The 115343-nt window shown below is 71.0% G+C and carries 107 protein-coding genes, 3 tRNA genes and 2 pseudogenes (1 of these 112 running past the window's edge); 77 read left to right on the top strand and 35 right to left on the bottom strand.

The genetic code is table 11. From position 1 onward, the window contains the following. The 5 genes from VF139_12905 to VF139_12925 all read left to right on the top strand — a co-directional run. On the top strand, positions 1–101 hold a 101-nt coding region (locus tag VF139_12905; protein ID HEX6852294.1), incomplete at its 5' end, for an SDR family oxidoreductase. A gap of 23 nt (positions 102–124) precedes the next feature. Further along, entirely contained in the window at positions 125–361 is a 237-nt protein-coding gene (gene acpP, locus VF139_12910) for an acyl carrier protein (GenBank protein HEX6852295.1), read from the top strand. A gap of 19 nt (positions 362–380) precedes the next feature. Next, positions 381–1622, top strand: a complete 1242-nt coding sequence (gene fabF, locus VF139_12915; GenBank protein HEX6852296.1) for a beta-ketoacyl-ACP synthase II — start codon at positions 381–383, stop codon at positions 1620–1622. Between the two features lie 3 nt (positions 1623–1625). Beyond that, complete coding sequence (locus VF139_12920; GenBank protein HEX6852297.1) at positions 1626–2399, top strand: electron transfer flavoprotein subunit beta/FixA family protein; 774 nt, start codon at positions 1626–1628, stop codon at positions 2397–2399. Position 2400: 1 nt separating this feature from the next. Continuing rightward, complete coding sequence (locus VF139_12925) at positions 2401–3369, top strand: electron transfer flavoprotein subunit alpha/FixB family protein (protein ID HEX6852298.1); 969 nt, start codon at positions 2401–2403, stop codon at positions 3367–3369. An 82-nt stretch (positions 3370–3451) separates the two neighbouring features. On the opposite strand, the gene VF139_12930 is transcribed toward VF139_12925, so the two are convergent. Beyond that, on the bottom strand, positions 3452–4525 hold the full coding sequence (locus VF139_12930) for a hypothetical protein (protein HEX6852299.1): 1074 nt from the start codon (positions 4523–4525) through the stop codon (positions 3452–3454). A 166-nt stretch (positions 4526–4691) separates the two neighbouring features. On the opposite strand from VF139_12930, the gene hprK reads away from it, so the two are divergent. From hprK to VF139_12975, 9 genes are all read left to right on the top strand, one after another. Next, positions 4692–5693: an HPr(Ser) kinase/phosphatase gene (gene hprK, locus VF139_12935; protein HEX6852300.1), complete on the top strand. Its 1002-nt coding sequence runs from the start codon at positions 4692–4694 to the stop codon at positions 5691–5693. Position 5694: 1 nt separating this feature from the next. Continuing rightward, positions 5695–6555, top strand: a complete 861-nt coding sequence (rapZ, locus tag VF139_12940; protein HEX6852301.1) for an RNase adapter RapZ — start codon at positions 5695–5697, stop codon at positions 6553–6555. Positions 6556–6559: 4 nt separating this feature from the next. Next, positions 6560–6979 (top strand): PTS sugar transporter subunit IIA, encoded by a 420-nt coding sequence (locus VF139_12945; GenBank protein ID HEX6852302.1) that lies wholly within the window; start codon positions 6560–6562, stop codon positions 6977–6979. Further along, positions 6976–7245, top strand: coding sequence for an HPr family phosphocarrier protein (locus tag VF139_12950; GenBank protein ID HEX6852303.1), 270 nt, complete (start codon positions 6976–6978; stop codon positions 7243–7245). The genes VF139_12945 and VF139_12950 overlap by 4 nt, the downstream gene beginning before the upstream one ends. Next, positions 7242–8936, top strand: coding sequence for a phosphoenolpyruvate--protein phosphotransferase (gene ptsP, locus VF139_12955; protein ID HEX6852304.1), 1695 nt, complete (start codon positions 7242–7244; stop codon positions 8934–8936). Before VF139_12950 ends, ptsP begins: the two co-directional genes overlap by 4 nt. After that, positions 8933–9319, top strand: coding sequence for a cupin domain-containing protein (locus tag VF139_12960; protein HEX6852305.1), 387 nt, complete (start codon positions 8933–8935; stop codon positions 9317–9319). The genes ptsP and VF139_12960 overlap by 4 nt, the downstream gene beginning before the upstream one ends. After that, positions 9316–10062, top strand: a complete 747-nt coding sequence (locus tag VF139_12965; protein ID HEX6852306.1) for a MerR family transcriptional regulator — start codon at positions 9316–9318, stop codon at positions 10060–10062. The genes VF139_12960 and VF139_12965 overlap by 4 nt, the downstream gene beginning before the upstream one ends. 108 nt (positions 10063–10170) lie before the next feature. Beyond that, positions 10171–10247, top strand: a tRNA-Pro gene (locus VF139_12970). 210 nt (positions 10248–10457) lie between these two features. Next, positions 10458–10952, top strand: a complete 495-nt coding sequence (locus tag VF139_12975) for a hypothetical protein (protein HEX6852307.1) — start codon at positions 10458–10460, stop codon at positions 10950–10952. Between the two features lie 122 nt (positions 10953–11074). Here the strand turns inward: VF139_12975 and VF139_12980 are convergent, their stop codons facing one another. Next, entirely contained in the window at positions 11075–11368 is a 294-nt protein-coding gene (locus VF139_12980) for a YtxH domain-containing protein (GenBank protein HEX6852308.1), read from the bottom strand. Positions 11369–11700: 332 nt separating this feature from the next. Between VF139_12980 and VF139_12985 the strand changes: the two genes are divergently transcribed. Beyond that, a complete protein-coding gene (locus VF139_12985) occupies positions 11701–13377 on the top strand; it encodes a glycosyltransferase family 39 protein (GenBank protein ID HEX6852309.1) in 1677 nt (558 codons plus the stop codon). Here VF139_12985 and VF139_12990 read toward each other — a convergent pair. Both VF139_12990 and VF139_12995 read right to left on the bottom strand, forming a co-directional pair. Continuing rightward, positions 13362–14210 carry a methyltransferase domain-containing protein gene (locus VF139_12990; protein ID HEX6852310.1) on the bottom strand — a complete coding sequence of 283 codons (849 nt, stop codon included), beginning with the start codon at positions 14208–14210 and terminating at the stop codon, positions 13362–13364. The genes VF139_12985 and VF139_12990 overlap by 16 nt on opposite strands. A gap of 39 nt (positions 14211–14249) precedes the next feature. Then, complete coding sequence (locus VF139_12995) at positions 14250–14843, bottom strand: hypothetical protein (GenBank protein HEX6852311.1); 594 nt, start codon at positions 14841–14843, stop codon at positions 14250–14252. Positions 14844–14948: 105 nt separating this feature from the next. Between VF139_12995 and VF139_13000 the strand changes: the two genes are divergently transcribed. After that, entirely contained in the window at positions 14949–15416 is a 468-nt protein-coding gene (locus VF139_13000; protein ID HEX6852312.1) for a YbaK/EbsC family protein, read from the top strand. 51 nt (positions 15417–15467) lie between these two features. On the opposite strand, the gene asnA is transcribed toward VF139_13000, so the two are convergent. Then, positions 15468–16595, bottom strand: coding sequence for an aspartate--ammonia ligase (gene asnA / locus VF139_13005; GenBank protein HEX6852313.1), 1128 nt, complete (start codon positions 16593–16595; stop codon positions 15468–15470). Between the two features lie 158 nt (positions 16596–16753). After that, positions 16754–17488, bottom strand: coding sequence for a TerC family protein (locus tag VF139_13010; GenBank protein HEX6852314.1), 735 nt, complete (start codon positions 17486–17488; stop codon positions 16754–16756). A gap of 54 nt (positions 17489–17542) precedes the next feature. On the opposite strand from VF139_13010, the gene surE reads away from it, so the two are divergent. The 6 genes from surE (at position 17543) to VF139_13040 (ending at position 20460) form a co-directional block, all read left to right on the top strand. Beyond that, positions 17543–18304 (top strand): 5'/3'-nucleotidase SurE, encoded by a 762-nt coding sequence (gene surE / locus VF139_13015; GenBank protein ID HEX6852315.1) that lies wholly within the window; start codon positions 17543–17545, stop codon positions 18302–18304. Further along, on the top strand, positions 18301–18966 hold the full coding sequence (locus VF139_13020; protein HEX6852316.1) for a protein-L-isoaspartate(D-aspartate) O-methyltransferase: 666 nt from the start codon (positions 18301–18303) through the stop codon (positions 18964–18966). Before surE ends, VF139_13020 begins: the two co-directional genes overlap by 4 nt. Before the next feature lie 35 nt (positions 18967–19001). Continuing rightward, positions 19002–19078: transfer RNA gene (locus VF139_13025), tRNA-Pro, on the top strand. Between the two features lie 50 nt (positions 19079–19128). Continuing rightward, a complete protein-coding gene (locus tag VF139_13030) occupies positions 19129–19656 on the top strand; it encodes an adenine phosphoribosyltransferase (GenBank protein HEX6852317.1) in 528 nt (175 codons plus the stop codon). Between the two features lie 10 nt (positions 19657–19666). Beyond that, a tRNA-Arg gene (locus VF139_13035) sits at positions 19667–19744 on the top strand. 23 nt (positions 19745–19767) lie between these two features. Further along, on the top strand, positions 19768–20460 hold the full coding sequence (locus VF139_13040) for a tetratricopeptide repeat protein (GenBank protein HEX6852318.1): 693 nt from the start codon (positions 19768–19770) through the stop codon (positions 20458–20460). Here the strand turns inward: VF139_13040 and VF139_13045 are convergent. Together VF139_13045 and VF139_13050 are read right to left on the bottom strand one after the other, a co-directional pair. After that, entirely contained in the window at positions 20454–21140 is a 687-nt protein-coding gene (locus tag VF139_13045; protein HEX6852319.1) for a hypothetical protein, read from the bottom strand. The two genes, VF139_13040 and VF139_13045, sit on opposite strands and share 7 nt — an antisense overlap. A gap of 53 nt (positions 21141–21193) precedes the next feature. Continuing rightward, positions 21194–21616, bottom strand: a complete 423-nt coding sequence (locus VF139_13050) for a single-stranded DNA-binding protein (protein HEX6852320.1) — start codon at positions 21614–21616, stop codon at positions 21194–21196. Positions 21617–21756: 140 nt separating this feature from the next. Here VF139_13050 and murJ point away from each other — a divergent pair, with 140 nt between their 5' ends. The 8 genes and pseudogenes from murJ (at position 21757) to VF139_13090 (ending at position 30025) form a co-directional block, all read left to right on the top strand. Continuing rightward, the gene (murJ, locus tag VF139_13055; protein ID HEX6852321.1) at positions 21757–23343 is read left to right on the top strand and encodes a murein biosynthesis integral membrane protein MurJ; all 1587 of its coding nucleotides are present in this window, start codon (positions 21757–21759) and stop codon (positions 23341–23343) included. Beyond that, positions 23340–24056, top strand: a complete 717-nt coding sequence (locus VF139_13060; protein ID HEX6852322.1) for an ATP-binding cassette domain-containing protein — start codon at positions 23340–23342, stop codon at positions 24054–24056. The genes murJ and VF139_13060 overlap by 4 nt, the downstream gene beginning before the upstream one ends. Next, a complete protein-coding gene (locus tag VF139_13065) occupies positions 24053–24838 on the top strand; it encodes an ABC transporter permease (protein ID HEX6852323.1) in 786 nt (261 codons plus the stop codon). Before VF139_13060 ends, VF139_13065 begins: the two co-directional genes overlap by 4 nt. Positions 24839–24840: 2 nt before the next feature. Then, positions 24841–26382, top strand: coding sequence for a GldG family protein (locus tag VF139_13070; GenBank protein HEX6852324.1), 1542 nt, complete (start codon positions 24841–24843; stop codon positions 26380–26382). Continuing rightward, positions 26379–27689 carry a DUF4340 domain-containing protein gene (locus VF139_13075; GenBank protein ID HEX6852325.1) on the top strand — a complete coding sequence of 437 codons (1311 nt, stop codon included), beginning with the start codon at positions 26379–26381 and terminating at the stop codon, positions 27687–27689. The genes VF139_13070 and VF139_13075 overlap by 4 nt, the downstream gene beginning before the upstream one ends. Next, entirely contained in the window at positions 27686–28144 is a 459-nt protein-coding gene (gene dtd, locus VF139_13080; protein HEX6852326.1) for a D-aminoacyl-tRNA deacylase, read from the top strand. Before VF139_13075 ends, dtd begins: the two co-directional genes overlap by 4 nt. A gap of 35 nt (positions 28145–28179) precedes the next feature. Beyond that, positions 28180–29028: pseudogene (xerD, locus tag VF139_13085) on the top strand (site-specific tyrosine recombinase XerD). A gap of 34 nt (positions 29029–29062) precedes the next feature. Beyond that, positions 29063–30025, top strand: coding sequence for an acetyl-CoA carboxylase carboxyltransferase subunit alpha (locus tag VF139_13090; GenBank protein HEX6852327.1), 963 nt, complete (start codon positions 29063–29065; stop codon positions 30023–30025). Here VF139_13090 and mazG read toward each other — a convergent pair. Beyond that, on the bottom strand, positions 30022–30816 hold the full coding sequence (mazG, locus tag VF139_13095; GenBank protein ID HEX6852328.1) for a nucleoside triphosphate pyrophosphohydrolase: 795 nt from the start codon (positions 30814–30816) through the stop codon (positions 30022–30024). The two genes, VF139_13090 and mazG, sit on opposite strands and share 4 nt — an antisense overlap. Positions 30817–30960: 144 nt before the next feature. Here mazG and VF139_13100 point away from each other — a divergent pair, with 144 nt between their 5' ends. The 23 genes from VF139_13100 to VF139_13210 all read left to right on the top strand — a co-directional run bounded on the left by VF139_13100 (position 30961) and on the right by VF139_13210 (position 57708). Continuing rightward, entirely contained in the window at positions 30961–31431 is a 471-nt protein-coding gene (locus tag VF139_13100; GenBank protein HEX6852329.1) for a DUF1844 domain-containing protein, read from the top strand. Between the two features lie 67 nt (positions 31432–31498). After that, on the top strand, positions 31499–33526 hold the full coding sequence (locus tag VF139_13105) for a tetratricopeptide repeat protein (protein ID HEX6852330.1): 2028 nt from the start codon (positions 31499–31501) through the stop codon (positions 33524–33526). Position 33527: 1 nt separating this feature from the next. Continuing rightward, positions 33528–34775: a DUF4388 domain-containing protein gene (locus VF139_13110; GenBank protein HEX6852331.1), complete on the top strand. Its 1248-nt coding sequence runs from the start codon at positions 33528–33530 to the stop codon at positions 34773–34775. 90 nt (positions 34776–34865) lie between these two features. Continuing rightward, complete coding sequence (gene dnaK / locus VF139_13115) at positions 34866–36773, top strand: molecular chaperone DnaK (protein HEX6852332.1); 1908 nt, start codon at positions 34866–34868, stop codon at positions 36771–36773. Positions 36774–36782: 9 nt separating this feature from the next. Beyond that, on the top strand, positions 36783–37229 hold the full coding sequence (locus VF139_13120; protein HEX6852333.1) for an Hsp20/alpha crystallin family protein: 447 nt from the start codon (positions 36783–36785) through the stop codon (positions 37227–37229). A 73-nt stretch (positions 37230–37302) separates the two neighbouring features. Continuing rightward, a complete protein-coding gene (locus VF139_13125; protein HEX6852334.1) occupies positions 37303–38160 on the top strand; it encodes an RNA polymerase sigma factor RpoD/SigA in 858 nt (285 codons plus the stop codon). Positions 38161–38171: 11 nt separating this feature from the next. Beyond that, the gene (locus VF139_13130; protein ID HEX6852335.1) at positions 38172–38942 is read left to right on the top strand and encodes an ATP-binding protein; all 771 of its coding nucleotides are present in this window, start codon (positions 38172–38174) and stop codon (positions 38940–38942) included. Then, positions 38939–39727 carry an enoyl-CoA hydratase-related protein gene (locus VF139_13135; protein HEX6852336.1) on the top strand — a complete coding sequence of 263 codons (789 nt, stop codon included), beginning with the start codon at positions 38939–38941 and terminating at the stop codon, positions 39725–39727. The genes VF139_13130 and VF139_13135 overlap by 4 nt, the downstream gene beginning before the upstream one ends. Positions 39728–39737: 10 nt before the next feature. Beyond that, complete coding sequence (locus VF139_13140; GenBank protein HEX6852337.1) at positions 39738–41657, top strand: LptA/OstA family protein; 1920 nt, start codon at positions 39738–39740, stop codon at positions 41655–41657. Between the two features lie 17 nt (positions 41658–41674). Beyond that, positions 41675–42421: an LPS export ABC transporter ATP-binding protein gene (gene lptB / locus VF139_13145; protein HEX6852338.1), complete on the top strand. Its 747-nt coding sequence runs from the start codon at positions 41675–41677 to the stop codon at positions 42419–42421. 22 nt (positions 42422–42443) lie between these two features. Next, positions 42444–43898, top strand: coding sequence for an RNA polymerase factor sigma-54 (gene rpoN, locus VF139_13150; protein HEX6852339.1), 1455 nt, complete (start codon positions 42444–42446; stop codon positions 43896–43898). Between the two features lie 30 nt (positions 43899–43928). Next, positions 43929–44483 carry a ribosome-associated translation inhibitor RaiA gene (gene raiA / locus VF139_13155; protein ID HEX6852340.1) on the top strand — a complete coding sequence of 185 codons (555 nt, stop codon included), beginning with the start codon at positions 43929–43931 and terminating at the stop codon, positions 44481–44483. Positions 44484–44587: 104 nt separating this feature from the next. Then, the gene (locus VF139_13160; protein ID HEX6852341.1) at positions 44588–46198 is read left to right on the top strand and encodes a methylmalonyl-CoA mutase family protein; all 1611 of its coding nucleotides are present in this window, start codon (positions 44588–44590) and stop codon (positions 46196–46198) included. 8 nt (positions 46199–46206) lie between these two features. Further along, the gene (locus VF139_13165) at positions 46207–46617 is read left to right on the top strand and encodes a cobalamin B12-binding domain-containing protein (protein HEX6852342.1); all 411 of its coding nucleotides are present in this window, start codon (positions 46207–46209) and stop codon (positions 46615–46617) included. After that, a complete protein-coding gene (locus VF139_13170) occupies positions 46617–47336 on the top strand; it encodes a response regulator (protein ID HEX6852343.1) in 720 nt (239 codons plus the stop codon). The genes VF139_13165 and VF139_13170 overlap by 1 nt, the downstream gene beginning before the upstream one ends. Positions 47337–47340: 4 nt before the next feature. Then, on the top strand, positions 47341–49983 hold the full coding sequence (locus VF139_13175; GenBank protein HEX6852344.1) for a valine--tRNA ligase: 2643 nt from the start codon (positions 47341–47343) through the stop codon (positions 49981–49983). Then, a complete protein-coding gene (gene nadC, locus VF139_13180) occupies positions 49980–50840 on the top strand; it encodes a carboxylating nicotinate-nucleotide diphosphorylase (protein HEX6852345.1) in 861 nt (286 codons plus the stop codon). Before VF139_13175 ends, nadC begins: the two co-directional genes overlap by 4 nt. Beyond that, positions 50837–51634, top strand: a complete 798-nt coding sequence (locus VF139_13185; GenBank protein ID HEX6852346.1) for a biotin--[acetyl-CoA-carboxylase] ligase — start codon at positions 50837–50839, stop codon at positions 51632–51634. Before nadC ends, VF139_13185 begins: the two co-directional genes overlap by 4 nt. After that, entirely contained in the window at positions 51609–52376 is a 768-nt protein-coding gene (locus VF139_13190) for a type III pantothenate kinase (GenBank protein ID HEX6852347.1), read from the top strand. The genes VF139_13185 and VF139_13190 overlap by 26 nt, the downstream gene beginning before the upstream one ends. A 2-nt stretch (positions 52377–52378) precedes the next feature. After that, entirely contained in the window at positions 52379–52843 is a 465-nt protein-coding gene (locus VF139_13195) for a hypothetical protein (GenBank protein HEX6852348.1), read from the top strand. Further along, on the top strand, positions 52840–53319 hold the full coding sequence (locus VF139_13200) for a hypothetical protein (GenBank protein ID HEX6852349.1): 480 nt from the start codon (positions 52840–52842) through the stop codon (positions 53317–53319). The genes VF139_13195 and VF139_13200 overlap by 4 nt, the downstream gene beginning before the upstream one ends. Before the next feature lie 75 nt (positions 53320–53394). Continuing rightward, entirely contained in the window at positions 53395–56532 is a 3138-nt protein-coding gene (locus VF139_13205; protein ID HEX6852350.1) for a ComEC/Rec2 family competence protein, read from the top strand. Positions 56533–56679: 147 nt separating this feature from the next. Next, complete coding sequence (locus tag VF139_13210) at positions 56680–57708, top strand: PEGA domain-containing protein (protein ID HEX6852351.1); 1029 nt, start codon at positions 56680–56682, stop codon at positions 57706–57708. 3 nt (positions 57709–57711) lie between these two features. Here the strand turns inward: VF139_13210 and VF139_13215 are convergent, their stop codons facing one another. Next, complete coding sequence (locus VF139_13215; GenBank protein HEX6852352.1) at positions 57712–57981, bottom strand: HU family DNA-binding protein; 270 nt, start codon at positions 57979–57981, stop codon at positions 57712–57714. 141 nt (positions 57982–58122) lie between these two features. Between VF139_13215 and der the strand changes: the two are divergent. From der to VF139_13300, 17 genes and pseudogenes are all read left to right on the top strand, one after another. Next, a pseudogene (der, locus tag VF139_13220) lies at positions 58123–59436 on the top strand (ribosome biogenesis GTPase Der). Then, positions 59433–60281, top strand: coding sequence for a YihY/virulence factor BrkB family protein (locus VF139_13225; GenBank protein ID HEX6852353.1), 849 nt, complete (start codon positions 59433–59435; stop codon positions 60279–60281). Before der ends, VF139_13225 begins: the two are co-directional and overlap by 4 nt. Before the next feature lie 102 nt (positions 60282–60383). Then, the gene (locus tag VF139_13230) at positions 60384–61904 is read left to right on the top strand and encodes a GTPase domain-containing protein (protein ID HEX6852354.1); all 1521 of its coding nucleotides are present in this window, start codon (positions 60384–60386) and stop codon (positions 61902–61904) included. Between the two features lie 27 nt (positions 61905–61931). Beyond that, positions 61932–62798 (top strand): HEAT repeat domain-containing protein, encoded by an 867-nt coding sequence (locus VF139_13235; protein HEX6852355.1) that lies wholly within the window; start codon positions 61932–61934, stop codon positions 62796–62798. A gap of 33 nt (positions 62799–62831) precedes the next feature. Further along, a complete protein-coding gene (locus VF139_13240) occupies positions 62832–63590 on the top strand; it encodes a cyclic nucleotide-binding domain-containing protein (GenBank protein HEX6852356.1) in 759 nt (252 codons plus the stop codon). Between the two features lie 7 nt (positions 63591–63597). Then, on the top strand, positions 63598–64113 hold the full coding sequence (locus VF139_13245; protein ID HEX6852357.1) for a hypothetical protein: 516 nt from the start codon (positions 63598–63600) through the stop codon (positions 64111–64113). 86 nt (positions 64114–64199) lie between these two features. Continuing rightward, positions 64200–65195: a tryptophan--tRNA ligase gene (gene trpS / locus VF139_13250; GenBank protein HEX6852358.1), complete on the top strand. Its 996-nt coding sequence runs from the start codon at positions 64200–64202 to the stop codon at positions 65193–65195. Then, a complete protein-coding gene (locus VF139_13255) occupies positions 65192–65944 on the top strand; it encodes a segregation/condensation protein A (GenBank protein HEX6852359.1) in 753 nt (250 codons plus the stop codon). The genes trpS and VF139_13255 overlap by 4 nt, the downstream gene beginning before the upstream one ends. Then, complete coding sequence (gene scpB / locus VF139_13260) at positions 65937–66584, top strand: SMC-Scp complex subunit ScpB (GenBank protein ID HEX6852360.1); 648 nt, start codon at positions 65937–65939, stop codon at positions 66582–66584. The genes VF139_13255 and scpB overlap by 8 nt, the downstream gene beginning before the upstream one ends. Then, entirely contained in the window at positions 66581–67327 is a 747-nt protein-coding gene (locus VF139_13265) for a pseudouridine synthase (protein ID HEX6852361.1), read from the top strand. The genes scpB and VF139_13265 overlap by 4 nt, the downstream gene beginning before the upstream one ends. 158 nt (positions 67328–67485) lie before the next feature. After that, the gene (locus VF139_13270; GenBank protein ID HEX6852362.1) at positions 67486–69243 is read left to right on the top strand and encodes a 30S ribosomal protein S1; all 1758 of its coding nucleotides are present in this window, start codon (positions 67486–67488) and stop codon (positions 69241–69243) included. 24 nt (positions 69244–69267) lie between these two features. Then, complete coding sequence (locus tag VF139_13275) at positions 69268–69585, top strand: HU family DNA-binding protein (protein HEX6852363.1); 318 nt, start codon at positions 69268–69270, stop codon at positions 69583–69585. An 11-nt stretch (positions 69586–69596) separates the two neighbouring features. Further along, a complete protein-coding gene (gene miaB, locus VF139_13280; protein HEX6852364.1) occupies positions 69597–70961 on the top strand; it encodes a tRNA (N6-isopentenyl adenosine(37)-C2)-methylthiotransferase MiaB in 1365 nt (454 codons plus the stop codon). A 68-nt stretch (positions 70962–71029) separates the two neighbouring features. Continuing rightward, complete coding sequence (locus VF139_13285) at positions 71030–71509, top strand: bifunctional nuclease family protein (GenBank protein HEX6852365.1); 480 nt, start codon at positions 71030–71032, stop codon at positions 71507–71509. A 207-nt stretch (positions 71510–71716) separates the two neighbouring features. Continuing rightward, a complete protein-coding gene (locus tag VF139_13290) occupies positions 71717–72472 on the top strand; it encodes a ParA family protein (GenBank protein ID HEX6852366.1) in 756 nt (251 codons plus the stop codon). Continuing rightward, positions 72465–73316 carry a ParB/RepB/Spo0J family partition protein gene (locus tag VF139_13295; GenBank protein ID HEX6852367.1) on the top strand — a complete coding sequence of 284 codons (852 nt, stop codon included), beginning with the start codon at positions 72465–72467 and terminating at the stop codon, positions 73314–73316. Before VF139_13290 ends, VF139_13295 begins: the two co-directional genes overlap by 8 nt. 75 nt (positions 73317–73391) lie before the next feature. Continuing rightward, a complete protein-coding gene (locus VF139_13300) occupies positions 73392–75764 on the top strand; it encodes an LptF/LptG family permease (protein ID HEX6852368.1) in 2373 nt (790 codons plus the stop codon). 2 nt (positions 75765–75766) lie between these two features. On the opposite strand, the gene VF139_13305 is transcribed toward VF139_13300, so the two are convergent. Genes VF139_13305 through VF139_13360 form a run of 12 tightly spaced genes read right to left on the bottom strand, consistent with a single transcriptional unit; the run spans position 75767 to position 92478 of the window. Beyond that, positions 75767–78739, bottom strand: a complete 2973-nt coding sequence (locus VF139_13305; protein HEX6852369.1) for a tetratricopeptide repeat protein — start codon at positions 78737–78739, stop codon at positions 75767–75769. 10 nt (positions 78740–78749) lie between these two features. After that, positions 78750–80042 (bottom strand): adenosylhomocysteinase, encoded by a 1293-nt coding sequence (gene ahcY, locus VF139_13310; GenBank protein ID HEX6852370.1) that lies wholly within the window; start codon positions 80040–80042, stop codon positions 78750–78752. Continuing rightward, positions 80039–81190, bottom strand: a complete 1152-nt coding sequence (metK, locus tag VF139_13315; GenBank protein ID HEX6852371.1) for a methionine adenosyltransferase — start codon at positions 81188–81190, stop codon at positions 80039–80041. Before metK ends, ahcY begins: the two co-directional genes overlap by 4 nt. Before the next feature lie 57 nt (positions 81191–81247). After that, positions 81248–84745, bottom strand: coding sequence for a DNA polymerase III subunit alpha (gene dnaE / locus VF139_13320; GenBank protein HEX6852372.1), 3498 nt, complete (start codon positions 84743–84745; stop codon positions 81248–81250). Positions 84746–84760: 15 nt separating this feature from the next. After that, positions 84761–86308: a glutamine-hydrolyzing GMP synthase gene (gene guaA / locus VF139_13325; GenBank protein ID HEX6852373.1), complete on the bottom strand. Its 1548-nt coding sequence runs from the start codon at positions 86306–86308 to the stop codon at positions 84761–84763. After that, entirely contained in the window at positions 86305–87360 is a 1056-nt protein-coding gene (holA, locus tag VF139_13330) for a DNA polymerase III subunit delta (GenBank protein HEX6852374.1), read from the bottom strand. Before holA ends, guaA begins: the two co-directional genes overlap by 4 nt. Continuing rightward, positions 87360–87887, bottom strand: a complete 528-nt coding sequence (gene lptE, locus VF139_13335) for an LPS assembly lipoprotein LptE (protein ID HEX6852375.1) — start codon at positions 87885–87887, stop codon at positions 87360–87362. Before lptE ends, holA begins: the two co-directional genes overlap by 1 nt. Continuing rightward, the gene (nusB, locus tag VF139_13340) at positions 87884–88303 is read right to left on the bottom strand and encodes a transcription antitermination factor NusB (GenBank protein HEX6852376.1); all 420 of its coding nucleotides are present in this window, start codon (positions 88301–88303) and stop codon (positions 87884–87886) included. The genes lptE and nusB overlap by 4 nt, the downstream gene beginning before the upstream one ends. A gap of 14 nt (positions 88304–88317) precedes the next feature. Beyond that, positions 88318–88794: a 6,7-dimethyl-8-ribityllumazine synthase gene (ribH, locus tag VF139_13345; protein ID HEX6852377.1), complete on the bottom strand. Its 477-nt coding sequence runs from the start codon at positions 88792–88794 to the stop codon at positions 88318–88320. Between the two features lie 48 nt (positions 88795–88842). Beyond that, complete coding sequence (locus VF139_13350; protein ID HEX6852378.1) at positions 88843–89757, bottom strand: PfkB family carbohydrate kinase; 915 nt, start codon at positions 89755–89757, stop codon at positions 88843–88845. A gap of 4 nt (positions 89758–89761) precedes the next feature. Continuing rightward, positions 89762–90640 carry an S-methyl-5'-thioadenosine phosphorylase gene (mtnP, locus tag VF139_13355; protein HEX6852379.1) on the bottom strand — a complete coding sequence of 293 codons (879 nt, stop codon included), beginning with the start codon at positions 90638–90640 and terminating at the stop codon, positions 89762–89764. Then, positions 90637–92478 (bottom strand): DUF255 domain-containing protein, encoded by a 1842-nt coding sequence (locus tag VF139_13360; protein ID HEX6852380.1) that lies wholly within the window; start codon positions 92476–92478, stop codon positions 90637–90639. The genes mtnP and VF139_13360 overlap by 4 nt, the downstream gene beginning before the upstream one ends. A gap of 182 nt (positions 92479–92660) precedes the next feature. On the opposite strand from VF139_13360, the gene VF139_13365 reads away from it, so the two are divergent. After that, complete coding sequence (locus VF139_13365; GenBank protein ID HEX6852381.1) at positions 92661–94337, top strand: sensor domain-containing diguanylate cyclase; 1677 nt, start codon at positions 92661–92663, stop codon at positions 94335–94337. Positions 94338–94354: 17 nt separating this feature from the next. On the opposite strand, the gene mce is transcribed toward VF139_13365, so the two are convergent. From mce to VF139_13430, 13 genes are read right to left on the bottom strand one after another with little or no spacing between them, the layout of a single operon-like run. Continuing rightward, positions 94355–95074, bottom strand: coding sequence for a methylmalonyl-CoA epimerase (gene mce / locus VF139_13370; protein HEX6852382.1), 720 nt, complete (start codon positions 95072–95074; stop codon positions 94355–94357). After that, positions 95071–96009, bottom strand: a complete 939-nt coding sequence (gene meaB / locus VF139_13375; GenBank protein HEX6852383.1) for a methylmalonyl Co-A mutase-associated GTPase MeaB — start codon at positions 96007–96009, stop codon at positions 95071–95073. Before meaB ends, mce begins: the two co-directional genes overlap by 4 nt. Positions 96010–96013: 4 nt before the next feature. After that, entirely contained in the window at positions 96014–97159 is a 1146-nt protein-coding gene (locus VF139_13380; GenBank protein HEX6852384.1) for an acyl-CoA dehydrogenase family protein, read from the bottom strand. 27 nt (positions 97160–97186) lie between these two features. Beyond that, entirely contained in the window at positions 97187–98215 is a 1029-nt protein-coding gene (locus tag VF139_13385) for a GntG family PLP-dependent aldolase (GenBank protein ID HEX6852385.1), read from the bottom strand. Next, the gene (gene hemW, locus VF139_13390) at positions 98212–99372 is read right to left on the bottom strand and encodes a radical SAM family heme chaperone HemW (protein ID HEX6852386.1); all 1161 of its coding nucleotides are present in this window, start codon (positions 99370–99372) and stop codon (positions 98212–98214) included. The genes VF139_13385 and hemW overlap by 4 nt, the downstream gene beginning before the upstream one ends. Next, the gene (locus VF139_13395) at positions 99353–100090 is read right to left on the bottom strand and encodes an SH3 domain-containing protein (protein ID HEX6852387.1); all 738 of its coding nucleotides are present in this window, start codon (positions 100088–100090) and stop codon (positions 99353–99355) included. Before VF139_13395 ends, hemW begins: the two co-directional genes overlap by 20 nt. Continuing rightward, positions 100087–101871 (bottom strand): BatD family protein, encoded by a 1785-nt coding sequence (locus tag VF139_13400; protein HEX6852388.1) that lies wholly within the window; start codon positions 101869–101871, stop codon positions 100087–100089. The genes VF139_13395 and VF139_13400 overlap by 4 nt, the downstream gene beginning before the upstream one ends. Beyond that, positions 101868–102614 (bottom strand): tetratricopeptide repeat protein, encoded by a 747-nt coding sequence (locus VF139_13405; GenBank protein ID HEX6852389.1) that lies wholly within the window; start codon positions 102612–102614, stop codon positions 101868–101870. The genes VF139_13400 and VF139_13405 overlap by 4 nt, the downstream gene beginning before the upstream one ends. Next, positions 102611–103621, bottom strand: coding sequence for a VWA domain-containing protein (locus VF139_13410; protein ID HEX6852390.1), 1011 nt, complete (start codon positions 103619–103621; stop codon positions 102611–102613). Before VF139_13410 ends, VF139_13405 begins: the two co-directional genes overlap by 4 nt. Beyond that, on the bottom strand, positions 103621–104610 hold the full coding sequence (locus VF139_13415; protein ID HEX6852391.1) for a VWA domain-containing protein: 990 nt from the start codon (positions 104608–104610) through the stop codon (positions 103621–103623). Before VF139_13415 ends, VF139_13410 begins: the two co-directional genes overlap by 1 nt. Then, positions 104610–105509 (bottom strand): hypothetical protein, encoded by a 900-nt coding sequence (locus VF139_13420; GenBank protein HEX6852392.1) that lies wholly within the window; start codon positions 105507–105509, stop codon positions 104610–104612. Before VF139_13420 ends, VF139_13415 begins: the two co-directional genes overlap by 1 nt. Next, the gene (locus VF139_13425) at positions 105510–106394 is read right to left on the bottom strand and encodes a DUF58 domain-containing protein (protein HEX6852393.1); all 885 of its coding nucleotides are present in this window, start codon (positions 106392–106394) and stop codon (positions 105510–105512) included. Between the two features lie 5 nt (positions 106395–106399). Then, complete coding sequence (locus VF139_13430) at positions 106400–107386, bottom strand: AAA family ATPase (GenBank protein ID HEX6852394.1); 987 nt, start codon at positions 107384–107386, stop codon at positions 106400–106402. A 212-nt stretch (positions 107387–107598) separates the two neighbouring features. Here VF139_13430 and VF139_13435 point away from each other — a divergent pair, with 212 nt between their 5' ends. The 6 genes in view from VF139_13435 to VF139_13460 are tightly spaced (at most 13 nt apart) and all read left to right on the top strand, a layout consistent with a single transcriptional unit that may run on beyond the window. Next, positions 107599–108531 (top strand): methyl-accepting chemotaxis protein, encoded by a 933-nt coding sequence (locus tag VF139_13435; protein ID HEX6852395.1) that lies wholly within the window; start codon positions 107599–107601, stop codon positions 108529–108531. After that, a complete protein-coding gene (locus VF139_13440; protein ID HEX6852396.1) occupies positions 108528–108851 on the top strand; it encodes a hypothetical protein in 324 nt (107 codons plus the stop codon). The genes VF139_13435 and VF139_13440 overlap by 4 nt, the downstream gene beginning before the upstream one ends. A 5-nt stretch (positions 108852–108856) precedes the next feature. Beyond that, positions 108857–110617, top strand: coding sequence for an Hpt domain-containing protein (locus VF139_13445; GenBank protein ID HEX6852397.1), 1761 nt, complete (start codon positions 108857–108859; stop codon positions 110615–110617). Between the two features lie 13 nt (positions 110618–110630). Next, a complete protein-coding gene (gene rsmA, locus VF139_13450; GenBank protein HEX6852398.1) occupies positions 110631–111416 on the top strand; it encodes a 16S rRNA (adenine(1518)-N(6)/adenine(1519)-N(6))-dimethyltransferase RsmA in 786 nt (261 codons plus the stop codon). Positions 111417–111429: 13 nt separating this feature from the next. Then, positions 111430–113085: a ribonuclease J gene (locus VF139_13455; GenBank protein ID HEX6852399.1), complete on the top strand. Its 1656-nt coding sequence runs from the start codon at positions 111430–111432 to the stop codon at positions 113083–113085. A 2-nt stretch (positions 113086–113087) separates the two neighbouring features. Then, positions 113088–115343 carry the 5' portion of a DNA translocase FtsK gene (locus tag VF139_13460; protein HEX6852400.1) on the top strand. Its footprint extends 27 nt past the window's final position, so only the first 2256 of its 2283 coding nucleotides appear in the window; its start codon is at positions 113088–113090; its stop codon lies beyond the right edge, outside the window.

Below are 115343 nucleotides of genomic sequence, written 5' to 3' on the forward strand. Positions count from 1 at the left end.
CCGCGGCCGATGTCGCCTCGGCGGTGGTGTTCCTCGTGGGAGAGGGGGCGTCCTACATCACGGGCGCCACCCTGGACGTCAACGGCGGCATGTACATGTAGCGGTTTCGGAGGAGGTAGTTCCGATGGCTTCCGTCGAAGAAAAGGTCAAGAACATCATCGTGGAGCAGCTCGGCGTCGATGCCGAAGAGGTGAAGCCCGAGGCTCACTTCGTCGACGATCTGGGCGCCGATTCGCTCGACGTCGTCGAGCTCGTCATGGCACTCGAGGAGGAGTTCGGCCTCGAGATCCCCGACGAGGACGCCGAGAAGATCACCACGGTGAAGCAGGCGATCGAATACATCGAAGCCAAGGGCAAGTAGCCCCCCCCGGGCTTCTCGCATGCGACGCCGGGTCGTTCTGACCGGGATCGGGCTCGTCACGCCGCTCGGCCTCGACCGCGCCTCCACGTGGGAGGGGCTCGTGGCCGGGCGCAGCGGCATCGGTCCCCTCACGAGGTTCGACGCCTCCGCCTTCTCCTGCCGTTTCGCGGGGGAGGTTCGGGGCTTCGACGTGGAGAAGTACGTCGAGCGCAAGGAAGCGCGGAAGATGGACGTCTTCATCCACTACGCGATCGCCGCCGCGAAGGAGGCGGTCGACGACGCGCAGCTGCCGATCGAGGGCGCGGGCGCGGAACGCGTCGGCGTGTACATCGGCTCGGGGATCGGCGGCCTGCGCCTGCTCGAGGCGACCCATCAGGAGCTCATCGAGCGCGGCCCGCGCCGCATCTCGCCCTTCTTCATTCCCGGCATGATCCTCAACCTCGCCTCCGGCCAGGTTTCGATCCTGCTCGGGGCGAAGGGGCCCAACCTCGCGATCGCCACCGCGTGCGCGACGGGGACCCATGCGATCGGCGAGTCGTTCCGCCTCATTCGCGAGGGGTACGCCGACGCGATGATCACCGGCGGCACCGAAGACCCCTTGAGTCCGCTGGCGGTCGGAGGGTTCTGCTCCATGCGCGCGCTGTCGACCCGCAACGACGAGCCGCAGCGCGCGAGCCGCCCCTTCGACGCCGAGCGCGACGGCTTCGTGATGGGGGAGGGCGCCGGCGTGGTCGTCCTCGAGGAACGCGAGGCGGCGGTCGCGCGCGGCGCGCGAATCTACGCGGAGATCATCGGCTACGGCCTGACCGGCGACGCCTACCACATCTCCGCGCCGAGCGAGGACGGGGACGGCGCGATCCGCGCGATGCGCATGGCGCTGCAGGACGCCGGAATGCCGCCTTCCGAGGTCGACTACATCAACGCGCACGGCACCTCGACCCCGACGGGGGATCGCATCGAGACGCTCGCGGTGAAGGCCGTGTTCGGCGACCACGCCCGAAAGGTCGCCTTCGGCTCCACGAAGTCGATGACCGGGCACCTGCTCGGCGCCGCCGGGGGCCTCGAGACGGCCGTCGTCGCCCTCGCCATTCACGAGGACGTGATCCCGCCGACGATCAACTACGAGAACCCCGACCCCGAGTGCGATCTCGACTGCGTGCCGAACACGGCGCGTCGCACGACGGTCCGTCTCGCGCTGAACAACAGCTTCGGGTTCGGGGGCACGAACGCGACCCTGCTCCTGCGCAAGCACGAGGCCTGACCCATGAAGATCCTGGTCTGCGTGAAGCACGTCCCCGACACCGAGACGAAGGTGAAGGTCGGGAGCGACGGGAAGTCCGTCGACGAAGCGGGCGTCAAGTTCGTCATCTCCCCCTACGACGAATACGCGCTCGAGGAAGCGCTTCGTCTCAAGGAGGCGGCGGGCGCCGGGGAGGTCGTCGCGGCCTGCTTGGGGAGGGAGGCCGCGCAGAATACCCTCCGCCAGGCCCTCGCGATCGGCGCGGACCGCGCGATCCTCGTCCAGGACGCCGCGCTCGAGAACGCCGACGGCCTGAGCCGCGCCCGCGCCCTCGCCGCGATCGTCGCCGCGGAGAAGCCCGATCTGGTCTTCACGGGGAAAACCGGCGTGGGGGGCGACGAGGGGCTCGTGGGGCCGATGCTCGCGGAGCTCGCCGACCTTCCCCATGCCGCCGCCGTGTTCCGCCTCCGGGCCGGGGACGGGACCTTCACCGCACGCCGCACCGTCGAGGGCGCCGTGGAGGTTCTCGAGGGACCGCTCCCCGCGGTGATCGCGTGGGACAAAGGGGAGCACGAGCCGCGGTACGCCTCGCTCAAGGGGATCATGGCCGCCAAGAAGAAGCCTCTCGAGGTCAAGAGCCCGGGCGATCTCGGCCTGCCGGCGGCCGGCCGCGCGGTCGTCTGGGAGTCCCTCGAGCTGCCACCCCCTCGCCAGGCGGGCCGGATCCTGGGGGGCGACGCTGCGGAGAGCTCGCGCGAGCTCGTCCGCCTGCTGCGCGAAGAAGCGAAGGTGATCTGAGATGGCGACCGTGCTCGTGCTGGCGGAGCGACGGGGCGGCGAGATCAAGCGCCCGACGCTCGAGACCCTCACCCAGGCCCGCCGCCTCGCCGGGAACGGCGGCCAGGTGGCCGTTCTCGCCTTCGGATCCGGCGCCGCGGAGTCCGCGCCGCTCCTGGGCGGGCACGGTGCGGACCGGGTGATCGCCTGCGAGGACCCGCGGGCCGACGTCTATCTTCCCGAGGCGTACGCAGCGACCCTGGCCGCGGCCGCGCGGTCGAGCGGCGCCGACATCGTGCTCGCCCCCGCGACCGCGCTCGGCAAGGACGTCGTCGCCCGGGCCGGCGCGATCCTCGCGACCGGCGTCCTCAGCGACGTCGTCGAGATCGAGTGGACGGGGAACGCCCTTCGCGGCAAGCGCCCGGTCTACTCCGGCAAGGCGTTCGCGTGGGCGTCGATCCCGGAAGCCCGTCCCGCGATGGCGACGCTCCGTCCGAACGTCTTTCCGTCGGCCGCGCAGGCGCGCCCGGCGGAGGTCGAGTCGATCGCGCTGCAAGGCCCGACGCGCGTTCGCGCCGTCGCCCTCGAGAAGCCGGCGGAAGCCGAGCTCGACGTCGCCGAGGCGACGATCGTCGTCTCCGGCGGCCGCGGACTCAAGGCCCCCGAGAACTTCGCCCTCGTGCGCGACCTGGCGAAGGCGCTCGGCGCGGCCGTCGGCGCATCGCGAGCGGTCGTGGATGCCGGCTGGATCGACCACGCGCATCAGGTGGGGCAGACCGGCAAGGTGGTCTCCCCGTCGCTCTACGTCGCCTGCGGCATCTCCGGAGCGATCCAGCACCTCGCGGGCATGTCTTCCGCCAAGGTGATCGTGGCCGTGAACAAGGACGCCGAGGCGCCGATCTTCAAGATTGCGACGTACGGCATCGTGGGCGATCTATTCGAGGTCGTTCCGAAGATCACCGAGGAAGTCCGCAAGCTCAAGCAGCAGTAGCAAAAGGGGTCAGGCCCCTTTTTCTCCCAGAACCGGACATCCCCGATTCTGAAAGAGAAAGGGGCCTGACCCCTTTTCGTGTCTAGACCTCGTCGTGGAAGTAGGGACGCAGGCACTGGATCCGGTCTTCGTAGTTGTCGGGATACAAGAACCACGTCGTCGCGGCCACCGAGGAGAGCAGCGAGTTGCCGTCCTGGGGCGTGAAGCAGTACCCGACGATCTCCGTGTCGTTGCGGACCGCCACCGTCGGCCACGCCACCACGGTGACGTTGAGGATGCGGCCGTAGTGGCCGTGATCGCGACCGAACGAGAAAACGCTGTTCGCCGAATCCTTGTAGGTGATCGCCATCCGGTCGTTGGCGTTGGCGTGCTCGAGGAGCCGTTCCTTCGTCGTCTTGTTCTTCACCCGGACGTCGAAGAAGATCGTGTGCATGTACTGGGTCGGCATCACGCACGCCGACGAGAACAGGTTCAGGTCGTACCCCATCGTGTTGAACAGGTGCCACGCGTCGCGCGCGTGGTGCGTCCCGAAGCGGGCGTCCTTGTGCTTGCCGACCTCCGGAGCGGGGACGAAGCTGTCGTCCTGCGAGATGTCGCTCGCGCGGCGCATGCAGACGAAGCGACCCTCGACGAGGTTGTCGGGCCCGCCGTCCTGCAGGCCGAAGGTGTCGATCAGGATCGAGAGGTTGTGCGTGTTGCACGACACGACCTGGAGGAACTGGTCCTTGCCGCGCACGAGCGCGCGGTCGTTGACGCCGCGGGCGTAGGGCTTGCCGAACCCGAACTCGCTCCCCTGGGCGATGAAGCCGAGGGTGTTGTTGGTGTATTTCTCGTAGAACTCGACCTTGTTCTGCGTCCCGACGCCCGACGGCGTGCAGTCGATGACGACCGCCGCGCGTTCGAACGACTCGAGCGTCTCGTAGGTGGGCTCCATGCCGAGGTCCTGGAACCCCTTGACCGCGGATCGGTCGACACAGAGCTTCGCGCCGCGCCGCATGAGCGAGCGCACCTTCGACCGGTCGGTCAGCAGGGGAGTCCGCTTGTGGAAGGTGACTTCCTCGATCCCGAGCGCCTCGCGATACTGGCAGAGCAGGCCGATCAGAGGCTCTCCGATCGTCCCGGTGCCCACGACGTGAACCACGGCTTTCCCGGCCATCGGTATCTCCTAGGAAATGAAGGTCGAACGACTCCGGAAGCGACCGCGAACTATGCCATCCGCGCCGAGAAGGTGTCAATGGACGAAGGTCGCCGCCTTGACACCCCACGACGCGGTTCCTAGAATCCCGCATCGTTCGACGTTTCAATCACTTGGAGCGATTCGTTTGTCCGAACCCCAGGCCGCGCCGCGCCCCTCGACGACCGTCCGTGAGCTGCTCGCCGACCCCGCGGCGGAGCCGCTCGGGCTCGCGCTGGTCGCCGGCGCGGAGGGGTTGGACAACGTCGTCGACCGACCGCGGATCCAGAAGCCGGGCCTCGCCCTCGCGGGGTTCCTGGAGTACATCCACCCGGGCCGGATCCAGATCCTCGGCCGCTCCGAGATCACCTTCCTGAGCGAGCGCCCGTCGGTGGAGCGCGCGCGCCTCGTTTCGCAGGTCTGCCGCCAGGGGGTCGCCTGCTTCGTCGTCACGACCGGGCTCGAGCCTCCCCCCGAGCTCGTCCTCGAAGCGGAGTCCAACGGGGTCCCGCTCCTGCGGACCGAGCTCGCGTCGTCGGCGACGATCGAGCGGCTTACGCAGTACCTCGGCGAGAAGCTCGCCCCGCGGGTCGTGTTGCACGGCGTCCTCCTCGACGTCTACGGGCTGGGTGTGCTGCTGCTCGGGGACAGCGGGGTCGGCAAGAGCGAATGCGCGCTCGACCTGATCGTGCGAGGCCACCGGCTCGTGTCCGACGACGTCGTCGAAATCCGGCGCAAGGGGGAGCAGCTCGTCGGCACCGGCCCGGAGCTCACCCGATACCACATGGAGCTGCGCGGACTGGGTATCGTCAACGTGAAGGACCTCTTCGGCGTCGCGTCGGTGCGCCTCACGAAGTTCGTCGAATACGCCATCCGTCTCGACCCGTGGAAGCCCGGAAAGCGTTACGACCGTCTCGGCCTCGACGAGCAGGGATACGAGATCCTCGGCCTCACGCTTCCGTACATCGAGATGCCGGTGGGTCCCGGCCGGAACCTCTCCGTGCTGATCGAGGTCGCCGCGCGCAACCACCTGCTCAAGCTCAAGGGGTTCCACCCCGCGCGCGAGCTCGCGCGGCGGCTGGGCGAGCGGATCGCGGCGCCCGACGACGAGGAACCCGCCCGCGAGCCGGGCGGCGACGAGGAGGCCTGAGTTGGAGCGACTGGTCGTCATCTCCGGCCTGTCCGGCTCCGGGAAGTCCCTCGCGGCGAAATGCCTCGAGGACCTCGGCTACTTCTGCGTCGACAACATCCCGGTCGCCCTGATCCCGCCGTTCGTCGAGCTCCTGCAGCGCGGCGGCGGGAGCGTTTCGAGGGCGGCGATGGTCATCGACGTGCGCGAGGGGGAGTTCCTCCAGCCCTTCCCGGGGATCCTCGAGGAGCTTCGCGCCAAGGGCTCGCCGGTCACCGTGCTGTTCTTCGAGGCCGCCGACGAGGCGCTCAAGCGACGCTTCAGCGAGACGCGCCGCCCACACCCGATGCTCGAGGCCGAAGGGACGCTCGAGCAGGCGATCCAGGCGGAGCGCGCCGCTCTGGCGCCGCTGCGCGAACACGCCGACCGCATCCTCGACACGACCCGTTTCAACGCCCACGAGCTGCGCAAGTTCCTCAAGGCGGCCTTCGGCGCTCCCGGGGGATCGGGGCTCAACGTCCACCTCGTGTCGTTCGGGTTCAAATACGGCGTTCCCGCCGAGGCGGACCTCGTCTTCGACGTGCGCTTCCTGCCGAATCCCTACTTCGTCGAGGGACTGCGCCCCCTCGACGGGCGCTCGATGGAGGTGCAGGCGTACCTGCACGGAAAGCAGGAGACCGCGGAGTTCCTCCGACGCCTGCAGGACTTCGTCGACTTCCTGATCCCGAAATACGCCGCCGAGGGGAAGAGCTACGTGACGATCACCCTCGGCTGCACGGGCGGCAAGCACCGGTCGGTGGCGCTCGCGGAGGCGCTCCGCGAGCATCTGGAGGCCGCGGGTCACCCGGTCGCGGTCTCGCACCGGGACCTCGGCAAGGAGTGACCCCATGACCGGCGTGATCGTGTTGTCGCACGGGCGCCTCGCCGAGGAGCTCGTGCTCGCGGCGCAGCGGATCCTCGGGCCGATCGAGCGGCTCGAGGCGGTGTCGATCGACTGGGACCTCGACGTCCAGGACGCCCGCCGGCGGATCGAGGAGGCGATCGCGCGGGTCGGAGGCCCCGGCGGAAGCGTGCTCGTGCTCACCGACATGTTCGGCGGAACGCCCACCAACCTCGCGATGTCGCTTCTGGATCCCGGCCGCATCGAGGTGGTGACCGGCGTCAACCTGCCGATGCTGATCAAGTTCGCGAACCTCCGCGGCGACGGCTCGCTTCACGACGTGGCCAAACGGCTCGCCGCGCAGGGGCGCGACTCGATCCAGTCGGCCTCCGACCTCCTCGAGGGCGACGCGGGGGAGTCGCGTTGATCGAGCGGGAGATCGTGATCGCCAACCGACTGGGCCTCCACGCGCGCGCGGCGGCGAAGTTCGTGCACACCGCGCAGTCGTTCCGGGCGAAGGTGACCGTCTCGAAGGACGCCACGCGAGTCGACGGCAAGTCGATCCTGGGGCTGCTCACCCTCGCCGCCTCCCGGGGCACCCGGCTGCGCCTGGCGGCCGAGGGGGACGACGGCGAGGCGGCCCTCGACGCGCTCGAGGGGCTCGTGCGGGACCGGTTCGGCGAGGACGCGTGAGCGTCCCCTCGATCCTTCGCGGCCTCGGCGTCTCCCCGGGCGTCGCGGTCGGACGGATCCTGCGCGTGGAGCGCAGCGGGCTCCCCGAGACCCCGCAGCCGATCCCGGCGAACGCGGTCGCGCTCGAGATCGAGCGCTTCGACGCCGCGCGTGCCGCGGCGCGCGCCGAGATCGCCCGCCTGCGCGAGCGGGTGGTGCAGACGCTCGGCGAGAGCTGCGCTTCGATGCTCGACGCGCAGCGCCTCATGCTCGACGACCCCGGCCTCGTCCGCACGACCGTCCGGGGGATCGAGCGGGGCCCGTTCACCGCCGCCTGGGCGCTGCGCGAGGCCGTTGCCGGCATCGCGCGGAAGTTCGAAGCGATCGAGGACCTCCATTTCCGCGAGCGCGGCGGCGACCTCGAGGAGGTTCACCGCCGCCTCCAGCGCCTGCTCGCGGACCGGCCGGAGGAGCCCGACGCGGAAGGCGAGGGACCCACGATCGTGGTGGCGCGGGAGCTGGGCCCGTCCGACGCCGCGATGTTGTCGCGAAGCCACGTGACCGGAATCGTCGCCGACCTCGGCGGGGTCACCTCGCACACCGCGATCCTCGCGCGGGCGCTCGGCATCCCCGCCGTCACGGGGGCTTCCGGCGCCTCGGCCCGCGCCCGCTCGGGGTCGCTCGCGGTCGTCGACGGGGACTCCGGCACCGTGACCTTCGACCCCGATCGCGAGGCGCTGCGGCGCGCGGAGCTCGGCCGCGAGGCGTGGATCTCGCGCGAGGCGCGGATCGCGGAAGGGCGCGACCTACCCGCCACGACGAAGGACGGGGTCGAGGTCATCCTGCGCGCGAACATCGAGTTCGCCGAGGAGCTCCCCGCGGTCCTGCGTTTCGGGGCGCGGGGGATCGGGCTCTACCGGTCGGAGTTCCTCTTTCTCGAGCGCGCGCCGGCGCTCCCGAGCGAGGACGAGCACTACCGGACCTATCGCGAGATCTGCGAGAAGGTCGCCCCGCACCCGGCGGTGATCCGGACGCTCGACCTCGGCGGCGAGAAGTACTTCCACGAGGTCCTGCACGGCGTCGAGTCGAACCCCTCGCTGGGGCTCCGGGCCATCCGGCTGTGCCTCCAGCGCCCCGAGATCCTCCGGCCGCAGCTGCGCGGCCTGGCGCGCGCCGCGGCGCACGGCGACGTGCGCCTGCTCATCCCCTTCGTGACGAGCGACGGGGAGGTGCGGGAGCTCCGCCGGATCCTCGCCGAGGAGGCGGCGGGCCTTCGCGGGGAGGGGAAACCGTTCCGTGCCGACCTCCCGGTGGGGGTGATGATCGAAACCCCCGCGGCGGCGCTCACCGCCGACCGCCTCGCCGGCGTCTCGGACTTCCTCAGCCTCGGGACGAACGATCTGATCCAGTACGCCCTGGCGGTGGACCGCGGGAACTCCGCGGTCTCCTACCTGTACGATCCCCTGAACCTCGGGGTGTTGCGTATGATCCGCTCGGTCGTGGAGGCCGCCCGGCGGACGGGGCTGGGCGTCGCCGTCTGCGGCGAGATGGCGGCGGACCCCGCGACGGCGACGCTTCTCCTGGGGATGGGGCTCCGCGAACTGTCGATGCCCCCACGGGCGATCGGCGCCGTTCGCGACGCAATCCGCGCCGTGGACTCCCGGGCGGCCGAGACCATCGCCGCGCAGGCGCTGGGGGAGCAGGGAGGATGAGCGTGCAACGCGTGGACAAGCCTTGGGGTCACGAGATCCGCTTCGTGCGGACCGACCGGTACGCCGGGAAACTCCTGTTCATCAAGGCGGGGAGCCAGTTGAGCCTGCAGTACCACGAGCGGAAGGACGAGGCGTTCTACGTCCAGGAAGGGACCCTCGACCTCGTGCTCGGCAGGGGCGCCGACCAGCGCGTGGAGCGGCTCGGCCCGGGAGGGACCTGGCACATCACCCCGCACACCGTCCACCGCTTCCGGGCGGTGACCGACTGCACCCTGTTCGAGGTCTCGACCCCGGAGCTCGAGGACGTGGTGCGGGTCGAGGACGACTACGGCCGGGAAGGGACGACGGACGGCCCCAATCCTCCTATACTCGGCAGGCCATGAGCGAAGCGATCCCGGACAAGCTCTTCTACAAGCTCAACGAGGTGTGCCAGTACACGGACACCCAGCCGTACGTCCTGCGGTTCTGGGAGAGCGAGTTCCCGCAGCTCGCCCCCGAGAAACACAAGAACGGCCAGCGGGTGTACCGCCGTCAGGACATCGACCTCATCCTCAAGATCAAGAAGCTGCTGTACGAGGACGAATACACGATCGCCGACGTCCGCAAACGCATCGAGGCCGAGCTCGCCGGCCTCCCCGTGCAGCCTCCCGAAAAACACGTCCACGCGCCCGAGCCCCCGCCGCGCCCCGTCACCGCCGGCGATCGGATGCTCCCGCTCGAGTCGCTCCTCCCCGACGACGGGACTCCCGAGCCCGAACCTTCCTGGCCCGTCCCCGAGACACCGGAGCCGGCACGGGAATCTCCCGCGGAGCTGGCGACGCTGAAGGCCGCCCTCGATCGCGAGCACAAGGCCCGCCAGGAGGCGGAGCGCGCCCGCGACGCGGCGCTCGAGCGGGAGCGCGATGCGGTCCGGGAGGCGGGGCGGGAGCGTGAGGGGCGCCTGGCGGTCGAACGCGAGCGCGACCTCGCGATTGCCAACGCGGCGTCCAACGCCCAGGAGGCCGAACGCGAGCGATCGCTCCGGGAAGCCGCCGAGCGCGCGCGCGACGCGGCGCTCTCCCGCATCGACCTCGCGGCCTCCAGGATCCGCGGCGCGATGGAGCGGCTCGACACCCCGTCTTCTTGACGCCCCGCGAGGGGGTCGCCTACCATGCCGCCGCTTCCGACGGCATCTCCCGATGCGACCCTACGTGGGAAGTGCCCGTGCCCTCACGGGCGTCGATCGTCCCGGGGTCGGGGCGTGGCGCAGCCTGGTAGCGCACTTGCTTGGGGTGCAAGTGGTCGCCCGTTCAAATCGGGTCGCCCCGACCAACTAAGCCCCCCAGGAACCCGTACGAGGCGGCGGCGGATCGAAGCACCTCGGCTTCGAATTGTGTCGGGTCCCGGCCGCGGCGCGTCGGTACCTCTCTTATTGACCGGCAAGGTCGACGTTCGACGGGCGGGATGAAAGGGTGTCCGCACCTCGGGACTGCGTACGGCGCCTTGTTCCGCGCCGCGCCCTCCGGTCAGGAGGTTCGAGCCATGAGGGTCGCACGGCTGTTCGGGCCGATCTTCGCCTTGGCCGTGGTCCTGGGCGCACGCGACGCAGCGGCGGAGCCGCCTCTCCAAGAGGCGTACCTGTGGGAAGGGCAGGACGATGTCCTCTGGGATTGTGGCGACTTCGACATCCTCGACACGTGGAGCATGGAAGGAATCACGACGTACTACTGGAACAAGGACGGAACCCTCGATCGCTACCGGTCCCACGGCGACGCGATCGACCTGATGAAGAACTCCGTGACGGGAAAGACGGTGCTCGGCCGAACCGAGGGGTACAACTTCTTCGAAGACGTCGAGGGTGAGCCGGGCGTATGGAAACACGCCGGGCTCATGTATCACGTCGTCGTTCCGGGCGTCGGCACCGTGCTCATCGACACCGGGATCTTCTACATGGTCGATGGAGAGGTCACCTACATCAAGGGCAACCACGAGGGGATCGCGGGCGACTACGACCAACTCTGCGCCGCGCTGCGGTAGCGCCGACGTGCCTTGCGGGCCGGGATGCCCGTGGACTGCCGGTCGCCGCCGCGGAGGAGTCGCTCCGCGCGGGACTCCGGCCCAGCGACCGGAGTCCCGCCGCGACTGCCCCTTGCGTCACTTCATCGATTCAGGATCGTGGAGGCCGGACCGTTGGGCAGGGGGCGGTTGACGACCTTTGCGGTGTCTTCGGCGGCTCCACCGATCTCCCGCGCGGCACGTCGGGCCGCGTCCTTGCCCTGCTCGAGCGTGCTGAGGGTGGTGTCCTTCATCCGCCGGCCCCTCTCCGCCAGCCACTCCCGCGTCTCCTTGCCCGCGCGAGGCGCGTACAGGAGGGCGACCCCCGCACCGACTCCCGCGCCGATGAGTGCGGCCCAGAACATCCCCTTCCCGCTGCCATGCTGGATCTCTCGCATTGCGTCCTCGCCTTCTATGGGTGAATTGAACCGAGGCCATGATCGAGGCCAATGCGCGAGACGACCATCCGGTGTTCGCCCCACGGGAACGCGCCGCCGCGACTACTTCACCTCGACGATCGCGTGCGCGTGCGCTTTCGTTCCGACGCGCACGAGGAAGCCGCCGGAATCGTCGAAGACGAGACTTCCCTTCGGCGCACGGCACCTTGGTGGTGTTCTCGTTCGCGCGGCGGCAGGCGGGCGGAACGGCCACACGGCGTGCGTCGTGCGGTCGAGCGCCCTCTACGGAGCGCTGGGCCGCCGAAACCACGCTTGGGCGTATGGTGTCGCCCGTGAATCCGTCTTCCCGAGCCGGCGCCGTGCCCCTCGCGCTCCCGCGTTCCCGCCCGGCGCTCGCGTCCGGGCTCCTCCTCACCGCCTTGACGCTCGGGGTCTTCCTTCCGTTCCTCGGCAAGGCGGTGCACATCGACGATCCGCTCTTCGTCTGGACCGCCCGGCAGATCCTGTCGGACCCGACCGACTTCTACGGGTTCACCCTCAACTGGCAAGGGGTGGAAGAGCCGATGTCCGAGGTGACCCAGAATCCTCCGCTCGCGGCGTATTACCTCGCCCTCGTCGGGTGGCTTTTCGGATGGAGCGAGCGCGCGATGCACGCGGGGTTCCTGCTCCCGGCGCTGCTCGCGGTGCTCGGCACGTACCGATTGGCGCACGTCCTCGGCACGGACTCGATGCGGTCGGCGATCGCGACGTTGGCGGCACCGGTGTTCGTGGTCTCCGGCACGAGCCTCATGGGCGACATGATGCTGCTCGCCTCGTGGGTGTGGGCGATCGCCCTCTGGATCGAGGGGCTTCGGCTCGGAAACGCGACGCGACTCGGGTTCGCCGCGCTCCTCGTCGCGGCGGCCGCGCTGACCAAGTATTTCGGGATCTCGCTCGTGCCGCTGCTGTTCGTGGTCTCGTGGATGGAAACCGGACGCCTCGGCCGGTGGACGGCGATCCTCCTCCTTCCGGTCGCCGCCCTCGTGGGGTATCAGGCCCTGACCGAATCGCTGTACGGCACCGGACTGCTCGGGAACGCCGCCGCGTATGCGTCCGATTTCCGGGTCGGCGGCGGACTGCTCTCCAAGGCGATCACGGGGCTCGCGTTCAGTGGGGGCTGCATCGTCCTCCTCCTGACCGCGGCGCCGCTGCTCTGGGGAAAACGAGCGCTCCTCTTCGGCATTCCCGCGGCCGGGGTCGTCGGGGCGATCGTCGTGGCGATGCGGCAGGTGGGGGAGTTCCACGTCACCCGACCCCAGGGGATCGCCTGGTCGTTCGTCGCGCAGGTGTCGCTGCTCGTCGTCGCGGGAACGGGGCTGCTCGTCCTGGCGGTCGCGGACTGGAGGCGGCGACGCTCCGCCGACTCGGTGCTGCTCCTCCTCTGGGTCGGCGGGACGCTCGCCTTCACGTGCCTCGTCAACTGGACGGTCAGTGCGCGCAACCTGCTGCCGCTGGTTCCCGCGGCCTCCCTGCTCGTGGTGCGGCGGCTCGAGTCGAGCGGGCACGTTCGCGATCGAGCCGGACGCGCACGCGTGACGCTCGCGGTGGGGGCGTCGCTCGCGGTGGCGCTGCTCGTCGCGTGGGCGGATTACGCCTTGGCGGGTTCCGCGCGGACCGCCGCACGATCGCTGGTCCGGGAGCCGAACGGGACCTCGAACGCCTTTGCATTCCAGGGGCACTGGGGCTTCCAGTACTACATGCAGGAGCTCGGTGCCCGTCCGCTCGACCGGGACGAGCCGCGTTACCACGCGGACGAGGCGGTCGTCGTTCCGGTGGGGAACAGCTACCTCTTCCCCGTTCCGGCGGAGCGTCGCGTCTCGCGGGTCGTGCACGCGTTCCGGACCCTTCCGGGGTTGACCACGATGAGCGCGCGCCTGGGGGCGGGTTTCTATTCGGACGGTTGGGGGCCCCTGCCGTTCGCCTTCGGCCGCATTCCCGCCGAGGAGTACGTGGTCTACCGGATGCGGTGACGGGACCCGGCCCCCGCGGGAACCCTTCCTGCCACGATCGGCACGAACCACACACCGTAACCGTCCGCGTCGCGAATCGTCGCGAGCATGTCCTCGAAGTGCGCGAGGAACTCCTCCCGCGTGACCGTCGTGTGCGTGGAGACCGAGTCGGCATAACCGTCGCGCCACGATTCCCAGATCCTCGCGAAGGTCTCGCGGGGCACGCGCACCGTATCGACGATCGCGTAGTCGACGCGGATCTCCTCGAGTCCCAGCGCGCGCAGCATCCGGTACGCCTTGCGGCCGACGTGCAGGTCGGTGCCGAGCGCGCGGCCGAACTCGACGGGACCCGTTCCCCAGAAGGCGTCGGCGTCCCGGTTCCGCGGCTCGAAGTGGATCATCCCGTAGTCCTCGGCGATCACGTGAAGCCACCCGCCGGAACGGGTGACGCGCTCGAGCTCGGCGAGGACCTCCTCCGGGTGCGGGATCGCCTGGAGAACGTGGCGGCAGACGACGAGGTCGAACGACGCGTCGGGAAGGCCGAGGTCGTAGACGCTGCGGTTCTCGTAGGTCGCGCGCGCGCCGAGAGGCGCACTCTCGCGGCGCGCGAGGTCGAGGTGCTCCTCGATGATGTCGACCCCGAGGACGGTCGCCGCAGGGTACGCCGAGGCCAGGCGCCGCGTGATCTCGCCGGTTCCGCACCCCGCATCGAGAATGCGGGCGTGGTCGGGGAGTCCGTAGCGGCGCAGCAGCACGGACTCCTGCGGCCAGATCGCCTCGGCCTGGGCGGCCAGGGTCCGTACCATCGACTCGTCGGCCATCTCCCGGGCCTGCGGGTTCAGCGGGTCGTCCATCCCCGGATTGTCCCACCGAACTCCCGGGGCGAAGCCGCCCTACCGCACGAGGCTGAACGTCGCGAACATCGCGAGCCAGATCCCCGCGAGGAAGTGCCAATAGAGCGAGACGTTCGCCAAGCGCTCCATTCCCGGCCCGTCTTCGCGCAGGAACGACGCGTGCCTCGCCAGCGAGGTCATGGGGAGAAGTCCGCCGGCCGCGTGCAGCAGGTGGAGTCCGACCAGGAACAGGACGAGGAAGTAGACGACCGACCGCTCGCCGCCCGCGGGGCGATAACGCTCCACGAGCAGGACGAGGCCGGGAACCTGCAGCGCCACGAAGGCCCAGCCGAGGCCGGCTGCGAGGCGGAACGCCCGGCGCGCCTGGAAGGGGAGGAGCATCCGCGCCCACTGCATCGCCTGGAACGCGACGGCGCTGCTGACGAACAGGACGAAGGTGCTGACCCACAACCACGCCGGGAGCGAGGGGAGCGCGCCGTGCATCGCGTCCTTCACCAGGTGGCTTCCCGCCCCCGTGCGCGCGATCACGTAGAGGACCAGACCCGCACCGAACGTGACGGTGAGGGCCCCGAGGAGTACCGCGACGCCCAACCGGGCGACCGATGCGGGGCGGGGGAGGGTCGACGTCGACATGGCCGCCTCCTTTCTCGTCTCCCGCACGTTACGCCTTTCGCGGCGCGGCGAGGCTTGTGGCGGGTCAAGCGGCGGCGGCGCTAGGCTTCGCGCAAGGAGGAAACCATGGTCGCTCCACGCCTGAAGGACTTCCTGGACTCCCACCACGTCAAATACGTGGTGTGCCAACACTCCCCGGCGTTCACCGCGCAGGAGGTCGCCGCCTCCGCGCACGTGAAGGGGAAGGATTTCGCGAAAACGGTCGTTCTCAAGATCGAGGGAAAACTGGCCCTCGCCGTCCTTCCGGCGAGCCAGCGCGTGGCCTTCGATGCGCTTCGGGAAACGGTCGGGACCGACAAGGTCGAGCTCGCGACCGAGGCCGAGTTCAAGGCGGCGTTCCCCGGGTGCGAGCTGGGCGCGATGCCCCCGTTCGGAAACCTCTTCGGGATGGAGACCTACGTGTCCGCGCGCCTGGCCAAGGACGAGGAGATCGCCTTCAACGCCGGCACGCACACCGAGGTGCTCCGGATGAAGTACGCCGACTTCGAGAGGCTCGTGACGCCGAAGGTGACGTCGATCACCTGGCCGCAGTAGGCGGCGACGACGGCGGCCCGAACCCTCGGCCCGGGCCGCCGTGCCTTGCCCCTAGTCGATGACGCGGATGTTCCGCGCCTCGCAGATCTCCTTGAGCCGCTTGGGCCACACCGTCGCGCTCACCTCGCCCAGGTGCGCCTTGCGCAGCAGGAGCATCGCCGTGCGCGACTGGCCGATCCCGCCCCCGATCGACAGCGGGATCTCGTCGTTCAGGATCGCGCGGTGGTAGGGAAGGTCCAGGAAATGCAGCTGCCCCGTGAGCTCGAGCTGCTGGCGGAGCGTCTCCTTGGTGACGCGGATCCCCATCGACGACAGCTCGTGGCGGCGCTTGGTCACGGGATTCCACACGAGGATGTCCCCGTTCAGGCCGTGCATCGGTCGGCCGTCCGCCGCGACGGTGGGCGTGCACCAGTCGTCGTAGTCGGCGGCGCGCATCTCGTGCGGGTAGCCGTCCTCGAGGACCCAGCCGATCCCGATGATGAACAGCGCGGGGTGCTGCTGGAGGATGCGCGTCTCGCGCTGCTTGCGGGGGAGGTCAGGGTACATGTCGAGCAGTTCCTCGGCGTGCAGGAAGGTCAGCTCGTCGGGGAGCTCGGGATAACGCGGGTCGCGCAGCTTGGGGAAGATCTCGAGGACGTACTTCTCGGCGCCGCGGAGGACCTTCCAGATCTTCCGTACCGTGTCCTTGAGGTAGTCGAGATTGCGCTCCCGGGCGGTGATGACCTTCTCCCAGTCCCACTGGTCGACGTAGGCGCTGTGGTCGTGGTCGAGGAAGTAGTCCTTGCGCACCGCCCGCATGTCGGTGTTGATCCCCTCGCCGACCTCGCACCGGAACTGCTTCAGCGCCATCCGCTTCCACTTCGTCGCGGCCTGGACGACCTGGCAGTCGAGCCGCTTGTCGAGCCCCAGGCCGCAGGGGAAGTCGATCGGGGTCCGCGAACCGTCGCGGTCGAGGTAGTCGTTGACGCCGCTCTCCTTCGTCACGATCAGCGGAACCTCGACCTGGAACAGGTTCAGCTCCTGGCAGAGGTGGTCCTCCACGTAGCGCTTCAGGGCGTGGAGGGCGAGCTGGGTCTCTTTCGGGTCGAGGAGCGGACGGTAGTCCGTCGGCAGGATCTTCTCGACTTCGTCGTAGGTGGAGATGCCGGGACCGGCGAGATCGTCGACCTTCGTGCTCATGCGCGCCTTCCCTCCCGAGGGGGAACGGGATTCCCGCCTCGACTGGGGCGTCGGGGGGCCCGGAACGCGCTCGCGGGGCCTCGGGCGCGGCCGATGCGCGGCCGACGCCGTTGGGGTGGAACGCTAGCACCGCCGCGGCCGGCGGGATCTAACAACGGTCACGGCTCCTTGCGGTGCAGCTTCACCGGGGTCCCGCGCCGAAGGCGCAGGTTGAGCATCTCGACGAAGATCGAGAAGCCCATCGCGAAATAGACGTACCCCTTCGGAACGTGGACGTCGAACCCCTCGGCGACGAGGCTCATGCCGATGAGCAGGAGGAAGCTCAGCGCGAGCATCTTCACGGTCGGATGGCGGTCGACGAACCTGCTGATCGCTCCGGCGAAGAGCATCATGATCGCCACGGAGATCATGACCGCCAGGATCATCACGGCGAGCTCGCGCGCCATCCCCACCGCGGTGATCACCGAGTCGAGGGAGAAAACGATGTCGAGGAGCGCGATCTGCACGAGCACCGCCCCGAACGAGGCGGCGGCGCGCCCGGTGCGCTCGTGTTCCTCCCCCTCGAGCTTGTCGTGGATCTCGAAGGTGCTCTTGGCGAGGAGGAACAACCCGCCGAGGACGAGGATCAGGTCCCTCCCCGAGATCGCCTGCCCGAGGACGGTGAAGAGCGGCGCGGTGAGCTTGACGATCCAGGCGAGGGACATCAGCAGCAGGACGCGCGTCCCCATGGCGAGCAGGAGCCCGAGCCTCCGGGCCCGGGGGCGTTGCGCCTCGGGGAGCTTCCCCGCGAGGATCGAGATGAAGATGATGTTGTCGATGCCCAGGACCGTCTCGAGGAGCGTCAGCGTCGCGAGAGCGGCCCAGCTTTCCGGTTGTGCCATCCAGTCGAACACGGGTGCCCCCTGTCGAGGCCACGGATTATAGGGGCGTGGCACAATGCGCCGTCCGTGAACCGCCGCCCCCTCCTCCTCGCGACCAACGACGACGGCGTCGACGCCCCCGGGCTCGCCGCGCTCGCCGCAGCCGTGGCCTCCCTCGGGGAGGTCGTGATCGTCGCCCCGGACCGCGAGCGCAGCGGAGCCTCCCATGCCCTGACCCTGTCCCGGCCGCTTCGGGTCCGCGAGCGTGGCGCGGGGAGGTACGCGGTGGACGGCACGCCCACCGACTGCGTCCACCTGGGGGTCTTCAACCTGACCGGGGGACGGCTTCCCGATCTCGTGATCTCCGGGATCAACCGCGGACTGAACGTGGGCGACGACGTCACGTATTCGGGAACCGTCGCCGGCGCGATGGAGGGAACGCTCCTCCACGTTCCGTCGCTGGCCTTCTCGACGCAGCCCGGCGAGGACGGCGAGGCGGACTATCGCGCCGCGGCGGCCTTCGCCGCCGCGCTCGCCGCCGAGGTCCTCGCGCGCGGGCTCCCCCCCGGGGTCTTTCTGAACGTGAACGTCCCGCGGGCCCCCACGGGGGAGGTCCGCATCACCCGGCAGGGGACGCGGACCTACCGCGCGGCCGCCGTCGAGCGGCTCGATCCGTCGGGACGTCCTTACTTCTGGATCGCCGGGGCCGACTCCACCCCAGCGGGGGAGCCCGACGGCGACCACGTCGCGATCGCCAGCGGCGCGATCTCGGTCAGCCCCCTCCAGGCCGACCTGACGCACGCGCCTTCGCTCGAAGCACTCCTCGGTCGGATGCCTCGCTCGTGGTGAGCGACGCGCGGATCCGCCGCCAACGACTCGTACGCGACCTCGAAGCGCGGGGGATCACCTCGCGCCCCGTGCTCGACGCGATCGGAGAGATCCCGCGGGAGCGGTTCGTGGAGGACGCGCTCGGCGCGAAGGCGTACGGCGATTCGGCGCTCCCGATCGGCGAGCACCAGACGATCTCGCAGCCCTGGATCGTCGCGCGCATGTGCGAGCTGCTCCTTCCCGACGGCCGGGGGAGGGTGCTCGAGATCGGCACCGGCTCCGGCTACCACGCGGCGGTCCTCTCGAAGCTCTTCGAGCAGGTCTACACCGTGGAGCGCCTCCCCTCGTTGTCCCGCCGCGCTCGGGAGACGGTGCGCGCTCTCGCGATCGAGAACGTCCACTTCAAGATCTTCGACGGCACCTACGGGTGGAGCGAGTTCGCCCCCTACCGCGCGATCGTGGTCACCGCGGCGGCTCCCGGCCTGCCGCAGCCGCTGCTCGATCAACTCGACGACGGCGGCCTGCTCGTGCTCCCCGTGGCGGCGCAGCGCCCCCCCGACGGCGGAGAGGGGGACGGGCAGACGCTCGTCCGGGTCGTGCGGCAAGGAGCGCGATTCGAGCGGGAGGATCACGGCCCGTGCCGCTTCGTTCCCCTGCTCGGAAAGTTCGGGTGGTCGGGTTGACGGATTGTTGCTAGTATCCGCCGCGTTTTTCCGGTCGGGGCGTAGCGCAGCCTGGTAGCGCACCTGGTTCGGGACCAGGGGGTCCCGCGTTCAAATCGCGGCGCCCCGACCAACTTTTTTCCCCTCGAGGGGAGCGGAAAAACGGAAGACGGGGTTCGACGGATGCTGGTCGCCGATCTCAAGCGCATCATCCGCGAGATCCCGGATCACCCCAAGCCGGGGATCCTTTTCTACGACCTCACCCCGGTTTTCCGGCATCCCGACGCCCTGCGCTCCGTGGTTTCGCGCATGGTGGAGCGGTACAAGGGGGAGCCGATCGACGTCGTCTGCGGGATCGAGGCGCGAGGATTCGTCCTCGCGGCGCCGATCGCCCTCGAGCTCGGGGTCGGACTCGCGCTCGTGCGGAAGGTCGGCAAGCTCCCGTGGGAGAAAGAGGCCGAGCACTACGCGCTCGAGTACGGGACGGGAACCCTCGAGATGCACCGGGACGCCGTCGCCGCGGGGCAGCGCGTGCTGGTGGTCGACGACCTGCTGGCGACGGGGGGAACCGCGCAGGCCACCGGCCGGCTCGTGCGACGCCTCGGCGGGGTGGTGCAGGGATACGCATTTCTCGTGGAGCTGGGCTTCCTCGACGGACGGGCACCGCTGGGCGAGGACGCCAGCGTGTTCAGCCTCATCCACTATGATTGACCCGTTTCGGGGGCCTGTAGCTCAGTACGGATAGAGCAGGAGTTTCCTAAACTCAAGGTCGCAGGTTCAAGTCCTGCCAGGCCCACCACGATCCGGGTGCGGAGCGCGACGATGACGCAGAAGACGTCCCGTAAGGAGTTGCTCAAGGACGACATGGTCGTCGAGTCCTCCGTCGAAATCGTGGACTGGCTCGAGAAACACAAGCCCCAGATCGTCCGCGGCGCGGCCGCGTTCGCCGCGCTCGTCGTGATCGTGGCGGCGTGGACGTGGTGGTCGGGGAGCCAGCGCCGGGAAGCCCAGCGCCGGTTCGACGAGGGGATGCGCCTGCTCCGCCCGCAGGCCGCCCAGGGTGCCCCCGTCGAGCCCAAGCCCGCCGAGGCGCTCGCCGCGTTCGAGACCGCCGCGTCGAAGGGCGGGGACTCCGCCATCGGCCGCGCGGCCCGGTACTACCACGCGGTTTGCCTGCTGGAGCTCGGCCGTGGAGCCGATGCGGTGCCGCTTTTGGAATCGGTCGTCGGGGCGGCGCGCACCGGAGCGCTGGCCGACAGCGCGCGCGCGATGCTCGCGAAGGCCTACGAGGCCTCGGGAGCCGTCGACAAGGCCGAGTCGCTGCTGCGCGAGATCGCCGCCTCCACGGACGGAACGTTCCCGCCGGACGTCGCATTGCTGCGCGTGGGCCAGCTGCTCCAGCGCCAGGGGAAGACCGACGAGGCACGCCGGACGTTCCAGGAGGTCGTGACGCGGTTCCCGCAGGGTTCGGGTGCGGCCGAGGCGAGGGCCTCGCTGACGGCGCTTTCTCAGTAGCGCCGCCCCTCCTCGTTCCCTGCCTCGTCCTCGGCGACGATCTTGTAGAAAACGAGCGGGGTGACGAGCGCCTGGGGATCCCGGTCCTCGAACCACGTCCGGTCGGTCTCTCCCAGCTCGAAGGCGCGGATCGAGAAGAAGAACGATTTCTTCTGGTAGCGGTACACCTTGTACTTGGCCACGCGCTCGGGCCGGCCTTCCCGGTCCGTGTTCACCGGCGTCCAGCGCAGGTGCACCACCTGCTCGCGACGGTCGATCCGCATGTCGACCCCCTCCACGTCGGCGGGGGGGACGGCGTCGACCACGAAGGTCCCCTCGTCCTCGGCCTTGACCCAGTCCACGCCGTTCCAGGCGTAGGCGCGCCACGACCACGCGCCGTGGCCGAGGGGCTCGCGCGTGCGGAAGGCCCCGCCCCACTCGTCGCCGGCGAGGAGAAACGCCCAGCCGTTCTCGTCTTTGGTCTGATCGATCGTCCGATCGATCGTGTCGAAGTCGTCCCGGCTCAGCTCGATCTTGAAGCGCATCTTGTGGACGTCGGTGCCGTCCACGAGGACCTTGAAGACCGGCTTGGGCCCGACCGTCTCTCCGGACGCCGGGAATCCGGCTCGGACCGACTCGAGCACCTGGGCGCTCGCCGCGGAGCCGAGGAGGAAGGCGGCCAGACACACGACTCGACGCACGCGAACCTCCGACCGCAATTTATACGCTCAAGGCCGGGGCGGGGCCACGCGACTCAGAACGGGATATCGTCCTCGCCGTACGCGGCACCCGGCTCCGCGACCTCGTCGGCCGCCGCGGGCGCGCCTGCGGAGGCTCCGACGGGGGCGCGGTCCTCGGCGCGGCCGAGCAGCTGCAGCCGCTGCGCCTTCACTTCCGTGGTGTAGCGCTTGTTCCCGTCCCGATCGGTCCACTCGCGCGTCTGCAGCGAGCCCTCGATGTAGACCTGGCGTCCCTTTCGGAGGTACTCGGCGGCGATCTCGGCCTGTTTGCCCCAGACCACGATCCGGTGCCACTCGGTCTTTTCCTTCTTCTCGCCGTTCGGATCGGTCCAGCGCTCGGTCGTCGCCATCGTGAAGTTGGCGACGGGAGAGCCGCCCGGCGTGTACCGGATCTCGGGATCGCGGCCGAGGTTGCCGATGAGGATGACCTTGTTCACGCTTGCCATGGGAACTCCGGTGGGAGGCGGACGAACGGGACCCGGCGACTCTAACGGCCGCGCCGACGCCGTGTCAAGGCGGCCACGCGGCGCTTGTGGCGGGGCCGGGGAATCCCGATAATGCGGCGCCGTTTACCTCGATGAGCGAATCCCGGAGCCTCCTGCGCAGCGCGGGCGCGATGAGCGCCGCCACCTTCGTGAGCCGCATTCTCGGGCTCGCGCGGGAACAGGCGCAGGCCTATTACTTCGGCGCGGGCTTCGCGACCGACGCCTTCAACGCGGCGTTCCGCATCCCGAACCTCCTGCGCGACCTCTTCGCCGAGGGGGCCATGTCCTCCGCGTTCGTTCCCACGTTCACCGCGACGCGCGAGCGGGAAGGGGAGGAGGCCGCATGGCGGCTCGCGAGCCGGACGATCACCGTCCTCGTCGTCGTCCTCGGAGCGTTCACCCTGCTCCTGCTCGCCGGCGCGCCGTGGATCCTGCGCGTCTACACCCCGGGTTTCGCTCCGGACAAGCTCGCGCTCGCCGCCACGATGACCCGGATCCTCTCCCCGTTCCTGCTGTGCGTCGCCCTCGCGGCGCTCGCGATGGGGGTGCTCAACACGCTGCGCGTGTTCTTCCTCCCCGCGCTCGCCCCCGCGTGGTTCAACGTGGCCTGCATCGCCGGGATGATCGTGCTTCCGCCCCTGCTCGTGCCCGCGGGGCTCGACCCGATCCTGTCGCTGGCGATCGGCGCGATGGCGGGGGGGATCCTGCAGTTCGCGGTGCAGCTCCCCACGATGCGACGAAGGGGCTTCCGGTTCCGGTGGGAGTTCTCCCCGCGCGATCCGGGGGTGGTTCGGATCGCCGGCCTGATGCTCCCGGCGACCTTCGGTCTCGCGGCGACGCAGATCAATCTGCTCGTGGACACCTCCCTCGCGTCCCGGTTCGGCGACGGCCCCATCTCGTGGCTCCAGTGCGCGTTCCGGCTGATCCAGCTCCCGATCGGCCTGTTCGGCGTCGCGATCGCGACGGCGAACCTCGCGCGGGTGTCCCGCGACCGGGCCCGCGGCGATCACGAGGCGATGCGGCGCAACCTCGGCGGGGCGATCCGCGCGGCGGCGCTGCTGACGCTCCCCGCGACCGCGGGGCTCGTGGCGCTGCGGGAGCCGATCATCCGGGTGCTGTTCGAGCACGGGAAGTTCGACGCGACGGCGACGACGGCCACGGGCGCCGCCCTGCTCTGCTACGCGCTGGGGTTGCACGCGTACGCGGTCACGAAGATCCAGGTCCCGGTCTTCTACGCCCTCGGGGAGACTCGTGTCCCCGTCGTCTCCTCGGCGATCTCGGTCGCGGCGAAGATCGCCGCGAACTTCGCGCTGATCGCGCTGCTCCCGCACCTGGGTCTCGATCCCTTCCTCGCGCTCGCCCTCACCACGTCCCTCGCCGCGTGGCTCAACCTGGGCCTGCTGGGTTGGGGAAGCCGCAAGCGCCTGGGCTCGCTCGCGGGGCTGGGGGTGGTCCCGACGACGCTGAAGATGGCGCTGGTTTCGGTCGTGCTCGGGTTCGCCGCCGCGGGGGTCCACGCGGGACTCGTTTCCGCGTGGCCCGCGAGCGGGCTCGTGCCGGAGATCGTGCGCCTGGCCGTCGCGAGCTTCGTCGGGGTGGCGATCGCGGTCGGCGGCGCTCTCGCGCTGCGCGTGGACGAGGCCCGGGCGCTTCTGGCTAGAATCCGGCGGCGGACATGATCGACCTCCAGGGACTCGGAAAACGTTACGGCGACCTCGCCGCGCTCGACGGCGTGACCTTCCGCGTGGAGCGCGGGGAGATCGTGGGGTTCCTCGGCCCGAACGGGGCGGGGAAGACGACGACCCTCCGCATCCTCTCCACCTACCTCGTGCCGAGCGAGGGGAGCGCGTCGGTCGCGGGGTTCGACGTCGTCGACGCCTCCGGGGAAGTGCGCAAGCGCCTCGGATACCTCCCGGAGAACCCGCCCCTCTACCTCGACCACACGGTGGACGAGTTCCTCGACTTCTGCGCCGCGCTGCGCGGGGTCCCGCGCCGGCGCCGGCGCGACGCCGTGGCGCGCGCCGCCGAGCGGTGCGGCCTCGCGGCGGTCCGGGGTCGGTTGATCGGGAACCTCTCGAAGGGTTTCCGGCAGCGCGTCGGCCTCGCGCAGGCGCTCGTGCACGAGCCGGAAGTCGTGATCCTCGACGAGCCGACCGTGGGACTCGACCCGGCGCAGATCGTGGAGATCCGTGAGCTGATCCGAGGCCTGGCCCCGGCGCACACGGTGCTGCTCAGCTCGCACCTCCTCTCCGAGGTGGCGAAGACGTGCTCGCGCATCGTGGTCGTGCATCGGGGGCGGGTCGTCGGCGACGACACGGTGCAGGGCCTGGGAGCGGCGGGAAGCCTCGAGGAGACCTTCCTGCGCCTCACCGCGGAGGGACCGGCGGCATGAGCGGCCTTCTCGCCCTCGTCCGGAGGGAGCTGCGCTCCCAGCTGCACGCGCCCACGGCGTGGATCGTCGCCGCCCTGTTCCTGTTCCTGTCCGGATGGTTCTTCTTCAACCTCGTCTGGCAGTTCGCCGCCCTCGTCCGCAGCTACGGCCTCTACGCGCAGATGACGGGAACCCCCGACGTCGCGGACCGCCTGAACGTGAACGCCGTCGTGGTCGAGGGGCTGTTCTCCAACGTGCTCGTCCTCTTCCTGTTCCTCGTCCCGGCGCTTTCCATGCGCGCGTACGCGGAGGAGCGCAAGCTCGGGACCGATGAGCTCCTGCTCACGGCGCCGGTCGGGGCGACGCGCATCGTGCTCGGGAAGTACCTCGGCCTGCTCTTCATCGCGGGAGTGCTCCTCGCGGCGACCGGCGTGTACCTCGCGCTCGTCGTGTGGCGAGGCGACCCGGAGACGGGCCCGATCGTCAGCGGGTTCGTCGGCCTGGCGCTGGCGCTCGGGGCGTTGTGCGCGCTCGGCCTCGCGGTGTCGACCCTCACCTCGAGCCAGATGATGGCGGCGGTCGGCTCGTTCGTCGTCTTCCTGGGGCTCTACGTCGTCGGCTGGCCGGCCGACAGCGTCGAGGGGTGGGCCCGGCAGGTTCTCCGCGGCCTCTCGCTTCCCGCCCGGTTCGACGCCTTCTCGCGGGGGCTCGTGACGACCCCCGATCTGGCGTATTTCCTCTCGCTGATCGTCCTGGGCCTGGTGACCGCGCGCCTGGCGATCGCGTCGCAGCGCTGGAGGTAGCGGTGCGGGAGGCGCTGCGCGTGGCGGGGCTGGGCGGGGTCGTGCTCCTGCTGTTCGGGCTCGTGTCCTACGCCTGGACCGGTCGCTTCGACCTCTGGGTCGCGGTGCACGTCGCCTCGGGGTCGGTGCTGGTCGCGGCCTCGGTCGCGCTCAACCTCGCGCGCTTCCGCCGGAGCGTCGCCGCCCGCGCGACCCGCGAGCGCGCCCGCGCGGCGACGGGAGCCTTGCTCGTGGTCGGGATCCTCGTCGCCCTGAACGTGGCGGCGGCGCGGCGCCCGCTCCAATGGGATCTGACCGAGTCCCGCATCCACACGCTCAGCGAGAAGAGCCGCGCGGTGCTGCGCGGGCTTCCCGCCCCGGTGGAGGCGTTCGCCTTCGTCGCGGCGGGATCTCCCGAGCGCGCGCGCCTCGAACCGCTGTTCGCCCGGTTCGCCGCCGAAGGGGGGGATCGCTTCCGCTGGCGTTTCGTCGACGCGGAGGCGGACCCTCGGCTCGCCGACGCACTGGGCGTCCGGCGCGAGGGGGTCGTCGCGGTACGCTCGGGGGAGCGGATCGCGCGCAGCGTGGACGGGATCGATCGCCTCGCCGAAGGGGAGCTCGCCAAGCTCGTCGTGCAGGTCTCGCGGACCGGCGCGCGCGTCGTCTACCTCGTCTCGGGGCACGGCGAGCCCGACGCGAGCGACGTCGAGAGCGCGTCGGGAGCGGGCCTTCTCGCGAAGGTCCTCGAGGAGGAGAGCTTCACCGTCCGTCCGCTGCTGCTCCCGGCCGCGGGGACGATCCCCGCGGACGCCGCGCTCGTCTTGCTCGCGGGGCCGAGGAAGCCGCTCGATCCGCGGGAGGTCGAGTTGCTCCGCGGCTTCGCCCGCGACGGGGGGAGATTGCTGCTCATGCTCGAGCCCGGGGCCGAGCCGGGGCTCGACGCGCTGCTCGCGGACTGGCGGATCGTGCCGGGGGACGACCTCGTGATCGACCAGGTCGTCACGCCCTTCGAGGGGACCTCCCTCGGCGCCGCACCGCTCGTGAGCGACTTCCCCGACCACGCGGCCACGCGCGGCTTCCGCGAGAACGTGGTCGTCTCGATCGCGCGCACCGTGTCCCCCTCCGACCACGGGGGGCTTCCCGGCGTGACCGCGCGGGTGCTCGCGCGCACGAGCCCCTCGAGCTGGGCGGAGACCGCGTGGCGCGAGGCGCTGCGCGAGGGACGCGTGGGGCTGGACGATGCGGACCGACCGGGGCCGGTCCCGATCGCCGTCGCCGCCGAGGCCGAGGGAGGAAAGGGCCGCGTCGTGGCGATCGGGGACGCCGACTTCGCCATGAACGCGAGGCTCGGGAGCTACTTCAACCGCGAGTTCCTCGTGAACCTCGCGCAATGGCTCACGGGCGCCGAGGACCTGATCGTCGAGCCCCCGCGCGGCCTTCGCGCCTCTCGACTCGACCTGAGCGACGCGGACACCCGGAACCTCTTCCGGTTCTGCGTGCTCCTCCTCCCCGAAGCCCTGCTCATCGTCGGCCTCGCGGTGGGGTGGCGGAGGCGGACGTTGTGAGGGGGCGAACCCTCCTGATCCTGCTGGCGACGTTCGCGGCCGCGGTGGCGTTCGTGTTCTGGCTCGAGCCCGGGAAGCTCAAGACCGAGGACGCGGCCCCCAACGGTCCGCTCCTCGCGCTCGACCCGGAGCACGTCCGCAGCGTGGCGTTCGCTTCGGCGTCGGGACCCGCGTTCACGATCGCGCGCGACCCCTCGGGGCTGTTCCGCCTCGACGACGGACGCGGGCTCGAGGCCGACGCGGGACGCGTCGAGGGAGTGCTCTCCGTGCTCCGCGACGCACGGGTGGAGCGCGTGCTCGACGACGGTTCGGACCACGACGCGACGGTTTACGGCCTCGCCCCGGCCGAGCGCACGGTGCGTGTGCGGACCGACTCGGCCGCGACGACCGTCGAGGTCGGCCGCGCGTCGCCGACGGGATACCGCCGGTACGCCCGGGTCGACGCCGGCCCGGTGGTTCTGGTCGACGGCGCGGTGGGAACGGCGTTGGAGCGCGCCGAATCGGACTACGTCGAGCGGCGGCTTCTCCCGATGGAGGCGTCGCGTGTCCGCCGCATCGAGATCGACGCGCCGCCGCGGCGCATCGTTTTGGATCGGGCGGGATCCGAATGGCGGATCGCGGAGCCGTTCTCCGACCGGGCGGACCTCGGCGTCGCGGAGAACCTCGCACGCTCGATGACCGCGATGACGGTGGAGGAGCTGGAGGCCGGCGCCGCCGCGTTCACCGGAGGCTGGCGCGTCCGGATCGAGGGGGAGACGGGGGGTCCCGCCCGCGAAGCGCGGATCTCGGGCGAGCGGCGCCCCGACCGCCGGGAGGTCGAGCGCCTCCCCGGGCCGGTCCGCGGCCGGATTCTCGAGGCCGCCGCGCGCGACCTCGAGCGCGACCCCGAGGCGATGCGCGACACCCGCGTCACCGCGTTCTCGAGCCCCGACGTGCGCGCGATCGCGTGGCGCGCCGGCGGCGCGACGGTCCGCGTGTCGCGGGACGGGGGCGCGGGGCCGTGGACGCGCGAGGACGAGACGGGGGCGAAACGTCCCGTCGACGCCGCCGCGGTGGAGGGGCTGCTCGACACGACCCGCTGGCTGCGGGCGAAGGGGTTCGTGCCGGGAGGGCCCCCCTCGACGACGCCCCTCGCGACGCTCGAGCTCTCGGGGGCGGCGGGAGCGATCGACGCCCTCGATTTCTTCGACGGGGGCGACGGCGACACGACCCTCGTGGGTGCGCGTGCGCGCCCCGGCGTCGCATCCAGGATCTCCCGCGCGAGCTACGACGAGCTCGCGGCCAAGGCGACCGGACTCGGCCGGTGAAGACGCTCCTGCAGCGCGTTTCGCGCGCCGAGGTTCGCGTGGACGGCGTGCGGGTGGCGTCGATCGGCCCCGGCCTCCTCGTGCTCGTCGGCGTCGAGCGGGGCGACACCGAGGCGGACGTCGATCATCAGGCGGACAAGACCGCGCAGCTCCGGATCTTCCCCGACGACGAGGGAAAGATGAACCGCAGTCTCGAGGAGGCGAAGGGCTCCGCGCTCGTCGTGTCGCAGTTCACCCTCGCCGGCTCGACGCGCCGGGGACGCCGGCCGTCGTTCGACGCCGCCGCTCCGCCGGAGACCGCGCGCACGCTCTACGCGCGATTCGCCGCGCGACTGCGCGCGCGCGGGGTCCCGGTCGAGACGGGGATCTTCCAGGCGACGATGGAGGTGGAGCTGGTCAACGACGGCCCGGTGACCATCCTGCTCGACCCGCCCGGCGACCGGGGGACCCCGTGAAACGTCCCGAGGGCTGGAGCGCGCGCTACCTCGACCATCTCGCCGCCGAGCGCGGACTCGCCCGCAACAGTCTCGACGCCTACCGCCGCGATCTCGAGCTCGCCGCGCGCCTGCTGGGGGAGACCGCGCTCGACGACGCCACGCGCGAGGACCTCCTCGGCGCCCTCCGGAAGCTGCGCTCGCAGTCCCGGTCGCCGCGCTCGATCGCCCGGTGGCTCGTCGCGGTCCGCGGCTTCTACGCGTTCCTCCTCTCGGAAGGTCGCCGCGACGTCGATCCCGCGTCCCGGATCGAGGCGCCGCGCCCCTGGAAGGTCCTGCCCCGCGTCCTCGACGGGAACGACGTCGAGCGGCTGCTCGCCGCACCGGACGGGAGCGATCCCCGGGGACGGCGCGACCGGGCGATGCTCGAGGTGCTCTACGCGACGGGGCTTCGCGTGAGCGAGCTCGTGGGGCTGCGCCTGGGCGACCTCCATCTGGACGCCGGGTACGTCCGCTGCGTGGGGAAGGGGAGCAAGGAGCGCGTCGTTCCCCTGGGGGCGGCGGCGAACGCCGCGCTGCAGCGTTATCTCGCCGGAGGACGCCCCGCGCTGCTCGGAGAGCGCCGGTCGGAGTTCCTCTTCGTGAACCGCACCGGTCGCGCGTTGACGCGCCAGGGGTTCTGGAAGCTCCTCCGGGCCTACGGCGAGCGCGCGGGCATCGGGACCTCGTTTTCGCCGCACACGCTCCGCCACTCCTTCGCGACGCACCTGCTCGAGCACGGCGCCGACCTGCGCTCCGTGCAGGTGCTCCTGGGCCACGCGAACATCTCGACGACCGAGATCTACACCCACGTGAACCGCGAGCGGCTGCGCCGGCTGTACGAGAGCTTCCATCCCCGAGCTTGACAGGCGCGGGGAGCCTCGATTATCCCTTCGCGCCGTGGCCAACGACGACGACAACTTCGAGGAACCCATCCACCAGCTCGAGGCGCGCCTCGAGGGGCTGTCCGGCATGGGCGACGACGTCGCCCTCGAGAGGCGGCGCGAGGACCTGCGCCGCGAGCTGCGCGAGCTGCGCGCGCGCGTCTTCGCGGGCCTGTCGCCGTGGCAGAAGACCCTCGTCGCGCGGCACCCGCGGCGGCCGTATACGCTCGACTACGTGCAGCATCTGCTCGAGGGATTCGTGGAGATCCACGGCGACCGTCGCTACGCCGACGACCCCGCGATCGTCTGCGGGTTCGGCTGGTTCCGGGGGCGCGCCGCGCTCGTCGTCGGCCACCAGAAGGGACGCGACACCAAGGAGAAGATCCACCGAAACTTCGGCATGCCCAAGCCCGAGGGATACCGGAAGGCGATGCGGGCGATGCGTCTCGCCGAGAAGTTCGGGCGGCCCATCTTCTGCTTCGTCGACACGCCGGGGGCCTACCCCGGGATCGGCGCGGAGGAGCGGGGCCAGGCCGAAGCGATCGCGTTCAACCTCCGCGAGATGGCGAAGCTGCGCGTTCCGGTGCTCGTGACCGTGACCGGCGAAGGGGGGAGCGGGGGAGCGCTGGCGATCGGCGTCGGCAACCGCGTGAACATGCTCGAGTACGCCGTGTACTCGGTGATCAGCCCCGAGGGATGCGCCGCCATCCTCTGGCGCGATGCGTCGCGCAGCCGCGACGCCGCGCGGGCGATGAAGATGACCGCGCCCGACCTGCTTTCGCTCGACGTGATCGACGCCATCGTCCCCGAGGTCGTCGGCGGCGCGCACGTCGATCCCCCCTCGCAGGCCGCGATCCTGGGGGAGGTCCTCGAGCGGCAGCTCGCGGAGCTCGAGGCGCTTTCGCCGGAGGCCCTCGTCGCCGACCGTCACGCGCGCTTCCGCCGGATGGGCCGCTGCGAGCTGCCGCGGGCGGTCTAGCGCTCCCGCCGCTTGGTCTCGCTCCACAGCCGGTCCATCAGCTCGAGGCCGGCCTGCTCGAGCGGCACGCCCTGCTCGTGCAGCGCCCGTTCGACGCCGGCGAACCGGCGACGGAACTTCGCGTTCGCGGCCTCGAGGGCGGCCTCGGGATCGACGCCGAGCTTGCGGCCGAGCATGGCGGTGGCGAACAGCAGGTCCCCCAGCTCCTCGGCGGCGGCGTTCCGGTCGTCGGCGCGCACCGCTTCGTGCAGCTCCGAGAGCTCCTCCTCGATCTTGCGGATCACGGCTCCCGCCTCGGGCCAGTCGAAGCCGACCCGGGCGGCCTTGTCCCCCAGGCGCTGGGCCTTCACGAGGGCGGGGAGCGCGCGGGGGAGGCCGTCGAGGAGGGAGGCTCGGGCGGCCTTGCCGGCGTCCTCCTTCTCCTTCTTCTTGATCTCTTCCCACTTCCGGAGGACCTCGGCGGCGTCCTCGGCGGAGTCCTCGGCGAAGACGTGCGGGTGGCGCCGGACCATCTTGGTGGCGATCCCCTCGATCACGTCGGCCGCGTCGAACCGACCCTCCTCCTTGGCCAGTCGTGACAGAAAGACGACCTGAAAGAGCAGGTCGCCCAGCTCCTCCCGCAAGTGCTCGGGATCGCCGTCGTCGATCGCTTCGGCCACCTCGTAGGCCTCCTCGAGAAGGAAGCCGCGCAGGGTCGCGTACGTCTGCTCCCGATCCCAGGGACACCCTCCCGGATCCCTCAGGCGGTCCATGATCGCGACCAGCGCATCGAAGGTCCGGGTGGGATGCATCGGCGTTTTCGGCTCCTTGACTTGGTGGGGGTGCGAATCAATCTTTGGCCGCGGTCCGGCCGTTTGTGGCGGTCGGAAGCGGGATGGTAGCATCGCGCGTTCGTCGCCGGATCAAGGCGTCGGCTGCACCGGTGGAGGAGCGCGATGTCCGAGGGTAACTCGCTGAAGGAGAAGGCACAGGACAAGCCGCAGGCCACGTTCAAGGTCAGCGACCGCCGCCTGTTCACCGCGGAAGGGGAGCCTCGCCGGGAGATCCCCGACGAGCCCGAATCCGCGGCGAAGCCGGTGACGCCCCAGCCGGAACCGCCGCCGGCGCCGGCGGAAACGGGGGCGGGTTTCGAGAGGCGAAGCCTCGAGGAACCGCCCGGGATCGACTTCACCGTGCTGATCAACGCGATGATGCAACCCGCGTTGATCTACCTCGGGGAGATCCCGCACCCGGCGACGGGGCAACCGATCGTCGACCTCGAGCAGGCGCGCCTCCAGATCGACATGCTCGATCTGCTGCGCGTCAAGACCCGCGGCAACCTCTCGCAACAGGAGGAATCCCTCCTCGAGCGGGTCCTGTACCAGCTCCGGATGGTGTACGTGGCCCGGTCGGGCTCGCGCGGCTGATTCCCCTTCGGGGATCGGGCCGAACGGCACGCGATCGGGCCTGGACGGGAACCGTCCGGGAGAGGGCGTGAGGGGTCGGCTCGTTCTCGGTTTCGCGTGCGTCCTCGCCGCGACCTCGGGCGTCGCGGCGGAGGAGGGCGTCCCCGTCGAGAGGGGCGTCATCCGCCTCCAGCTCCCCGACGCGGACGCCGCGGAAGCGCCGACGGACGACCCGAAGCTCGGCGATTCCGGCCTCGAAGCCCGCCGGGGCTTCGACTACCAGGCGTTCGGCTCCCGGCTCGAGGGGTACTGGTTCCAGCGGAAGCTGCACCTGCGCGAGGGGCGGGACGAGGAGGCGTCGCGCCAGGCGGACGCGATCCGCTCGTTCACGGCCGAGGAAGGGGTCCGGCGCCTGGAGCTCCCCGCGGGCGCTCTCGTCTCCGAGGCCGAGCGCCTGATCCGCGAGGGGCATCACTCCCGCGCCCTGGCCTCGCTCGCGCTCGCGGACGCCCTCGATCCCGACCGTCCGCAGGCGCATTTCCTCCGGGCGCGGATCGCCTGGGAGTCGAACGGCGGCACGCTGGCGGCGGCGGGGGAGTTCCTCTCCGGACTTCGCGCCTCCGCGCGGTCGCTGCTCAGGCAGCCGGTGCGCCTTCACGCGAACGCGCTCCTGATCGTCCTGGCGGTCCAGCTCGCCACCCTCGCCTTCGCCGCGCTGATGGCCTGGCGTTACCACGTTCCGCTCCGGCACGAGGTCGAGGAGGCGCTCACGCGCTCCGGACGCGAGGTCGCCGCCCCGGCCGCGGGCTGGCTGATCCTCCTGTGGCCGCTCGTGCTCGTCGTCACGGCGGGGTGGATCGGCTGGTGGTGGCTCGTCGCCACCTTCCGCTACATGCGCCGCTCCGAGCGGCTGGTCGCGGTCGCCCTGCTGGCGCTCGCCGCCCTTTCCGTCCCCGGCTACCGACTCGCCGTCGGGCTCTACGGGGTCTCGGCGGACCCGCGCGTGCGCACGACGATGGCGGCGGCCTCGGGGACGTACGAGCCCGATCGCGTGGTGAAGCTGCAGCAGATGGTGGCGGCGTCCCCGGACGATCCGACGCCCCGCTTCCTGCTCGCCGGGATGTACAAGAACGGGCGTTACTTCGAGGAAGCGTTCGAGGAGTACAAACGCGTCCTCAAGGTCGCGCCCGAGACGTGGCAGGCGCGCGTCAACATCGGGAACATCTTCTTCGCGATGGGGCAATACGGCGAGGCGATCGCGCAGTACCAGAAGGCGATCGACATGCGCCCGCGCGACGTGCTGGCCTACTGCAACATGCACCTCGCCCAGAACGACGCCCTGCGCCTCAACGAAGCCGCCGCGACGTACCAGCGCGCGCGGGCGATCGACGCGCCGCGCGTGGAGCAGCTGCTCCGGCCCCGCGCGGACCGCACCGTGGTCGACGCGACCATCAACCTCTCATCCGTGTGGCGCGCCGCGCTCGAGGGGGAACGGCTCGAGGACTGGCTGCGGGCGGACGGCTCCGGGTCGGCCGCGGGCCTGGTGAGTCTCCTGCGCTCGCTCTTGAATCCGCTGAGCGTGGTCTCCCTCGCGGCGCTCGCCGCGTGCCTTCTCGTCTCCCTCGGGCCCCGGCATCGGCCGCCCGCGAGGCGATGCACCCGTTGCGGGCGCCCGTATTGCGCGCACTGCCGCACCTCGCGGGAGCCGCAGGAGTTCTGCAGCCAGTGCGTGCACCTGTTCGTGCTGCAGGACGGGCTGGCCCCGCAGACGAAGATCCGGAAGCTGTACGAGATCGAGACCCACGGGAAACGCAGCCGCCTCGCCAGGCAGCTGGGCTCGCTGGTGCTGCCGGGTGCGGGGGCGGTGCTCCGCGGACGGGCGCTGGTGGGGTTCGCACTGCTGTTCGGCTGGTTTGCCGGGTGGCTTGCCGTGCGCCCGTCGTCGCTGCGGGCCGTGGAGGCGGTGCTCGGGCTCGACGCCCACCTCGACCTGCTCCGGTGGGGCGCGGTGCCCGCCGTTCTCGACTTCGACCCGGCCCTCCTCGCGGGGCTGCCGCTGCTCGTCGTCGTGTGGATCCTGGGAAACGCCTGGATCCGGCGTCCCCGGGAGGCCTGACGTGGCGCTCCAGGGGACGATCAAGGACTTCGGGCTGGGGGACATCCTCCAGCTGATCGGCATCCAGCGGAAAACCGGCGTGCTCACGATGGAGAGCGCGGAGGACACGGTCACCGTCAAGTTCCTCGACGGGCAGGTCGTGGGCGCCGACACGCGGTCCCGCAACCTCGAGGACCTGCTCGGGTCGGTCCTCGTCCGGACCGGGCGCATCACCGAGGCGCAGCTGCAGGAGGCGCTCAAGGTCCAGCGCTCCACGCTCCAGCGCGTCGGCTACATCCTCGCGACCACGGGGTCGATCTCCGAGGAGGACCTCCGCGAGGCGTTGCGCATCCAGGTCCTCCAGATCGTCTACCGGCTGTTCCGGTGGCGCGACGGCAAGTATCACTTCACGCCGACGGACCACGTCGACTACGACGTCGATCACTTCACCCCGGTCAGCGCCGAGACGATCCTGATGGAAGGCGCGCGGATGATCGACGAATGGCCGATCCTCGAGCGCCGGATCCGGTCGCCGCGCATGGTCTTCCGCAAGACCGCGGCCGGCGCCGCGCTCGACGCGCCCGTCGCGTCACTCGTCGACGCGGACGTCGACTTCGGCTTCGACCGCGCCGCGGGCTCGTCCGGCCCCGACGCCGAGGGGATTCAGGTCTCCGGAGAGGAGCTCGAGGTCCTGCACATGGTCGACGGCCGCTCGACGGTCCAGGACCTCGTGGACCGCAGCCCCCTCGGCGAGTTCGACGTCTACCACCTTCTCTACGAGCTGCTCAACCGCAACCTCATCGAGGAGGTGCGCGTCGCCGTCGCCCCCGGAGCCGTCCAGGCCGAGGAGCGGCATCGCGCGGTCCTGGCGGGAGCGCTCGCGGTGCCCGTCCTGCTCCTCGCGGGGGCGGGACTCGTCGCGTCGTTCTGGAGCCCGCTCGCCCCGTGGCGCGTCGCCGGCGTGGGGGCGGAGACCGACCTCCTGAAGACCTACGCGAGCCAGGCCCGGCTCGAGCGGATCGAAAGCGCCCTCCAGGTCTTCTACTACGATCTCGGCTCGGTCCCTTCCGACCTGAACGCGCTCGTGCGCGCGCGTTACCTCGATCCCGCCGATCTCCTCGACCCGTGGGGCCGCCCGTACCTGTTCCGGACCTCCCCGGGAGGGTACGAGCTTCTCGGAGCCGACGCGCGGGGAGGGGCGGCGGAGGAACTCACCGTGCGCCGGGCGTTCACCGCGAACCAGCGGCTGCTCCTCGGGGGCGCGAGGTAGGCTCGGGCTTGACACCCGAAAGGGTGGGTCTTACAAGGCGCGCTGTCTGTCGGGGGAAGGCACGTCGCCCCCCCTACCGGAGAGCGCGTCATGAGCAAGATCATCGGGATCGACCTGGGGACCACGAACTCGGTCGTGGCGATCATGGAAGGGGGCTCGCCCAACGTGCTGGCGAACGCGGAGGGCGGCCGCCTGACCCCCTCGGTCGTCGCCGTCACCGACAAGGGCGATCGGCTCGTCGGCCAGGTCGCCAAGCGGCAGGCGATCACGAACCCGACCAACACGGTCTATTCGATCAAGCGATTCATGGGCCGGAAGTTCGCGGAGCTCAAGGACGAGATCCGGCGGGTTCCCTACAAGGTCACCCCGGCCGAGAACGGCGATGCGGTCGTCGAGATCCAGGGGAAGCGCCACACGCCCCCCGAGGTGTCGGCGATGGTGCTGCGCAAGATGAAGGAGGCCGCCGAGTCCTACCTCGGCGAGACCGTGACCCGCGCGGTGATCACCGTGCCGGCGTACTTCAACGACGCCCAGCGCCAGGCCACCAAGGACGCGGGGCAGATCGCCGGCCTCACCGTCGAGCGCATCGTCAACGAGCCGACGGCGGCGGCCCTCGCCTACGGCCTCGACAAGAAGAAGGACGAGACGATCGCCGTCTTCGACTTCGGCGGCGGCACCTTCGACATCTCGATCCTCGAGGTGGGGGAGGGGGTCGTCGAGGTGAAGTCGACCAACGGCGACACGCATCTCGGCGGCGACGACATCGACCATGCGCTGATGGACTGGATCGTCGCCGAGTTCAAGCGCGACCAGGGGATCGACCTCTCCGGCGACAAGATGGCCCTGCAGCGCCTCAAGGAGGCCGCCGAGAAGGCCAAGTGCGAGCTGTCCACCGTCGCCGAGACCGAGATCAACCTGCCGTTCATCACGGCCGACGCGTCGGGGCCGAAGCACCTGCAGCTGCGGCTCAACCGGGCGCGCTTCGAGCAGCTGGTGGAGCCGATCCTGCGCCGGACCCTCGAGCCGTGCGCCCGGGCCCTCGCGGACGCGGGGCTGAAGCCGGGGGACGTCGACGAGATCGTCCTCGTCGGCGGCTCCACCCGCATCCCGAAGGTGCAGGACATGGTCAAGGGCTACTTCGGGAAGGAGCCTCACAAGGGCGTGAACCCCGACGAGGTCGTCGCCATCGGTGCGGCCATCCAGGCCGGCGTCCTCGGCGGCGAGGTGAAGGACATCCTCCTGCTCGACGTCACCCCGCTGTCGCTGGGGATCGAGACGCTGGGCGGCGTGTTCACGCGCCTGATCGCGCGGAACACGACGATCCCGTCCCGCAAGGCCGAGGTGTTCTCGACCGCCGCGGACGGGCAGACGACCGTCGAGGTGCACGTGCTGCAGGGGGAGCGCGAGATGGCGCGCGACAACAAGACCCTCGGCCGCTTCCATCTCGACGGCATCCCGGCGGCCCCGCGCGGCGTTCCGCAGATCGAGGTCGCCTTCGACATCGACGCGAACGGGATCGTGCACGTCGCCGCGAAGGATCTCGGCACCGGCAAGGAGCAGAAGATCACGATCACCGCGTCCTCGGGCCTCTCCAAGGACGAGGTCGAGCGGATGGTGAAGGAGGCCGACGCCCACGCTGCCGAGGACCGCAAGCGCCGGGAGGCGGTCGAGGCGAAAAACCGCGCCGACCAGCTCGTCTACCAGGTCGAGAAGACGCTGCAGGAAAACGCCGCGAAGCTGCCGGAGACGGAGCAGGCCCCGGTCCGCGAGGCGCTGGCCTCGGTCAAGAGCGCGCTCGAGCAGGGAGACGCCGACGCGATCTCCCGCGCCACGACCGAGCTCGAAAAGGTCTCGCACCGCATGGCCGAAGCGATCTATCGTGCGGCGGGAACGGCGCCCGAGGGCGGCGCGGAAGCGTCGGAAACCCCCGGCGCGACGTCGGGCTCGTCCGGCGACGTGATCGACGCGGAAGTGGTGGACGACCGCAAGCAGCGTTAGGGGGCGACGATGGCGCGCAACGAGTGGGATCCGCTCAAGGAGCTCGAGACCGTCCAGCGGCGGATGAACCAGCTCTTCGAGAGTGCGATGGACCGGACCAACTTCGACGCCGACGGCGGCTTCGGCAGCTGGGCGCCGTCGGCGGACCTGTACGAGACGACGGACGAGGTCGTCGCCTACGTCGAGCTCCCGGGGATCCCGCCGTCCGACGTCTCGCTCCGCCTCGACGGCGATTCCCTGGTGGTCGAGGGGGAGCGGCGCATGGAGCGCGCCGCGCCCGGAGAGCAGTACCACCGCGTCGAGCGCTCGTACGGCCGCTTCCAGCGCAAGCTCGCCCTTCCCGCCGGCGTGGACCGCGACTCCGCGAACGCGAGCTTCCGGGACGGCGTGCTCGTGGTGACGCTCCGCAAGTCCCCCGACGACCGCTCGCGGCCGATCAAGCTCGAGATCCGCTGAGACCGTCCGCTCCGCCGGGACCGCGAAGGCGCGTGGTATACTCCGCGCGATTTTTCCGCTTTCCGGGGGAGGAATGAGCGAGGAGCGCGAGACATCCCGGGGCGGCGGCTCGGAGTCGCTGAAGAAGTACCTGAAGGAGATCTCGCGCCTTCCCCGCATCACCGCGGAGGAGGAGAGGGTCCTCGGGCGCCGCATTCACAAGGGCGACCACGACGCGCTTCGCAAGCTCGTCGAGGCCAATCTCCGGTTCGTCGTCTCCTACGCGAAGCGTTACCGGGGCTGCGGCCTGTCGTTCCTCGACCTCATCAACGAGGGGAACATCGGCCTGATCGAAGCGGCCAAGCGCTTCGACCCGGACAAGAACGTCAAGTTCATCACCTACGCCGTGTGGTGGGTCCGCCAGGCGATCATCCACGCGCTGAGCGACCAGAGCGGCGCCTTCCGCCTCCCGCAGAAGCAGGCCAACCTGCTCTACCGGATCGGCAAGGCCCAGGCGAGCCTGCGCTCCGAGCTCAAGCGGACTCCGACCGCCCAGGAGATCGCCACGCGCATGGACGTGACCGAGGTGGAGGTGACGAACCTCCTCCAGGTCGCCGACGAGAACATCTCGTTGTCCGCCGTGATCGACGAGGAGCACGAGTTCCACCTCGCCGACAAACTCGAGCAGGACACGATTCCCGCGGCCGACATCGTCTACCTCCGCGCGTCGCTCAAGCGCCACGTCCGTCAGGCGCTGGGCGAGCTCGACGAGAAGGAGGAGCGCGTCCTGCGGCTGCGGTTCGGCCTCGACGGGGCGGAGCCCAAGACGCTCAAGGAGATCGGCGAGATGATGGACCTCTCCCGCGAGCGGATCCGCCAGATCGAGGCCCAGGCCCTCGACAAGCTCAACCGCTCGCAGAAGTGCCAGCAGCTGCGCGGCTACCTGAACTGAGGGTTGCGATCGTGGGCGATCCGGTCTGCGCGACGTGCGGCGGGACGGGGTTCGAGCTGCGCACCTCGGAGAGCGGGGTCGTCACCTCGGTACGTTGCGCCTGTTCCGCCCGCGACCGGAATGCCGCGCTGCTCAAGCTCGCGCGCATCCCCCGACGCTACGAGCACTGCACGCTCGAGAACTACGGCCCCCGCGACGCGAGCCAGGCCAAGGCGAAACAGCACGTCGCCGACTGGGTCGAGCGGTGGCCCCTCGACGTCACGCACGGTCTTCTGCTCTGGGGCCCGCCGGGGACGGGCAAGACGCATCTGCTCGTGGGAGCCGTGCGCACGCTCGTCGAGGCGAAGGGCTGCAAGGCGCTCTTCTACGACCAGCGCGAGCTGCTCAAGGCGCTCCAGGGGACCTTCGACGCCGGCTCCTCCCGATCGGAGTCGGACATCCTGGAGCCGATCCTCGAAGCGGAGCTTCTGGTGCTCGACGACCTCGGAGCGGGACGCACGACGCCTTGGGCGCGGGACGTACTGCACGACATCATCGGCCACCGCTACAACGCCAGCCTTCCGATCCTCGCGACGACCAACCGCCCGATCGGCGAGCCGGGAAGCGCCGCTCCCGCGGATCCCCTCCGCGAGGCGCTCACGCTGTACGACCGACTTGGCGAGCCGCTCCTCTCGCGGCTCTTCGAGATGTGCACCATCGTGGAGGTGCGCGGCGGCGACTTCCGGCGGGAGATCCTGAACGCGGACTTCCACGCGGCGCGCCCGGAGGGACGCAAGCGATGACCGCCGAGCTCCGGAACCTGCGTTACGAGATCCGAGGCGGCGCGGCGTGGATCACGATCCACCGCCCCGAGAAGCTCAACGCCCTCGACCGCGCCACCGTGGACGAGATCCCGGTGGCGATCGACCGCGCGCTGCACGATCCCGACGCGGGGGCGATCGTCGTCACCGGGGCGGGCGAACGCGCGTTCGTGGCGGGCGCGGACATCGCGGAGATGGCCGGACTCGACGCGCGGGACGGCCAGGAGTTCTCGTTGCGCCTGCTCGCGTCGTTCGAGCGCGTCGAGCGATCGCCCAAGCCGGTGATCGCGGCGGTGAACGGGTTCGCACTCGGCGGCGGATGCGAGCTCGCGATGGCGTGCCACGTCCGGATCGCCTCCGACGCCGCGAAGTTCGGCCAGCCCGAGGTCCTCCTCGGGCTGATCCCCGGGGCGGGAGGCACGCAGCGGCTCACGCGGCTCGTCGGGCGCGGCAAGGCGCTCGATCTCATCCTGTCGGGGGAGACGATCGACGCCGCGGAGGCCCTTCGCATCGGCCTCGTGGACCGTCTCGTCCCGGCGGAAGGGCTCGTCGCCGCGGTCGACGCGTACGTCGCGAAGCTCCGGCAGAAAAGCCCCGTCGCCCTCGCGCGGGCGCTGCAGGCCGTGATCTCGGGCGCCGAGACCTCGCAGGCGGAGGCGCTGCGGCTCGAGGCCGCCCTGTTCGGCCTGTGCTTCGCGACGGACGATTTCCGCGAAGGGACGCGCGCGTTCCTCGAGAAGCGGAAACCCGTGTTTCCGGGACGCTGAGCGCGTTTCCGTGGCACGCCTGCGCGGCCTGCGTCTGGCCATCCCGATCCTGCTCGTCGCCGGCGCCGCTTCGATCTGGCTCGTGCTCCGGCGCAGCGACCGGCCGGTCGCGTCGCTGTCGGACGTCGGGCCAGGGACGGACACCCACATCGAGGGGTTCACGTTCACCGATCTGGTGGGCGGACGCCGCCGCCTGAGCGTCAGCGCCAAGCTCGGGAGCTTCGACGCGCAGGGCGGGTTCACGCTCGAGGGGGTCGAGCGCATCGAGATCGATCGCGAGGGCGCGGACCCCCTCGTCCTGCGCGCCGACCGCGGCTCGGGCGCCGGCGCGGAAGGCCGGCGCGTCATCCGTCTCGACGGCGGCGTGGAGATGCGAGACGCCGCCGCCGGACTGCAGGTCCGGCTCCCTTCGATCGAGATCGATCAGATCCAGGGGACGGCGAGGTCCTTGGGCGAGGTGGAGATCGAGGCCCCCGGCTGGAGGGGGACGGCGAGCGCGGCGGTCTACGGTCTCGCGAAAGGCGCCACGAGCGAGCTCTATCGACTCGAGGCGTCGACCGTCGAGGGAGCGACCCTCGTGGCCGGCCGGGTGGCGATCGACCGCTCCACCGGGGCGCTGCGGCTGGACGGGGGCGTGGACTACCGCGCGGGAACGGACCAGCTTCGCGCGGACGACGCGACCGCCGAGCGGGACGAGAACGGCCGCGTACGCCGCCTGACCGCGAACGGCTCCGTCCAGGGAGTCGCCGAGCGCGAGCCGGGCAAGCCCACGTCCTGGCGCGCCGCGCAGGCCGACGTGACCTGGGACGCCGAAGGTCGGGTCACCGCCGCGATCCTCCGCGGGAACGCGAGCATCGAGCAGCCGCAGGCCTCCCTCCTCGCCGCGACGATCGAGGCCGCGGCGAGGGCCGAGGGCGGATTCGACGTCGACGCGGAAGGCGGAGTCGTCTGGAACGGGATGTGGGGCGGGTCTCCGGCCCGCCTCCAATGCGGCACCCTCGAGGGGGTGCTCGACGCCGCCGGGACGCTGCGCCAGGGCCAGGCCAGGGACGGCGTGCGGTTCGAAGGTCGCGACGCGGCGGGCGAAGCCGACCGCGCGACCTTCGCTCCCGGCGAGCCCTTCGGGAAGGTCACCCTCGAAGCGGCCGGTACGGTCCGCGCCCGCGTGCGCAGCGGCCGCACGCGCGTCGTCGCCGATCGGATCGTCGCCTCCGCGCGCGGCGACCGCCTCGAGGCGGAAGGCCGCGTCGAGGCGACGCTTCTCCCCGACGCCGAGCGCACCGCGGCAGGCGCCGCGCTGTTCGACGCCAAGCAGACCGTGCACTTCGTGGCCGGCCGCCTCGAGAGCGAGGACGGAGGGCGGCAACTGCGATTCCGCCAGGCGGTCCGCGGCTGGCAGGAGGATCGGACCCTCTCCGCCGACGAGGTCGACGCGGACGCCAAGGGCGACGCGCTCGACGCGCGCGGCAAGGTCGCGACGCGTCTGCCGCGCGGGAAACAGGCGGCCGCCTCCGACGCCGACTACCTCGAAGTCACCTCGAACGCCCTGGCCTACCGCGGCGCCGAGTCGCAGGCCACCTACACCGGCAACGTCCGCGCCCGTCTCGCCGAGGGATGGTTCGAAAGCGCGCGGCTCGTGGTGCTCCTCCGCAAGCCCGAGGGGGGGATCCGCGAGGTGCGCGCGTTCGACAACGTGCGTCTCGAGTTCGCGGACACCGACGAGCAGGGGATGCCGCGACCGGTGACCGGAAAGGCGGACCGGCTGGTGTGGGACCCCGTCGCCTCGGTGGCGCGCCTGTTCGGAGACAAGGCGCCGGCCGAGGTGCGTCGCGAGGGAGAGAAGGGCGGGACGACGACCGGCAGGGTGTTACGCTACCGGCTCGACGCGGACGTCGTGGAGGTCGAGTCGACCTCGGAACGGGCGCCCTGAGAACAGGAGAACGAGCGGTGGCGGAGCCGTCCCCGGCGGTCGCGGGGCTCGTGGCGGAGGATCTCGCGAAGTCGTACCGCGGCCGCAAGGTCGTGGACGGCGTGAGCGTCCGGATCGAGCCCGGGGAGATCGTCGGCCTGCTCGGACCCAACGGCGCGGGGAAAACGACGTCGTTCTACCTCGTGCTCGGCCTGGTCCCCCCGGAAGGCGGGCGCGTGACCCTCGACGGTGAGGACATCACCTCGCTTCCGATGTACCTGCGCGCACGGCGCGGCGTCGGGTACCTCCCGCAGGAGGCCTCGATCTTCCGTCGCATGTCGGTGGAGCAGAATCTCCTCGCGGTCCTCGAGCTGCACGGACTCGACGCCGAGGCGCGGAAGGAGCGATGCCGATCGCTGATCGAGGACTTCGGCCTGGACCGCGTCGCCGGGACCGCCGGGTTCGCGCTGTCCGGCGGCGAGCGGCGCCGCGCGGAGATCGCCCGGGCGCTGGCGGCCGAGCCTCGCTACATGCTCCTGGACGAGCCGTTCGCCGGCATCGATCCGATCGCGGTCGCGGACCTCCAGCAGATCGTGACGCGACTCAAGGATCGCGGCCTGGGCGTGCTCATCACCGACCACAACGTCCGCGAGACTTTACAGATTACGGACCGGGCCTATATTATCGGCTCGGGCCGAATCCTCAGGCACGGCACGCCGGCCGAACTCGCTTCGGATCCTGAAGTACGGCGGGTCTACCTGGGCGAGAATTTCCGCCTGCACTGATCACGGAGGCCGACGAGCCGCGATGGCGCTCGAACAGAAGCTCACCGTCAAGATGAGCCAGCGGCTCATCATGACGCCGTCGCTCCAGCAGGCCATCAAGCTCCTCCAGATGTCGAAGCTCGAGCTGGTCGACGAGATCCAGCAGGAGCTCACCGAGAACCCGGTCCTCGACGAGGTCGTGGGGGACGCGACCCCCGAGGAGCGCGCCGAGGCCGACGCCGCCACGGCCGAGGAGGCGCCCGCGGACGAGCGGCGCACCGAGGATCGCGAGAAGGACCCGTACGAGGAGATCGACTACGAATCCTATTTCCAGGACGTCGACGGCGGCTGGATGCCGCGGGCGCCCGTGGACTCCGGCGAGGAGCTCCCGTCGTTCGAGAACACGCTCGCCGAGCAGCAGAACCTCGCGGACCACCTCCTCTGGCAGCTCGGGCTCGCCCCGGCCTCGGAACGACTCCAGGCCGTGGGAGCCGCGATCGTGGGGAACCTCAACGAGGACGGCTACCTGCGCGCCGGCCTCGACGAGATCCAGCAGATGGGCGACTGGAGCGTCGAGGAGGTCCGGGAGGGACTCGCGCTGATCCAGGGGTTCGACCCGGTCGGCGTCGCCGCGCGCGACCTCGTCGAATGCCTGACCCTGCAGCTGCGCCACCTCGGGCAGGAGGGCACGCCCGCCGAGACGATCGTCCGCTTCCACATGGACAAGCTCCAGGGGCGCAAGTACCGCGAGCTCGCCGAGACGCTCGGGCTCGACATGGACGATCTCCAGGCCGAGCTCGAGATCATCCGCGGCCTGGACCCGCGCCCGGGTCAGAAGTACAACGTCGAGAGCAGCCGCTACGTGGTGCCCGACGTGTACGTCGTGAAGATCGACGACGACTACCAGATCCTCCTCAACGAGGAGGGCCTCCCGCGCCTGCGGATCAGTCCGGTCTACCGACGGATGGTGGAGCGGGGCGCGCAGGCCACCTCCTCCGAGGCGAAGGAGTACGTCCGCGACAAGCTGCGCTCGGCGTTCCGCCTCATCAAGAGCCTCGAGGAACGCCAGCGGACGATCTACAAGGTCGCCCGCTCGATCGTGAAGTTCCAGCGCGACTTCCTGGACTACGGGATCGAGCGCTTGCGTCCTCTCGTCCTCAAGGACGTCGCGGACGACATCGGGATGCACGAGAGCACGGTGAGCCGTGTGGTGAACAACAAGTACATGCACACGCACCGCGGTCTGTACGAGATGCGTTTCTTCTTCCACAGCGGGATCGCGTCGATCCGCGGCGGCGAGAGCGTCTCGTCCCTGACGGTCAAGGACCGCATCAAGAAGATCGTCGTCGCCGAGGACGCGCGGCATCCGCTCTCCGACGCCGCGATCGTGAAGATCCTCAAGGCCGAGGGGCTCCAGATCGCGCGCCGCACCGTCGCGAAGTACCGCGAGGAGCTCAAGATCCCGTCGTCGAGCAGTCGCAAACAGGTGTTCCAGTGACCGTCCACGGCCCCCGAGCGAGGTGAACCGATGCGGATGAACATCGTCGGAAGGCACGTCGAAGTGACCCCGGCTCTCAAGCGCTTCGCCATGGAGAAGCTGGGAAAGCTGGACAAGCTGATCGACGGCCCCCTCGAGGCCCACGTCGTGCTCGCGGTGGAGAAACACCGTCACCTGGCCGAGATCCAGGTCAAATCCAAGGTGGGGATCTTCTCCGGCTCGAAGGAGACCGCCGACCTCTACGCCTCCATCGGCGACGTCGTCGACAAGATCACCGCGCAAGCACACCGCCAGAAGGAAAAGCTCCAGGAGCGCAAGCGCCGCACCGGCAAGAAGGCGGCCGAGGCGGTCGCCGCCATCGTCGAGGCCCCCGCGGAGAAACCGGCGCGCCGGAAGGCCAAGGCGGCGAAGGTGGTCCGGATCCCGCGGTATCGCCTCAAGCCCCTGTCGGCGGACGACGCCGCGTCGGAGCTGGAGGCGACGGGCTCGGAGGTCCTGGTGTTCCGCGACGCCGACACCTACCGCGTCAACGTCGTCTTCCGCCGCGCCGACGGCGCGATCGGCCTCGTCGACCCGGAGTTCTGACCCGGTCGATCGCCCGCAAACGCTTGACCCCTCGCGGGGCGGCCTGCTAACTTCCCGGCCTGCAACATCTTGGGACGGGCGTGTGCCTGCGAGGAGCCCCCAGCATGAGCGACGACCGCAAGGAACGGCCGGTGCGCTTCACGACGGTGTCCGACATGCCGATCGAGCCGCTGTACGGGCCGGCAGCGCTCGAGCCCGGCTTCCGCTACGAGGAGAAGCTCGGCGATCCGGGTGAGTATCCCTACACGCGCGGCATCCACCCGACGATGTACCGCGGCCGCCTCTGGACGATGCGGCAGTTCGCCGGATTCGGATCCGCCGAGGACACCAACGCGCGTTTCCACTACCTGCTCGGCCAGGGGCAGACGGGTCTATCGGTGGCCTTCGACCTGCCGACGCTGATGGGCCGCGACAGCGATGACGCGATGGCGCGCGGCGAGGTGGGGAAGGAAGGGGTCGCGATCGACACCCTGGCGGACATGGAGATCCTCTTCGGCGGGATCCCGCTCGACCAGGTCTCCACGTCGATGACGATCAACGCCCCGGCGTCGGTGATCTTCTGCATGTACCTCGCGGTCGCCGAGAAACAGGGCGTGCCGTTCGAGAAGCTGCGCGGGACCCTCCAGAACGACATCCTCAAGGAGTACATCGCGCAGAAGGAGTGGATCTACCCGCCGCGGCCGAGCCTGGCGCTCATCACGGACATGATGGCGTTCTGCACCCGCCGGGTCCCGCAGTGGAACACGATCTCCATCTCCGGCTATCACATCCGCGAGGCCGGCTCGACGGCGGTCCAGGAGCTCGCGTTCACGCTCGCCGACGGCATCGGCTACGTGAAGGCCGGAATCGACGCCGGCCTCGACGTCGACACCTTCGCCCCGCGCCTGTCGTTCTTCTTCAACTCGCACAACGACTTCTTCGAGGAGATCGCCAAGATGCGCGCCGCCCGCCGCATCTGGGCCCGCGTGATGCGTGAGCGGTTCGGGGCGAAAAGCCCCCGGTCGTGGATGCTCCGGTTCCACACCCAAACCGCCGGGTGCTCGCTCACGGCGCAGCAGCCCCTCAACAACATCGCGCGCGTGACCGTCCAGGCGCTCGCCGCCGTCCTCGGGGGAACGCAGTCGCTGCACACCGATTCGTTCGACGAGAGTCTCGCGCTCCCGACCGAGCAGGCCGTGACGGTCGCGCTGCGCACGCAGCAGATCCTCGCGGAGGAGTCGGGGATCGTGAACACCGCCGACCCCTTGGGCGGATCGTGGTTCGTCGAGGCGCTGACCGACAAGGTCGAGGCCGAGGCGCTCGACTACATCCGGCGCATCGACGAGATGGGGGGGATCGTGGCCGCGATCGAGCGGGGCTTCCCGCAGAAGGAGATCGCGGACGCATCGTACCGCTACCAGCGCCAGGTCGACTCGGGAGAAAAGACGATCGTCGGCGTGAACAAGTACGTGCAGCGCGACGAGAAACGCCCCGAGATCCTCAAGATCGGCCACGAGGTCGAGCCCGCGCAGCTCCGGAGGCTCGCCGACGTGCGCGCGCGGCGGGACGACGCACGGCTGCGGACGGCGCTGGCCGAGCTTCGGCGCGCCGCCGAGCGCGGGGAGAACACGATGCCGCCGATGCTCGAGGCGGTCCGCGCCTACGGGACCGTTCAGGAAATCAGCGAGAGCCTCGTGCCGGTCTACGGCACCTATCGCGAGGTCTCGATCCTCTAGGAGGGGACGTGTCCGAGGAACGTCGCTTGCGCCTTCTCGTCGGCAAGGTCGGCCTCGACGGGCACGACCGGGGAGCCAAGATCATCGCGCGCGCCTTCCGCGACGCCGGATTCGAGGTCATCTACACGGGCCTGCATCAGACCCCCGAGATGGTCGTGCAGACCGCGATCCAGGAGGACGTGGACGCCGTCTCCCTGTCGATCCTCTCGGGAGCGCACAACTACCTCTTCCCGCGCGTGCTCGAGCTGCTCCGGGAACGCGGGGCCTCGGACGTGGCCGTCTTCGGAGGAGGCATCGTCCCCGACGAGGACATCCCCGGACTGAAGGCGGCCGGCGTCCTCGAGATCTTCACCCCGGGGACCTCCACGGAGGCCGCCGTGGAGTGGGTGAAGGCGAACGTCCGCCCCCGGCGGCTCTGATGCGCCGCACGCTGCTGATCGCCGACGACAGCGTCACGATCCGCAAGGTCGTCGAGATCACCTTCGCCGACTCCGACCTCCGCGTGGAGACGGCCGGTTCGGGGCAGGAGGCGCTCGACAAGATCGCGCGCCTGAGACCCGACCTCGTCCTCGCCGACGTCGTGATGCCCGAGCCCGCGGGATACGAGATCTGCCGCGTCGTGAAGGCCTCCGAGCATCCCGTTCCCGTCGTGCTCCTCGCGGGCACCTTCGAGCCCTTCGACGCCGATCGCGCGGCCGCCTGCGGGGCCGATGCCCATCTCGTGAAGCCCTTCGACACGAAGACCCTCGTCGACGAGGTGGCGCGCCTGCTCGCGCCGCGGGGGATTCCCGCCCCGGTCGTCCTCCCCCTCGCCGAGGAGGAAGACGAGCTCGAGGCCGTGCTCGACGAGATGGCGGGACGGGTGCGCCCGGAGCCCGAGCCGCCGCGAGCGCCCGAGCCGGTCGTCGAGGCGGTGCCGGCGTCCGCCGAGCCGGCGCCCGCGCCCGCCGAGCCGGTTCCCGCGCCCGAGCGCACGCTCACCGACGCCGACGTGGAGGCGATCGCGAGGCTCGTGGTCGCGAAACTCTCCGAACCGATCCTCCGCGAGATCGCGTGGGAGGTCGTCCCGGACCTGGCGGAAGCCATCGTCCGCGAGCGCCTGCGCCAGCTCGAGCGGGACGAACGCGAGGTCCGCTGATCCGATGGCGATCGACAAGGAATTCCGGCCCGAGCAGTTCGAACCCCGTTGGCGCGAGGCGTGGGAGTCCTCCGGGATCTTCCGCGCGGGGCGCGAGGGCGCGGGGGAGCCGTTCTGCATGGTCATCCCTCCCCCCAACGTGACGGGGAACCTCCACGTCGGCCATGTGCTCGTCTACACGCTGCACGACGTCATGGCGCGCTGGCGCCGGATGCAGGGGCGCGACGTGTTGTGGCTCCCCGGCACCGACCACGCGGGGATCGCCACGCAGATGGTGGTCGAACGCGAGCTCGCCAAGGAGGGCAAGGACCGCCTCGGTTTGGGGCGCGAGGCGTTCGTCGCGCGCGTCTGGGAATGGAAGGAGACCTACGCCCGGCGGATCACCGGCGCCTTGCGGGACCTCGGCTCGAGCGTGGACTGGTCCCGCGAGCGGTTCACGATGGACGAAGGGCTCTCGCGCGCCGTGCGCGAGGTCTTCGTCCGACTCTACCGCGAGGGCCTGATCTACCGGGACCGGTACATCGTCAACTGGTGCCCGCGCTGTCACACGGCGATCTCCGACCTCGAGGTCGTGCACGAGCAGAAGAACGGCAAGCTCTGGACGGTGCGGTACCCCGACGCCTCCGGCCGCGGCAAGGGGGTCCAGGTCGCGACGACGAGGCCCGAGACGATGCTCGGGGACGTCGCGATCGCGGTGCATCCGGACGACGAGCGCTACCGGGGTGTGGTCGGCAGACAGGTCTCCCTCCCGCTGACCGGACGCACGATCCCCATCGTGGCGGACGCGTTCGTCGATCCCGCGTTCGGCACGGGGGCGGTGAAGATCACCCCCGCGCACGACCCCAACGACTTCGCCGCGGCCCGGCGGCTCGGCCTCGGGGAGATCGTCGTCATCGATCCGCTCGGCAAGATGACCTCCGAGGCGGGGGAGTTCGCGGGGCTCGACCGGTTCCAGGCGCGCAAACGCGTGCTCCAGAAGCTCGAGGAGCAGGGGCTCCTCGTCGAGACCCGGGACCACGTCCACGCCGTGGGCCACTGCCAGCGCTGCCACACCGTGGTGGAGCCGCTGGTCTCCACGCAGTGGTTCGTGAAGATCGAGCCGCTCGCGCGTCCCGCGATCGAGGCGGTCGAGGCCGGCCGCATCGAGTTCGTGCCCGGCACCTGGTCGAAGACCTACTTCGAGTGGATGCGCAACATCCACGACTGGTGCATCTCGCGCCAGCTCTGGTGGGGACACCGGATCCCCGCCTGGTACTGCGACGCATGCGGCACCGTCGAGGTGAGCGAGGCCGACCTCACGGCCTGCTCCCGCTGCGGCGGAGCCCTCCGCCAGGACGAGGACGTCCTCGACACGTGGTTCTCGTCGGCGCTGTGGCCGTTCTCCACGCTCGGCTGGCCGGGCGCGACGCCCGATCTCGCGCGTTACTACCCGACGAACCTGCTGATCACCGGGTTCGACATCATCTTCTTCTGGGTCGCCCGGATGATCATGATGGGCCTCAAGTTCCAGGAGGAGGTTCCCTTCCGTCAGGTCTACATCCACGGCCTCGTGCGCGACGCGCAGGGCCAGAAGATGGCGAAGACCAAGGGGAACGCGATCGATCCCGCCGAGCTCCAGTCCAAGTACGGCACCGACGCGATGCGCTTCACGATGGCGATCCTCGCGGCCCCCGGGAACGACATCCCCCTCGCCCACGAGCGGATGGAGGGGTACCGCGCCTTCGCGAACAAGCTCTGGAACGCCTGCCGGTTCGTGATGATGAAGGTCGGCGAGGATCCGCCGCGCGAGCGCTGGGATCCGGGCTCGCTCGCGCTCGTCGACCGCTGGATCCTCTCGCGCACGCATGCCGTGACCGCAGAGGTGGACCGCGCCCTCGAGCAGTTCCGCTACGACCACGCCGCCGACGCCCTCTACCACTTCGTCTGGCACGAGTTCTGCGACTGGTACATCGAGCTCGTGAAGCCCGACCTCGCCGACGACGCCGACCCGGCGCGCGTGGCGACCGCCCGCGCGGTGCTGCTCGACGTCCTCGACACGATCCTCCGGCTCCTCCACCCGTTCATGCCGTTCGTGACGGAGGAGCTCTGGCAGAAGTTCCCGCACGAGGGAACGCTCCTCGCCGCGGCGTCCTGGCCGAAGGCGGACCCCGCGCTCGCCGACGCGAAGGCGGAGCGCGACGTCGAGCTGCTCCAGGAGCTCGTCGTGAAGATCCGCAACCTGCGCGCGGAGACGGGGATCGACCCGTCGCGCCGCGTGGAGGTGCGGATGCACGCGACGAGCCCCAGGAACGCGCGCCTGCTCGAGGACCAGGCGCGCCTCGTCGCCACTCTCGTCAAGGCGGGAAAGGTCGAGGTCCTTCCCGAGATTCCTTCGTCCCTCGTCGCCGCCCGGGGGATCGCGCGCGGGATCGAGATCGCGATTCCGCTCGAGGGGCTGCTCGACTTCGATGCCGAGCGCAAGCGGCTCTCGAAGGACCTCGAGAAGATCGTCGCCGACGTCGACGTCCGATCGCGCAAGCTCAACAACGAGTCCTTCCTCGAGCGCGCCCCGGCCGACGTCGTCGAGAAGGAGCGCGCCGCGCACCGGGAGCTGCTCGAGCGGAAGAAGAAGCTCGAGGCGACGCTCGCGGCGCTCGGCGGGCGGTGAGCGCGGGACCGGCCCCCGACCGCGAGGCGGTGCGCCGCGTCGTGCGCGCCGCCCTCGACGAGGACCTCGGCGCCTCCGGCGACCTGACGGGACGTGCGGTCGTCCCCGAGGGGGCGCGGGGCCGCGCCGTCCTCGTGGCCCGGGAGCCGCTGGTCGTGGCCGGCGTCCCCGTCGCCGTCGAGGTCTTCCGCGCGCTCGACCCCGCGGTCGTCGTGGAGGACCGGCGGGAGGACGGAAGCGCCGCCGCGGCGGGGGACGCCCTCCTGGTCGTCTCCGGCCTCGCGCGGGCGCTCCTCGCGGGGGAGCGAACCGCCCTCAACCTGCTCCAGCGCCTGTGCGGCATCGCTTCGGCGGCGCGCGCGGCGGTGGAGGAGGTCGCCGGGACCGGGGCGACGATCCTCGACACGCGGAAGACCGCCCCCGGCCTCCGGATGCTCGACAAATACGCCGTGGCTTGCGGCGGGGCGACCAATCACCGTTACGGGCTCCACGACGCCGTGATGATCAAGGACACGCACCTGGCCATCGCGGGGCCGATCGGGCGGGCCGTGAGGCTCGCTCTCGACGCGGGCGTCCCGCCGCAGGCGATCACGGTGGAGGTGGCGACCCCCGAGGCGATGGAGGAGGCCATCGCCGCCGGAGCGGGACGTGTCCTGCTCGACAACATGGACCTCGCGACGCTGCGGCGCTGCGTGACGCGGGGGAAGGGGCGCGCGGTCCTCGAGGCCTCCGGGGGACTGCGGCCGGGGGCCCTGCGCGAGGTGGCCGAAACCGGGGTCGACTGCCTGAGCGTCGGCGCGCTCACCCATTCGGTGCGGTCCGCGGACCTCGCGATGGATCTGGAGCCGCTGGCGTGATCGACGATCTCGCGTTCGTCTCGCGCGTGATCCGTCTCGAGCGCACCGGCTCCACAAACGACGACCTGCGCCGCCTCGCGGCCGCCGGGGCGCCCGAGGGGACCGTGGTGATCGCGGGTGCGCAAGACGCCGGACGCGGCCGTCTGGGACGGGCGTGGCACAGCGCGCCGGGCCTCGGCTTGTACCTGTCCGTGCTCCTGCGTCCCCGGCGCCCCGTCGCCGAGGCGCCGCGATGGGCGTTGGCGGCCGCGGCGGCGGGGGCGGAGGCCTGCGAGGACCTGGGTGTCCGCGGGGTGGAGGTGAAGTGGCCGAACGACCTCCTCCTCGACGACCGCAAGCTCGCCGGGTTCCTCTCGGAGATGCGCGCGCTCCCGGATGGTTCGACCGAGCTCGTCCTCGGTGCGGGGTTCAACGTCGCCCACCGCGCGGAGGACTTCCCTGCGGAGCTCGGCCCCTTCGCGACCTCGCTGGCCCTCGCGCTCGGCGGGGAGGCCCCGGCGCGCGAGCGCGTCGCCGAGTCGTTCCTGTCCCGGCTCGCGTCGTTCGCACCGGCGCTCGCCGAGGGGCGTTTCGACGAGGTCGCCGCGCGCTGGAGCGCGCGCGCCCCCCGCGCGGCGGGAGCCCGCGTGCGCGTCCGCGACCCGGACGGCGATTACGAGGCGGTGACGCGCGGTCTCGCCCCCGACGGAGCGCTCCGCGTGGAGCGCGACGACGGAACCCGCGCTACCCTGCATTCGGTCGACGTCCTTGTGTCTTGGGAGACGGGGCATGCTGCTGGCGGTGGATGTCGGTAACACCCACACGGTCCTGGGCCTGTTCGACGGCGACGCCCTTCGGGCGGACTGGCGGATCGCCTCGCGCAAGGACGCGACGGCGGACGAGACGGGCATCGTGTGGCGCCAGCTGTTCGCGGCCGTCGGACTCGACCCGTCGGACGTGGACGGGATGATCGTCTCCTCCGTCGTCCCGGATCTCGACCGGATGATCGACGCGGTGGGGCGGCGGTACTTCGGAGCCGAGCCGCTGTTCGTCGCCCCCGGCGTGAAGACGGGGCTTCCGATCCTGTACGACAATCCGCACGAGGTGGGCGCCGACCGGATCGTCAATGCGGTCGCCGCCGTGCGGAAGTACGGCGCGCCGGTGATCGTCCTCGACTTCGGAACCGCCACGACCTTCGACGTGGTGAGCCCTCGCGGCGAGTACCTGGGCGGGGTGATCGCCCCCGGGCTCGGCATCTCGGCGGAGGCGCTGTTCAACCGCGCGGCGCGACTCGCGCGCGTGGAGGTGCGCGAGCCCGCGCGCGTCATCGGCCGCACGACCCAGGAGAGCATCCAGTCGGGGCTCTTCCACGGTTACGTCGGCCTCGTCGAGGGGCTGGTGCGGCGGCTCCGCGCGGAGTTGGGCGTCGAAGCCCCGGTCGTGGCGACCGGGGGCGTGGCGCCGGTCTTCAAGGACGCCCTCGGCTTCCTCGACGCCGTCGACCCGGGACTCACCCTCGAGGGGCTTCGACTGATCTGGGAGAAAAACCGCCGTTGAAGGTGCTGTTCGTCTGCGCCGGGAACATCTGCCGCAGCCCGATGGCCGCGGGGTATCTCCGGCACCGCGCCGCGATGGACGGGCTGAGCCACCTCGTGGTCGAGTCCGCAGGGACGCTCGGGATCGAGGCCGCCCCCGCCGCGGCGAACGCGGTCCGCGTGGCCGCGGAGCACGGCTTCGATCTCACCCGCCACCGGTCGCGCGGGCTGCACGCCCACGAGGTCGCGACCTCCGACCTCGTGATCGCGATGGAGCAGCGCCAGGCCGATCGGATCCGCGACGCGTTCCCGGGGGCCCACGCGACGGTGACGGTGCTGCGTGCCTTCGAGACGGGGCCGGTGCCCCAGGAGGACGCCTCCGACCTGGCCGATCCCGTCGGCGAGGCGCTTCCCGCCTTCCGGGCCTGCTTCAGGACGATCCGTACCTGCGTCGACCATCTCGTGCTCTCGCTCAAGCACGGAGCGTGAACGCCGACCCCGCCCAGGCGGCCCGGTACGCCCGCGCCCTCGAGCGCGCGCTCGCGCAGGCTTCGGGACGCGCGGTCGTGATGTCCCCGCGAGACTTCGCGCTCCTGTCGGGCTGGCTCGCGCGAGGCGTCCCGCTGGCTCTCGTGGTCGAGCAGATCGAGCACCGCAAGGCGAAGGGAAAGGACGTGCGCTCCCTCGCCTCGATCGCGAGCGCGGTCGAGCACCAGTGGAGCGCGGTCGTCGACGGACGGGTCGGAGCGACCCGGTCCTCCGGACCCGCAGGCCCGGCGGCGCCGGCGGCCGATCCGCAAGACGACGCCACCGTGCTGGCCGAGGCCTCCTCCGAGGCCGTCGCGCAGGCCGAGCGCGCCGCGGACGCCGCGCTCGCGCCCTGGCGCGCGAAGATGACGCCCGCTGCCTTCGCGAGCACCCGCCGGAGGGCGATCCTCGATCACCTGCGCGCCCGCCGCTCCTGATAGACTTCCGCCGGTCCCTCCGCCTCGCCCCTCCACGTGAACCCTCGAATCTCGCGGTCCGAGTTCCGCCCACTCGTGGCTCCCGCTGCGGCGCTCGTCGCGGGAGCGATCGTGCCCCCCGACCTCGCGCCCCCCACGCACGCGGCGGCTCTCGCGGTGTTGGCGGCGTGCATGGCGTGGCGTCGCCGTTCCAGAACGTGGGCGTGCGCGGCGGCGGGTGCCGCGGGGCTGCTGGCGGGTTCCTTCGCCTGGACCGCAGCCCTCGATCGCGCCGAGGTCCTGCCGCCCCCGGCGACAGGCGACGACCGCCACCTGGAGGGAACCGTGCGACGGGCGCCGGAGCGTGACCGCGACGGGGACCTCCGCCTCACGATCGACGTCGACGGGCTTCGCGTGGCGCTGCGGGTCGCCCCCGGAAGCGACGCCTCCGCCCGGGAGTCGGTCCTCGCGTTGCGCGCGAGCGACCGGGTGAGGGTCTTCGCGCGCGTCCGGGCACCGCGCACGCGCCAGGCGCGCCTGGAGATGCTCGCGCGCGGGATCGACGCCTCCGCGACGGTGAAGCACCCGCGGCTCGTGGAACGACTCGCGACCGGCTCCGGGGTACGGCGCACCCTCGACCGCGCGCTCGTCGGCCTGAGGCACAGGCTCGACCGGGCGGTCGGGGAGCGGCGCCGCGACCTGCTCGGAGCGATGCTCCTCGGGGACCGGGCCGCCCTCGATCCCGACGACGCCCGGACGCTCCGGGCCGCGGGCCTCTACCACCTCATCGCGATCAGCGGGCTCAACGTGGGGATCGCGGTGTTCGCCGCCCTCGCCGCAGCGCGACGACTCGGAGCCGGACCGCGGCTGCTCGCGCTGGCGGCGGTCGCCGTCCTCCCCGCGTTCGCCGTTCTCGTGGGCGGGGACGCCCCGGTCGTGCGGGCGTGCCTGGCCGCGGCGATCGCGGTCGTCGGGAGGGCGATCGGGCGCGACGGCGATCCGCTGAACACGCTCGCGCTCGCGGCGATGGTTCTCGTCGCATGGGACCCCGCCGGCGCGAGGCACCCGGGCTTCCAGCTCACCTTCGCGGCGACGGCGGGGATCCTCGCCTTCTCCGCGCCGATCGCCCGGAAGCTCCCGTGGACCCCCTGGCTCGCGACGTCCGTCGCCGTCTCGGCGGCGGCGTACGTGACGACCGCGCCGGTCCTCGCCGTCCGATTCGGCACGCTCGCCCCCGTCGCCCTCCTCGCGAATCTCGCCGCCGCACCGATCTGCGCGGCGGTCCTCCTGTTCGGATCGGCGGCGATGCTCGTCCCCGCGGCCGGGTCCCTCGCGGCGGGGAGCGTGGACGCGATGCTGGGGATCGCGAGGGTCGCGGCGGCGGCGCCCTTCGCGTCGATGCGCGTGCCGCCCCCGTCGTGGCTGCTGCTCGGGAGCTACGTCGCGACCCTCGCCGCCGCCGCGCGCCGGGGCCGCCCGGTTCCCGTGGCGACCTTCCTGCTCGTCGCGCTCGCGCTGCACGTGGGCGCTCCGCCCCCTCCCGAGACGCGGCCGACGACCGTCGCCGTCCTCGACGTCGGTCAGGGTCAATCGGTTGCGGTCGTCGGACCCGGCGGGAGGTGCGCGCTCGTCGACGGCGGAGGAAGCTCGGGGGGCCGTTTCGACGCGGGGGCGCGGATCGTCGCGCCGTGGCTTCTCGCCTCCGGATGCCGCCGCCTCGACGCCGTGGTCCTGACGCACGGCCACGACGACCACGCCGGGGGGCTCCCGTCCCTGTTGCGCGAGTTCGACGTCGGCACGTTGTGGCTCCCCGCCGGAGCGTTCGGGGAGGAGGCCGTGCGGGAGGTCGCCTCGATCGCGCGCGAGCGGGGATTCGCGGTGGGGCTCGCGGAGCGCGGCGCGGCGTTCGGTGCCGCCGGCTCGCGCCTGACGATTCTCCACCCCCTCCGCGAGGACGCGCGACTTCCGATCAACGATCGCGGCGCCGCGGTCCGGATCGACACGCCGTCCGGCGGCGCCGCCTTCGTTCCCGGAGACCTCGAGGGCGAGGGCGAGCGCAGGCTGGTGGAGCGCGGCGCCGGCGGCGCGGTCGATCTCCTCGTCGCCTCGCACCACGGCGCCGCGCGCTCGAGCACGGGGGCGTTCCTCGAGGCCCTCGCACCGCGATGGGTCGCGGTTTCCTCGGGGGCGGGGAACCGTTTCGGCCACCCGGCTCCGGCGACGCTCGAGCGGCTGCGCCGGCGCCGCGCCGTCGTCTTCCGCACCGACCGCGAGGGGACCGTGCGATTCGTGGACGGGGAGGGGGGGTTACTCCACGAAGCGGATCGGCACCGGCATGAACGTCAGCGCGAAGATCAGGGCGAGCACGGCGACGATCGCGAGGCGTCCCGTACCGAGCCGCTCGTGTTCGTCGAGCAGGCGCGGGTGACGGTCCCGGAGGAACAACAGGATCGCGAGCCACACCGCGTACGAAGGGAAGCTGCGCGTCGACCACGCCTGCCACGCGACGAGTCCCGACAGGATCGCGAGCGTGGCCCAGGAGACGACGCGGTGCGCCCGGCGGGAGACGGCGTACACCGCGTGCCCCGCGTCGAGCTGGCCGACGGGGAAGAGGTTCATCGACGTGACGAGCATGCCGACCCAGCCGGCCATGTAGACCGGTCCGACCAGGAGGTCGGTGTCGCCGTGGATCGGCAGCGCGAAGCCGATCGACAGCCACGGGTCCCCGAAGAACAACCCGCCCCCGGGGAACGACTCCACGGGGCGCGCTTCCCGGATCCCGAAGAACACCGTCGGGAGCGCCACGAGGAATCCCGCGATGGGGCCGGCGGCGGCGACGTCGAGGAGCGCGCGCCGATGGGGGATGATCCCCCGGATCCGGATCACCGCGCCGAAGGTCCCGATCGGAGGGACGCTCGGGATGAACAGCGGCAACGTCACGGGGATCCTGTAGTAGCGGCAGGCGAGATAGTGGCCGAACTCGTGCGCGGTGAGGATCAGCATCAGGGGGACGGCGTAGGAGAGTCCGTCGGCGAGGACGGCGGGGGAGAACAGATGCGCCGCGCCGAACTTGCCGGCGGCGAGCAGGTCGAGGTTCCCCGCCCAGAACCAGCTCCCCGAGATCAGGGTCGTGAAGCAAGTGACGACGAACAAGAAAACCCGGAGGCGAACGCGCTCCGGCGGGGGAGTCCAGACGTATTCGGGGAGGCCGGAAGCCATCGAACCGCAGTATAGACACCCCGTGATGTCCCACGGAAAGGACGCCGCGGCGACTGCGCCGGAGGACGGTGACGCGGGAACCGCGCGGCATCATGGGCTGGCGGAGCGGTACACGAATTGCAACAGTGTGTCTCGGGATTCCGCCCCGAACCGGAGGCCGCCATGAAGAACTCCATCCCGCGTCGCCTCGCGCTCCTCCTCCTCGGGACCGGCCTCGCACTCGCCCCGTTCGCCGCCGAAGCGGCGGGGAGGGTCGCCACGCGCGGCGGGGGGCACGGTGGGGGTGGCGGTGCCCGGGTCTCCGGCGCCCGAACCACCGCGGCCGCCCCCCGAGCTTCCGGCCAGGCGACGCGGGCCACCGCCCCTCGCGGCGGCAGGCAGACCGCGTCGGGAACGGCCACCTACGGTTATCACTACGGCCACGGCCACGGCGGTTACTACTACCCCGGCTATTACCCTGGTTACGGCTGGTGGGGATACCCCTACTACTACGACGACTTCTGGTGGGGCTACGGCCCGTCGTGGAGCGTCGGATTCAGCGTGGGCTGGCCGTACTGGGGGTACGGCGGTTATTGGGGCGCGCCCTACTACGCTTACCCCTACGTCGAGGCTCCGCCCGCCGAGGGGGTCGGCCCCGCGGGCATCGAGATCGACGTCACCCCCCGCAACGCGCGCGTGATCCTGAACGGGGAGGACGTCGGCCGCGTGAAGGACTACGACGGGCGATGGGACCATCTCCGCGTCGGCGGCGGGCGCCAGGTCCTCGAGATCCGCGCCGACGGATTCAAGACCTTGCGCGTGGTCGTCGACGCGCGCCCCGGGAGCGCCTATCGCCTCGACTACACCCTCGAGAAAGGGGAGGGGATCGACCCGCGCTCGCAGGATCCCGCGACGATGCCGCCCGCGCAGGCGCAGACGGCCGCGCCCGCCGAGCTCGTCGCCCCCAGCGCGCGCCTGGAGAAGGGGTTCCTTCGACTGGCCGTGACCCCCGCGGACGCCGCGATCTACCTCGACGGCGAGTACTTCGCCCGGGGGGACGAAGTGGCGCGCCTTCGCGGGGCGATTCCGCTCGCGATCGGCGAGCACCGGATCGAGGTGGTGCGCCCCGGGTTCGCAAGCCGCGCGGTCGTGGTCCAGGTGGATCGCGGGGCGACCGCGACGGCCTCGGTCGAGTTGTCGCCGGGGCAGTGACGCTCAGGTCAGGTTGCGGAGGTTCTTGCCGGGCTTGAAGCGGATCGTTTTCCCCGGAGGGATCTTCACCTCGCGCCCGGTGCGCGGATTGCGACCGATCCCTTTCTTGCGCGGCTTGACCTGGAAGACCCCGAACCCGCGCAGTTCGATGCGCTCCCCCTGCCGCATCGCCACCTTCATCGCCTCGAAGACCGCTTCCACGGCTTCGATCGCCTTCACCTTGGTGATGGCGGCGTCCTCGGCGACCTTGTTGATGATGTCGGCCTTGATCATCCCGAACTCCCGGCGAGAAGGGCGCCCAGTTTAGGGAGCCTCCGCGGGGCCGTCAAGGGCGATCGAGCCGTAAACCTCACGACGATGGGCACTTAGGGAGCGTGTGTTAGGGTGGCGCGCATGGCGTCACCCCCTCTCGTGGCGATCGTGGGGGCTCCGAACGTGGGGAAGAGCACGCTCTTCAACCGTCTCGTGGGCCACCGCAAGGCCATCGTGACCGACGAGCCGGGCGTGACCCGCGATCGCCTCTACGGGCTCGTCCGAAAGGACCGGGCCCATTTCCGACTCGTCGACACCGGGGGGCTGACTCCCGCGACCGAGGCCCCGTTCGCCCGGGAAATCGAGAAACAGGCCGAAGCCGCCCTCGCCGAGGCGGCGCTGATCCTCTTCGTCGCCGACACCCGCGCGGGGCTCACCTCCGTCGACCGGGAGGTCGCCGGGTGGCTCAGGCGGCGCGGAGCGTCGGTGATCCTCGTCGGCACCAAGGTCGAAAGCCCCGCGGTCGAGCTCGCCGCCGCGGAGCTTCACGAGCTGGGACTGGGGGAGCCCGTCCTCATCTCGGCGGAGCACGGCCTGGGGATCGACGCGCTCCTCGAGGCGATCGGCGCGCGCATCGACACGAGCGAGGTCGAAGTCCCGGAGGCCGAAGCGCCCGAGATCCGTCTCGCGATCGTCGGCAGGCCGAACGTCGGAAAATCCTCGCTGGTGAACCGGATGCTCGGCGAGGAGCGGGTCGTCGTCAGCGACGTTCCGGGAACCACGCGCGACGCGATCGACACCGCCTTCGAGCGCGACGGGCGCCGGTACGTACTCGTCGACACCGCGGGGCTGAGACGGCGCGGCCGCGTGCGCGAGACCGCCGAGACGCTCTCGGTCGTGATCGCGCGCCGCGCGATCGACCGGGCCCACGTCGTGGCGCTCGTGCTCGACGGCACGCAGAGCGTCGCCGCGCAGGACGCACACATCGCCGGCGACGTGCGCGACGCCGGGAAGCCCTTCCTCGTCGTCGTGAACAAGTGGGACGTCGTGGAGGACCGCGAGGCCCGGGCCAAGGCGTGGGAGGCCGAGGTCCGCGATCGCCTGCGTTTCGCGAAGGAAGTCCCCGTGATCTTCGTCAGCGCGCGGACGGGCCAGCGCGTCGGTCGCGTCCTCGAGGAGGTCGACGCCCTTTACGCGGCGGCGGGAATCCGCGTCCCCACGCCGGAGCTGAACCGTTGGCTGCAGCAGGTCGCGGACGACGAGCGGGCCCGCCCCGCGCGAGGCCGCAGCGTGCGTCTTCGCTACGCGACGCAGACCGGCGTGCACCCCCCGCGATTCGTCCTGTTCTGCAACGACGCGCGCTTCGTCCACTTCTCGTTGCGTCGCCACCTCGAGAACAGTCTGCGAGAACGGTTCGGCTTCGGCGCGTCGCCGATCCAGATCACCTTCCGCAGTCGCGAGGGCCGTCCGCGTTGAAGATCCTCCGCCGCGCCGTCCGCATCGCGTGGCAGTCGTGGCGCCACTTCCAGGCGGATCACGCGATGCAGCACGCGGCCGCCGTCGCCTATTACTCGCTGCTCTCCCTCGCGCCGGGGCTGTACCTGTTCTTCCGCGTCCTGAGGGGGCTGTGGCCCGAGACGTCGATCGAGGGAATCGACACGGCCCTCGAGCCGTACCTTCCGGGGGAGGCCGGCGCGGTGCTGCGCAGCCTCACCGGCGATCTGCCCCACGGCAAGGGGTTCGTCGCGATCGCGGTGCCCGGTCTCCTGTGGCTGGCGAGCGCCGCGTTCGGCTCTCTCGAGGTGTCGATCAACGTCGCCTTCGCCACCGCTCCGCGTCGCCGCTACTGGCTTTCGAAGCTCAAGTCCGTCGCCGGCGTCTCCTTCCTCGCGATCGTGCTGATCGTCACCCTGCTCGTGCACGAGGCGATCACGCAGCTGGCCGCCTACGACGGGGCCCTCAAGCCCCCCTTCTCGCTCGCACCGACGGCCGCGTGGGTCTCGTACGTCGTCGTCCTCGTCGTGACCTTCGCGACGTTCGCCGTGCTCTACAAGGCGCTTCCCCGGGGGCGGGTCGAGTGGACGGCCGCCGCGGCGGGCGGGGGAGCGACGCTCCTCCTGTGGGAGGTAGCCCGGCATGTGTGGGGCGGGCTGCTCGCCCATTCCCCGACGTTCGGGATGTTCACCGGGACCCTTGCCGCCGTCGTGGCCTTCCTCCTCTGGATCTTCACCGCGGTCGCGATCACCCTCTACGGCGCGGAGGTCGCCGCGATCCTGAACGGGAATCGGTCCGAAGCGGGGGACCCAACCCGACGGGCCTGAGTTTCGGCCTTTTCTTGACGCTCCCGGAGGCCGGGACTATGTTCGGCGCCGGTCGCGCAACGGGGCGGTTGCCAGGTCGCGCCCGGAAAGGGGTCGCCTTCGATGGTGCTCTTCAACTATTCCACGCGTGAGCTGACCGCGAAGGTCGTCTACTACGGACCCGGGCTCTGCGGGAAGACCACGAACCTCCAGTACATCCACGAGAACCTCCCCGACAACGTGAAGGGGAAGATGCTCTCGCTGGCGACCAAGACCGACCGGACCCTGTTCTTCGACTTCCTGCCCATCGACCTCGGCGAGATCCGCGGGATGAAGACCCGCGTGCAGCTCTACACCGTCCCCGGCCAGGTCTTCTACAACGAGACCCGCAAGCTCGTCCTGAAAGGTGCGGACGGAATCGTCTTCGTCGCCGATTCCCAGGAGACGATGCTCGGGGCCAACGCGGAGTCCTTCAAGAATCTCGAGGAGAACCTGAAGGGGCACGGGATGCGGCTCGCCGACATGCCGCACGTGATCCAATTCAACAAACGCGACCTCCCGCGGCTGAGCCCCATCGAGGACCTCAACGCGGCGATCAACAAGTACAACGCCCCGTTCTACGAGTCGGTCGCCGTGACCGGGATCGGCGTGCAGGACACGCTGAAGGCGATCGTGAAGCTCGTGCTGTTGCACCTGACCCGGAAATACGACCCGAAGGGAGCCCCGGCGCAGGCGCCCTCGCCGGCTCCGACGGCCTCGGTCGTCGTCCCGGCGGCGATGCCCGCCCCTTCGGTCGCCGCCGCCCCCGTCGCCGTTCCGCTGTCGCGCATGGAGACCCCCGCCGCCGCCCCCGTCGCGCGCGCGGTGCCGCCGCCGCCCGATTTCCGCGCCCCCGCGGCCGCGGCGACCGCGGTCGAGGAGGAGACCTCGCTCGGCCGATTCGACGAAGACGAGATCGACGGGATCATGGCCGAAGTCGAGGACGCCTACGACGCGCCGGCGGTGGCGCCGGTCGCCGCAGCCGCGCTCGTCGAGCCGGTCGAGGTCGCTCCGGAGCCCTCCCCGGCGAAAGGCGACGAGGACAGCGTCTGGATGGGCGCCCCCGAGGAGGACTCCTCGCCGTTCGCCGCCCCCGACTCGGTGTTCGGCTCGACGCTGAGCATCGACGAGCTCGCCGATGCGGTCGAAGCGCGGGAGGGCGCAACGCCCGTTCCGGCGCCGGCGCCTCCCCCTGCGGCGGCCCGGTTCGCCGAATTCCCCGAGGAGAGGTTCGAGATCGACCGCGGCTTCGACCCGGAGTGGTCGACGCCGGCCCAACAGGTCGTCGAGCCGGAGCCGCTCCCCGAGCCCGCGTTCGCCGAGTCCACGATGACCGCCGACGTGGCGTCGCTCTTCCGGGAGGAACCGGAAGCCGAGCCCGCGCCGATCGAGGCGGAGCCGGCCCCCGCCCCCGAGGAGACGATCGTCCTGACGGAGGTCGCCGGCCCGTCGGACCTCTTCGACGACCCGAATCTCGAGGTCGCGAACCTCGCCCCGGGAGAGGCCCGGGAGATCGTCGTCCCGGTCGAGCTGGGGGAGGGGACCGCCGCGCGGCGGTTCGCCTTGTCCATCCGGCTGCGCCTCGATCCGGTCGAGCCTCGCTGAACCGACGGGGGCGTTATCCTCTCCTGCGTGCGCAGGCTCCCGACGGCGACCACCCTCCTCCTCCTCGCGACGGCGGCTTCGGCCGCGCCGCTCGACCTCTACGACTGGATGGGCCCCGCCCCGATCGTGGTCGTGGCCGAGGTGGTGACGAGCGACAGCCGCTTCGTGGAGCTGCGCGTCGAGCGCGTCCTGCGCGGGGGACTCGAGCCGGGCTCCGTCATCCAGGTGGACCTGCGCGACGCCAACCGGGACCGAGAGGCCGGAACCGCCGGGCTCGACCTCGAGGACGACCGTCGCTACCTCGTGCTGCTGCAGCCCTCGACCGAGCGCCGGGCGGTGAAGGCGGGGGCGTTCGCCCTGACCCGGGGTACCGCGGGGGCGAGACCGGTCCCGCTCGAGACCGGCGCCGCCCTCGAGACGGCGGCGGTGCGCCTGGCGGAGATCCAGAACCGCAAGGACCTCGACGCGGCATGGAAGGCGATGAGCGGCCTTCTGCTGGATCCGAACCCCTTTCTCTCCGAAACGGCGCTCGACCAGCACCTGAAGTTCCGTCGAGGCGACCCCACCCTGCTGGCCCCCGCGCGCACGCTCCTGTCGAGCCCCGCGCCGGCGGTGCGGTCGCGCGCCGCCGCGCTCGCCGCCCTCGTCCTCGCCCGGGGAGGCGTGCCGGAGGACACGGAGGCGGCGACCGTCGCCGACCTCACCGCGGCGGCCCGGCGCGACCCGGATCCCGCGGTTCGCGAGGCGGCGACGACGGCGCTGGGAGCGTCGGTTCGGGACGAGGTCGTGGAGCTGCTTCGCGCCATCGCCCGGGACGATCCGGATCAGCGCGTCCGCTACGCCGCCGTGCGGGTTCTCTTCGAGCGTTCGGTGCGCGGCGAACGCGCCGATTGACGGGGCGGCGACCGGCTCCCTAATATTCGATCGATGGCGATCAACCCGTTCCAGAACTTCATGGTCCGGTACGGATCCGGCGAGCGGATCTTCACCGAGGGCGACCTCGGCACCACCATGTACATCGTCCAGTCCGGCAAGGTCCGGCTCTTCCGCATGGTGGACGGTGCCAAGCGCGTGCACGGCACCATGGAAAAGGGGGACTTCTTCGGGGAGATGTCGATCCTCGAGGGGCTTCCCCGGACGATCTCCGCGGAAGCGGTCGACGACGCCGAGCTGATCGAGATCAACAGCATCACCTTCGACAAGATGATCAAGGGCAACATCGAGATCGCCATCCGGATGTTGCGCAAACTGTCGATCCGGCTGCGCGACGCGGAGCGGAAGATCGAGCAGCTGCAGTCCGCCGAGTCGCGCGGACCCGCGCCGGGGCGTCCCGCTCCGCCGCAGCACCCGAAGGCCGCGGGAGCGGGCGCCGGAGCCCGCCTCGAGGTCGAGGGGGAGGGGATCGTCTTCCCGCTCACCGGGGACGACACGCTCATCGGACGCTACGACCCGGTGACCGAGCTCAAGCCCGACATCGACCTCACCCAGGTCGATCTCAAGCGCAGCGTCTCGCGGCGTCACGCGCGCGTGCTGCGGGCGGGCGAGGGGTTCGTGCTCACGGAAGAGGTCGGTGCGCTCAACGGCACCTTCGTGAACGGGACGAAGCTCGTCACCGGGCGTCCGCACCCGATCCGCGAGGGGGACAAGCTCGGACTCGGCATGGTGAAGGTCGTCTTCCGGATATGAGGCGCCGTTGACCGCCGCGCTCCTCCTCGCGCTCACCCTGCCGCTTTCGATCGACGTGGCCTGGGGCGACCGAGCGTCGGGAGGTTCCGAGACCCTTCGCGCCGACATCGAGCGGCAGATCGCCTCGGCCGTCGCGGGAGCGGGTTGCTTCACGACCCTCGCGCCCAAGGGCACCGAACGTGCGCCGGTGCGCCTTCAGGTGGCCCTCGACGACTACCGCGAGGAGACGAACTTCGACGACTCCCTCGCGACCTACGCGCAGGCACAGGAGCCCGGCCAGGGGCTGCGCCTCGAGGCGGTTTTCTCGGTGATCGTCAGGCTCCGGATCTTCGCGGGCGATTCCGATGTGCCGTTCCGCGAGAAGAAGTTCCGCGTGCTGCGCGAGATCCGGCCGCGAATCCCGGGCGACGACCCGGTCGCCATCGCCCGCGACGAGGCGATCGAGGCGATCGGGGAGGAGACCGCGCGCGCCGTCTGCAAGGTCGCGGGGCCCAAGCTCGAAGCCGCGGCGGGAGCGCGCTGAGCCGCGCGGGCGTTTGACCCTCCGAGAAGGCGCGTGTTAGATTCCGCGGCTCCGCGGCGTTTGCCGCCTTTTCCCGGGTGCTCGCCATGGCTTCCACTCGCAGGCACCGTGTCCTGTCGGGGATGCGGCCCACCGGCCCCCTGCATCTCGGCCACCTCGTCGGCGCGCTCGACAACTGGGTGCGCCTGCAGGACGAGGCGGAGTGCCATTTCTGCATCGTCGACTGGCACGCGCTGACGACGGACTACGCCGACACGCACGCGATCCGCGGCTACGTGCGCGAGGTCGCCCTCGACTGGCTCGCCGCAGGGATCGACCCCGCCAGGAGCGTCGTGTTCGTGCAGTCCGCGGTGAAAGAGCACGCCGAGCTGCACCTGCTCCTCTCGATGACGACGCCGCTTCCTTGGCTCGAGCGCGTGCCGACCTACAAGGAGCAGCAGGAACAGCTGCGCGAGAGGGACCTGAACACCTACGGCTTCCTCGGTTATCCGCTGCTGCAGGCGGCGGACATCCTCGTCTACCGCGCGGACCGCGTGCCCGTCGGCGAGGACCAGGTCGCCCACCTCGAGCTCAGCCGGGAGATCGCGCGGCGATTCAACCACTTCTACGGGGAGATCTTCCCGGAGCCGCATCCGGTCCTCACACCCGCCTCCCGACTGCCCGGAACCGACGGCCGGAAGATGTCGAAGTCGTACGGCAACGCGGTCTTCCTGAAGGACACGACCACCGAGGTCTCGAAGAAGGTCGACGGCTGGCTCACCGATCCGCAGCGCACGCATCGGCACATCCCGGGGAACCCGGAGGTCTGCCCGGTGTTCGCCACGCACAAGATCTTCTCCACCCCCGAGGTCGTCGCGTGGGCGGATGCCGGATGCCGCAGCGCGGGGATCGGCTGCCGCGACTGCAAGGGGGCCCTCAAGCAGGGGCTCGAGGGGCGGATGGCCCCGCTGCGCGAGCGCCGCGCGGCGCTCGCCGAAGGGACCGCCCTCGACGCGATCCTGAACGACGGCGCCGACCGCGCGCGCGCCGAAGCGTCGGCCACGATGAAGGTGGTTCGTGGCGCGATGGGGCTCGAAGGATGAGCGAGCACGGATCCGGCTCGTCGGGCGAGGGGTTCGACGTCCGCGTCGGGAGCTTCGACGGGCCGCTCGACCTGCTGCTCCACCTCGTGCGCGCCAACGAGGTGGACATCCTCGACATCCCGATCCTCGAGATCACCCGGCAGTATCAGGACTACCTCGACCTCCTGCGCGAGCTGAACCTCGAGATCGCGGGGGAGTACCTCGTGATGGCCGCCACGCTCGTGCACATCAAGTCGCGGATGCTCCTGCCCCCCGACCCGGTCGAAGGCGAGGAAGCGCGCTCCGAGGATCCGCGCGCCGAGCTCGCGCAGCAGCTGCTCGAGTACCAGCGCTACAAGCAGGCCGCCGAGAACCTGCAGGCGATCGACAGCGTGCGAAGCCTGATCTGGACGCGCGACGGCAAGGTCCCCTCCGAGTTCGAGGGGGAAGAGCTGCTCGCCGTGGACCTGATGGACCTGGTCGGGGCGTTCCGCAAGCTCCTCTCGCGCCTGGGGGAGGACGAGCGCCTCCGCCTCGAGCGGGACGACGTGTCCGTCGCCGACAAGATCCAGTGGCTCACCGACCTTTTGGAGGAGCGTCGCTCGGTCGACCTCCTGGAGCTGCTGGCGGGGATGGGCGAGCGCCGCCAGCGCATCGCGACGTTCCTGGCGGTGCTCGAGATGATTCGCCTGCAGATGATCGTCGCCTTCCAGCGCGCGTTGTTCGACGAGATCCGCATCGCGCTGCGAGGAGAACCCGCAAGTGAGTGACGTCGTGGACGTGACGGGGCTGGTCCCCGCGGTCGAGGCCATCCTGTTCGCGGCGGGGGAGCCCGTCCATCCCAAGGAAATCGCCTCCGCGCTCGAGGGCGCCGACGAGGAGGGCGTCGTCGCCGCCGTGGAGGCGCTCTCACGCCGGTACGAGACGGAGGGCTCCGGGCTGCACGTCGAGCACGTGGCGGGGGCCTACCGGCTCGCCACGAGGCCGGACGTCGGCGCGACGGTCCGGCAGTTCTTTCGCCAGCGCAATCGCACGCGGCTCTCGCCCGCGGCGCTCGAGACCTTGGCGATCGTGGCCTATCGCCAGCCGATCACCTCCCCCGAGATCCAGGCCATCCGCGGCGTCGATCCTTCGGGCGCCCTCAAGAGCCTGGTCGAGCGCAAGCTCCTCCGGATCCTCGGCCGGAAGAAGGTGGTCGGAAACCCGCTCCTGTACGGGACGTCCAGACAGTTCCTCGTCCACTTCGGCCTGAACCGCCTGGAAGACCTCCCGTCGATCGAGGACTTCGACCAGTTCCTCGGCGCCCTCGAAACGGGGGAGTCGTCGCTGTTTCCGGCCGTCGGCCGGATCGAGGCCGAAGGCGACTCCGAGGAGATCGAGCTCCCCGCCGGCGCGGACGGAGAGGAATGAGCGAGCGGCTCCAGAAGTTCCTGGCCCACGCGGGGGTCGCCTCGCGGCGGGCGGGGGAGCGCCTCATCGTCGAGGGCCGGGTCTCGGTGAACGGACACACCGTGCGGGAGCTCGGCACCAAGATCGATCCCGGCCGGGACGTCGTGAAGGTCGACGGGAAACGCGTGGCCGGGCCGCCGACGCGCCCGGTCTATTACCTCCTCAACAAGCCCCGCGGATACGTCACCACCCTGCACGATCCCGAGGGACGCCCCACCGTCAAGGAGCTCCTTCGCGGGGTGAAGCGCCGCGTTTACCCGGTCGGCCGGCTCGATTTCGACAGCGAAGGGCTGCTGCTCCTCACCGACGACGGCGACCTCGCGCACGACCTGATGCATCCGTCCCGCGGGGTGGGGAAGACCTACCTCGCCAAAGTGCGGGGGATTCCCGACGCGGCCGCACTCTCACGACTTCGCGGGGGGGTGCCGCTCGACCGTCGCCCCACGGCTCCGGCCCAGGCCCGAGTCGTACGCCGCGGGGACAACGCGTGGGTGGAGGTGCGGATCGTCGAGGGCCGGAACCGGCAGGTGCGACGCATGCTCGAGGCGGTCGGGCATCCGGTCCTGCGCCTGCGCCGGACGGCCTACGGCCCCCTGACGCTCGGGCGGCTCGCGGCGGGGGAGTTCCGCCTGCTGGAGGAGGCCGAGGTCGAGGCGTTGCGGCGCTCGGCCAAGCCCCAGGCCAAGCCCTCGCTAATCCACTGAAAACGCGCCCGTTCTTGACACTTCGAAAGGGCGTCGGCTAGAGTGCGGCCTTTGTCGGCGGAGATTTCCGACCGGCAGCCCGGCCACGCCGGGTACCAACGGGACCGCGGCTCTCCAGGATCGGAGTCACGGCCCGACCCAGGAGGTACGATCCCTTCATGTCTACCGATCATCACACCGAGGAATCCACGCGTCCCGAGGGCGGCTCGAACCACGACGAGTTCGACGACCTCGACTTCGGCAAGGCTCTCGAGCAATGGGAAGCCGGCCTGAAGTCCCTCAAGGAAGGCGACGTCGTCCAGGGCCGCGTGCTGAAGATCCTCGAGAAGGAAGTCGTCGTCGACATCGGCTTCAAGTCCGAGGGCGTCATCGACATCGACGAGGTCAAGGGGTACGACGGTCAGCTGACCGTGAAGCCCGGCGACAAGGTCGAAGTCCTCCTCGAGAAGCTCGAGAACTCCGACGGCTACGTGGTCCTCTCGAAGGAGAAGGCCGAGAAGATGAAGGTCTGGGACGAGGTCGAGCGCGCCTACGAGACGGGCGAGCCGGTCCTCGGCCGCGTCATCGACCGCATCAAGGGCGGCCTCAAGGTGGACATCGGCGTTCCGGCGTTCCTCCCCGGCTCCCTCGTGGACGTCCGTCCCGTGCGCAACCTCGACGCCCTGCGCGGCCTCGAGTTCAAGATGCGCGTCATCAAGGTCAACAAGCGCCGCGGCAACATCGTCCTCTCGCGCAAGGCCGTGCTCGAGGAGGAGAACGCGGAGAAGAAGAAGAAGACCCTCGAGGACCTCGAGGAGGGCAAGATCCTCCGCGGCACCGTGAAGAACCTCACGGAGTACGGCGCCTTCGTGGACCTCGGCGGCATCGACGGCCTGCTCCACATCACCGACATGGCGTGGGGCCGGATCAACCATCCCTCCGAGAAGTTCCAGATCGGCGACGAGCTCGACGTGATCGTCCTGAAGTTCGACCGCGAGCGCGAGCGCGTCTCGCTCGGCTTCAAGCAGCTGCAGGACGACCCGTGGGAGACCGCGTCGGTCAAGTACCCGCCGCACACCCGCGTGCGCGGCAAGGTCGTGAGCCTCACCGACTACGGCGCCTTCATCGAGGTCGAGGAAGGGGTCGAGGGGCTGATCCACGTCAGCGAGATGTCGTGGACCAAGCGGGTGAAGCACCCTTCGAAGATCCTCAACATCGGCGACTGGGTCGAGTGCGTCGTGCTCGAGATCGACCAGGAGGGCCGCCGCCTCTCCCTCGGCCTGAAGCAGACCGAGCCCAACCCCTGGGATCTCATCGACACGAAGTACCGGGTCGGCGACCAGATCAAGGGCACGGTGCGCAACGTCACGGACTTCGGCGCCTTCGTCGAGGTCGAGGACGGCATCGACGGGCTCGTGCACATCTCCGACATGTCGTGGACCCGGCGCATCAAGCACCCGAGCGAGGTGCTCAAGAAGGGCGACGAGGTCCAGGCGATCATCCTCAAGATCGACTCCGACAACCAGCGGCTGTCGCTGGGGATCAAGCAGCTCCAGCCCAACGTCCTCGAGGACTTCTTCCGCAGCCACGGCGTGGGGGACATCCTCACCGGCAAGATCGTGCGCCTGACGGAGTTCGGGGCCTTCGTGGAGCTGTTCGAGGGCATCGAAGGACTCGTGCACGTCTCCGAGATGTCGCGCGAGCGGGTCGAGAAACCCGAGGACCTCTTCAAGGTCGAGCAGGAAGTCCGGGTCAAGATCATCAAGATGGACCCGCTCGAGAAGAAGATCGGACTCTCGATCAAGGCGGCTCTCGACGAGCCGGACACCGGCTCGCTGCGCGAGTACCAGGAGAGCCAGCAGGACGACGGCAGCGCGACGCTCGGCGATCTCCTGGGCGACAGCATCCGCCGCACCGTCTCGCGGGACGACGCGTAGCGCCGGGAGCCCTCGGGAACGCCGATGACCAAGGCCGACCTCGTCGAAGAGGTGATCCGGGTCTCCGACCTGAGCAAGAAGCAGGCGGAGATCATCGTCAACACCGTGTTCGCCGAGATCGTCGAGGCGCTCCGCCGCGACGACAAGATCGAGCTGCGCGGATTCGGCAGCTTCCGCGTGCGACGGCGCCGCTCCCGCCAGGGGCGCAATCCGAAGACCGGGGATCGCGTGGACGTACCGTCCAAGCGGATTCCGTACTTCAAGCCCGGCAAGGAGCTCAAGGATCTGATCAACGGCGACGACGAGGCGCAGGTCCCGTCGTCGCCGTCCACCGAAGCCTGAGCCGCCGCGTCATGTCCTCCTCCCACGACCGCCGTCCGGCCGGCCGTTACTACATCGAGACCTGGGGCTGCCAGATGAACGTGCTCGACTCCGACAAGATGTCGGGGGCGCTCGAGCACCACGGTTACGTCCGGACCGACGACGCCGCAGAGGCGGACGTCGTGCTCCTCAACACCTGCTCGATCCGGGAGAAGGCCCAGGAAAAGGTCTTCTCGGAGCTCGGCCGGCTGAAGGCCCTGAAGGACCGCCGCCCCGGCATGGTCCTCGGCGTCTGCGGCTGCGTCGCCCAGCAGGAGGGGGAGAGGATCTTCTCGCGCGCGCCCTACGTCGACGTCGTCGTGGGCACGCGCGCGACGAGCTCGCTTCCGATCCTGGTCAATCGCCTGCGCGCGGGCGACGACTCCGCGCGGCACGTGGCCGACGTCGAGATCCGCAACGACTCGATCCACTTCCCCTACGACCGGATCCGTCGCGACGGCGAAGGCCGCGGCCGTGCGTACGTCACGGTCGTCGAAGGCTGCAACCACCGATGCACGTTCTGCATCGTTCCGACCACGCGCGGGCGGGAGGTCTGCCGCGACCTCGACGACGTCGTCGGGGAGGTGAGGCACCTCGCGGCTCGCGGCGTGCACGAGGTCGAGTTCCTCGGCCAGACGGTGAACGCCTATCGCGACGCCGCCGGCAGGAATCTCGGCGATCTGCTGCGGGCGGCGGCCGACGTCGAAGGGATCGGCCGGATCCGGTTCACGACCTCGCATCCGGCCCAGATGACCGAGTCCCTGATGGACGCGATGCGCGACGCGCGGCCGAAGCTCTGCCCCTACCTGCACCTTCCGGTGCAGTCGGGGTCGAGCGCGGTCCTGCGCGCGATGCGCCGGGGCTACGACCGGTCGGGGTACCTCTCGCGGATCGAGGCGCTCCGCCGCCGCATCCCCGAGATGACCTTCGGCACCGACGTCATCGTCGGCTTCCCGACGGAGACCGACGCCGACTTCGAGCAGACGCTCGAGCTCGTGCGCGAGGTGGAGTACGACACCCTCTACTCCTTCGCCTATTCCGCGCGTCCCGGGACGGCCGCGCTCGAGTTCGGAGACGCGGTCCCCGCCGACGTGAAGATGGAGCGACTCCAGCGCCTGCAGGCGGAACAACAGGGGATCCAGGAGCGCCGCATGGCGCGCTGGGTGGGGAGCGTCGTGGAGGTTCTGGTGGACGGGCCCGACGCCAAGCGACCCGGGGTCTGGAGCGGACGCACTCCGGAGGCGCGCGTGGTCAATTTCCGAGGCGAATCGGCTCCCGGGAGGCTCGAAAGGGTCGTCGTGGAACGCGCCTCCCCGTTCGCGTTGTACGGCGTTCCTTCGCTTCCGTCGCCAGCTTGACCCGTCCGATTGGGCGCGTATATATTCCGCCGCGCTTTCTTCGAAATTCGCCGATCGCGGGAGGCCGGATGCCCGTCGAGATGAAGGTCAAAGGGCTGATGATCGATCCGGTGTCCCAGATGCCGATCATCGTCCTCAAGAAGCCCGACGACGAGACGGTGCTCCCCATCTGGGTCGGCCTCTTCGAGGCCAACGCGATCGCGATGCAGCTCGAGAACATCGTTTCGCCGCGGCCGATGACGCACGACCTCATCTGCAGCGTCATCGACGCCCTGCGCGCCACCGTCGATCGCGTCGAAATCACCGACCTGCGCGACAACACCTTCTTCGCGCTGATCCACCTGGATCGGGCGGGGGAGAAGCTCGCGATCGACGCTCGCCCGTCCGATGCGATGGCCCTGGCGCTCCGCGTTCGCGTCCCGATCTTCGTCGCCGAGAGCGTCCTCCAGAAGTCGATTCAGGGGGACGAGGAGAAGGGGGACGAGACGGAGCGGCTGCGTCGCTGGCTCGAGCAGGTCGACCCCGAGGATCTCGGCAAGCCGATGTAGCTCGGCTTTCGCCTTATCTTCGCAATAAAACCTCTTCCCCCCGCCGACATTTTAGTCGTCCCTCGCGTTGACAGGCCGGTAGACCCCGTCTACACTCGCGCCGTTCATCGAGTCCACGACATCTAGTGCCGAAGTCGCGACCCACCGCATTATCGAGGGGTCCGCGTCGACGACCGAGATCCGAAAGGAGGACGATTCGTGCCCGCCATGGTGGTGGCCGTCGCCAACCAGAAGGGCGGCGTGGGCAAGACGACCACGTCGATCAACCTCGCGGCCGCCCTGGCCCAGAAGGGGTTGAAGACCCTCCTGCTGGATCTCGACCCGCAGGGGAATGCGACCCTCTCCTTCGTCGATCCTGGATCGATCCACGGATCGATCTACGAGCTCCTGGTCGACCCCAACGTCACCGCCGAGTCGGTCATCGTCCCGGCCCAGCTACCCAGCTTGGACGTCATCGGTGCACGGATCTCCCTGGCGAAGGCGGAGGTCAAGCTGGTGGGGGAGTTCGACAGCCATTTCCGACTCAAGGACAAGATCGACCCGATCCGGGATCGTTACGATTACATCGTCATCGACACCCCCCCGACGCTCGGCATCCTCACCGTGAACGCGCTCGTCGCGGCCACGCACCTGCTGGTCCCCATCCAGTCCTCCTACTTCGCACTCGAAGGAACCGACGACCTGCTCGAGACCTTCGAGAAGATCCGGGCCCGCCCCAACCCGGCCCTCCAGTTCCTGGGAGTCGTGATCACCCTTCACGACCGCCGAACGGTGTTATCCCGGGACATTCAGAAGCAGATCCGCGAGGTCTTCGGCGAAAAGGTCTTCCGGACGGTGATCTCGAAGAGCGTCCGGCTCGAGGAGAGCCCCGCCTATCGGCAGAGCATCTTCACCTTCGCCCCAACATCCTCCGGTGCCGTGGAGTATTACAGCCTTTCCGAGGAGGTCATCGCCCGTGTCTAAGTTCCGTGGACTCCCGCAAGATCGGAAGATGCGCCACGACAGCCACTTCGTGGAGGAGATCACCTCGACGCGCTCCGAGTCGATCGGCCGCCTGATCGACATCGAGCGAATCGAGCCGAACCCGAACCAGCCCCGGAAGAACTTCGGCGACCTCTCGGAGATGGTGGCTTCCATCAAGGAGAAGGGGATCCTCGAGCCGATCCTCGTACGCATCCACGAGGGGAAGTTCCAGATCATCGCCGGCGAGCGTCGATACCAGGCGGCCAAGATCGCCGGGCTGCGCCACCTCCCGTGCATCGAGGTCGACGTCGACCACCGCGGGATGCTGGAGATCTCGCTCATCGAGAACCTGCAGCGGAAGGACCTGACCCCCTTCGAGGAGGCGGCCGCCATCCAGCGCCTCTGCGACCAGTTCCGGTACACCCACGAGGAGATCGCCCGGAAGCTCGGCAAGTCCCGGACCGTCATCACCGAAGCCCTGAGCCTCAACCGAATGCCGCCCGACGTCCAGGAGAGATGTCGGCGCGCCGACATCGAGAGCAAGTCGATGCTCCTCCAGATCGTCCGCCAGGAGACGGCCGAGCAGATGCACCACCTGATCGACAAGATCACCGGCGAGGGGTACACGCGGGAGGACGCACGGCGATTCAACCGCGAGGAACCCGGAGCGCCCAAGGCGAAACGCTTCGTGTATCGCTACCGCCCGGAGAACGAGAGTTTTCAGGTCCAGCTGACCTTCGAGAAACCGGAAGTCGACCGGGGCGAGCTGATCATGGCGCTGCGCGAGCTGCTCGAACGGCTCCTGCAGGAGGCGCAAACCGAGGGGAACCCCCAGGCCTCCTGAACCACCAAAATGGCCGCCGTTCGGCCCGAGGCGCCCCAATGGTTGACATAATATACCTTATCGGACATTAGGTCAGTGACCAGGACCGGGCGGCTCACCCGCTACCTCCTCGCGGAGCTCTGGACTCCTACCCTGCTATCGATCGCGCTCTGGGTGTCCCTGCTCCTCATGAACCAGTTCTTCCTGCTGGCGCAGATGGGCCTGCAGCAGAACCTCCCCGCGGCGACCCTCGCCCAGCTCCTCCTGCTGAGCCTTCCCAAGTGCCTGCTCCTCGCGATCCCGATGGGAACGCTCCTCGGCTCGCTGATCGGCATCGGGCGCCTCTCCGCCGATCAGGAGATCCTGGCGCTCCAGGGAGCCGGCCTCGGCCCGGCTTATCTCCTGCGGCCCCTGGCTCTCCACGGCCTTGTCTTCACGGCGTTCGCGCTCTCGATGTACTGGGTCGTGCAGCCCGCCTCGGTCCTCAAGATCCGGGAGATCAATGCGGGGATGATCCGGGCGGCGGATCTCGTCAGCGAGATCCGGCCGCGGGTCTTCTTCACCCAGATTCCGGGACTGGTCGTTTTCGTCCAGGAGGTCGATCCGAAGCGACGCGGCGTCCTGGAAGGGGTGTTGCTCTACCAGCACGACGTCGGCGGGGGAAACGAACAGCTGATCGTGGCCCGAAGCGCGACCGTCACCAAGGATGCCAGCCGCCCCTCGGGGGTTCGTGTGGATTTCAGGGACGGCACGATCCACGACTTCAAGGCCGCCGCCCCCGACGTGTACCGTCCGATCCGGTTCGACCGCTACGTCCCACCCGCGATGGCGCCTCCGGACTACCTCCTGGGTTCCTCCGGCAAGATCGGACGCGCCCCCAGCGACATGAGTGCCGGCGAGCTCCTGGCGGAGGTCCGGGCCTCGAGGGACGAGCCGGACCCGATCATCCGACCGATCCGCGAGCGATCGGCACGCCTCGAGGCGAACGCACGACTCGCCCTCCCCTTCGCCTGCCTGTTCTTCTCCCTCCTGGCGGGTCCCTTGGGAATGACCCGCGTGCGAAGCGGCAAGGGAGCCGGGTTCGCGCTGAGCATCGGGATCATCGTCGGCTACTGGCTGATCTACACGACGCTCCAAAAGCAGGCCCTGGAGGGGAGGATTCCGATCGCCCCGGCTCTCTGGGCGGCGAACCTTGCGGTCGCTCTCCTCACCCTGCTCGCGTACTCGGGGATCGGCTTCGTTTCGCGGGGAAGCGTGCGTGCCTGGTCCGCCGTGGTGTGGCGCAGGATCGTCTCGGTGCTCGAGCGGTTCGGCAAGCGCACGCCTTCTCCGGTCGCCGTCGCGTCCACGCAGAGCTGGATCCCCCAGATCGATCGTTACATCGGCGTCGCCTTTCTCCGGCTGTTCGGTCTTTCCCTGGGGTTCTGCTGGCTCGTCGTGCTCCTCTTCGAGATCAAGTCGATCGCGGACTCGCTCCCCGCCAAGTCGACCACGCCCCTCACGCAGCTGGCGGGGTATTTCCTCGCCTTCAGCCCGGGATCGCTCGGTCTCGCGGTCCCCGTCGCGGCACTGATCGGCGCCGTCGTCACCTGCACGGTCTTCGCGCGCACCGGCGAGCTGACGGCGATGCGCGCCACGGGAATGAGCGCCCGTCGCGTCGTCGCCTCGATCGTGGGACTCACGATCGTGCTTTCGATGGCCGCGTACCTCGTCCAGGACCGGATCGCGCCGCAGACCAACCTGCGTGCCCAGGCGCTCAAGGACGAGATCCTCCAGAGATCCCCGCGGACCTACGGCGCGACGCAGGGAGGCCGCTGGATTTTCGGAACGAAGAGTCGCCTCTATCACTACCGGCTCTTCGACCCCGAGTTGCGCCGGTTCCAGGGACTCAGCGTCTACATCGTCGACCTGAACGCGCCCAGCATCTCGTCCCACGCCGTGGCCCCATCCGTCCGGTGGGACGGTCAGGGCTGGCGTACCGACGGAGGGTGGATCCGGACCTTCCCGCCGGGCGGCGGGACCGGCGAGTTCAAACGCTTCGGCGCCGAGACGTCGCTCGACATCGATCCTCCGGAGCACTTCGCCCGTCGGGAGCGGACGATGACCCGGGAGAACGACCTGCCCGAGCAGATGTCCCTCGAGGATCTCGCTCAGCAGATCCGAGCGCTGGAGAACAGCGGTTTCGACACGACGCGCCTGCGCGTCGACTGGCATGTCAAGCTCGCAAGGACCTTGACCCCCCTGGTGATGGTGCTCCTCGGGCTCCCCTTCGCGTTCCGCGTCGGGCGACGAGGCTCGATGTACGGCGTCGGTGTCGCCCTGCTGCTCGTCCTCGCTTACTGGGCGGCATTCGCGATCACCAACGCGCTTGGGCTCGAGGGAGCCTTGCCTCCCCTGATCGCGGCCTGGGCGCCGAACGCGCTGTTCGCGACGCTCGGCGCGTGGATGTTCAGCCTGGTTCGAACCTGAGCCTACATTTCGAGCTTATTTAGCTCTATCTTGATATTCGGTTGATTCGGCTCTAATTCGATTGACTTTCGCCATGCGGCGGCGGCGTCGGCGACTCGCCCTTCCCTCCGGTAGGCCTCCCCGAGGAGGTTCCAGCCCTCGACCAGGCTCGGTGTCTCCCGGGTCAAGAGCTCCAAGGCGATCCGCGCCTCCCCCGCCCTCCCCTTCGCGAGCTCGAACTCCCCTCGGTGCAGGAGGGCCGTCGCCCGCGCCCGGGGATCGCGCGCCGCCCGCGCGAGCTCCGTCCTGGCGGCGGCGTCGTCCCCCCGGCCGCGGTGCACGAGCGCCAGGTTGACCCGCGCGTCCCCGTATTCAGGGTCGAGCGCGAGCGCCTCCTGCAGCCACCGCTCCGCCTCCTCGAGATTCCCACGCGCGATCGCGATCCCGGCAAGGTTGTTCCGCGGGGACGCGTATTTCGGATCGGACTCCGCCGCCCCTCGCCACAGTCGCGCGGCTTCCTCGAGGTCGCCTTGAGCGTATCGAACGCTGGCGAGGTTGTTCTGCACGATCGCGTTTCGCGGGGACTTCTCGAGGGCGCGTTCGTAGAGATCGATCGCCGACGCCAGGTCGCCTCGTTCCTGGTAGGCCAGCGCGAGGTTGTTGTAGGCGCCCATGAAGTAGGGATCGGCCTCGATCGACTCGCGATACCAGCGCTCCGCCGTCGCGCCGTCCCCCCGTCGGCGCGCCAAGTTCCCGAGGTTGTTGCGGGGCTCCGCCGCGGCGAGGGAGAGCTTCGCGGAGCGAAGCCAGGCGGCCTCCGCGCCCCGGGCGTCACCGAGCCGGTCGAGCGCGAGGCCCAGGGCGTTGTACCCCTCCCAGGCCTCCGGCTCGGCCGCGATCACCTCCCGCGCGGCGCGCTCGGAGCCCCGGAAGTCCCGGTCGTCGAGCAGCATCTGGGCGAGCTGGATGCCGGCGGCGCGTCGGGCCTCCGGCGCGGACAACGCGCGCCGAAACGCCTCCGCCGCCTCGGCGTGTCGTCCCTGCAACCGGAGGGAGGAGCCGAGATTCACGAGCAGCATGGGGTGCCCGGGGCTCGCCTCCAGCCCCGCGCGGAACGCCGCCTCCGCCTCCGCGTACCGGCCGTCGTTGAGCAACGCGACGCCCCGGTTGTTCGACTCGGAGAGCGCGGGCGCGGGGCCCCCGCGATCGGCCCCGCCGCCGAGGTACCCCAGGCTCTCGAGCTTCGCCTTCAGGTCCTCCGCCGCCGGATCGGCGATCCCGGCTGCCGTGACCGCGGCCGCGGATGCCGGAGGCTCCACGTCCTCACGAAACGCGACGGGATGGCGTTCGAAGAACGCGGGATCGATCGCCCCGGCGAGAATCCGGCCCGGCCACGACTCCGGGATCGGCTGACCGAACAGCGCGAGGATCGTGGGCGCCACGTCGTAGACGCCCGCCTCCTCGAGCCGCACCCCCGCGCGGATGTCCGGCCCCGAAAGCACGAGGACGCCGAACTTCCGATGCCAGTCCGCTGCGGGACCGTGGCCGATCCTCGAATCCGTGAGACGAGGGCGGGAGGCGTCGGTCACGAAGCCGTGATCGGACAGGACGAGCACGGTCGTTTCCGGGCCGAGCCCCTCGAGCAACCGGCCGAGATGCGCGTCGGCGGTCTCGTAGTACCGGTCCACCACCGAGCCGAAGGCGGTCGCGCGCGCCTCGCTGATCCCGGAGAGTCGCGGCGGCCGGTACGGCATGAAGAGGTGGCCGACCGTGTCCGTTCCCTCGAAGTAGACGATCTCGAGGTCCGGGGGCGCCCCGAGGCGCCGCGCGGCGAGGGCCGCGCCGAGGTAGGTGTCTCCGGATGCGATCAGCGTGCGAAGGCCGTCGAGCAGCTCTCGCTCCGCCGCATCGAACTCCCGTTCCTCGCGCCGAGGCCCGTCGAGGTAGCGCAGCACTTCCGTCCACGGGACGTCCGCGGGCTCGCGAACCAGCGGACGGACCGTCTCCCACAACTCCGGGGGCCAGGTCTTCCCCTCGCCGGTCGCGGCTTCGGGCCGGAAACCGAAGAGCTGGTACGCGACGCGGTCCGAAACGACGTACCCGTTCACGCGCTCCGACGGCCAACTGGCCCACCACGCCGTGACGCCCACGCGGGCGCCGGCGTCCGAAAGCCGGTTCCAGATCGCAGGGACCTTCCGGGACTCGTTGGTCACGGGCTGCCCGGCGCGCGGAGATCCGGCGGGTGCGAGGAAATCGAGGATCCCGTGACGGATCGGCTCGACGCCGGTCGCGACGGAGGTCCAGATCACCGGGGAGATCATCGGGGAGATGGAGAGCAGCCTCGCCCGGGTTCCGTTCTCGACGAGGCGACGGAGGTTCGGGAGCCTTCCCGCCGCGAGCAGCGGATCGACGAGGTCCCAGTCCGCGCCGTCGAGGCCCACGAGGAGAAGCCGGCGGCGGGCGAGCGGAACCGCGGCGTCCGCGGGAACGCGGGGCAGATCGAGCCCTTCCAGGCGAAGGTCCTCGAGTCGCCAGCCCAGCTCCGCGAGCTGCCGGGAGAGCTCCGACCGGAACTCCCGCTCCGCACGGGACGCGTCGCGTCGCGCATCCCGGAGCCGGAGGAGCGGCGTCGCCGCCACGCGCGAGGCCTCCACGAGCGTCGCGTCGGCCCCCGTATCCGGGAGCCGGCGCCAGGCGGAAGGGTCGGGGGCCATCCGGACGCGACCCTTCAGGCCGAAGCGCGCCCCGTCCGGAGCGACGAGCGCGAGAACGTCGCGCCCCGGAAGCTCGCGCTCGGTCCCGGCCAGACGGAGGCGCTGCAGGCGCACGAGGCCCGGCGGGGCCCACGTGAGCCCACGCTCGACCAGACGCGGGAGCCCGGGACCGGCCCCTCTCAGGACGCCGAATTCGACGGAGGGATCGACGCGGCGGACGCCGGCCGCCGCCCAGACGGCGGCAAGCGCCAGGGCGGCGGCGGCGAGGCGGGTCCGTCGCATGGAGCCGGGGCTAGGTGCCTTCGCTCCACGAGGCGAGGTAGTGCTTCTGCTCCGCGGTCAGCTTGTCGATCGAGACGCCGTTGGACTTGAGCTTCAGGCGTGCAACCTCGCGGTCGATCTTGTCCGGCACCGTGATCACGACGCGCCCGAGCTTCGCGTGGTTGCGGACCATGTATTCGGCGCCGAGCGCCTGGTTCGCGAAGCTCATGTCCATCACCGAGGCCGGGTGACCCTCCGCGGCCGCCAGGTTCACGAGGCGGCCGTCGGCGAGCAGATAGATACGGCGGCCGTCCTTGAGCTCGAACTCCTCGACGAACTCCCGCGCCATGCGGCGCTTGCGCGCGAGCTTCCCGAGGGCCGGGATGTCGATCTCGACGTTGAAGTGTCCCGAGTTGCAGACGATGCAGCCGTCCTTCATCTTCGCGAAGTGCTCGCCGCGCAATACGGACTTGTTCCCCGTGACGGTGACGATCACGTCGGCCTCGCGGACCGCCTGCGCCATCGGCCGCACCCGGAAGCCGTCCATGCACGCCTCGATCGCCGGGATCGGATCGATCTCGGTGACGATGACGTTCGCCCCGAGCCCCTGGGCGCGCTTGGCGATGCCCTTGCCGCACCAGCCGTAGCCGGCGACGACCACCGTCGCTCCCGCGAGCAGGACGTTCGTGGCGCGCACGATCCCGTCGATCGTGGACTGCCCCGTCCCGTAGCGGTTGTCGAAGAAGTGCTTGGTCATCGCATCGTTGACCGCCATCACCGGATACTGCAGGACGCCGTCCTTGGCCATCGCCTTGAGGCGGATGACGCCGGTCGTGGTCTCCTCGGTGCCCGCGACGACCGTCCCGAGCATCTCCTTGCGGTCCGTGTGGAGCATGGTCACGAGATCGCAGCCGTCGTCCATGGTCATCGTCGGTTTGGCGTCGATGGCGGCCATGATGTGGCTGTAATAACGCGCGTTGTCCTCGCCCTTCACGGCGTAGGTCGAGATGCCGTATTCCGCGACGAGCGCGGCGGCGACGTCGTCCTGCGTCGACAGCGGGTTCGAGGCGCACAGGTAGATTTCGGCGCCGCCGGCCGCCAGGGTCCGCATCAGGTTCGCCGTCTCGGTCGTCACGTGCAGGCACGCGGCGACGCGCTGGCCGGCGAGGGGCTTCTCCCTGGCGAAGCGCTCGCGGATGCTGCCGAGCACCGGCATGCTGCGGTCCGCCCATTCGATGCGGCGGCGTCCTTCGGCGGCGAGTCCGAGGTCCTTGACGTCATGGGGCACGAAACGGTTCTTCGCGCCCACCACCTTGTTCTTCATGCCTTGACTCCGCGGGAAAGGGCCTCCGCGTGCGTGGTCGTCTCCCAGGTGAACCCTGGCTCGAGACGGCCGAAGTGCCCGTACGCGGCGGTGCGCCGGTAGATGGGCTTGCGGAGGTCGAGATGTTCGATGATGCCCTTGGGGGTGAGCTGGAAGACGTCCCGGACGGCGCGCTCGATCGAGGCTTCCGGGACCTTGCCGGTCCCGAAGGTGTCGACGAGGACCGAGACCGGCTCCGCGACGCCGATGGCGTAGGCGAGCTGGACCTCCGCGCGATCGGCGAGGCCCGCGGCGACGATGTTCTTCGCGACGTGACGCGCCATGTACGACGCCGAGCGGTCGACCTTCGTCGGGTCCTTCCCCGAGAAGGCGCCGCCGCCGTGACGCCCCATGCCGCCGTAGGTGTCGACGATGATCTTGCGGCCGGTGAGCCCCGTGTCGCCGTGCGGCCCGCCGACGACGAAGCGTCCCGTCGGGTTCACGAGGACGCGCGTGCGCGCGTCGAGCAGGTGCGGCGGGATCACGGCCTTGATCACCGTCTCCCGGACCGCTTCCTCGATCTGCGCGTTGGTCGCCGACGGCGCGTGTTGCGTGGAGACCACGACGGTGTCCACGCGGATCGGGGCGGGCCCGTCGTATTCGATCGTGACCTGCGACTTTCCGTCGGGGCGGAAGAACTCCACCAGGCCGCGCTTCCGGCACTCGGCCAGGCGCTGGGTCAGCCGGTGCGCGAGCATGATCGGCATGGGCATCAGCTCGTCGGTCTCGCGGCAGGCGTAGCCGAACATCATCCCCTGGTCGCCGGCGCCCCCGGTGTCGACGCCCATCGCGATGTCGCGGGACTGCTCGTCGATCGCCGACAGGACGGAGCAGCTGCGGGCGTCCAGCCCGAAGGCGGCGTCCGTGTAGCCGATCTCCTCGATCGTGCGGCGCGCGACCTTCGGAAGGTCGACGTAGGTGGTCGTGGAGATCTCGCCGGCGATGAGGCAGAGCCCCGTCGTGAGCAGGCTCTCGCACGCCACCCGCCCGAGAGGATCCGGATCGAGGATGGCGTCGAGGACGGCGTCGGAGATCTGGTCCGCGACCTTGTCGGGGTGCCCCTCGGTAACGGATTCGGACGAGAACAGATGGCGGCCCTGGACCGGCATGCCGGCTCCTTTCGTCGATAAAAGGCGGGGGATGGTATCACCCGGCCGAAAGCCGCCTCAACGCCCCATGACACGGGCCCGGTAGCGCAGCCGGCCCGGCCCCAGGACCTCTTCCACCGCCGCGATCAGCCGCGTCGAGGGGCCGACGCGCATGGAAGGCTCCGCGCGGGCGACCATCCGGAACCGCCCCGGCCGCACGAGCTCGAGATAGACCGGCAGCTCCCCGGGGCTCCCCTCGAGCGCCTTCCTCAGGCGCCGGATCGTCCCGTCGTCGAGATCCCCGTCCTCGAGGCGCACCTGGACCGCCTGGGCCTTCTTTTCCCGCGCGTCGTCGAGAACCATGACGTCGTCCGCCGTCAGCCGGACGCGCCCGTCCTCGTTCTCCGCCCGCCCCGTGACGAGAAGCGCCCGGCCGTTCTCGAGGAGCGTCTGCGACGCCTCGAACGTCTTGGGGAAAACGAGGGTCTCGACGTGGCCGTCGAGGTCCTCGAGCTGCAGGGAGGCCCACCACTGCCCCTTCTTCGATTTCCGTTTGCGCAGGTCGGTCACGATCCCGCCGACCGCGACCTCCCCTCCCGACGGCGCGTCGCGGAGGGTCGCCGTCGTGTGGGTCGCGAAGTCCTGGAGCAGGTCCTTGAAGCTCTCCAGCGGGTGGCCCGTCACGTAGAAGCCGAGGGTCGCCTTCTCGTTGGCCAGGCGGGTCGCGTCGTCCCAGTCGGGAAGGTCCGGAAGCGCGGGAGGCGGCGCTTCCGGGGAGGATCCCGATCCGCCGAACAGACTCGCCTGCCCGGACTCGCGATCGTCCCGCCGCTTCGCCCCCCAGTCCATCGCGCCGTCGATCGCCGCGGCGAGCGCGCTGCGTTTCCCTCCGAGCGAGTCCATCGCCCCCGACTGCACGAGCGCCTCGAGGACGCGTTTGTTGACCGCGCGAAGGTCGATCTCCCCGCACAGCTCGTGCAGGGACCGGAATCTCCCGAGCCGCCCCCTCGCGTCGAGGATCGTGGCGATCGCACCCTCCCCCACGTTCTTGATCGCCGACAGGCCGAAACGGACCTTGTCGCCCTCCACGGAGAAGTCGAGGTCGGAGGCGTTCACGTCGGGGGGCAGGACTTCGATCCCCATCTCCCGGCACTCCGCCACGTAGTGCACGAGCTTGTCCGTGTTCCCCTTTTCCGTGGTCAACAGCGCCGCCATGAAGTGCACGGGGTGGTGCGCCTTGAGCCAGGCCGTCCGGTAGGCGACGAGCGCGTACGCGGCCGAGTGCGACTTGTTGAAGCCGTACCCGGCGAAGAACTCCATGAGATCGAAGACCTTCCCGGCGTCGCCCCCCTTGACGCCCTGCCGCACCGCGCGATCGACGAACTTCTCGCGCTCGGCGGCCATGACCTCCTTCTTCTTCTTGCCCATCGCGCGCCGCAGGATGTCGGCCTCGCCGAGGGAGTAGCCGCCCATGCGCGAGGCGATCTGCATCACCTGCTCCTGGTAGACGATGACGCCGTACGTCTCCTGGAGCGATTCCTCCAGCCACGGGTGCGGGTATTCGACCTTGATCTTCCCGTGGCGCCGCTTGATGAAGTCGTCGATCAGGCCGCCGCCGATCGGCCCCGGCCGGTACAACGCGTTCAGCGCGATCAGGTCCTCGAAGCGGTCCGGCTTGAGGCGGCGGAGGATGTTGCGCATCCCCTCCGATTCGAACTGGAAGAGGCCGGCGGTGCGCGCATGGCCGAACAGCTCGTAGACCTTCGGATCGTCGATCGGAAGATGGTCCATGTCCGGGCGGCTCCCCGTCGCCCGCTCGATCGACGCGACCGCGTCGTCGATGAGGGTCAGGGTCTTCAGCCCGAGGAAGTCCATCTTGATGAGCCCGATCTCCTCGAGGTCGGACATCGAGAACTGCGTGGTGATCGCGTCGTCCTGCCCCTTGTACAGCGGCGCGAACTCCACGATCGGCTTGGGCGCGATGACGACTCCCGCCGCGTGGGTGGAGGCGTGGCGCACGAGCCCCTCGAGGCGCTGGGCGACGTCGAGGAGCTGGCGCACCTGGGCGTCCTGGTCGTAGGCCTGCTTGAGCTGCGGGACCTCGGCCATCGCCTTCTCGATCGTGACCTCCTGTCCGGGCTGCTGCGGCACGAGCTTGGCGATCCGGTCGACCTCCGCGTAGGGGATCTCGAGTCCCCGCCCTGCGTCGCGGATGACCGCCCGCGCCGCCATCGTCCCGAAGGTGATGATCTGCGCGACGTTGGGGCGGCCGTATTTCCCGGTGACGTAGTCGATGACCCGCTCCCGCTTGCGGAAGCAGAAGTCGATGTCGATGTCGGGCATCGAGATGCGCTCGGGATTCAGGAAACGCTCGAAGAGCAGGTCGAACTGCATGGGATCGATGTCGGTGATCTTCATGCAGTACGCGACGAGCGACCCCGCCGCCGATCCGCGGCCCGGGCCGACCGGAATGCCGCTCTCGCGCGCGAAGCGGATGAAGTCCCAGACGATGAGGAAGTACCCCGCGAAGCCCATGTCGCGGATCATCCGCAGCTCGCGGTCGAGGCGTTCCCGGTAGTCGCGCGGCTCGTGGCGCAGCCGCCCCGCCGACGCCTCGGCCCGCCACATCGCCTCCCGTTCGGCGAACCCGTCCCGGGCGATCTTCTCGAAGTACCCGTCGATGTCGTATCCCGGGGGGACGGGGAAATCCGGGAGCTGGTATTGCCGCTTCTCGAAGGCGAAGTCGCACCGCTCGGCGACGGCGAGGGTGTTCTCGATCGCCTCGGGGGCCCAGGCGAACAACTCGCGCATCTCGGCGCCCGACTTCAGGTAGTGCTGCGGCGAATAACGGATGCGGTCGCCGGAGTGGACCGTCTTTCCGGTCTGGATGCACACGAGCACGTCGTGCGCGAAGTGGTCGTCCGGGAGGAGGTAGTGGCAGTCGTTGGTCGCGACGAGCGGGATGCCGAGCTCCGCGGCGAGCCGTTTCGCGCCGTCGTTGACCTTGCGCTGCTCCACGAGGCCGTGATCCTGCAGCTCGAGCCAGTACCTTCCCTCGCCGAACAGATCGCGGAACTCCCCCGCGACCCGCCGCGCCTCGTCGATCCGGTCCTGCCGGAGGAGCGTGGGCACCTCGCCCGCCAGGCACGCCGACAGGCACACGAGCCCCTCGCGGTGCGAGGCCAGCAGCTCCTTGTCGATGCGCGGCCGGTAGTAGAACCCCTCGAGGAACCCCGCGCTCGCGAGCTTCACGAGGTTCTTGTATCCGGCGTACGACTCCGCGAGCAGGATCAGGTGGTGATACGGCTTCTGGCGCGGCGCCCCCGCCGCGACCCCCTTCTCGTGGCGCGACCCCGGGGCGACGTACGCCTCGATCCCGAGGATCGGGCGGATCCCCGCGGCGCGCGCCTCACGCGCGAACTCGAGCACGCCGAACAGATTGCCGTGATCGGTGATCGCGAGCGCCGACTGCCCGTCGTCGGCCGCACGCCTGCACATCTCGTCGAGGCGTTGCGCCCCGTCGAGCATGGAATAGGTCGTGTGGTTGTGCAGGTGGACGAAGCCGGGTCCGGTCATGACGGCGGGATGCTATCACTCCCACTCGATCGTCCCCGGCGGCTTCGAGGTCACGTCGTACACGACCCGGTTCACCCCGCGGACCTCGTTGACGATCCGGCTCGACGCCCGCGCGAGCACGTCGTAGGGAAGCCGCGACCAGTCCGCGGTCATGAAGTCGGCCGTTTCGACCGCGCGCAGCGCGACGACGTTCTCGTACGTGCGCCCGTCCCCCATCACGCCCACGCTCTTCACCGGGAGCAACACGGCGAACGCCTGCGAGGTCCTGGCGTACCAACCGGAGAGGTGAAGCTCCTCGAGGAAGATCGCGTCGGCTTCCTGCAGGACCGCGACGCGCTCGGCGGTGACCTCCCCGAGCACGCGCACCGCGAGCCCCGGCCCGGGGAAGGGGTGGCGCGAGACGAAGCCGGCGTCGAGCCCGAGCTCCGTTCCCAGGCGCCGGACCTCGTCCTTGAAGAGGTCGCGCAGCGGCTCGACGAGCTTGAGGTGCATCCGCTCCGGCAGCCCCCCGACGTTGTGGTGGGTCTTGATCGTCGCCGACGGCCCGAAGACCTCCGCCGACTCGATCCGATCGGGGTAGATCGTCCCCTGGGCGAGGAACTCGGCCCCGTCGACCGCCTTGGCCTGCTCCTCGAACACCTCGATGAACGTGGCGCCGATGATCTTCCGCTTGCGCTCGGGGTCCGCCACGCCGGCCAGACGCGAGAGGAACCGGTCGGCCTCGTCGGCGTAACGCACCTCGAGGCGGTAGCGCTCGCGGAAGGCGGAGAGCACCTCCGCGGCCTCGCCCTTCCGGAGGACCCCGTTGTTCACGAAGATGCACGTCAGCCGGTCCCCGATCGCGCGGTGGAGCAGGAGCGCCATCACCGCCGAGTCGACGCCCCCCGACAGCGCGCAGATCACGCGTTTGTCCCCGACGGTGCGCCGGACCTCCGCGATCGCCTCCTCCACGAACGAGGCGATCGTCCAGTCGCCCCGGCAGCCGCACGCGTCGAACAGGAAGTTCCGCAGCACCGTGCGTCCGTGCTCGGTGTGCACGACCTCCGGGTGGAACTGCACGCCGTACAGGCCGCGATCGCGATCCTCGACGGCGGCCATCGGCGCGTTGTGCGACGAGGCGATCCTGCGGAAGCCGGGAGCCGGCGCCTCGACGTGGTCGCCGTGGCTGGCCCAGACCTTCTCGACCGGCCCAAGCCCCTTCAGCAGGAGCGAATCCGCCGAGAGGACCTCCACGGTCGCCGGGCCGAACTCCCGGCCCGACGCGGGGGTCACGCGCCCCCCGAGCTTGAACATCATCAGCTGCATGCCGTAGCAGATCCCGAGCGTGGGGACCCCCGACAGCAGCGTCTCCTTCTCGACGTGCGGCGCGCCGTGGGCGTAGACGGAGTCGGGCCCGCCCGAGAGGATCACCCCGCGGGGCCGCCGCTCGGCGATCGCGCGCGGCGCGGCGTGGAACGGCAGGACCTCGCAGTAGACGCCGAGCTCGCGCACGCGGCGCGCGATCAGCTGGGTGTACTGCGAGCCGAAATCGAAGATCAGGACGGTCTCGTGGCTGCGGCTCATCGGGGCTTCCTTCCGGGATCGTCCGAGGCGGTTTCGTGGATCAGGCGCTCGACGGCGGCGTACGGCGGCGCCTGGCGGCTTTTCAGCGTCCGGTCCGCGGCGAGCAGGCGCGAAGGGAGGGCGCGCGCGTCGGAGGCCGGCCAGCGCCGGAGCGCCGCGCGCAACGCCTCCTTCCACGCCCAGGCCCGCGCGGCGCCCACGATCGCGTCGAACGGCGCCCCTCTCGCCTCGAGCCCCTTGGCCGACACGAGCGAACGCGCCCGCCAGGCGAGGCCGCCGACGATCTTGATCGCCTCCTGACCCATCGACTCGTAGCGGCGGGCGTCGGCGAGCGCGCGGGCGGTGTCGCGGGAGACCAGATGATCCCCGAGCTCCCATCCGGTCGCCGACTCCGACGCCGACACGATCTCGGCGACCTGCGCTTCGGTCAAAGGCGCCGTCGCGCCCGGAAACGCGTCGCGCAGCTGGTCCAGCGCCGCGCGGGCGCGAAGGAGGTCCCCTTCGCTCCCCGCGGCTACCCACGCCGCGGCGCGCGCGTCGAGCCGCAGGCCGCGCTCGCGTGCGAGCGCGGAGAGGACCTCGAGGAACTCCCGCGCCTCGGCCTCTCCCTCGGGAGGACGGAACTCGAGCAGGCGTCCGGAGCACACCGCCTGGTGGAGCTTGCGTTTGCGGTCGAGGCGCGACGCGCGGATCAGGATCCAGCTCGCGTCCGGCGGATCGGCGGCGTACCGGAGGAGCGGCTCCGGATCGCCGTCGAGGACCGCGACGTCGCGCAACACGACGATCCTCGAGGAGGCGAACATCCCCCGGGACGCCGCCCGGTCGACGAGCTCGGCCGGCGAGAGCCGGCCGTCGCGCAGGACGGTGTACGCGAACGGGTCGTCGCGGTCGGGGGCCAGCGCGCCGACGATCGCCTCGAACGCGAGATCGAGATGGTAGAGATCCGCTCCGGTGAGCGTCGTGAGTCCCGCGGGCCATCCCTTCTCGGCCTCGCGCGCCGCCGAGGCGGCGACGACCCGGCCCCAGGGCCCTTCGGCGCGCGAGCGCGCCATCAGAACCCCTCGAAGATCGAGGCGACCAGCGCCCCGGCGGCCCCCCGCGCCAGCTCGTCGAGGGCGAGCGTCTCGCGATCGAAGAAGCTCGCCTCGTTCTCGTCCACGTCGTATTGCTCGCGGAAGACGAGCCCGTCCTGGCTCCACATCGGGTTCCCCGAGCGGACGTCGCGCAGGGTGGCGCGCAGGCGCACGACCGTCTCGACGCGGGTCGCGCGACCCTGGTCGTTGAACTGCACCGGGCTCGTCTCGAAGCCGATGACCGCCCCCTCGAGCAGGGCGTCGGCGGTGTCGCGATCGGTGACCACGTCGTACCCGCCGCGCTTGCTCAGCTCGCGCGCGACCTCCTCGGTCACCCGCTGCTCGATCTCCGGGCGCTTGGTCTGATTCTCGAAGGGGATGACCGCGACGACCTTGAGCGAAGCCGGGATCGAGGGATTGGCGTTCGCGCCGGCGAGTCGGTACCCGCACGACGTCGCCGTCGCCGCGAAGGCGACGAGCGCGGCGCATGCGGCGATCCGCCTCACGGGCCCGGCGCTCCGTGCGCGCGGAGGATCGCGTCGAGCACGCCGTTGATGAACGAGGCCGACTGTTCGCTTCCGAACCGCCGGGCGACTTCCACCGCCTCGTCGATCACGACCGGCGGCGGGGTCTCGGGGTCGAACAGCAGCTCCCACACCGCCACGCGCAGGACGTTGCGGTCGACGACCGCCATCCGCTCGAGCCGCCAGTTCCGCGCCTGCTCGGCGATCGCGCGGTCCAGACGGGGGCGCTCCCGGACGACGCCGTTCACCAGGCGCTCCGCGAAGGCGCGTGTGGACGCGTCCGCCTCGATCTGCCCTTCCCAGAAATGCTCGAAGACCTGCGCGGGCGTGTCGCCCGCGAGGTCGATCTGGACCAGCATCTGGAGCGCGTTCTCCCGAGCGCGCCGGCGTCCGCCCAATCGCCGCTCCTCGCTCAGCCGAGGCGGCGCAGCAGGTCCACCATCTCGATGGCCGCCAGCGCCGCGTCCCAGCCCTTGTTGCCGGCCTTGCCGCCGGCGCGGTCCATCGCCTGTTCCAGCGTGTCGGTGGTCAGGACGCCGAAGATCACGGGTTTTCCGGTCTGCTGCGCCGCCTGGGCGAGCCCCTTCGAAACCTCCGCCGCGAGCACGTCGAAATGCGGCGTCTCCCCCCGCACGAGCGCCCCGAGCGCCACCACCGCGTCGAACGCGCCCGAGGCCGCGAGCCGCTGGGCCGCGAGCGGGATCTCCCAGGACCCGGGAACGCGCACCACGCGGCAATCCTCCGCCTTCGCCCCGTGGCGCTCGAGGCAGTCTTCCGCCGCGGCGAGCAGGCGGACGGAAACGAGGTCGTTCCAGCGCGACACGACGAGCGCGACGCGCATCCCTTGGGCGTCGAGCCGGCCTTCGACGGTGGGGAAGTGGTGGGACATCGGTGGCCTCCGACACGGGAGAAGGGCCGAGTATAGGGGATCGCGGCGTCAGTCCGCGAGGGGGCCGAAACGCGTGAGGTCCTGGAAGGCGCGGAACCGGTCCCGGATCTCCTCCGGTCCGAGTCGCCGGATCCGGTCGAGGGAGAACGCCTCGACCTGGTAGGAGGCGAGGACCGACCCGAGCACGGCCGCCCGGCGCCAGTCGCGCTCCCCCCGATCGATCCGCTCCGCGATCGCTCCGAGGAAACCGCCGGCGAACGCGTCCCCCGCCCCGGTCGGGTCGACCACCCGCCGGAGCGGGAAGGCCGGCAGCGCGAAGACCGCGTCCCCCTCGAACACGAGCACCCCGTGTTCCCCGCGCTTCACCACGACCACCGAGGGCCCGAGCGCCCGCGCCGCCTCCGCGGCCTCGACGAGGTTGAAACGGCCCGTGAGCTGACGGATCTCCCCGTCGTTGACGAGCAGCAGGTCCACGCGCGAGAGCAGGCGTCGCAGCGACTCCGGCTTCCCCTCGATCCAGAAGTTCATCGTGTCGGCGGCGACGAGGGCCGGACGCGAGACCTGGTCGAGGACCCGCGCCTGCAGGTCCGGATCGACGTTGGCCAGGAAGACGACCGGGGTCGAGCGCCACGCCTCGGGGACGACCGGGTCGAAGTCGGCGAGCACGTTCAGCTGCGTCTCGAGCGTCGTCCGGTCGTTGAGGTTGTCGTGGTAGACGCCGCTCCAGAAGAAGGTCTTCCCCGCCTGCCGCTTCAACCCGGCGAGGTCCACGCCGCGCTCGCGGAACGGGACCAGGTGCTCGTCGCCGAAGTCCTCGCCGACCACGGCGATCAGACGGACCGGCGCGAAATAGGAGGCCGCGACGGCGAAGTGGGCCGCCGATCCGCCGAGGATCCGCTCGGCCGCGCCGAACGGCGTCCGCACCGAATCGAACGCCACCGTTCCCGCCACCAGGATCGCCATCGGGTCACTCCTTGCCGAGATACTTGTCGAGGATCGCGGCCAGACGCGCGCGCGCCGCGGCCGGAATCGCCGCCGGGGGGGTGATCAACGCGAACCGGAGCGCGTCCACGCAGCCGCACGACCGCTCCGCGGGGAGCGCGGCGACCGCGAGGCGGAGGGTCCGCTCCGCGACCTCCGCGTTGGCGCGCAGGTTCCCGAGGAGCGCCTCGACCGAGACGTCCTCCTCCTCCTCGTGCCAGCAGTCGTAATCGGTGACGAGCGCCAGCGTGGCGTAGCAGATCTCCGCCTCCCGGGCGAGCTTGGCCTCCTGCAGGTTCGTCATCCCGATGACGTCCACCCCCCAGGTCCGATACAGGCGCGACTCCGCGCGGGTGGAGAAGGCCGGCCCTTCCATGCACAGGTAGGTGCCGCCGTCGTGCGCGGTCGCCCCGGCGGCGCGCGCGGCGTCGCGCAGCACCCGGCGGGTCGGCTCGCAGATCGGGTCGGCGAAGGTGACGTGGGCCGCGACGCCGTCCCCGAAGAAGGTCGAGATCCTCCCGCGGGTGCGGTCGATGAACTGATCGGGCAGCAGGACGTCGCGGGGATGGACGTCCTCGCGCATCGAGCCGACGGCGGACGCGGAGAGGATCCGCGTCACGCCGAGCATCTTCAGCGCGTAGAGGTTCGCCCGGAAGTTGATCTCGCCGGGGAGGATGCGGTGCTCGCGGCCGTGCCGCGCCAGGAAGGCGACGTCGCGTCCCTCCAGACTCCCGACCACCAGGGCGTCCGACGGATCGCCGAACGGCGTCGTGAGGTGAACCTCGCGGGGGTCCTCGAGCCCCGACATCCGGTACAGCCCGCTCCCCCCGAGGATCCCGACCTCCGCCCGGGGCGCCCCGCTCACCGGCTCTCCTCGGCCGCCCGAGCGAGGGCCGCGGGGTCGGTGACGCGCCTCCCCTGCCCGCTCCCGCGGGCGATCGACGCCGCGGGGGGCGCGTCCGGCTTTCCGTTCCGGACGACGACCCACGCGGGGCGGAGGTTGAGCGCCGCGCGGCGGAGCGCGCGGGTCGCCGGATCGGAGGGATCGCCGTCGATCGTCACGACGAGCGGATCGCGACCGAGCTCCTCCAGGGCGACTCCGACGTCGATCCCCCGGGTGTAATACGCCGACGGGTCCCGCCCGAACGCCCCCACGAGCCCGGAGGCGCGCGGGCGCCAGACGTCGCCGCGCCCGTGGATCGCCAGGCGCGTCATCGTCCGCGCGAGCAGGACGTTGTCGGGCATCGGCCACCGCGGGCTCGACAGCAGTCCCGCGGTCGGCTCGATCGGCAGGAAGTCGCGCGCGGCGACCTCCGATCCCTGGAACATGTTCGCGGTGACGAACTCCGCGAGGCTCGCCGCGGCGTCGAGATAACGGACGTCCCCGGTGGACTCGTACGCGTCGACGAGGCCGAACGCGCAGTCCGCCTGCGACACGAGGAAACGGTGCTGCTCGGGATTGGGCTCGACCACGTGGCCCACGCCCCGTCCCGCGGCGTAAGCCTTGGCGAGAACCAGCTCGACGGCCTCGCGTCCCGCCTTCTCCAGCGCGGGGTCGCCGAGCAGCGCCCCCGCGCGCAGCAGCGCCGCGCCGGCGAGCGCGTTCGGGCCCGAAAGGACCAGGGGATCGACCTGGAGGGTCCCGTTCTCGTCCGGGAACGCCGCGTTGCGGAACCCGCCGCCGGAGGGACGCGCCAGGCGCTGCGTCAGGAACCGGGCGATCCCCTCGACCGCGCCGCGCAGCTCGGGGGACGGCTCGCGGCGGAGCGCGAAGACGAGGTCGCGCAGCAGCTCCGCGTTCCCCGTCAGCATCTTCTCCCGCTGGATCTCTCCCCAGTCGGGGGCGGCCGCGAGGCGACGCACGCCTCCCTCGGCGTCGTCCCACATCGGGGACGCGACGAGCTGGACCAGGGTGCGCCGCGCGATCGGCGCGAGGTCCGCGCGACCGCGGTCGTCCCGGAGCGAGGCGTATTCCGCGAGCCACGGCAGGACGTATTTGGGCGCGGCTCCGAAACCTCCGAGCCGTGCGTCGGCGTTTCCGACGAGCCACCGCGCGAGCGAGTCGGACGCCGACGGCTCCAGAGCGGCCGCCTCGGGGGGGTCGACCCGCAGACGGTCCTTGTAGATGTCCGCGACGCCGCCGAGCAGCCCCGCCCACTTCTCGAAGTAGATGCGCCCCTCGGAGAGGAGCAGGCGCGTGTTCTCGGGGGAGGTGTAGCCGAAGTTGATCGGCAATGCGACCTTCTGCGGGTTGTTCTGCGTGAGCATCGGCATGCCGTTGGAGAGCAGGAGGGAGATCACCGGCCACGAGCCGGTCTGGTAACGCTCCCTCACGTCGGGGCGGCGGTCGGCCGAGACGACGACGGTGATGTATTTGGCGTTGAGCTCGCGCAGCACCGTCGCGTCGGAGAAGCTCTCCCGGAGCATCTTGCGCGCGGGCGCGCTCCACGGAACTCCGAGGTACAGCATGATCGGCTGACCGAACAGCCGCGCCCGCTCGAAGGTCGCCGGCGACCACGGCGTGGGGTAGAGGCGCTCGATGTACGGCGCCGCGGGCCACTCCGCGAAGGCGACCTGGGCAGGCTTGTCGAGGTCGACGCCCTGCAGGATCGGCGGGAGCTTCGGGGGCTCGGATGGCGTGGTCTGCGCCTGCACCGTCGCGGCGGCGAGCGCCAGCGCGGTTGCTGCCGTCCAAGGTCGCATGAGCCCGTCCCTCGCATCCTTCGTCGGGAAAGGTTCGATTATTCGGGGGGCTCCGAGACCTGTCAAGGAACGCATTGCGTCCAGCCATTTGGGCTGTACCTTTGATGCCGGATTCGCCGGCGCGAATCGGGGGGACGGTCCGGATACCTATGCAGACGTCACCCTCTCGCACCGTCGCCCGCGTGACCGCCGCAGTCGTCCTGGCGGCTTCGCTGACGCCCGTCCTCCCGCGCCTGGTCGAGACGCTGCCCGCGCTCCTGGAGAAGGGGGCGGTCCTGGCGGCGCTCGTGCTCGCGGCGACCGCCACCGCGCGCCTGGGCGGCCATCGTGCCGGCTCGCGGCCGATCCGGGTGACCGCGGCGTTCCTCCTCGTGGCGGCGCTGCACCTGCCGCCCGCCGGTGCCTTCCTCGTCCTCGGCGCCGCCGCGCTCGCGGCGCGCGGCGGCGGGCTCTCCGGGATCTCGGGGTCCGGGATCTCCCAGGCGGCGGCCAACTTCGCCGCGCTCGCCACGCTCACGGTCGCGCTGCGCACGTTCCCCCCGGCGAGCGCGCACCTGGGCCTGCGCGGGCTGATCGAGGTCGTGGCGGCCTTCGTCCTGTTCCAGGGGACGGCGATCGCGGCCCGGGTGCTCCTGGCGCTCGCCGCCGGAAACGCCCGCGAGGTGCTCACGCGTCCCGCGCTGGGGAGGCTCGCCTTCGAGGTCCTCAACCCCGCCCTCGCGTGGCTGCTCCTCGTGCAGCTCGAGCTCGGAACGCCCCTGGCCTTCGGCGCGCTCGCCGGCGTGATCGTCCTCGGCGGGTACGCGTTGCGCGCCCTCGACCGCGCCTTCCGCGAGCTGCATGCGGCGAACCAGGCCCTCGCCGCGCGGGTGACCGAGCTCGCGACCCTCCACGCGATCGGCCGCGAGATCCTCTCCTCCCTCGAGCCCGATCGCGTCTGCCGGATCATCGAGCGGGAGTGCCGCAAGATCTTCGACGTCGACTTCTTCTTCCTCGCGCTGGTCGATCGCGACACCAACGAGCTTCGCGTCCTCCACCGCGCCGAGCGGGGCCAGGACTCGCGGGTGTCGGTCCTTCCGATCGGCGAGGGGCTGGCCTCCTGGATCGTCCGCAACAAGCGCGGCATCCTCGTCGAGGACTTCACGCAGCCCACGCCCGGGCTCCCGTTCCGCCCGACGGTCGTCGAGCCCGGGATCCGATCCGCGCTCGCCGTCCCCCTCATCGTCGAGGACCGCGTCGTGGGAGTGTTGTCGATCCAGAGCCGCCGCCCGCACGCCTATGACGACCATCTCCTCTCGGTCCTCACGACGATCGCCCAGCAGGCCGCCGTCGCCCTCGAGAACGCGCGCCACTACGCGATGGCGACGGTGGACTCCCTCACCGGCCTGTTCCTGCGCGACTACTTCTTCCGCCGCCTCGAGGAGGAGTACTCCCGTGCCGCCCGTTACGGCGGATCGTTCGCGGTGCTGATGCTCGACCTCGACGCCTTCAAGACGATCAACGACCGCCACGGTCACCTCGCCGGCGATCGTTACCTGCGCGCGCTCGGGCAGACGATCCGCACGCGCCTGCGCGGCGCGGACCTCGCGTGCCGCTACGGCGGCGACGAGTTCTGCCTCCTGCTCCCCGAGACCGACCTCGCGGGCGCGCAGCCGATCGCCGAGCGTCTGCGGGCGGCGATCGGCGCCCTCAGCGCGGACATCGGCGGGGGGACGGTGCGCTCGACGGTGTCGATCGGGCTCGCGGCCTATCCGGACCACGACACGGGGGACCTCAAGGCCCTGCTGCTGCGCGCCGACCAGGCGCTCTACCAGGCCAAGCGCTCCGGCCGGGACCGCGTCGTCGCCTTCGCGGCGTAAATGGGGACAGCAACCATTTAAGAGCCGAGGACGCTCGCGACGTCGCGCCCGGTCCGGGCCTCGAACCGCTGGACGAGCGAGGGGAGGTTCCCGCTCGGGCGGTCGAGGACGATCTTCTCGATCCGGGACATCGGCACGAAGACGACCGAGGGGCCGACGACGCTTTCGTCGCCGCGCTCGACCTGGGCGCACCAGTCGTCGAACGACGCGAGGTCCAGCGCCTCCAGGACCGCCCCCGCGGCGTCGAGGGAGCGCAGCACTCCCCACAACTTCTCCTGCGGCTCGCGCAGGTAAGCGAGGACCGCCGCGCCGGGCTCGACCTTCGCCGAGGATCGGTGCGGGTGCTCGACCAGCTCGACGAGGACCCCCCCGGTCGCCTTGGGGTGGAGAAACGCCACCCGCGTCCCCTCGGCACCGGGACGCGGCGCGTCGTCCAGGAGGGGGACCCCCTTCGCCTTCAGGCGATCGAGGATCTCCTGGACGTCGTCGACCGCGAGGGCGAGCTGCTGGAGCCCCTCGCCCCGTTTCTCGATGAACTTCGCGATCGGCGAATCCGGGGAGGTCGCCTCGATCAGCTCGAGGCGCACCGCTCCCGCGGGGAGGAAGGCGACGCGGACCTTCTCCGTCGCGACCTCCTCGACGCCGGAAACGGCGAGACCGAGCGCGTCGCGCCAGAAGGCGAGACGTTCCTCGAGCCCCTTCACCGCGATGCCGATGTGATCGACGCGCGCCTTCATCGCACCTCCACCCGCTCGAGCACGCGATCGGCGGCGGTGTACGGATCGGTCCGTCCCTCCGCGATCGCGTCGAGCACCTCGCCCCACGCCTCCCCCGCCAGCACCCGGTCGCGCACGCGCCGCAGGAGCCGCTCCGCGAGGATCGCCTGAAGCCGCATCTCCGCGCGCTCGCGCCGCCGCCGCGCGCGGCGCGCGCGTCCCGGCCCCTGCGCGTACCGGGCGATCCCCTCGCGCAGGAGGTCGGTCCCTTCGTCGCGCACGGCGACGGTGCGGAAGATCTCCGGACGCGCCGCCGCGGTCGCCGGGGCGAGCGACATCACGTATTCGAGGTCGGTCTGCACCCGGTCCGCCCCCGGTCGGTCGGCCTTGTTGATCACGAACAGGTCGGCGATCTCGAGGATCCCCGCCTTGATCGCCTGGATGTCGTCCCCCATCCCCGGCACGAGCACCACGGCGACGACGTCCGCGGCGCGGGCGATCTCGATCTCGTCCTGTCCGACGCCGACGGTCTCCACGAGCACGGGGTCGTACCCCGCCGCGTCGAGCAGGTCGACGGCGTCGTTCGCCGCGCGCGAGAGCCCGCCGAGGTGACCGCGGCTGGCCATCGAGCGGATGAACACGCCGGGATCGGTCGCGTGCTCCTGCATCCTCACGCGGTCGCCGAGGATGGCGCCGCCCGAGTAGGCGCTCGAAGGATCGACCGCAAGGACGCCGACGCGATTCCCCTGCTTGCGGTACGACGCGACCAGGCGGTCGACGAGGCTCGATTTCCCCGCACCCGGGCTTCCGGTCACGCCGAGGACGGTCGCGCCCCCCGTCCGCGGGAAGGCGGCGCGCAGGACCTCCACGGCGCCCGGCGCGTGCTCCTCGACGAGGCTGATCGCCCGGGCGAGCGCCCGGACGTCCCCCGCAACGAGCCGGTCGACGATCTCCACGCGCTCAGACCCGGCTCAGCAGCTCGCGCGCGATCACCAGGCGCTGGATCTCGCTCGTCCCCTCGCCGATGGTGCACAGCTTCATGTCGCGGAAGTACTTCTCCGCGGGGAAGTCCTTCACGTACCCGTAGCCGCCGAAGACCTGCAGCGCCTGGTCGACGACCTTCACGCCGATCTCGGAGGCGAAGAGCTTCGCCTGCGCGGACTCGAGGGTCGTCTTCATCCCCCGGTCCTTCATCCACGCGGCGCGGTACGTCAGGAGCGACGCCGCCTCGATCATCGCGGACATGTCGGCGAGCTTGATCTGGATCGCCTGGAACTCGGAGATCGGCCGCCCGAACTGACGCCGCTCCTTCGAGTACTTCAGCGCGGCGTCGAAGGCTCCGCGCGCCATCCCCAGGGCGAGGGCGGCGATCGAGATGCGCCCGCCGTCGAGGATCTGCATCGCGTTCACGAACCCCATCCCGCGGTCGCCGACGCGTTGCGCGTCGGGGATCCGGCAGTCCTCCATGATCACCTCGGCGGTGTCGGAGGCGCGCAGGCCCATCTTGTTCTCCTTCTTGCCCGCGCGGAATCCCGGCGTTCCCTTCTCGATCGCGAAGGCCGAGATCCCCTTCTTCTGGTTCTCGGGATCGGTCACCGCGAATACGACCGCGAGGTCGCCGACCGAACCGTGCGTCGTGAAGGTCTTGGAGCCGTTGAGGATCCAGTCCCCTCCGATTTGCCTGGCGGTCGTGCGCGTCCCCGCCGCGTCCGAGCCGGCGGTCGGCTCGGTCAGGCTCCAGGCGCCGATCCACTCCCCCGAGCACAACTTCGGGAGGTAGCGCGCCTTCATCTCGGCGCTCCCGAACTGGTAGAGATGGTTCGTGCAGAGGGAGTTGTGCGCCGCGACCGAGATGCCGATGGAGCCGTCGACCCGGCTGAGCTCCTCGACGATCGCGACGTATTCGACGTAGCCCATGCCGGCGCCGCCGTACTCCTCGGGGAAGATCGCGCCGAGACAGCCGAGCTCACCGGTGCGCCGCAGGATCTCCCGGGGGAACTCCTGGCTTTCGTCGAACCTCATGACGTGCGGCGCGATCTCGGCTTGCGCGAACTCGCGGATCGTGCGGCGCAGCAGGTCCTGCTCTTCGGTGAAGGCGAAATCCACGGGAAACCCCCCGGTGAAAGGCCCGGATTATAACGCCCGCAGCGCCGAGAGCGCCCGCTCGATCCCGGCGTCGTCGACGTCGAGGTGGGTCACGAACCGGACCCGTCCCGGCCCCATCCCGCCGGCGAGGACTCCCTCGCGCTCGAGGAGGTCGAGGGCCTGCTCCACCGTCCTCGGGGGCACGACCTCCGCGATCACGATGTTGGTCGCGACCGACTCGGGGTCGATCCGGAACGCCGGGTGGGAGGCGAGAGCGATCGCCAGGCGCTTGGCGCGGGCGTGATCCTCCTCCAGGCGCTCGACGTGGTGCTCGAGGGCGTGGAGCCCTCCCGCGGCGAGGATCCCCGCCTGGCGCATCCCGCCTCCGAGGCGCTTGCGGACGATCCGGGCCTCCCGCATGCGGTCCCGGGAGCCGCAGAGCACCGAGCCGACCGGAGCGCCCAGCCCCTTGGAGAGGCAGAACATCACCGTGTCGAACCCCGCCGCGAGCTCGCGGGCGGAGGAGCGCAGCGCCGCCGCCGCGTTGAAGATCCGCGCGCCGTCGAGATGGGCGACGAGCCCGCACGCCGAGGCCGACCGCAGGATCGCGTCCTTCGTGGCGACGGAGGTGACGGTCCCCCCCGCGTGATTGTGGGTGTTCTCGACCACGACCATCGACACCCGGGAGTGGTAGTAGGGCTTGGAGCGTCCCGCCTGCTCCACCTCGTCGGGGTCGAGGACCCCCGCCTTCCCGTGGAGGATGCGCGGCATCGCCCCGGTCCAGGCCGCCATCGCGCCGAGCTCGTAGTTGTAGACGTGGGAGTCCGCCTCGACGAGGACCTCGGTGCCGGGTTGCGCCCCGAGGTGGATCGCGATCTGGTTCCCCATCGTGCCGCTGGGGACGAACAACGCCGCCTCGGTTCCGAGGGTCGCCGCGGCGCGCTCCTCGAGCGCCCGGACCGTGGGGTCCTCGCCGTACACGTCGTCGCCGACGACGGCGTCCGCCATCGCCTGGCGCATCGCCGGGGTGGGGCGGGTCACGGTGTCCGATCGGAGGTCCACGGGAACGCCGTTCATGTCAGAAGCTCCGCGAACAGCTCGTTCGATCGCAATCGGCCGGCGGCGGTGAGCCGGACCCGGCCCCCCTCGACGACCGTCAGGCCCGCATCATGGGCACGCGCGAAGGCTTCCCGCCAGCGCACGCGCGGATCGATCGCATAACGGCGCGAAAGGAGATCGAGGTCGACCCCCTCCACGACGCGCAGCCCCAGGAACAGCGCCTCCTGCAGGCGCCGCTCGGGGTCGAACGGCTCCTCCTCCGCGAGCGGGTCCCGGCCGGAGAGCACGTCCTCGACGTAGCCGTCGAGGTCGCGCCGGTTGGAGCGCCGCGCACCGTCGACGTATTCGTGGGCCCCGTTCCCGAAACCGGCGTAGGGGGCGTCGGTCCAGTACTTGAGGTTGTGCCGGGAGCGGCGCCCGCCGCGCGCGAAGTTCGAGATCTCGTAGAGCGCGAACCCCTCGCGCTCGAGGGCGCGCACGGTCGCTTCGTAGAGCGCTCCCTGGTCGTCGTCCCCGGCGACGGCCGTGCGTCCCGCGCGGACCGAGCGGGCGAGCGGCGTGTCCTTGTCGGTCTCGAGGAGGTAGACGGAGACGTGGTCGGGGCCGAAGGCCGCGCACCGGCGCACCGTCTCGGGCCATCGCGCGAGCGCTTCCCCGGGGAGCCCCGCGATCAGATCGAGCGAGACGTCGGGGAAGCCGGCGGCGCGGGCGTCGCGCACCGCCCGCTCCGCCTCGCGGGAGTCGTGCGCGCGTCCCACCCGCTTCAGGACCGCGTCGTCGAGCGACTGCACGCCGACGCTGATCCGCGTGACCCCGAGGTCGCGGTATCCCCGCAGCCGGTCGGCGGTGAGGCTCTCCGGATTCCCCTCGAGGGTGATCTCGGCGCGGGCGTCGAGGTCGAATCGCGCGCGCAAGGCGTCGAGCAGGCGCGCCAGCTGATCCGGGGTCATCCTCGACGGCGTTCCGCCGCCGAGGAAGACGGTGTCGGCGTCGCGGGGAAGGTGCGGCCGGCTCCCCCGGATCTCGCGGTCGAGCGCCCGAAGGTACCGCTCGATCCGATCGTCGCGCCCGGCGACCGTCGGGAAGTCGCAATACGAGCACCGGATCGAGCAGAACGGGAAGTGGACGTAGACCCCCAGCTTCGCCGGGCGGTCTTCAGATGCGGCCGATCGCATCGCCGGGCACCCAACCCCTCAGACCGTCCGGGAGGCCGACCTCGACCCAGCGATCCCGCTCCCCCTCCACCTCGAGGATCGTCCCCTCGTGCACGGTGAACACCGTCGGCTGGTTCTCCCCGGGACCGGCGACCACCTCGAGCGCGGGGAGGAGGACGACGGCCCGCGGCGTGCCGTCCAGGCGCGCGCTCGTCGTCCAGAAGGACAACGCCGCGACCCCCGTCGCGAAGCCGATCGCGGCGAGCGTCCACCCGGTGGCCGGGGTGAACCCTTGCGCGCGGGCCGCGCCCCACACGACGGTCGCCGCGAGGGTCCAGACGAGGAGCACGAGGATCGCGTATTGCCCGTCGACTCCCAGACGGTCCTGCGCGCGACGCAGCCACCCGAGCGGCCCCTCGCCCCGCTCCTCCTCGACGCGGTCCCGGGTCTGCGAGCGCGCGAGGGCGAGGTTCGTCGCGACGTCGCGGTCGGCGGGGGCCAGGCGCCGCGCGCGTTCCCAGCGCCAGATCGCCTCGCCGAGACGCTCCTGCTTGTAGGCGGCGTTCCCGAGGTTGTATTCGACGCGGGGGTCGTGGACGCCCGCGTCCGCCAGGGCGCGCCAGGCGGTCTCCGCCTCGGCCCAGCGCCCGTCGCGATACGCGGCGACCCCCTGCTCGAACCGCGCCTCGAGGTCGGCACCGGAGAGGGTCGCGGCGATGAGGACGACGGCGGCGATCATCGCAGCCCCTCCAGGGTGAGGAGCACCTCGCGCGCCTGCGCGAGCAGCTCGCGCCGCCGCGCGGGATCGTCGGCGCCGGGGGCGAACCGCGCGAAGTCCGACGCTTCGAGGACGGCGCGCACGCGGGAGCGCAGGGCCTCGTCCCCGCCGCGCGCCGCGAGCCACCGGTCGACCTCGTCGTGCGTGAGCCCCGCCGCCGAGCGATCGGAGCGATCGGCGACGTAGTCGAGGAGGCTCCCCGCGAGCGCCGCGTGGAACCCCGCCGCGCCGAGGGCGCGTTCGGCCGCGTCGAGCCCGCGCCGCGCGCGCTTGCCCGCGCGCATCGCGCGGGCCGTCGCGCGGTGGCCGAGGCGGATCGCGCGCCGGCGCCCCCAGATCGCGAGGACCGGCGCGGCGAGGAGCGGCAGCGCGAACAGGAGCCGACCCGCCGGCCGCTCGTGCCAGCGCCGCGCATCGGTGCGGAAGCCCCCGCCGTCCATCCGCACGAAGGCGATCTCGTTGCGCTGCGCGCGCACCTCGCCGCGTGCGAAGGGGGCCTCGGGGGCGCTGCCGCGGCGGACGACGAGCGGGGAGGTGGACCCCTGCGCCACCGCGTAGGCGCCCTTCCGGAAATCGAAATACGGGAAGCGCACGTCGACCGGTGCGAGGGTGCCGGGGGCCAGGGGGACGACGACCCACTCCCAGGTCCGCCTGGACCGGAGGCGACCGTCGCGGACCTTCGACTCGTCCTCCGTCTTGGGGTCGAAGACCTTCAGGTCGCGAGGGAAGTCCAGCCGCGGCGCCGCCACCCCCTGGAGCGAGCCCTCCCCCTCGACCGTCGCGCGGATCACGATCGCCTGGTTGGTCTCCGCTTCCGAGCGGTCGGTGGTGACCTGCATCGCGTAGACGCCGACCGCCCCGCCGAACCCCTCGGGCTTGCCCTCCTCCGGGAGCGGGCGTACCTGCAGCCGCACCGGCGAGGTCTTGCGCACGACCGTCTGCACCCTGGGCCGGAAGAAGTCCTCGAAGGGATCGGCGGTGCGCCGGCGCGCGGGGACCGCGAGCTCGGCGGTGAACGGCTCGATCGTCTGCGTTCCCGCGGCGGTGGGCACCAGGACGCGCCGGTCGATCGGCTGGGCCACGTAAGTCCGCCCCTCGATCTCGACGCGGCGACGCTCGGCCTGGGCGTCGACCTCCTCCTCCTCGGACCAGAATCCCGACAGCGGCGGCGGGGTCCACCGCGCGTCCACCACCTGCACGCCCATGTAGAGCATCGCCTCGAGAGAGATCGGCTCCCCGAGCCAGGCGGTGGTGGTTCCCAGCGACGCCCGGACGAAGACGTCCGCGTCGTCCGCGGTCGCAGGCGCGGGAGATCCCCTGCCCTGCGGCCCGGTCGGCCCGGATCCCACCTCGAAGCGGATCTCCTTCGTGCGGAGCGCCGTCCCCTCCAGGTTCAGCTCGATCGGAGGGATCCTCGCGGGGCCCGCTCCCTTCGCCCGCAGGATCCAGGTCAACGTGAGCGCGGCGGTCTGGCGCGCCCCTGCGCCGTCGAACACGAACGACCGCTGCGACGAGGTGGACGGCCCCGACACCACCTCGAGGTTCTGGAGAAGGGGAAGGCGCGGCGCGCGGACTTCGGGGATCGAGGAGCCTTCGATCCGCACCGACAGCTCGATCGGGGTCGTGTCGGTCGCCCCGCGGGCGGGGCTCACCCCCGCCTCCACGCGGAATCGCTCCTCGCCGCGGGCGGAGGCGACCACGACGAGCGCGGCGAGCGCGGCGAGCGCGAGAAGCCGTCTCACCAGTCCTTCTCCGGTGTCCCGGATCCGACGACGACCTCGCGTCCCTTGTCCTTCTTCTTGCGCTGGTTCTGGCGCTCGATTTCGGCGAGGCGGTCGAGCAGTTGCTCGGCCTGCGACGGGCTCATGTCCCCGGGACGCGGCTTGGGTTGCGGGCGCGGGTCCGGCTTCTCGTCGTCCCCCGGTTTCGGCTCGCTCCCCTGCGAGGGCTTGGGCTCGGGCTTGTCCTTCGATTCGCCGCCCTGCTGAGGCTGTTGCTCTTGGTCCTGCCGAGGCGGTTGCTGCTGTTCCTGTTTTTGCTGCTGCTGCTCTTGTTTTTGTTTCTGCACCTGGAGCGCGCGCTGCGCGAGCTCGAGGTTGCGCTTGCTCTCGAGGTCTTTCGGCTCGACCTGGAGCGCGCGGCGGTAGGCGCGCACGGCGTCCTCGTAACGCTCCTGGCGGAACAGGGCGTTGCCGAGGTTGTGCGCGGCGCGCGGCAGAAGCGAGGACCCGGCCTGACGCAGCGCCTTCTCGTACAGCTCCGCCGCCTGCGCGACGTCGTCCTCGCGGAACGCCACGTTGCCGAGGTTGTACGGCAGCTCCGGCGCGTTCGGTGCCGCCTGCGCGGCCGCGTCGTAGGCCTCGCGGGCCGCCTTCCAGTCCTTCGCCTCGTACTTCGCGTTCCCCTTCTCGGTGTCGCGGTGCGCGGCCCCGCCGAGAAGCTGCGAGACCGCGGAGGCGATCACGAACAACACCACCGTCCTCATGCGGCGCTCCTCCGCCGGCGCTCCGCCACGAACGCCTCCGCGAACAGCGCCGCGACCGCGACCGCCAGGGGGATCGCGAAGCGCTCCGTGTACCGCGTGCGCAGCACCGTTCCCGTCTCCTCGCCTTCCATCGCCCCGAGGTCGCGCGCGATCGCGTCGAGCTCGACCTCCCCCGCCGTCGCGGTGTAGTACTTCCCGCCGGTCGCGTCCGCGAGCCGGGCGAGCGACGGGGCGTCGAGACGCGTGGTCACCACGCGACCGTCGCGGTCCTTTTTCCACTCCCCGGGGCCGCCGTACGGGATCGGCGCCCCCTGCTCGGTTCCGACGCCGATCGCCCACACCTTCGCGCCGGCCTTGCGGGCGACGTCGATGGCTTCCTCGAGCCCCCCTTCGTGGTCCTCCCCGTCGCTGAAGACGAGGATGGCCCGGCCGCGCGCCTCCCCCGACTCGGAGGTCGCGAACGCCCGGACCGCGGCGCGGATCCCTTCGGCGAGGGCGGTGCCGGGGACCGAGACCGCCTCCGGATCGAGCGCGTCGAGGAACAGCCGCACCGCCTCGTGGTCCACGGTCAGCGGGGCGACGAGGCTCGCCCTTCCGGCGAAGCTCACGAGGGCGAGACGATCGCCGACGAGCTTGTCGATCAGGGTCCCGGCGGCGTGCCGCGCGAGCCCGAGGCGGTCCGGAGGCACGTCCCCCGCCGCCATGCTCAGGGACGTGTCGACGACGAAGGCGACGTCCACCCCCTTCCGGGTCACCGCGTCGACCCCCGTCCCCCACTGGGGCCGCGCGAGGGCGACGACCCCCGAGACGATCGCGAGCAGGAGCAGCAGGGCCTTCGCCGCGCGGCGGTGGGTGCTCGCCTCCCCCGCGAACCGCGCCGCGGCCTCGGGATCGGCGGCGAATCGGGCGAGCCGCCGCCGGGCCCGCCACGACGACGCGACCCACAACGAAACGACCACGGGAACCGCCAGCAGCCACGCCAACATCTCCGGTGCCGCGAAACGCATCAGGGGATCCTCCGGAGCCGCGTGGCGAGAAGCAGGATCTCCGCGAAACACAACGCCCCGGCCCACGCCAGGAAGACGCCGAACCGCTCGGTCCACGCGACCCGGATCCGGCTCTCGAACTCCGTCTTCTCGAGGGCGTCGATGCGGCGGAACGCCTCCTCGAGCCCCTGCGGGTCGGTGGCCCGGAAGTAGAGGCCTCCGGTGTCCTCCGCGATCGCGCGGAGCAGGCGCTCGTCGAGCTCCTGGCGCTGCCAGACCAGGCGCTTGCCGAACGGGGTATCGATCGAGCATCGCACCTCGCCGCGCGATCCGACGCCGATCGTGTACACGCGCACCCCGAGCGCCTTCGCCGCGGAGGCCGCGGCCTCGGGCCCCACCTGCCCCTGGTTGTTGATGCCGTCGGTCAGGAGGACGGCGACGCGGCTTTTCGCCTTCGACGTCCGCAGGCGCTGGACCGCCGAAGCGAGCCCCATCCCGATCGCCGTCCCCGACTCGTCGTCGGCGGCGAAGTCGAGCCCCCGGACCGCCTCGAGCAACATCTCGTGGTCGAGGGTCAGCGGGCAGCGCACCCCCGCGACGCTGGCGAAGGCCACGAGCCCGAGACGGTCCCCCGGGCGTCCCTCGACGAACCGGACGAGCGCCTCGCGGGCCACGCCGAGCCGGTCCCGGGGAGGCTCGTCCATGCAGCGCATCGACCCGGAGAGGTCGATCGCGACGACGATGTCGACCCCCAGCGACGAGATGTTCTCGACGGCGTTCCCCCACTGCGGCCGCGCGAGGGCGATGACGGCGAGGGCGATCGCCGCCCCGCGAAGCCACGGGAGCGCGGCGTCCACGGTCGGCCAGAACCCGCCGACGCCGGCGAGCGCGGCGGCGTCGGGGATCGGCAGGCGCGGCCGTCCCCGTCGCCTCGCGCGGAGCAGCCACACCGTCGCCGCCGCCGCGAGGGGGAGCGCCGCGAGCCAATAGGGTTGGGCGAAGCGGAACATCAGGCCGCTCCCTCCTCGCGGGCCTTGGTCGCGTCGACGATCGCGTACGCGGAGTCGACGCAGGCGCGGCAGGCGTCGAGCCCCGCGGGGGCGCGCGCGAACTTCGCGAGATCGGCGCGGTCGAGGATCTCCCGCACGCGACGCGCGACGTCGGGGTCGCTTCCGGCCTGCGCGAGCAGCGGCGCCACCTCCCCGGTCGTCCGCTCGAGGAGGTCCACCCGCAGGCGCGCGGAGAGGTAGGTCTTGACGATGCGCGCGAGCCCCTCGAAGAAGACGTCCTCGCGCGCGGGGTTCTCGCGGTGCGCGTCGAGGAGCTTTCTCAGCTCCTCGTACGCCCACACGTGCGGCGGGAGGCGGCGGAACGGATCGGTGGGAGCCTGCACGCGAGCCAGGCGCGGAGCGAGGCGTCGCCAGAGCAGGTACAGGGCGGCCGCGGCGACGAGGAGGCCGGCGAGGATGAAGGCGGCGAGCTTCGCAGGTCCCCAGTCGGGGGCGATCGCCGCGGGGGGCTTCAGGTCGGCGATCTCGGGGGAGGCTCCGGGGGCGCGATCCTTCTCGGGAAGCACGCTCGCGATCTCGAGCGCGACCGGCGCGGTGGCGACGGCGCGACGTTCGCTCCCCTCGACGACGGCCAGGTCGATCGCCGGAACCTCGACCTTCCCGGTCGTGTAGGCCGCGATCGTGCCGGTCCAGACCGCCTTCCCCCCGACGGTCGGCGCCCACGTCCCGCCGAGGACGGTCACGTTCTCGCCGAGGTCGGGGCCGACCGGGGCTCGCTCCACCTCGGACCCGGGGTCGAGGGTCACCGTGATCGTCGCCCGGAGCGGATCGCCGACGGTCGCCTCCCTGGGCGTGACGTCCAGGACCGCGGTCGCGGCGAGGAGGACGGCGGCGAGCATCTACGCCCTCGCCGCGCGCCGGGCGCGCTCGCGGAAGAAACGGACGAGCGGCCGCTCCACCGGCTCCGCCGTCGAGAGCTCGAGGACGTCCACCCCGGTGCGGGCGAGCGCCTCGCGGGAGGCGCGCTTGCGCCCCGCGGCCCGCGCGGCGTAGGCGGCGCGCACGCGGGAGCTCCCGGTGTCGAGCAGGAGCGGCGTTCCGGTCTCGGGGTCCTCCACGGCGAGCAGCCCCACGTCGGGGAGGGCGAGCTCGCGGGGATCGTCCACCGCGATCGCCACGACGTCGTGTTTGCGCGCGACCACCCGGAGCGTGCGCTCGAACTCGGGGTCCTGGAAATCCGACAGGAGGAAGACGACCGCGCGCTTGGTCACCGCGCGCCGGAGGGTGTCGAGGGCGGAGGCGATCGACGTCCCGCGCCCCTTCGGCTCGAAGGCGAGGAGGTCGCGCAGGACGCGAAGCCCGTGCTCGCGCCCCTTGCGCGGCGGGACGAAGGTCTCGACCCGGTCGGTGAACAGCAGGAGGCCGACGCGGTCGTTGTTGCGGATCGCCGAGAAGGCGACGAGGGCGCCGATCTCCGCCGCGACCCGGAGCTTGGTGGAGGGCCCCGTGCCGAACCGCTCCGAGCCCGAGGCGTCGACGGCGAGGACGACGGTGAGCTCCCGCTCCTCCGAGAACTTCTTGACGAACGGATGGCCCATGCGCGCCGAGACGTTCCAGTCGATCGTGCGCACGTCGTCCCCCGGCTCGTACTCGCGCACCTCGGCGAACTCCATTCCCCGCCCCTTGAAGACGGAGTGGTAGGAGCCCGCGAGGCTCTCCTCGACCAGGCGCCGGGTTCGGATCTCGAGGCGCCGGACGCGCCGAAGCAACTCTCTCGGGATCACGGGGTTCAGGGGACCTCGACGGCGTCGAAGACGCGCCGCACGACCTCGTCGGCGTTGACCGATTCGGCCTCCGCCTCGAACGAGAGGATGAGCCGGTGCCGCAACACGTCCGCCCCGATCGCCTTGACGTCCTCGGGGGTGGTGAAGCCGCGACCGCGCAGGAACGCGTGGGCGCGCGCGGCGGCGACGAGCGCCATCGTCGCGCGCGGGGAGGCGCCGTACTGGAGCAGCCCCTCGACGTCGAGCTTGAACTCCTTGGGACGGCGCGTGGCCTGGACGAGGCGCACGCAGTAGTCCTTGATGCGCTCGTCCACGTAGATCGCGTACATCGCCTCGCGCGCGCGCTCGATCGCCTCGAGGGTGGCGACCGGCCGGCTCGAGGGGGCGTGGGAACCGGTCATGCGGTCGAGGATCTGCCGCTCCTCCTCCGCCGAGGGGTAGTCGACCTTGAGCTTGAGCATGAACCGGTCGACCTGCGCCTCGGGGAGCGGGTAGGTCCCCTCCTGCTCGATCGGGTTCTGCGTGGCGAGGACGAGGAACGGCGCGGGGAGCGGGTGCGAGACGTCGCCGATCGTGACCTGCCCCTCCTGCATCGCCTCGAGCAGCGCCGACTGCACCTTCGCCGGCGCGCGGTTGATCTCGTCGGCGAGGACGAAGTGGGCGAACAGCGGACCCTTGCGCGCGGTGAACGTCCCGTCCTTCGGGCTGTAGATGAGGGTGCCGGTGAGGTCGGCCGGGAGGAGGTCCGGGGTGAACTGGATTCTCTGGAACGAGGCGTCGAGGGCCCCCGCGAAGGTCCGGACCGCGAGGGTCTTCGCCAGCCCCGGAACGCCCTCGAGCAGCAGGTGCCCCCGGGCGAGCAGGCCGATCGCCATCCGGTCGAGCAGGTACTTCTGGCCGACGATCACCCGCCTGACCTCGGCCAGGACCGCCTCGATCGACGCCGCCTCGCGTTGGACCCGTTCCTGGACCGCCTGGACCGACTCCACCATCTGGGACTCCTTACTCCTTGGACCCAAAGGACTTGGTGCGAACGCCGGATTGTAGCAACCGAGCCGCCCGAAGGAAAAATCCGACGGGTACGTAAGGTTGCCATCGGTGCGGACCCACCGCGAATCCCCGTCGCGATTCCCCGCCCCGGGGCCAGTGGCCTCACCCGCATCCCCAACCCATATTCGGTACGTCCGAAGGGGATCCAGAGTCGATGCAAAAGAAACTCGCCGCGTCGTTTCTCATCGTCGCCTGCCTGTACACGATCGTCGGGGTCGTCGTCCCGCGGGTCCACCCGGACCCGGTCTGGGGGACCGCGCTCGCGGTCAGTCTCGACCTCGCCATCGGCCTGGGCGCCGCCTGGCTCGTCTCCTGGCGCCTGACCCGCAGGATCCGGGAGGTCGCCCGCGCCTCGGAGGACCTGCGCGAGGGGAACCTCGCGGCACGCGTGGACACCCACGGGGACGACGAGGCCGCCGAGCTCGCGCGCGCCTTCGAGAGCATGCGCCAAGGGCTCGCGGGCGTCGTCGAGCGCGCCCGCGACGTCGCCTCGCGGGTTCACGGCTCCGCGCGCGAGCTCGCGACGACCGCGGAGGATCTCGACGCCCGCGCCGAGGCCGGTGCGGCCGGGGCCGCGGCGGCGGCGGGGGGGATCGTCGCCGTCTCCGAGCGGACGGGGGCCACCGCCGCCGCCCTCGACGCCTTCCGCGCCAAGGCCGACGCCATCGGCCGCGCGATCGCCTCGATCGCCGCCCTCTCGCAGCAAACCCACCTGCTCGCCATCAACGCGTCGATCGAGGCCGCCCGCGCCGGCGAGGACGCCGAAGGGTTCGCCGTCGTCGCCGAGGAGGTGCGCCACCTCGCCGACGACGTGAACCGCGTCGCGGGGGAGGTCGCCGCGCTCGCCGCCGAGCTCGGCGCGAACGCCGAAGCCCTGGGTTCGCGGATCCGCGAGAGCGCCGACGCCGCCACGCGCGCCCGCGCGCTCGTCGAGCGCGCCGAGGCGTCCTTCGACGGGATCTTCGACACGGTCCGGGGCACCGGCTCCGGAGGGCTCGCCCTCGCCGCTTCCGCGCGCGGCCTCGCGGAAGCCTCCGGCGAGCTCGAGCGGGCGATCGCCGTCTTCCGGACGGAACCCTCCGCTTGAGGGTGCTGACCTTCCTCGCCTCCGGGCGCGCGTGGGCGATCGACCCCCGCGAGGTCCTGGCGGTGCAGCCCGCGATCGGACTCGCCGCCGCCCCCGGCGCTCCGGAAGGGGTGCTCGGCATCGCGGCGTTCCGCGGCGACGTCGTGACCGTCCTCGCGATCCCCGGCGTGGAAGGCGGCGCCGAGCCCCCGGAGACCGGCTCGATCCTCCGCCTGGCCCCGCCGCGGGAGCACCTCGCGTTGTGGGTTCCGGGGACCGTCGCCCTCGGGGACGCCGCCGACCCGGAGATCGAGCGGATCGATCCGCTCCGGTTCGGTTGATCGCGATGGACCTGCGCCGCTACCTCGACCTGTTCGTCGCGGAATCGCGCGAGCACCTCGCCCGCGCGGCGCAACTCGCCGCCGCGATGGGGACGGCCCAGGACGAGAGGGCGCTGCGCGAGTCGTTCCGCCACCTGCACTCCCTGAAGGGGATGGCGGCGACGATGGGGTTCGCGTCGATGCGCGACCTCGCGCACGCCGCCGAAGGGGTCCTCGACGCCTGCCGGCGCGGCGCGCTCGACCCTTCGCGGGGCGGCGCCCTCGTCGGCGAGGCGACCGCCTGCCTCGAGCGGCTCGTCGACCGGGCGGCGCGCGGGGAGAGCCCCGACGACGACGACGGCGCCCTGCTCGCGGCCCGCCTTCGCGCCTTCGTTCCCGCCGCGACACCCGCCGACCCCGGCGGCTCCGCCGCTCCCGTCCCCTCCGAGGGAGGGAAGGGGACCCTCCGCCTCTACCGCGTCGGGATGCGCCTGGACCGGGAGCGCCCCTTCCCCGCCCTGCGCGCGGCGGCGGTGCTCGGTCGGCTCGGCCGTCTCGGCCGGGTGGTGGCGAGCACGCCTCCGGCCGCACGCCTGCGCACCGGGCGATGCGACGGGACGATCGCGGCGACCCTCGAAACGACCCTCGAAGGGGCCGCGCTCGGCGCGGCCCTCGCGCGCATCGACGAGCTCGAGAGTTTCACCGTCGCGCCGACCGAGGCGCCCGCGGTTCAGGCCCCCGCGCCGCCGACGGCGTTCGCGCGCCTTCCGATCGCCGCGATCGACGACTGGCTCGCCGACGCGAACGAGCTGGTCCGCGCGCTCACCCGTGCGGGGGCCGACCCCCGGGCGCTCGCCCTCGCGCGGCGCCTCAGGCGACGCTCGCTCGACGCGCGGCTGATTCCTTTCGAGCCCCTCGCCGGCCGCGTGGAACGCGCGGCGGGGGATCTGGCCCGCGGACTCGGGAAGGAAGTCGCGGTCACGATCGAGGGGCGCGACACGCAGATCGACCGCGTGTTGTTCGATGCGATCGCGGATCCCCTGCTCCACCTCGTGCGGAACGCCGTCGACCACGGCCTCGAGCCCCCCGCGGAGCGCGAGGCCCTCGGAAAGCCCCGGCGCGGCCTCCTGCGCGTGACGCTCGTGCGGCGCGCCGCTTCGCTCGACGTCGCGTTCGAGGACGACGGCCGCGGCGTGGACCTCGAGGCCGTGCGCCGCGAGGCATCGACGCGGGGCCTGCTGACGGAAACGCAGATCGAGGGGCTCGACGCGAGGCGCACCCTCGCCCTGCTGCTCGAGCCGGGGTTCTCCACCGCCCGGCGCGCGGGGGTCGTCTCCGGGCGCGGCGTCGGCCTCGACGTCGTCGCCGAAGCGGTTCGCACCCTCGGCGGGCGACTGGACCTCGAGGCCCGCCCGGGGCGGGGCCTGCGCGTCCGCATGAACTTCCCCTTCGCGACCGCACGCCTGCACGCGGTCGTCGTCCGTGCCGGGGTCGCCCGCCTCGCGATTCCCGCGTCCGCGGTCGTGCGCGCGCGCCCCGCGGGGGACGCCCCGATCGAGCCCCTGGCGTCGCGCCTGGGGGGGCGCGGCGGCCCTCCCCCGACGATCGCGATCGAGCTGCGGAGGACCGCCGGGGCGCTGACCCTCGGCGTCGACGCCGTGGACGGCCGATACGAGCTCGTCGTGCGCGCGCTGCGCGGCCCCCTCACCGCGTGCGGCGCCTACGGCGCCGCGGGAGTCCTCGACGACGGCACGCCGGTTCTCGTGATCGACCCCGAGGCGCTGTGATTATCCTCTCGCCGTGCACACCCCCCGCAAGCGCTTCGGCCAGAACTTCCTCGTCGACCGTGCGGCGATCGAACGGATCGTGCGCGAGCTCGCGCCGACGGGGGCCGAGCCGGTCCTCGAGATCGGTCCCGGCATGGGGGCGCTGACCGAGCCGCTCCTCGCGGCGTCGGGGAAACTCGCCGCGGTCGAGATCGACCGGGACCTCGCCGGCGCCCTGCGCGCGCGACTGGACCCCGCGCGGTTCGTGCTGATCGAGCGCGACGTGCTCGACCTCGACCTGGGCTCGGTGGCGGAGCTGCTGGGTTTCGCCCCGGCGACGCCGCTCGCCGTCGCCGGCAACCTGCCGTACAACATCTCGAAGCCGGTGGCGAAGCGCCTCGTCGCCCAGCGCGGGACGGTCGCGCGCGCGGTCCTGATGTTCCAGAAGGAGGTCGCGCTGCGCCTCACCGCCGAGCCGGGGAGCAGGGACTACGGTCCCCTGACCGTCCTCGCCGGCCTCGCCTACACGATCGAGCGGCGCTTCGACCTCCCGCCGGGGGCGTTCCGCCCCGCACCGTCGGTCGTCTCGACGGTCACCCGCTGGACCCCGCGCGGCGGGACGATTCCCGACGGCCTGGAGGCGGCGCTGCGCGCCTCCTTCGCCCAGCGGCGCAAGACCATGCTCGCCAACCTGCGCTCGGGCCTCGGGGGCGAAGGGCCCGCGCGCGAGGCTCTCGAGCGGGCGCAGATCGATCCGCGCGCGCGCGCCGAGCAGCTTTCCCCCGCGTCTTTCCTGCGTCTGGCGCCGATTTTCGCTTGATATACTCCGCGCGGTGAGCGCTCCTCTGGAACTCGTTCCCCTCGGCGGTCTCGGAGAGTTCGGCATGAACCTCCTCGTGATCCGCCAAGGAGACGACTGCGTGGTGATCGACGCCGGGATGATGTTCCCCGGCGCCGAGCACCTGGGGGTGGACGTCGTCATCCCCAACCTCGAGTTCCTCGACGACTGCGGGACGATCCACGGCCTGGTCCTCACCCACGGTCACGAGGACCACATCGGCGCGGTTCCCTACCTGCTCGCCCGGCGCGACGTCCCGGTGTTCGGGACGCCGTACACCCTCGCCCTCGTCCGCGACCGCCTCGAGGAGCACGACCTGCTCCGCGGCCCCGCGCTGCGGCCGATCGCCCCCGAAGGGGCTCCGCTGCGGCTGGGCCCGTTCACGATCGAGGCCCTTCCCGTCGCGCACTCGATCCCGCAGTCGCGCCTGCTGGTCGTGCGCACCCCGATCGGGACGATCGTCCATACCGCCGACTTCAAGCTCGACGCGAACCCGCTCGACGGTGAGGCGCTCGACCTCCGGGCCCTCTCGCGCCTGGGGGACGAAGGGGTGCTCGCGCTCCTCTCCGACAGCACCAACGCCGATCGACCGGGGGTGACCCCCGGAGAACGGACGGTCCGCGCCCCGCTCGAGCAACACGTCGCCTCCGCCCCGGCGCGCGTGTTCGTGACGGCCTTCTCCAGCAACGTCCACCGCCTGCAGCAGGTGATCGAGATCGCCGCCCAGCACGGCCGCAAGGTCGCCGTCGTCGGCGCCTCGATGGAGTCCCACGTCGAGATCTCCCAGCGCCTGGGGCTGCTGCGTTTCCCCGCGGGGCTGCGGGTGGATCCCGCGGTCGCGATGGACCTCCCTCCCGCCGAGGTCCTTTTCCTCGTGACCGGATCGCAGGGAGAGCCCGCGTCGGCGCTCGCGAGGATCGCCGTCGACGGCCACCGCGACGTCTCGATCGAGGACGGCGACCTCGTCCTCCACTCCGCGCGCGCGATCCCGGGGAACGAGCGCACGATCGGCCGGATGGTCAACCACCTCCTGCGGCGCGGGGCGTCGGTCGTCACCGGCGCCGACTCCCCGATCCACGTCTCGGGGCACGCGTCGCGCGACGAGATGCGGATGATGATCGATCTCGTCCGCCCGAAGTTCCTCGTCCCGATCCACGGCGAGTACCGGCAGCTCAAGGCCCACGCGGAGATCGGCCGCGCGTGCGGCCTTCCGGCGTCGAGGATCACGCTCGCGGACAGCGGCGATCTGCTCGCCCTCACCGAGGACTCCCTCGAGGTCGCCGGCCGCGTGCCGGTCGGCCAGGTCTTCATCGACGGCACCCTCGAGGAGGTCGGCGCCGCCCTCCTCAAGGAGCGCCGCAAGATCGCCGACGACGGGCTCATCGTCGCCGTCGTCGCCGTCGACCGCGAGAACGGCACCCTCAACGGCGACCCCGAGATCGCCAGCCGCGGCTTCGTCGGTCTCGAGGGGGAGGCGGAGCTGCTGCGCGAGGCGCGCGACGTCGTCGCGGAAGCCCTCGCCTCGACCTCGCTCGAGCAACGCTCGGACGAGGGGCTGCTCAAGGAGAAGCTCCAGACCGAGCTCAAGCGGTTCTTCCGGCGGCGCACGCAGCGCCGTCCGCTGATCGTCCCCGTGATCGTGGAGTTGTGATCGTGGCGAAGGTGCGCGAGAAGCTCCGCAGGCTCTCCCAGTGGCCCGGCTTCGACGAGGTCGTGGGCTTGCTCCTGCTCCTGATGGCGGCGATCTGCCTCGCGGCGCTTTCCTCCCACTCCCCTTCCGACCCGACGTGGTTCCAGCAGCTCTCGGACCCCGGCCCCGTGCGCAACGTCTTCGGCCGCGTCGGGGCGAACCTCTCCGAGATGCTCTGGCAGGGGCTGGGCACCGCCGGTTGGCTCGTGCCGCTGGTCCTCGCGGTCACCGGATGGAACCGCTTCCGCGGACGCGGCGCCGCGACCTCGTGGGGACGTTTCGCGGGGCTCGCCGCGGCGACCCTCGTCCTCGCCGGTCTCCTGCAGCTGTGGATCGGCTGGGTGGAAATCTCCGGAGACCGGTACCCCGCGGGCGGCCTCGCGGGGATCGCGGTCGGGGGGACCTTGCGCGAGCTGCTCGGCACGACCGGCGGGATCGTGGTCGCCGTGGTCCTGCTCGCCGCGACGATCGTGCTCGCGACGCAGTTCTCCTTCGCGCGCACGGGGGAGGCGCTCGCGGTCTGGGGGCGCGGGGAAGCCGCCCGGCGCCTCGCCGCATGGCGCGCGCGTCGCGAGGAGCGGCGCCGCGCCGACGAGCGCACCGCGGTCTCCCGCAAACACGCCAAGGCCGCCGCCGAGCGCGCGAAGGACCTCCCGGCGGAGCCCGCCGCCGAGGAGCCCCGGCCCGCCCCCGCGCCGCCCTCCCTCCGCCCGCGCGCGACGGCCGCCAAGCCCTCCCCGCCCGCGAAGCAGCCCCCCCTTCTCGAGCCGCAGAGCGCCTCGGGGATGAGCCTCCCCCCCCTCGATCTGCTCAACGACCCGAAGCCGCAGCCGAGCGAGGACGAGAAGGAGCTCCTCTCCCGCGCGGGCCAGCTCACCCAGAAGTTCCGCGAGTTCGACGTCGAGGGGGAGGTCGTCGCGATCCACCCCGGTCCCGTCGTGACGACCTTCGAGTTCAAGCCCGACGCCGGCGTGAAGTACTCGAAGATCACGGGGCTCGTGGACGACCTGTGCCTGGGACTGAAGGCCGAGTCGGTGCGCATCGACCGCATGCCCGGCCGCGCGACGGTGGGGATCGAGGTCCCCAACAAGCACCAGGAGATCATCTACCCGAAGGAGCTGATGGCCTCCGAGCGCTGGCGCCAGTCCCGCTCGAAGCTCACCCTCGCCCTCGGGAAGGACATCAACGGCGAGGTCTACACCGCCGAGCTCGACCGCATGCCGCACCTGCTGATCGCCGGCGCCACCGGCGCGGGGAAGTCGGTCGGCCTCAACGGCATGATCGTGTCGATGCTCTACAAGTCCACCCCGGCCGAAGTCCGTTTCATCATGATCGACACGAAGATGATCGAGCTCGGGATCTACCAGGACATCCCGCACCTGCTCATCCCGGTCGTCACCGACCCCAAACACGCCTCGACCGCGCTGAAGTGGGCGGTCCGCGAGATGGAGTCCCGCTACAAGAAACTCGCCGCGGTGGGCGTCCGCAACCTCGAGCAGTTCAACGCGCTGCTCGACGCCGAGCCCGAGCGCACGATCTCGGACCCCAAGACCGGCGAGTCCCAGCCCCTGCGCAAGCTCCCCTGCGTCGTCATCGTCATCGACGAGATGGCCGACCTGATGATGGTCTCCTCGGCGGACGTCGAGGAGTCGATCATGCGCCTCGCGCAGATGGCGCGGGCCGTCGGCATCCACCTCATCCTCGCCACGCAGCGCCCGTCGGTGGACGTCATCACCGGCACGATCAAGGCCAACTTCCCCTCGCGCATCGCCTTCCGGGTCAGCCAGCGCGTGGACTCCCGCACGATCATCGACCAGCAGGGGGCCGAGCACCTGCTCGGCCGCGGCGACATGTTGTTCATGCCCCCCGGCTCCCAGCGCCTCACCCGGCTGCACAGCGCCTACCTCACCGAAGGGGAGATCAACCGCATCACCGCCTTCCTGAAGAAGCAGGCGAAGCCGGTCTACGACGAAAGCGTGCTGAAGGACCCCGAGGAGGAGCGCCAGGCGGGGGGCGACGGCGGCGAGCGCGACGCGATGTACCTCGAGTGCGTGCGCCTGGTCCTCCAGGAGGGGCAGTGCTCGATCACCCTCCTCCAGCGCCGCCTGCGCCTGGGTTACGCCCGTGCGGCGCGCATCGTCGACACGATGCAGCAGGACGGGATCGTCGGCCCGGCCGACGGGTCGAAGCCGAGGGAGATCCTCGTGGGGCCGGAGATC

Source organism: Candidatus Polarisedimenticolaceae bacterium (assembly GCA_036376135.1).
GTDB lineage: Bacteria > Acidobacteriota > Polarisedimenticolia > Polarisedimenticolales > DASRJG01 > DASVAW01.

Bases quoted from the DNA above. Each gene is read 5' to 3' on its own strand.
- VF139_13275 (HEX6852363.1), top strand. From the start codon at position 69,268: ATGACCAAGGCCGACCTCGTCGAAGAGGTGATCCGGGTCTCCGACCTG.
- VF139_13135 (HEX6852336.1), top strand. From the start codon at position 38,939: ATGACCGCCGAGCTCCGGAACCTGCGTTACGAGATCCGAGGCGGCGCG.
- VF139_13030 (HEX6852317.1), top strand. From the start codon at position 19,129: ATGCTGGTCGCCGATCTCAAGCGCATCATCCGCGAGATCCCGGATCAC.
- VF139_12925 (HEX6852298.1), top strand. From the start codon at position 2,401: ATGGCGACCGTGCTCGTGCTGGCGGAGCGACGGGGCGGCGAGATCAAG.
- VF139_13395 (HEX6852387.1), bottom strand. From the start codon at position 100,090: ATGATCGCCGCCGTCGTCCTCATCGCCGCGACCCTCTCCGGTGCCGAC.
- VF139_13215 (HEX6852352.1), bottom strand. From the start codon at position 57,981: ATGATCAAGGCCGACATCATCAACAAGGTCGCCGAGGACGCCGCCATC.
- VF139_13065 (HEX6852323.1), top strand. From the start codon at position 24,053: ATGAGCGGCCTTCTCGCCCTCGTCCGGAGGGAGCTGCGCTCCCAGCTG.
- VF139_13405 (HEX6852389.1), bottom strand. From the start codon at position 102,614: ATGAGGACGGTGGTGTTGTTCGTGATCGCCTCCGCGGTCTCGCAGCTT.
- VF139_12980 (HEX6852308.1), bottom strand. From the start codon at position 11,368: ATGCGAGAGATCCAGCATGGCAGCGGGAAGGGGATGTTCTGGGCCGCA.
- VF139_13230 (HEX6852354.1), top strand. From the start codon at position 60,384: ATGGTGCTCTTCAACTATTCCACGCGTGAGCTGACCGCGAAGGTCGTC.
- fabF (HEX6852296.1), top strand. From the start codon at position 381: ATGCGACGCCGGGTCGTTCTGACCGGGATCGGGCTCGTCACGCCGCTC.
- VF139_13385 (HEX6852385.1), bottom strand. From the start codon at position 98,215: ATGAACGGCGTTCCCGTGGACCTCCGATCGGACACCGTGACCCGCCCC.
- metK (HEX6852371.1), bottom strand. From the start codon at position 81,190: ATGCCGGTCCAGGGCCGCCATCTGTTCTCGTCCGAATCCGTTACCGAG.
- ribH (HEX6852377.1), bottom strand. From the start codon at position 88,794: ATGTCCCACCACTTCCCCACCGTCGAAGGCCGGCTCGACGCCCAAGGG.
- trpS (HEX6852358.1), top strand. From the start codon at position 64,200: ATGGCTTCCACTCGCAGGCACCGTGTCCTGTCGGGGATGCGGCCCACC.
- VF139_13285 (HEX6852365.1), top strand. From the start codon at position 71,030: ATGCCCGTCGAGATGAAGGTCAAAGGGCTGATGATCGATCCGGTGTCC.
- VF139_13445 (HEX6852397.1), top strand. From the start codon at position 108,857: ATGGACCTGCGCCGCTACCTCGACCTGTTCGTCGCGGAATCGCGCGAG.
- guaA (HEX6852373.1), bottom strand. From the start codon at position 86,308: ATGAGCCGCAGCCACGAGACCGTCCTGATCTTCGATTTCGGCTCGCAG.
- VF139_12995 (HEX6852311.1), bottom strand. From the start codon at position 14,843: ATGTCGACGTCGACCCTCCCCCGCCCCGCATCGGTCGCCCGGTTGGGC.
- VF139_13255 (HEX6852359.1), top strand. From the start codon at position 65,192: ATGAGCGAGCACGGATCCGGCTCGTCGGGCGAGGGGTTCGACGTCCGC.
- VF139_13430 (HEX6852394.1), bottom strand. From the start codon at position 107,386: ATGGTGGAGTCGGTCCAGGCGGTCCAGGAACGGGTCCAACGCGAGGCG.
- VF139_13190 (HEX6852347.1), top strand. From the start codon at position 51,609: ATGCTGCTGGCGGTGGATGTCGGTAACACCCACACGGTCCTGGGCCTG.
- VF139_13120 (HEX6852333.1), top strand. From the start codon at position 36,783: ATGGCGCGCAACGAGTGGGATCCGCTCAAGGAGCTCGAGACCGTCCAG.
- VF139_12990 (HEX6852310.1), bottom strand. From the start codon at position 14,210: ATGGACGACCCGCTGAACCCGCAGGCCCGGGAGATGGCCGACGAGTCG.
- VF139_13305 (HEX6852369.1), bottom strand. From the start codon at position 78,739: ATGCGACGGACCCGCCTCGCCGCCGCCGCCCTGGCGCTTGCCGCCGTC.
- VF139_13125 (HEX6852334.1), top strand. From the start codon at position 37,303: ATGAGCGAGGAGCGCGAGACATCCCGGGGCGGCGGCTCGGAGTCGCTG.
- VF139_12920 (HEX6852297.1), top strand. From the start codon at position 1,626: ATGAAGATCCTGGTCTGCGTGAAGCACGTCCCCGACACCGAGACGAAG.
- VF139_13000 (HEX6852312.1), top strand. From the start codon at position 14,949: ATGGTCGCTCCACGCCTGAAGGACTTCCTGGACTCCCACCACGTCAAA.
- VF139_12960 (HEX6852305.1), top strand. From the start codon at position 8,933: ATGAGCGTGCAACGCGTGGACAAGCCTTGGGGTCACGAGATCCGCTTC.
- VF139_13100 (HEX6852329.1), top strand. From the start codon at position 30,961: ATGTCCGAGGGTAACTCGCTGAAGGAGAAGGCACAGGACAAGCCGCAG.
- VF139_12945 (HEX6852302.1), top strand. From the start codon at position 6,560: ATGACCGGCGTGATCGTGTTGTCGCACGGGCGCCTCGCCGAGGAGCTC.
- miaB (HEX6852364.1), top strand. From the start codon at position 69,597: ATGTCCTCCTCCCACGACCGCCGTCCGGCCGGCCGTTACTACATCGAG.
- mce (HEX6852382.1), bottom strand. From the start codon at position 95,074: ATGAAGGCGCGCGTCGATCACATCGGCATCGCGGTGAAGGGGCTCGAG.
- dnaE (HEX6852372.1), bottom strand. From the start codon at position 84,745: ATGACCGGACCCGGCTTCGTCCACCTGCACAACCACACGACCTATTCC.
- VF139_13360 (HEX6852380.1), bottom strand. From the start codon at position 92,478: ATGCGACCTTGGACGGCAGCAACCGCGCTGGCGCTCGCCGCCGCGACG.
- VF139_12930 (HEX6852299.1), bottom strand. From the start codon at position 4,525: ATGGCCGGGAAAGCCGTGGTTCACGTCGTGGGCACCGGGACGATCGGA.
- VF139_13240 (HEX6852356.1), top strand. From the start codon at position 62,832: ATGGCGATCAACCCGTTCCAGAACTTCATGGTCCGGTACGGATCCGGC.
- ahcY (HEX6852370.1), bottom strand. From the start codon at position 80,042: ATGAAGAACAAGGTGGTGGGCGCGAAGAACCGTTTCGTGCCCCATGAC.
- dnaK (HEX6852332.1), top strand. From the start codon at position 34,866: ATGAGCAAGATCATCGGGATCGACCTGGGGACCACGAACTCGGTCGTG.
- VF139_13410 (HEX6852390.1), bottom strand. From the start codon at position 103,621: ATGCGTTTCGCGGCACCGGAGATGTTGGCGTGGCTGCTGGCGGTTCCC.
- VF139_13435 (HEX6852395.1), top strand. From the start codon at position 107,599: ATGCAAAAGAAACTCGCCGCGTCGTTTCTCATCGTCGCCTGCCTGTAC.
- VF139_13270 (HEX6852362.1), top strand. From the start codon at position 67,486: ATGTCTACCGATCATCACACCGAGGAATCCACGCGTCCCGAGGGCGGC.
- VF139_13170 (HEX6852343.1), top strand. From the start codon at position 46,617: ATGCGCCGCACGCTGCTGATCGCCGACGACAGCGTCACGATCCGCAAG.
- VF139_13415 (HEX6852391.1), bottom strand. From the start codon at position 104,610: ATGTTCCGCTTCGCCCAACCCTATTGGCTCGCGGCGCTCCCCCTCGCG.
- VF139_13290 (HEX6852366.1), top strand. From the start codon at position 71,717: ATGGTGGTGGCCGTCGCCAACCAGAAGGGCGGCGTGGGCAAGACGACC.
- asnA (HEX6852313.1), bottom strand. From the start codon at position 16,595: ATGAGCACGAAGGTCGACGATCTCGCCGGTCCCGGCATCTCCACCTAC.
- VF139_13265 (HEX6852361.1), top strand. From the start codon at position 66,581: ATGAGCGAGCGGCTCCAGAAGTTCCTGGCCCACGCGGGGGTCGCCTCG.
- VF139_13210 (HEX6852351.1), top strand. From the start codon at position 56,680: ATGAAGAACTCCATCCCGCGTCGCCTCGCGCTCCTCCTCCTCGGGACC.
- VF139_12965 (HEX6852306.1), top strand. From the start codon at position 9,316: ATGAGCGAAGCGATCCCGGACAAGCTCTTCTACAAGCTCAACGAGGTG.
- holA (HEX6852374.1), bottom strand. From the start codon at position 87,360: ATGGCGCGCTCGCGCGCCGAAGGGCCCTGGGGCCGGGTCGTCGCCGCC.
- hemW (HEX6852386.1), bottom strand. From the start codon at position 99,372: ATGCGATCGGCCGCATCTGAAGACCGCCCGGCGAAGCTGGGGGTCTAC.
- rpoN (HEX6852339.1), top strand. From the start codon at position 42,444: ATGGCGCTCGAACAGAAGCTCACCGTCAAGATGAGCCAGCGGCTCATC.
- murJ (HEX6852321.1), top strand. From the start codon at position 21,757: ATGAGCGAATCCCGGAGCCTCCTGCGCAGCGCGGGCGCGATGAGCGCC.
- VF139_13060 (HEX6852322.1), top strand. From the start codon at position 23,340: ATGATCGACCTCCAGGGACTCGGAAAACGTTACGGCGACCTCGCCGCG.
- mazG (HEX6852328.1), bottom strand. From the start codon at position 30,816: ATGCATCCCACCCGGACCTTCGATGCGCTGGTCGCGATCATGGACCGC.
- acpP (HEX6852295.1), top strand. From the start codon at position 125: ATGGCTTCCGTCGAAGAAAAGGTCAAGAACATCATCGTGGAGCAGCTC.
- VF139_13175 (HEX6852344.1), top strand. From the start codon at position 47,341: ATGGCGATCGACAAGGAATTCCGGCCCGAGCAGTTCGAACCCCGTTGG.
- raiA (HEX6852340.1), top strand. From the start codon at position 43,929: ATGCGGATGAACATCGTCGGAAGGCACGTCGAAGTGACCCCGGCTCTC.
- VF139_13350 (HEX6852378.1), bottom strand. From the start codon at position 89,757: ATGGCGATCCTGGTGGCGGGAACGGTGGCGTTCGATTCGGTGCGGACG.
- VF139_13160 (HEX6852341.1), top strand. From the start codon at position 44,588: ATGAGCGACGACCGCAAGGAACGGCCGGTGCGCTTCACGACGGTGTCC.
- VF139_12975 (HEX6852307.1), top strand. From the start codon at position 10,458: ATGAGGGTCGCACGGCTGTTCGGGCCGATCTTCGCCTTGGCCGTGGTC.
- VF139_13420 (HEX6852392.1), bottom strand. From the start codon at position 105,509: ATGCTCGCCGCCGTCCTCCTCGCCGCGACCGCGGTCCTGGACGTCACG.
- VF139_13040 (HEX6852318.1), top strand. From the start codon at position 19,768: ATGACGCAGAAGACGTCCCGTAAGGAGTTGCTCAAGGACGACATGGTC.